Source organism: Candidatus Hydrogenedentota bacterium (assembly GCA_035450225.1).
Taxonomy (GTDB): Bacteria; Hydrogenedentota; Hydrogenedentia; order Hydrogenedentales; family SLHB01; genus DSVR01.
The window spans coordinates 12,470-127,812 of sequence record DAOTMJ010000001.1 but is presented as its reverse complement, the minus strand read 5'-3'; the positions used below and the strand labels follow the sequence as shown (position 1 = coordinate 127,812).

At 58.5% G+C, this 115,343-nt stretch carries 89 protein-coding genes and 2 tRNA genes (1 of these 91 cut by a window edge); 54 read left to right on the top strand and 37 right to left on the bottom strand.

The genetic code is table 11. The features are described 5' to 3' along the window. The 12 genes from P5540_00485 to P5540_00430 all read right to left on the bottom strand — a co-directional run. Nucleotides 1–968, bottom strand: partial view of a DUF2961 domain-containing protein gene (locus tag P5540_00485; GenBank protein ID HRT63274.1) — the 5' portion only. The gene continues 103 nt to the left of window position 1, outside the view; only the first 968 of its 1,071 coding nucleotides appear in the window; it begins with the start codon at nt 966–968; the stop codon falls past the left edge of the window. A 51-nt stretch (nt 969–1,019) separates the two neighbouring features. After that, nucleotides 1,020–1,997, bottom strand: coding sequence for a hypothetical protein (locus P5540_00480; GenBank protein ID HRT63273.1), 978 nt, complete (start codon nt 1,995–1,997; stop codon nt 1,020–1,022). A gap of 103 nt (nt 1,998–2,100) precedes the next feature. After that, a complete protein-coding gene (locus tag P5540_00475; protein ID HRT63272.1) occupies nt 2,101–3,231 on the bottom strand; it encodes a radical SAM protein in 1,131 nt (376 codons plus the stop codon). A 72-nt stretch (nt 3,232–3,303) separates the two neighbouring features. Further along, nucleotides 3,304–4,263: a metallophosphoesterase family protein gene (locus P5540_00470; protein ID HRT63271.1), complete on the bottom strand. Its 960-nt coding sequence runs from the start codon at nt 4,261–4,263 to the stop codon at nt 3,304–3,306. Between the two features lie 46 nt (nt 4,264–4,309). Beyond that, the gene (locus tag P5540_00465) at nt 4,310–5,470 is read right to left on the bottom strand and encodes a Gfo/Idh/MocA family oxidoreductase (GenBank protein ID HRT63270.1); all 1,161 of its coding nucleotides are present in this window, start codon (nt 5,468–5,470) and stop codon (nt 4,310–4,312) included. A 99-nt stretch (nt 5,471–5,569) separates the two neighbouring features. After that, nucleotides 5,570–6,913, bottom strand: a complete 1,344-nt coding sequence (locus P5540_00460; protein ID HRT63269.1) for a PhoPQ-activated protein PqaA family protein — start codon at nt 6,911–6,913, stop codon at nt 5,570–5,572. 64 nt (nt 6,914–6,977) lie between these two features. After that, nucleotides 6,978–8,021, bottom strand: coding sequence for a ribosome small subunit-dependent GTPase A (gene rsgA / locus P5540_00455; GenBank protein HRT63268.1), 1,044 nt, complete (start codon nt 8,019–8,021; stop codon nt 6,978–6,980). Continuing rightward, a complete protein-coding gene (locus tag P5540_00450) occupies nt 8,018–8,752 on the bottom strand; it encodes a methyltransferase domain-containing protein (protein ID HRT63267.1) in 735 nt (244 codons plus the stop codon). Before P5540_00450 ends, rsgA begins: the two co-directional genes overlap by 4 nt. A gap of 50 nt (nt 8,753–8,802) precedes the next feature. Beyond that, on the bottom strand, nt 8,803–10,098 hold the full coding sequence (locus P5540_00445) for a glycine--tRNA ligase (protein HRT63266.1): 1,296 nt from the start codon (nt 10,096–10,098) through the stop codon (nt 8,803–8,805). A 99-nt stretch (nt 10,099–10,197) separates the two neighbouring features. Beyond that, the gene (locus P5540_00440; GenBank protein HRT63265.1) at nt 10,198–10,923 is read right to left on the bottom strand and encodes a nucleoside-diphosphate kinase; all 726 of its coding nucleotides are present in this window, start codon (nt 10,921–10,923) and stop codon (nt 10,198–10,200) included. A gap of 83 nt (nt 10,924–11,006) precedes the next feature. After that, entirely contained in the window at nt 11,007–11,351 is a 345-nt protein-coding gene (locus P5540_00435) for a hypothetical protein (protein HRT63264.1), read from the bottom strand. Continuing rightward, nucleotides 11,348–12,082, bottom strand: a complete 735-nt coding sequence (locus tag P5540_00430) for a hypothetical protein (protein ID HRT63263.1) — start codon at nt 12,080–12,082, stop codon at nt 11,348–11,350. The genes P5540_00435 and P5540_00430 overlap by 4 nt, the downstream gene beginning before the upstream one ends. An 828-nt stretch (nt 12,083–12,910) precedes the next feature. Between P5540_00430 and P5540_00425 the strand changes: the two genes are divergently transcribed. From P5540_00425 to P5540_00330, 20 genes are all read left to right on the top strand, one after another. Beyond that, complete coding sequence (locus P5540_00425) at nt 12,911–14,020, top strand: formylglycine-generating enzyme family protein (protein ID HRT63262.1); 1,110 nt, start codon at nt 12,911–12,913, stop codon at nt 14,018–14,020. Nucleotides 14,021–14,115: 95 nt separating this feature from the next. Continuing rightward, on the top strand, nt 14,116–14,412 hold the full coding sequence (locus tag P5540_00420; protein ID HRT63261.1) for a four helix bundle protein: 297 nt from the start codon (nt 14,116–14,118) through the stop codon (nt 14,410–14,412). Between the two features lie 159 nt (nt 14,413–14,571). Further along, complete coding sequence (locus tag P5540_00415; GenBank protein ID HRT63260.1) at nt 14,572–19,188, top strand: immunoglobulin domain-containing protein; 4,617 nt, start codon at nt 14,572–14,574, stop codon at nt 19,186–19,188. Nucleotides 19,189–19,269: 81 nt separating this feature from the next. Then, nucleotides 19,270–19,345 (top strand) — tRNA-Phe (locus tag P5540_00410). 9 nt (nt 19,346–19,354) lie between these two features. Next, nucleotides 19,355–19,430, top strand: a tRNA-Thr gene (locus P5540_00405). Nucleotides 19,431–19,521: 91 nt separating this feature from the next. Continuing rightward, complete coding sequence (locus tag P5540_00400) at nt 19,522–20,100, top strand: response regulator (protein HRT63259.1); 579 nt, start codon at nt 19,522–19,524, stop codon at nt 20,098–20,100. Between the two features lie 39 nt (nt 20,101–20,139). Next, entirely contained in the window at nt 20,140–20,742 is a 603-nt protein-coding gene (locus tag P5540_00395; protein HRT63258.1) for a GNAT family N-acetyltransferase, read from the top strand. Between the two features lie 105 nt (nt 20,743–20,847). Next, on the top strand, nt 20,848–22,437 hold the full coding sequence (gene thiC, locus P5540_00390) for a phosphomethylpyrimidine synthase ThiC (GenBank protein ID HRT63257.1): 1,590 nt from the start codon (nt 20,848–20,850) through the stop codon (nt 22,435–22,437). 2 nt (nt 22,438–22,439) lie between these two features. Next, nucleotides 22,440–23,411: a tRNA dihydrouridine synthase DusB gene (gene dusB, locus P5540_00385; GenBank protein HRT63256.1), complete on the top strand. Its 972-nt coding sequence runs from the start codon at nt 22,440–22,442 to the stop codon at nt 23,409–23,411. Between the two features lie 112 nt (nt 23,412–23,523). After that, nucleotides 23,524–24,840 (top strand): Gfo/Idh/MocA family oxidoreductase, encoded by a 1,317-nt coding sequence (locus P5540_00380; protein HRT63255.1) that lies wholly within the window; start codon nt 23,524–23,526, stop codon nt 24,838–24,840. Between the two features lie 89 nt (nt 24,841–24,929). Next, nucleotides 24,930–25,445: a 2-amino-4-hydroxy-6-hydroxymethyldihydropteridine diphosphokinase gene (folK, locus tag P5540_00375; GenBank protein ID HRT63254.1), complete on the top strand. Its 516-nt coding sequence runs from the start codon at nt 24,930–24,932 to the stop codon at nt 25,443–25,445. A 103-nt stretch (nt 25,446–25,548) separates the two neighbouring features. Continuing rightward, nucleotides 25,549–26,343 (top strand): 3-methyl-2-oxobutanoate hydroxymethyltransferase, encoded by a 795-nt coding sequence (gene panB / locus P5540_00370; GenBank protein ID HRT63253.1) that lies wholly within the window; start codon nt 25,549–25,551, stop codon nt 26,341–26,343. Nucleotides 26,344–26,355: 12 nt separating this feature from the next. After that, nucleotides 26,356–27,216 carry a pantoate--beta-alanine ligase gene (panC, locus tag P5540_00365; protein ID HRT63252.1) on the top strand — a complete coding sequence of 287 codons (861 nt, stop codon included), beginning with the start codon at nt 26,356–26,358 and terminating at the stop codon, nt 27,214–27,216. Between the two features lie 4 nt (nt 27,217–27,220). Next, complete coding sequence (locus P5540_00360) at nt 27,221–27,589, top strand: aspartate 1-decarboxylase (protein HRT63251.1); 369 nt, start codon at nt 27,221–27,223, stop codon at nt 27,587–27,589. Between the two features lie 30 nt (nt 27,590–27,619). Continuing rightward, a complete protein-coding gene (locus tag P5540_00355; protein ID HRT63250.1) occupies nt 27,620–29,695 on the top strand; it encodes a tetratricopeptide repeat protein in 2,076 nt (691 codons plus the stop codon). Next, nucleotides 29,692–31,485 carry a tetratricopeptide repeat protein gene (locus P5540_00350; GenBank protein ID HRT63249.1) on the top strand — a complete coding sequence of 598 codons (1,794 nt, stop codon included), beginning with the start codon at nt 29,692–29,694 and terminating at the stop codon, nt 31,483–31,485. Before P5540_00355 ends, P5540_00350 begins: the two co-directional genes overlap by 4 nt. A gap of 118 nt (nt 31,486–31,603) precedes the next feature. Beyond that, entirely contained in the window at nt 31,604–31,783 is a 180-nt protein-coding gene (locus tag P5540_00345; protein ID HRT63248.1) for a hypothetical protein, read from the top strand. A 61-nt stretch (nt 31,784–31,844) separates the two neighbouring features. Beyond that, nucleotides 31,845–32,990, top strand: a complete 1,146-nt coding sequence (locus P5540_00340; protein ID HRT63247.1) for a uroporphyrinogen decarboxylase family protein — start codon at nt 31,845–31,847, stop codon at nt 32,988–32,990. A gap of 49 nt (nt 32,991–33,039) precedes the next feature. Next, nucleotides 33,040–33,699, top strand: a complete 660-nt coding sequence (locus P5540_00335) for a methyltransferase domain-containing protein (GenBank protein HRT63246.1) — start codon at nt 33,040–33,042, stop codon at nt 33,697–33,699. A 54-nt stretch (nt 33,700–33,753) separates the two neighbouring features. Continuing rightward, nucleotides 33,754–34,575, top strand: a complete 822-nt coding sequence (locus P5540_00330; GenBank protein HRT63245.1) for a M55 family metallopeptidase — start codon at nt 33,754–33,756, stop codon at nt 34,573–34,575. 78 nt (nt 34,576–34,653) lie between these two features. Here the strand turns inward: P5540_00330 and lpxC are convergent, their stop codons facing one another. The 3 genes from lpxC to P5540_00315 form a co-directional block, all read right to left on the bottom strand. Beyond that, on the bottom strand, nt 34,654–35,967 hold the full coding sequence (lpxC, locus tag P5540_00325) for a UDP-3-O-acyl-N-acetylglucosamine deacetylase (protein HRT63244.1): 1,314 nt from the start codon (nt 35,965–35,967) through the stop codon (nt 34,654–34,656). Next, nucleotides 35,942–36,985: a UDP-3-O-(3-hydroxymyristoyl)glucosamine N-acyltransferase gene (gene lpxD, locus P5540_00320; GenBank protein HRT63243.1), complete on the bottom strand. Its 1,044-nt coding sequence runs from the start codon at nt 36,983–36,985 to the stop codon at nt 35,942–35,944. The genes lpxC and lpxD overlap by 26 nt, the downstream gene beginning before the upstream one ends. A gap of 72 nt (nt 36,986–37,057) precedes the next feature. Beyond that, nucleotides 37,058–37,675: an OmpH family outer membrane protein gene (locus P5540_00315; protein HRT63242.1), complete on the bottom strand. Its 618-nt coding sequence runs from the start codon at nt 37,673–37,675 to the stop codon at nt 37,058–37,060. A gap of 431 nt (nt 37,676–38,106) precedes the next feature. On the opposite strand from P5540_00315, the gene P5540_00310 reads away from it, so the two are divergent. The 6 genes from P5540_00310 (at nt 38,107) to P5540_00285 (ending at nt 50,091) form a co-directional block, all read left to right on the top strand. Then, the gene (locus tag P5540_00310; GenBank protein ID HRT63241.1) at nt 38,107–41,826 is read left to right on the top strand and encodes an AsmA-like C-terminal domain-containing protein; all 3,720 of its coding nucleotides are present in this window, start codon (nt 38,107–38,109) and stop codon (nt 41,824–41,826) included. A 101-nt stretch (nt 41,827–41,927) separates the two neighbouring features. Next, nucleotides 41,928–42,407 (top strand): GH116 family glycosyl-hydrolase, encoded by a 480-nt coding sequence (locus P5540_00305; GenBank protein ID HRT63240.1) that lies wholly within the window; start codon nt 41,928–41,930, stop codon nt 42,405–42,407. Nucleotides 42,408–42,528: 121 nt separating this feature from the next. Further along, nucleotides 42,529–44,094, top strand: a complete 1,566-nt coding sequence (locus P5540_00300) for a hypothetical protein (GenBank protein HRT63239.1) — start codon at nt 42,529–42,531, stop codon at nt 44,092–44,094. A gap of 57 nt (nt 44,095–44,151) precedes the next feature. Further along, on the top strand, nt 44,152–46,386 hold the full coding sequence (locus tag P5540_00295) for a hypothetical protein (GenBank protein HRT63238.1): 2,235 nt from the start codon (nt 44,152–44,154) through the stop codon (nt 46,384–46,386). Between the two features lie 152 nt (nt 46,387–46,538). Beyond that, complete coding sequence (locus P5540_00290) at nt 46,539–48,650, top strand: CsgG/HfaB family protein (GenBank protein HRT63237.1); 2,112 nt, start codon at nt 46,539–46,541, stop codon at nt 48,648–48,650. A 1-nt stretch (nt 48,651) separates the two neighbouring features. Beyond that, nucleotides 48,652–50,091, top strand: a complete 1,440-nt coding sequence (locus P5540_00285; protein HRT63236.1) for an outer membrane protein transport protein — start codon at nt 48,652–48,654, stop codon at nt 50,089–50,091. Between the two features lie 128 nt (nt 50,092–50,219). Here the strand turns inward: P5540_00285 and P5540_00280 are convergent, their stop codons facing one another. The 6 genes from P5540_00280 to P5540_00255 all read right to left on the bottom strand — a co-directional run bounded on the left by P5540_00280 (nt 50,220) and on the right by P5540_00255 (nt 55,062). Beyond that, the gene (locus P5540_00280; GenBank protein ID HRT63235.1) at nt 50,220–51,530 is read right to left on the bottom strand and encodes a Gfo/Idh/MocA family oxidoreductase; all 1,311 of its coding nucleotides are present in this window, start codon (nt 51,528–51,530) and stop codon (nt 50,220–50,222) included. A gap of 25 nt (nt 51,531–51,555) precedes the next feature. Beyond that, nucleotides 51,556–52,089, bottom strand: coding sequence for an ATP-dependent protease subunit HslV (gene hslV, locus P5540_00275; GenBank protein HRT63234.1), 534 nt, complete (start codon nt 52,087–52,089; stop codon nt 51,556–51,558). Further along, complete coding sequence (locus tag P5540_00270) at nt 52,049–52,783, bottom strand: lysophospholipid acyltransferase family protein (GenBank protein ID HRT63233.1); 735 nt, start codon at nt 52,781–52,783, stop codon at nt 52,049–52,051. Before P5540_00270 ends, hslV begins: the two co-directional genes overlap by 41 nt. Further along, the gene (locus P5540_00265; GenBank protein HRT63232.1) at nt 52,780–53,655 is read right to left on the bottom strand and encodes a 2-dehydropantoate 2-reductase; all 876 of its coding nucleotides are present in this window, start codon (nt 53,653–53,655) and stop codon (nt 52,780–52,782) included. Before P5540_00265 ends, P5540_00270 begins: the two co-directional genes overlap by 4 nt. Before the next feature lie 146 nt (nt 53,656–53,801). Beyond that, a complete protein-coding gene (locus P5540_00260) occupies nt 53,802–54,299 on the bottom strand; it encodes an SPOR domain-containing protein (protein ID HRT63231.1) in 498 nt (165 codons plus the stop codon). Nucleotides 54,300–54,645: 346 nt separating this feature from the next. Continuing rightward, nucleotides 54,646–55,062 (bottom strand): hypothetical protein, encoded by a 417-nt coding sequence (locus tag P5540_00255; protein ID HRT63230.1) that lies wholly within the window; start codon nt 55,060–55,062, stop codon nt 54,646–54,648. A gap of 335 nt (nt 55,063–55,397) precedes the next feature. Here P5540_00255 and P5540_00250 point away from each other — a divergent pair, with 335 nt between their 5' ends. Continuing rightward, the gene (locus P5540_00250; GenBank protein ID HRT63229.1) at nt 55,398–56,090 is read left to right on the top strand and encodes a hypothetical protein; all 693 of its coding nucleotides are present in this window, start codon (nt 55,398–55,400) and stop codon (nt 56,088–56,090) included. A gap of 78 nt (nt 56,091–56,168) precedes the next feature. On the opposite strand, the gene P5540_00245 is transcribed toward P5540_00250, so the two are convergent. Then, entirely contained in the window at nt 56,169–57,236 is a 1,068-nt protein-coding gene (locus P5540_00245; protein ID HRT63228.1) for an alpha/beta hydrolase, read from the bottom strand. Between the two features lie 138 nt (nt 57,237–57,374). On the opposite strand from P5540_00245, the gene P5540_00240 reads away from it, so the two are divergent. Both P5540_00240 and P5540_00235 read left to right on the top strand, forming a co-directional pair. Then, the gene (locus P5540_00240; GenBank protein ID HRT63227.1) at nt 57,375–59,360 is read left to right on the top strand and encodes a hypothetical protein; all 1,986 of its coding nucleotides are present in this window, start codon (nt 57,375–57,377) and stop codon (nt 59,358–59,360) included. Continuing rightward, complete coding sequence (locus P5540_00235; GenBank protein ID HRT63226.1) at nt 59,321–60,130, top strand: lysophospholipid acyltransferase family protein; 810 nt, start codon at nt 59,321–59,323, stop codon at nt 60,128–60,130. The genes P5540_00240 and P5540_00235 overlap by 40 nt, the downstream gene beginning before the upstream one ends. A 65-nt stretch (nt 60,131–60,195) precedes the next feature. On the opposite strand, the gene ilvB is transcribed toward P5540_00235, so the two are convergent. After that, on the bottom strand, nt 60,196–62,022 hold the full coding sequence (gene ilvB, locus P5540_00230) for a biosynthetic-type acetolactate synthase large subunit (GenBank protein HRT63225.1): 1,827 nt from the start codon (nt 62,020–62,022) through the stop codon (nt 60,196–60,198). A gap of 261 nt (nt 62,023–62,283) precedes the next feature. On the opposite strand from ilvB, the gene P5540_00225 reads away from it, so the two are divergent. The 6 genes from P5540_00225 (at nt 62,284) to P5540_00200 (ending at nt 68,406) form a co-directional block, all read left to right on the top strand. Further along, the gene (locus tag P5540_00225; GenBank protein ID HRT63224.1) at nt 62,284–62,982 is read left to right on the top strand and encodes a carbon-nitrogen hydrolase family protein; all 699 of its coding nucleotides are present in this window, start codon (nt 62,284–62,286) and stop codon (nt 62,980–62,982) included. A 282-nt stretch (nt 62,983–63,264) separates the two neighbouring features. Beyond that, nucleotides 63,265–64,884, top strand: coding sequence for a nitrite/sulfite reductase (locus P5540_00220; protein ID HRT63223.1), 1,620 nt, complete (start codon nt 63,265–63,267; stop codon nt 64,882–64,884). Then, nucleotides 64,881–65,618: a phosphoadenylyl-sulfate reductase gene (locus P5540_00215; protein ID HRT63222.1), complete on the top strand. Its 738-nt coding sequence runs from the start codon at nt 64,881–64,883 to the stop codon at nt 65,616–65,618. Before P5540_00220 ends, P5540_00215 begins: the two co-directional genes overlap by 4 nt. A 36-nt stretch (nt 65,619–65,654) precedes the next feature. Then, a complete protein-coding gene (gene cysT / locus P5540_00210; GenBank protein HRT63221.1) occupies nt 65,655–66,482 on the top strand; it encodes a sulfate ABC transporter permease subunit CysT in 828 nt (275 codons plus the stop codon). Between the two features lie 5 nt (nt 66,483–66,487). After that, on the top strand, nt 66,488–67,357 hold the full coding sequence (cysW, locus tag P5540_00205; GenBank protein ID HRT63220.1) for a sulfate ABC transporter permease subunit CysW: 870 nt from the start codon (nt 66,488–66,490) through the stop codon (nt 67,355–67,357). Then, nucleotides 67,354–68,406, top strand: coding sequence for a sulfate ABC transporter ATP-binding protein (locus P5540_00200; protein ID HRT63219.1), 1,053 nt, complete (start codon nt 67,354–67,356; stop codon nt 68,404–68,406). Before cysW (P5540_00205) ends, P5540_00200 begins: the two co-directional genes overlap by 4 nt. A 12-nt stretch (nt 68,407–68,418) precedes the next feature. Here the strand turns inward: P5540_00200 and P5540_00195 are convergent, their stop codons facing one another. Beyond that, the gene (locus P5540_00195) at nt 68,419–69,660 is read right to left on the bottom strand and encodes a glycosyltransferase (protein HRT63218.1); all 1,242 of its coding nucleotides are present in this window, start codon (nt 69,658–69,660) and stop codon (nt 68,419–68,421) included. Next, on the bottom strand, nt 69,647–71,005 hold the full coding sequence (locus P5540_00190; GenBank protein ID HRT63217.1) for an amidohydrolase family protein: 1,359 nt from the start codon (nt 71,003–71,005) through the stop codon (nt 69,647–69,649). Before P5540_00190 ends, P5540_00195 begins: the two co-directional genes overlap by 14 nt. A 273-nt stretch (nt 71,006–71,278) precedes the next feature. On the opposite strand from P5540_00190, the gene rplJ reads away from it, so the two are divergent. Next, nucleotides 71,279–71,806, top strand: a complete 528-nt coding sequence (gene rplJ, locus P5540_00185; protein ID HRT63216.1) for a 50S ribosomal protein L10 — start codon at nt 71,279–71,281, stop codon at nt 71,804–71,806. 42 nt (nt 71,807–71,848) lie between these two features. Continuing rightward, a complete protein-coding gene (rplL, locus tag P5540_00180) occupies nt 71,849–72,244 on the top strand; it encodes a 50S ribosomal protein L7/L12 (protein ID HRT63215.1) in 396 nt (131 codons plus the stop codon). 140 nt (nt 72,245–72,384) lie between these two features. On the opposite strand, the gene P5540_00175 is transcribed toward rplL, so the two are convergent. Beyond that, nucleotides 72,385–73,659, bottom strand: a complete 1,275-nt coding sequence (locus P5540_00175; GenBank protein HRT63214.1) for an alpha/beta fold hydrolase — start codon at nt 73,657–73,659, stop codon at nt 72,385–72,387. Beyond that, nucleotides 73,656–75,572: an excinuclease ABC subunit UvrC gene (gene uvrC / locus P5540_00170; GenBank protein ID HRT63213.1), complete on the bottom strand. Its 1,917-nt coding sequence runs from the start codon at nt 75,570–75,572 to the stop codon at nt 73,656–73,658. Before uvrC ends, P5540_00175 begins: the two co-directional genes overlap by 4 nt. A gap of 302 nt (nt 75,573–75,874) precedes the next feature. Between uvrC and P5540_00165 the strand changes: the two genes are divergently transcribed. Both P5540_00165 and P5540_00160 read left to right on the top strand, forming a co-directional pair. Beyond that, nucleotides 75,875–77,983: a ribonucleoside triphosphate reductase gene (locus P5540_00165; GenBank protein ID HRT63212.1), complete on the top strand. Its 2,109-nt coding sequence runs from the start codon at nt 75,875–75,877 to the stop codon at nt 77,981–77,983. Continuing rightward, nucleotides 77,980–78,711 (top strand): anaerobic ribonucleoside-triphosphate reductase activating protein, encoded by a 732-nt coding sequence (locus P5540_00160; GenBank protein HRT63211.1) that lies wholly within the window; start codon nt 77,980–77,982, stop codon nt 78,709–78,711. Before P5540_00165 ends, P5540_00160 begins: the two co-directional genes overlap by 4 nt. Nucleotides 78,712–78,757: 46 nt before the next feature. Here the strand turns inward: P5540_00160 and P5540_00155 are convergent, their stop codons facing one another. Continuing rightward, on the bottom strand, nt 78,758–79,423 hold the full coding sequence (locus tag P5540_00155) for a prolipoprotein diacylglyceryl transferase (GenBank protein HRT63210.1): 666 nt from the start codon (nt 79,421–79,423) through the stop codon (nt 78,758–78,760). Nucleotides 79,424–79,662: 239 nt separating this feature from the next. Between P5540_00155 and ltaE the strand changes: the two genes are divergently transcribed. From ltaE to P5540_00115, 8 genes are all read left to right on the top strand, one after another. Continuing rightward, nucleotides 79,663–80,700: a low-specificity L-threonine aldolase gene (gene ltaE, locus P5540_00150; protein HRT63209.1), complete on the top strand. Its 1,038-nt coding sequence runs from the start codon at nt 79,663–79,665 to the stop codon at nt 80,698–80,700. A gap of 48 nt (nt 80,701–80,748) precedes the next feature. Then, on the top strand, nt 80,749–81,174 hold the full coding sequence (locus P5540_00145; protein HRT63208.1) for a hypothetical protein: 426 nt from the start codon (nt 80,749–80,751) through the stop codon (nt 81,172–81,174). Nucleotides 81,175–81,315: 141 nt separating this feature from the next. Further along, nucleotides 81,316–82,644, top strand: coding sequence for a TolC family protein (locus P5540_00140; GenBank protein HRT63207.1), 1,329 nt, complete (start codon nt 81,316–81,318; stop codon nt 82,642–82,644). After that, complete coding sequence (locus tag P5540_00135) at nt 82,641–83,825, top strand: efflux RND transporter periplasmic adaptor subunit (GenBank protein ID HRT63206.1); 1,185 nt, start codon at nt 82,641–82,643, stop codon at nt 83,823–83,825. Before P5540_00140 ends, P5540_00135 begins: the two co-directional genes overlap by 4 nt. Nucleotides 83,826–83,839: 14 nt before the next feature. Beyond that, the gene (locus P5540_00130) at nt 83,840–86,986 is read left to right on the top strand and encodes an efflux RND transporter permease subunit (protein ID HRT63205.1); all 3,147 of its coding nucleotides are present in this window, start codon (nt 83,840–83,842) and stop codon (nt 86,984–86,986) included. 32 nt (nt 86,987–87,018) lie between these two features. Then, complete coding sequence (rsmA, locus tag P5540_00125) at nt 87,019–87,876, top strand: 16S rRNA (adenine(1518)-N(6)/adenine(1519)-N(6))-dimethyltransferase RsmA (GenBank protein ID HRT63204.1); 858 nt, start codon at nt 87,019–87,021, stop codon at nt 87,874–87,876. Nucleotides 87,877–87,981: 105 nt separating this feature from the next. Then, complete coding sequence (locus P5540_00120) at nt 87,982–89,043, top strand: ATP-binding protein (protein ID HRT63203.1); 1,062 nt, start codon at nt 87,982–87,984, stop codon at nt 89,041–89,043. Further along, nucleotides 89,040–90,536, top strand: coding sequence for a Gfo/Idh/MocA family oxidoreductase (locus P5540_00115; protein HRT63202.1), 1,497 nt, complete (start codon nt 89,040–89,042; stop codon nt 90,534–90,536). Before P5540_00120 ends, P5540_00115 begins: the two co-directional genes overlap by 4 nt. 17 nt (nt 90,537–90,553) lie before the next feature. Here P5540_00115 and P5540_00110 read toward each other — a convergent pair whose 3' ends face one another. The 5 genes from P5540_00110 to P5540_00090 are packed head-to-tail and all read right to left on the bottom strand — an operon-like array spanning nt 90,554 to nt 95,893. Beyond that, on the bottom strand, nt 90,554–92,758 hold the full coding sequence (locus P5540_00110) for a DUF5703 domain-containing protein (protein ID HRT63201.1): 2,205 nt from the start codon (nt 92,756–92,758) through the stop codon (nt 90,554–90,556). A 33-nt stretch (nt 92,759–92,791) separates the two neighbouring features. Continuing rightward, entirely contained in the window at nt 92,792–93,187 is a 396-nt protein-coding gene (locus P5540_00105; GenBank protein ID HRT63200.1) for a hypothetical protein, read from the bottom strand. Nucleotides 93,188–93,219: 32 nt separating this feature from the next. Then, nucleotides 93,220–94,086 carry a sulfate ABC transporter permease subunit CysW gene (cysW, locus tag P5540_00100; protein HRT63199.1) on the bottom strand — a complete coding sequence of 289 codons (867 nt, stop codon included), beginning with the start codon at nt 94,084–94,086 and terminating at the stop codon, nt 93,220–93,222. Next, nucleotides 94,073–94,915, bottom strand: coding sequence for a sulfate ABC transporter permease subunit CysT (gene cysT / locus P5540_00095; protein ID HRT63198.1), 843 nt, complete (start codon nt 94,913–94,915; stop codon nt 94,073–94,075). The genes cysW (P5540_00100) and cysT (P5540_00095) overlap by 14 nt, the downstream gene beginning before the upstream one ends. A gap of 9 nt (nt 94,916–94,924) precedes the next feature. Further along, the gene (locus P5540_00090; protein HRT63197.1) at nt 94,925–95,893 is read right to left on the bottom strand and encodes a sulfate ABC transporter substrate-binding protein; all 969 of its coding nucleotides are present in this window, start codon (nt 95,891–95,893) and stop codon (nt 94,925–94,927) included. Between the two features lie 215 nt (nt 95,894–96,108). Here P5540_00090 and P5540_00085 point away from each other — a divergent pair, with 215 nt between their 5' ends. Next, nucleotides 96,109–97,614 (top strand): cohesin domain-containing protein, encoded by a 1,506-nt coding sequence (locus tag P5540_00085; GenBank protein HRT63196.1) that lies wholly within the window; start codon nt 96,109–96,111, stop codon nt 97,612–97,614. 124 nt (nt 97,615–97,738) lie between these two features. Here the strand turns inward: P5540_00085 and P5540_00080 are convergent, their stop codons facing one another. Then, nucleotides 97,739–97,999 carry a Trm112 family protein gene (locus P5540_00080; GenBank protein HRT63195.1) on the bottom strand — a complete coding sequence of 87 codons (261 nt, stop codon included), beginning with the start codon at nt 97,997–97,999 and terminating at the stop codon, nt 97,739–97,741. 30 nt (nt 98,000–98,029) lie between these two features. Beyond that, the gene (locus P5540_00075; GenBank protein ID HRT63194.1) at nt 98,030–98,692 is read right to left on the bottom strand and encodes a lysoplasmalogenase; all 663 of its coding nucleotides are present in this window, start codon (nt 98,690–98,692) and stop codon (nt 98,030–98,032) included. A 123-nt stretch (nt 98,693–98,815) separates the two neighbouring features. Between P5540_00075 and nikR the strand changes: the two genes are divergently transcribed. The 6 genes from nikR to P5540_00045 all read left to right on the top strand — a co-directional run bounded on the left by nikR (nt 98,816) and on the right by P5540_00045 (nt 109,922). Next, the gene (gene nikR, locus P5540_00070; protein ID HRT63193.1) at nt 98,816–99,232 is read left to right on the top strand and encodes a nickel-responsive transcriptional regulator NikR; all 417 of its coding nucleotides are present in this window, start codon (nt 98,816–98,818) and stop codon (nt 99,230–99,232) included. A gap of 69 nt (nt 99,233–99,301) precedes the next feature. Next, the gene (locus tag P5540_00065; GenBank protein HRT63192.1) at nt 99,302–100,558 is read left to right on the top strand and encodes a tetratricopeptide repeat-containing serine protease family protein; all 1,257 of its coding nucleotides are present in this window, start codon (nt 99,302–99,304) and stop codon (nt 100,556–100,558) included. An 89-nt stretch (nt 100,559–100,647) separates the two neighbouring features. Next, the gene (locus tag P5540_00060; GenBank protein HRT63191.1) at nt 100,648–102,210 is read left to right on the top strand and encodes a protein kinase; all 1,563 of its coding nucleotides are present in this window, start codon (nt 100,648–100,650) and stop codon (nt 102,208–102,210) included. Between the two features lie 175 nt (nt 102,211–102,385). Beyond that, nucleotides 102,386–103,348 (top strand): sugar phosphate nucleotidyltransferase, encoded by a 963-nt coding sequence (locus P5540_00055; GenBank protein ID HRT63190.1) that lies wholly within the window; start codon nt 102,386–102,388, stop codon nt 103,346–103,348. Nucleotides 103,349–103,359: 11 nt separating this feature from the next. Next, nucleotides 103,360–106,689: a UTP--glucose-1-phosphate uridylyltransferase gene (locus tag P5540_00050; protein HRT63189.1), complete on the top strand. Its 3,330-nt coding sequence runs from the start codon at nt 103,360–103,362 to the stop codon at nt 106,687–106,689. Between the two features lie 146 nt (nt 106,690–106,835). Beyond that, nucleotides 106,836–109,922, top strand: a complete 3,087-nt coding sequence (locus tag P5540_00045; GenBank protein HRT63188.1) for a GDSL-type esterase/lipase family protein — start codon at nt 106,836–106,838, stop codon at nt 109,920–109,922. Between the two features lie 200 nt (nt 109,923–110,122). On the opposite strand, the gene P5540_00040 is transcribed toward P5540_00045, so the two are convergent. Together P5540_00040 and P5540_00035 are read right to left on the bottom strand one after the other, a co-directional pair. Beyond that, entirely contained in the window at nt 110,123–114,838 is a 4,716-nt protein-coding gene (locus P5540_00040; protein HRT63187.1) for an immunoglobulin domain-containing protein, read from the bottom strand. An 18-nt stretch (nt 114,839–114,856) separates the two neighbouring features. Further along, nucleotides 114,857–115,343: choice-of-anchor D domain-containing protein (locus tag P5540_00035; GenBank protein ID HRT63186.1), on the bottom strand; the 487-nt coding region annotated here is incomplete at its 5' end.

The window sequence follows — 115,343 nt, the reverse complement described above, 5'->3', positions numbered from 1 at the left end:
AGATAGCGCCCGTAACTTTTCCAGCCCAAGGCCTGGATCGTCACGCGAAGGTCTTTTTCAAAACGGATGGGGTCCATGATATGCCACCGGTACAGGCCGAAACGCTGTTGCGACTGGTATGCGCCGTCGGGACGGATGACTTGGTGCATGCCGGCATAAGGCGTCGTGAATTCACGGTATTGGCCGCCGATGTCAAATCCGTACGATCCGCAGAAATAGTCCTCGGTGCCCGTGCCGCAGATTGTTGGCCATTGTTTGTCGCCGTCCATAAAGAACTTGATCTCGCCCTCGCCCCACCAGCCGGTGTTGTTCACGCCCCAAGCCAGATAGGTGCCGACATAATGGCCCTTGCCTTTGATGCCTTCGACAATCGTGTAGTCTTCCTTGTACGGCAACGGATTTGTGCGGCGGAATTGCGCGTGAAAATAGCCGGCGTCTTCGGGCACTTCCGTCAGCGTGTAATTGATTTGGTAATACAGCACCATGTCCTCGTCGGCCATGTTTTCAAAAGTCATCCGGCAATGTTTGCGGAAGGGCATTTCCCAGTACGAATTGAACGCGCTGCCCGGATTCACGCAGACGGGCAGGCTGACCAGCGGCGCGTATTTACCCCAGCCCATCGCGAAAAAGTCGCCGATGGGACATTCGATGCTCGGCGTCTTCTCGTTATCCCAATAGACGCGCAGAATGCAAAAACGCCAGTTGCCCGACGGCGTGAACCACATCTGCTGGATCGCGCCCGGACCGTCAATGTCGGCGAGATCGAAGGTTGTGCCGGCCTTGACAACGACGCTCGGCGAGATCTTCCAGCCGCGGCCGAGGTCGCGCGCACATTTCGCGCCGGTGCCGTCGGTGGCCATGCCACCCTTGCCCTTCGCGCCCGTGAAGTTCTCCGCCGACAGCGATCGAGTCTTTGCGTTCGACAGCAGACTCAGGTTTCCAAGGTTCAAATTCAGCCCGTTGTACATGGAAGTTTCTCCTATTCCCGCTTTTTCTGTAGGGGTGATGTTCCCCAACTATTACTTCTTCAGCAAGGGTAAAAGTTTCGAGTCAATTTCCGCCTCGTCTTCGCCCAACTCGACTTTGTTCAACGTCCAGATTTCGGTATGTTCGACTTTTCCGCCGCCGGCGGCGAGTTTTGTCATTGGTCCGAGGGTTTCGACTTCGAGCATATCCCAATCGGTGAACGTTTCCGTATTGCATCCATAATCAGGATATTTCGCGTTCGCGTCGATCGCGAACTGCTTGATGAACAGGTCGTCTTTCAATAAATAGGCCGCCCAGCCCTGCTTGTTAAGAAATCCGATTTTCTGTTTGGTTTTCGCGCCGGGATCCTGCCGCAATTGGATGTATTTGTTGCCCCAAGTCCATCGTGGATCGGCCATTTGCGTGTAATGCCAGAGCACAACGGGCCGCGCGGGTAGTAGGTAATCCTCGTGCCGGCGAAACTCTTCCTGCGGGAAGATCGCGCGGCCACCGGGCGCCATGACCGACAGTGCCCACGGCGCCAGTTCGATTTCCCACAGGTTCAAATTTATGATGCGGTGAAGAATGGCGACCTTGTTTTCTTTAGGGTCCATGGTCACTTCAATTTCTTTCTGGACGCCGTTGCCCGTTTCAGGTTTCGGGACCAGTTTTAACGTCTTGCCGTCGAACGTGTACTTGACCGGGTCGTTGTCCGGCCAGTACGTGCGCGGCATTTCCTCCGGCGCGTGCCAGAGGCGATGTCCGCCGTAATTCCGCCACTCGCTGCCGCCGGTCATGCCCAGGGTCTTTTCATACTCCTTGAAAAGATTCTGGCCGCCCGTGAATCCAAACCGGATCAGGCGCGGCCCGATATCCGTTGTCGCAATCAACTCGATCCGTCCATTCGTCAACTTGACGCAATTCGGCCAACCGCCATAAGAAACTTTCTCTTCCATCGTGACTCCCTCCGCATAACCCATCAATGGCGCCATCGCCAGCATATACATCAACGCGAAACGTATTCTCTTCATCGTTCTCTCCCTCCCATACCGTTTTCACCGTGCCATCTTACACTCCCCGCAATGCCGTGATTGTAAAGACCCCGAATCATCGTGTCAAAAGCGCGTGTCCGATTTATTCCTTCTTCACGGTAAAATAGAATCCGACATCACGCCATGTCTTGATTAGATCGCGGATGATGGAAGCGGGCCGAAGCCGCAGGCTGAGTTCGGTGTTCGTCGTGTCCCAACAGGCGCGGTTGCAATGGCGAACCTTGGTGCGCATGCGCTCCATTTCCGGGGATCCCCAGATGGTTTCGAGCGGCTGATCCCGCACCGAAAGGGTTCCATCCATGTCGCAGCAGGGCGCGACGATGCCGGCCGGATTTATCGCGCAGGCGGCATATCCCGCGTAGCAGCGGAACTGCAGCGGCTTCCGGTAGAGATCGGCCATGCCCGCAAAGAACATGGCCGAGGTGGTCAGGATGCGGCTGCGGCGCGAGGCCGCGATAAGTTCCTTGATTTCATAGTCGAGCTCGTCGAGATCCTCCTGCGAAAAGATCAGATCGGAATAGTGCTCGATGCGCTTGCGGCGATGCAGGAGGTTGGTGTGAATGGGCGCGAATTTGATCTGGTGGGCGCCGATTTCCTCTGCGAACGGTATCATGGCGGCGATGTTTTTGTAATTGAGGCGGGTGATGACGCAGTTGATGCCGACCTGCACTTCCGGGGCTAGTTCGCGCGCCAGTTTGACGCCCTGCACGGCCAATTCGAACGATCGCGGGCCGCGGAGACTGTCGTGGGGTTCCGGGCCGGGGCTTTCGATGGAGATGGACAGCGCGTTGACGCCCGCCTCGCGCAACTGGATCACGTTGTCCCGGTCAAGCAGCATGCCGTTGCTGCACAGATGCACCGCCATGCCCAGTTCGCGGGCGAAGCGGATGAGGTCGAAGACGTCTTTTCGGAGCAGCGGCTCGCCGCCCGTCATCGAGACGATCGTGCATCCCAGATTTCGCGCGGATTGCAGGACCGATTTCCATTCGCCGGTATCAAGTTCCGGCTGATCATCACAGGTCGGATCGTACTCGCATACCCCGCACATTTTGCAGCGCAAATTGCAGCGTTTGGTGAGGAACATCAGCAGGATCGGCATATAGCGCGGCGGACGCCCTAGCGCCCGGTTCCACATGACGTTTGCCACGCGAAATCCGTTTCCGAGAAAGAGCGCGAAACGCCGTATTGCGGAAACCGTGTCCTGATCACTCATTTTCTGCGTTACAATCCTCTTTGGCGGATTATGGCAATCGCCTGCTCCGCCTTTCCATTGAAAAACGCGCGGTTAGGGAAACACGGTTTCCCATTTGTATGTTTTTGCCAGACAATCCAGTGTTATAAGTTTGCCGCCCTTCGGAAGCTTGTCCCCGCCGTAACCGCCGGCGCCGGTCGCGCGTCCATAAACGAGTTCGACGCCGTCGAAAACGCCGCCGAAGTCGTTGGTGTGATCGTGCCCGCAAAAGCAGGCGCGCACATTGAGCGATTTCAGGAGGGCCAGCGACGTGCCGTCCTCCTTTTCGCTCATCACGTTTTCCTTCTTGACGCCAACAGCGAGATCCTGCTTCCAGACTTCATCGTATTGCTTGAGTGGGATGTGGAAAAAGGCCAGCCGCGGCACATCGGGCGGAAGCGACGCGGAAATCTTGCGCAGCCAGTCCTGTTCCGTCTTGACGAGACCATCGCGATGTGTGTTGAGGCAAAGGAGTTGCCACGCAATCCGCTTGTGGCGGCCCAAAATGCCGATAACGTGATTGCCGTCGGTTGCCGCGCCGCGATAAAGGGAATTGCGCGCCGACGCAAGGGTCCGATGGCCCACGGCGAAATCGGGAAGTTGATCGTGGTTTCCCCAGGCGTAGGTCCACGGCACGCCGAGCGCCTCGAATTGCGCAACGGCGAACCGCATGAATTCCTCGCCGCGATTGTCCCGGTTCTCAGGCCACGAGTCCCCCGTGACAACCACGAGATCCGGGGAGGTTTTGTTGACCAGCGCCTTCATCATCGCCACGGAAGCGTTGTTGGTGATGGCGTGTCCGGTTTTTCCCGCGAAAAAATGCAGATCAGTGAATTGCAGAATGCGCACATGGCGTGGATTCGACGGGTGCAGGCGCGCTTCCCATTCGCACGCATGGGAAAGCGACGGTTCCAGATGCGATTGGCCGGCGCAACCGGCCGCGAGAATTGCCGCGCCCGCCCCAGTCCGAACCGAACGGGCCAGAAAATCCCTGCGTGTCAGTGTATGTTTCATATCGTCTTCCCTCAACTGGTTTTTCAGATGTGCGAAATGCATCGCACTACAACAGCGGGTGTTTTCGATCCGCGAGCGGCAGCGCGACGCGTCCCGTGCCGAAATGCGCGGCGTACACCGCCTGGATCATTTCCAGCGAGTCGCGGCCATCCTGCAGACTGGCCATCGGTAGACGATGCTCGCCGATGGAGGCGATCAAATCGTTGACGATCGGCGCATAACGTTCGACCTCCGGATTTGTGAGCCGGGTATCCGGCGCGCCCGGCAGCGGCTCCCAGCCGATGGATGGATCCTGCGCGTCCCACGATGGCTGCCGCCAATATCGCACACGCGGCCCGGCATCCTGACGGATAGTGACCACGCCTTTGGACCCGAAGATGTCCACGCCCCAGCGATTGCCGTTTCCATCGCGATTCTTTGTCGTTGCGAAGTGGCCTGTGATTCCATTCTTGAAGCGGAACATGGCGTGAATGCGGTCGCCCGTCACCTTCCCGACCGGTTCAGTCGCGTCATGGATGTCCGATCGTGTCGCGGGCCGTCCGTCTACGGTAATGCCGGCCATGCACTCCACCGCATCACCCGCAAAGAAGCGCATCATGTCGAAGATGTGCGTGCCCAGCACGATGAGATCCTCGCCGCCGGCCCTTTGATCTTCCTTGCCGCGACCGCGCATCTCGAGCACCTCGCCGACAAGGCCTTCTTCGAACACCGCGCGTTTTACAAATTGGACAATGGGCGTCACGCGAAAGTTGAAGCCGATTGTCCAGCGCAGATCTTTTTCCTCGATGGCGCGAATCATCTCGTCCGCCTCGACAAGATCCGCCGCAATGGGTTTTTCCATCATGCCGTGAATGCCGTGCGCGGCAGCGGCCAGCAGGTACTCGTGGTGCCGGCGGGTCCAACGCGGGCCAATCGCCAGCAGATCCGGTTTCTCCTTTTCGAGCATTTCGCGGTAATCAGCGTAGGTCCGCTGCGCCTTGGCTTCGGCCGCATGTTTGGCGCGGCCTTCCGGATCGGGATCGGCCAGCCCTACGACCTCGATGTCGGGACGGCACGCCCAAATCCTGTGAAGGCTGTGGCCGTAGCCGCCTTCCTTCGTGTCGCCCAGCACGCAGGCGCGCCATTTTTTCTCCGGTTCTGCCGCGCGCGCCGTCATGCCGACTGCGGCCATCATGGCGGATGCACCCAGAAACTTTCGACGATCCATCTGCATGTTCGCTCCTCCACGGTAATGCATTGGCATACTTTAGCATTCACCGGGGAAAAGAATAAACTGGATTTCAGTGATTATTTTGGCAGAATGTGATTACTTTTTCCCGTCGTCCGGATGCTCGTCAAAAGATTGATAGGTATCCGGCAGGACGTAGGTGAGCGTGGTCAGCGAAAAGGGAAAAATCGCATTCTCCAATTTCAACGGGAATGTGATGGCGACGAAATAGGCGGCATAACCGGTTTCAGGTTTCGTGAGTCCCACGGAGGCGGTGCATTTACCGATCAGTTCAGAGGAGACCCAGCGGGCTTTACGGAAATCGCGTGTGGGGGCTTGGGCATGCCAAAGCGCGGCGGTGGCTTCGGGATCGTCCCACGAAACTTGCAGGGAATGACCGTTTACGAATTTCCATTCGAGATGCGGCATGCTGCCGCCTGTCAGCATGGCATGGAACTGCGCCGCGACGACCGGCACGATGTTGAGGTTGAGGCCGTGGCCGGCGTTGGGCTCATAGTGTATCCACTTCGGTCCCGGAAAATCGTTGAAATAAAATTTGGCGGAGTCAACGGTCCAGTATTCGTCGTTGGTTCCCAGGATGATTGTCTTGGGCAAAGCCAGTTGATCGCGGTATGAATACGGGTCCACGATATCGCTCAGTTTTTTGCCGGCCGGCGTCTGAAGATAGTCCTGAATCTTGAGTTCGGTATAATCGGCGACTTGTTCGCTGTACCCGCCGTAGCACTTTTTCTGGTGCGCCATTTGAGGTCCCATGTTCAGCATGTCAATGACCATGGGCGCGATGGCGGCGACGCGCGGGTCGGCGGCGGCGGTCAGCCACGTCGTCCAACCGCGCTTGGACGCGCCCGTAACCATGAATTGCTTGATGTCCTGTTCCCATTTTTCCCGCGCGACAGATTGAACCGTGTCCATCGCTCTGACAGCGCTTTTGACCATCGGCAGCAGCAGGGGCCAGTCGTCGCCCTCGCCCCTGCCGAACCGTTCAAAGGTATAGGCGATGATCGCGTCTTCATATTTGCCGTCGAAAAGCGGCTGGTTGGGCACTTGCCAGATGCGGGCCACGACGGCGTGCGTGTGCCCGGCGATCATGGCAAGCACCTGCGATTCCTGATCGCGGAGGTCCGGGGCCTCCTCGGTATTGTCACCGCCGCCAATAAATAACAGGGCCTTGTCGGGATACTTCACGTTCTCCGGCTTGAAGATGGCCACCCAATGATCCCATGTAAGTCCGTGCCAGGTCTGCGAGGTCATCCGGACGATATAAGCCGTGCTTTGTTGGACAGGAAGCGTCGAATGGACGGCGTATTTGTAACTGTCGTCGGATTTTCCGACGTAATCCTTTAGAATGCCGGCGGACGCCGGACCTGCAAGAATCAGTGCAGCCAACAGCACAAGGGCGATCAATCCGCGTGTCTTCATCATTTCAACCTCCGACGTGAACCGTTTTCAACGTGTGCGCGGAATGGTTCCGCGCCGGTATTCCGTTTCATTTATCTTTTCCCAAACTGTCGCGAATTCTCAAATACGAGTCAAAACGGGCGCGGGGTATCGCGCCGGTTTCGACGGCCTCGCGGACGGCGCAGCCCGGTTCGTGCGTGTGAATGCAATTGCGGAATCGGCAGGCCGCCGCGAATTCGGCCATTTCCGGGAAATAATAGGCGACTTCTTCGGGTGAGACATTCCATACGCCGAGGTTCCGCGCACCGGGCGTGTCAATGATTCGGATGCCTCCGGCTAATTGAAAGAGCCGGGAGTTGGTCGTGGTATGTTTGCCTTTTTCGTTGTATTGGCTGACTTCCTGCACGGGCAGTTTCAACGTCGGATCGAGCGCGTTGATCAGGGAGGATTTCCCCACGCCGCTGTGGCCGGCAACCACGCTCAATTGCCCGGCCAACGCGGCGCGCAACGCGTCGAGCCCCTCCCCCGTTTCACAACTTGTGCCGATTACCCTCATACCGATTTCGCGGTACAAACGCACGGCCTCCGGCTCCGTGTGGACAAGATCGATTTTATTGACGACGAGTATCGGCTCGATGTGGCCGACTTGCGCGGCGATCAGGTAGCGGTCCACGAGTCCGGGCTTGAAATTCGGACGCGCCGCCGACGCCACAATGACTAAAAGGTCCACGTTGGCCGCGATGACTTGCTCTTCCAGCGCAGAATGGACATGCGCGAGACGGCTGAGTTTTGTTCGGCGCGGCGCCACGCCCCGCACAATCGGGGTTTCCCCGGCGAATTCAATCCGGACTTCGTCGCCCGGCGCAAGGACTGTCGATCGGTCGCGCCCAAGGCGTTCGTCTATTTCAGCCATGAGTTCCCGATCGTCCGACCAAACAAAGGCCCAACGGCCCGTGTGCGCCACGACAATCGCGTTGGGGCGCACATCCTCCGGCGCAATCGTCAAAGGAGGTGGTTCGGGCACGCCGGCGGCTTTGCGATGCTTGGCTCGATCGTGGGTAAAGGCGAATTCGTGCCGCGTGATCCAGTCGCGCGTGCGGACGGCCGGGCCTTTCTTTTGTCGCTTTTTCACAGGCGCCCCCAGACGACCGACGACTCCCAAACGATCGGGATGTCCAACTGGCCGGTATCGGCGACATCCGCGCGAAGGCGCGCCAGTCCCGCCTCGAATTCGCCTTCCGGCAAGAGATCATAGGTCGAGATGAATTTGCCCGCGACACGATCGACATAGGCTTGATCAATGGGCCGCGGCCGGTCCACGAAATGCTCGGCAGCCGTTTCGACAAAACCGCTCATGCGCAAGGCTTCTTCCACGGACTCAAGGGGCTGAAATCGCGCCGTGTCCACCTTGGCAAAACTTGGAAAGTAACGATTCATCGGATGCCGGCAGATGAACGAGGTCGAGGCGGTTACAAAGGCCGCATACCCCCGGCCAATCACCCGAGCGCATTCACGAAAAACGACGGCGAGATCGGGCAGGTGGTGCAGAATGTACACGCCGAAGACGAAAGGAACCGAAGCGTCCGCAAGCGGGATTGCCTCAGCGGACGCATGCAGCCAAAGGGCGGGAAGCCCTTTCGTGCGTCCCTGCGCCAGCATGCCCGCGGAACGTTCCAAGGCAACCAGCGGGCAGGCGTATTCACGTAGAAATGCTTGCGTGTTGTTTCCCGTTCCGGCGCCCAGTTCGAGAACGCATCCCGCACGGCATGCGGCGGCCAGTTCCCGCAGACGGGGCATGAAGGGACCGCCGCCGCCCCGGTAATCGTCGTAGTACCGGGCTATCCGATCATAATCCACACGCATGACACGGCCCTTCCGGAACGAGATCTTCCCTTTCCGGCAAGATATGGAAATCAATCCCGCTCGGAGGAGCACCGCTTCTCAACAAACGCGCCCACCTCATCCATGGGGATGCGTTTTTGCTGCATCGAGTCGCGCTCGCGAATCGTCACGGTGCCGTTTTCCTTCGTGTCGTAATCAATGGTGATGCAGAACGGCGTGCCGATTTCGTCCATGCGGCGGTAGCGGCGTCCGATGGCGCCGCCTTGATCGTAGAACGTGGCGAATCGTTTCCGGAGCCGCCGTTCAAGGTCAATCGCGATGTCGGCCAGTCCGTCCTTCTTGACCAATGGAAAGACGCCCGCCTTGATCGGCGCAAGTCTTGGATGCAGACGCATCACGACCCGTTTTTCACCGTCCGCTTCGTCCTCGTCGTAGGCGTCGCACAACACGGCCAAGCAGGTGCGATCCGCGCCCGCCGACGGCTCAATGACGGTTGGCACGAAACGCTCCTTGCTTTCGGGATCGAAATAGGAAAGGTCCTTGCCGGAATGGGTGGAGTGCTGCGTCAAATCGTATGTGCCACGGTTGGCTAGACCCTGTAATTCACCCCAGCCAAACGGGAAATCGTACTCGATGTCCACCGTGCGCTTGGAGTAATGCGCAAGCGATTCCTTCGGATGCTCAAACCAGCGTAATTTCGATTCCTTCAGGCCGATGTCGAGGTACCATTGCCAGATGCAGGCCTGCCAATGTTCGAACCAATGGTCCTCCTCCTCCTGCCGGCAAAAAAATTCGATTTCCATTTGCTCGAATTCGCGGCTGCGGAAGATGAAGTTGCGCGGGTTCACCTCGTTTCGGAAACTCTTCCCGATTTGCGCAATGCCGAAGGGAATCTTCACCCGCGAGGACGAGTAGATGTCCTTGAAGTCCACGAAAATGGACTGGCAGGTTTCCGGGCGTAGATAGGTGTGGACGGCGGTATCGTCGCTGACGCCGAGGCTTGTCTTGAGCATGCTATTGAACGCTTTCGGCTCGGTCAGTTCGCCGCCGCAATCCGGGCACCGGTCGCCTTCCAGATGATCCTCCCGAAAGCGGTGCTTGCATTCCTTGCAGTCCACGAGCATGTCGTGGAACTGCTCGACGTGCCCGCTCGCCACCCACACGTTCGGGTGCATGATGATGCTCGCATCCAGCCCGACCATGTCGTCGCGCTGCGACACAAACACGTACCACCAGTCGTTCTTGAGGTTGCGCTTGAGTTCGACGCCCAGCGGCCCGAAATCCCAGCAGCCGTTGATGCCGCCGTAGATGCCGCTCGATTGGAAGATAAACCCTCGACGCTTGCAGAGACTGACGATTTTTTCCACGGGGGAAACTCCATGGTTATCCGGCCCAAGGCCTGTTCGGAAAGCCGGATTTTACGCGGCCCCGTGCGGACAAGTCAAAATGCCATCGTGCCCCGGACGTTATTGTTCGTCCGGAAGTTCGTTGATCATGTACTTCGCGGCGACGGCATTGAGCGAATAGGCGCCGGCCTGTCCACGCTGGATCGCGCAGACCACCTCCAGATCGGATTTCCAGACGATTTCCCCGGGCGCCGTCAACAGGAGACTGCCCGGTTCGTAGGTCGTGTACAGGCGGTTGTTTTTGTAATAATAATGCTCGCCGCAGACTTCCGTCGGAAACAGCCGCATGAGAGGCGGTATGTCCGTGGGCTTGAACCAGAGTTTGATCTCGCGTTCCGCTTCCGGTGGTGTGGCCGAGGCATGGATCAGGTTGTCCATGCGCTCGCCGATGACGGCGCCGTTCGCATCCTTGATCGGCACGATCGTGCCCAGCGCGCGAATGCACCCCGGCCGGGTTTCCCGCGCCACATGAGGGTTGGTGGGGCCGGCGATGTCGCGAATCTTTTGAATGGCGCCCGGTCCTTGGTAGACAAACGCAATCACGCGGCGCCGGTGCGGCGCGTCGTTGTAATGCACGCGGCCGCGTATGTAATCCTCCAGCGCGGGATAGAACGCCTTGTCCCGGTGCTCGGCATAATGCTCCGCCGCCAGCATGGGCGTCACATTGACGATTTTCGCGGCGGCAAACCGCAATCCCGTGTGAAATTCCGACAACTGCGACAGCACATAACCCGTCAGCGAATTCTTGAGCGCATCGGGCTTGATAAGGACAAGCGTCTGTTCCATATTCGGGATCTAACCTCCTGTTTGATGTTCCGCCTTCCACAAAGATGCGAAGTATAATCCCACAAAACGCCCCAAACCAACTTTCATCGTTTTATCTGCGCCGCGAGCGCAGCGGCGCAATACGGGGCATCGGCCAGCAGCACGTAGCCAATCAACAGGAAATGGGGCAACGTCACCGCCAGTTCGATCAGAAAAATCCCAGCGCCGGTAGTCATGAAGGGAATCGCCGCGGCGGGCGGAACGGTCGCCAGCAGAATGCCGTAGGACACGCGGTGCGGACGCAGGCTCAACACGCGCCGGGCAAGGTTGGCCGTCCGAATCAGGTAAAAGATCAAAATCAGGTCGGCCAGCGTCCATGCGCTGCACTGGATGCGCGTCCAGAACACATAATCCGAGGCGGTAAAGGCATGGCCCATCCACTGAATCATGACGCCGCGCCCCGCAAGGACACCGCCCGCGCCAGCATGCGGTAGCCTTTGATCAGAATGACCGCCGCCCACCATTCAACGGCAATCCACAAGATGCCCGCCAATCGAAGATAGAGATACAGCGCGTTCCAGTACACTTGATCCGACGCGTTTACGTCGCGAATCGCCCGCCAAACCGCGTCGGGCGGCGCGGCCGACGACGGCCACGTAAACAACGCCGCCGCGCATGGAATGAGGAGAAACGCGGCAAAGGACATCGTCGGGCGCGCACCGCCATCCGGCAACAAATCCCGCAGACGGCAATATCCCCGCCAGCCGTGGTACACAATCAGCGTTTCCAGCAGCACCCAGACCGTAACGAACGAGGCCCAAACGAGCATGTGGGCATGCATCCGGTCCGACAAGACCTCCGCCGCAGCGTCCGCGTCCACGGTCCACGGCGCGAAATGGCGCGCCAACACGGCGGCCGCCGTCAACGTGAACACGACCGCCGCGATGATTGCGCGCCGTTTTTCATTGATTTGCAGCACGAACCGCTCCGGCAGCGGTTCCGTGGAAATATGCCGACGGCCGGCGACGACCATGAACAAAATCAGCAGTTCCGCCCCGATCCAGAACAGGCCCGCGGACTCGACGACAAACGCCACGCGCTGACGGGCGTGCAGATACGCCAAAACCGGCGCGGGGACATCGCCTGCCGCGAACAATCCGATCTGCAAAAGGAAATACATGACACAACTTGCCTCGGCGGACATTATCGTTGCGCGCGCCGGACCGCGCAAGCCGCCGAGAGGATGTCGGGCTGTGATATAATTCATTGAAAAGACAGTCACCCTTGAGTGTACCGTGTTGTTGCTTATCTTCGCCCGCCCTGAACGCGCATGGGGAACCTTTCGGGCGCGGAAGGTAGGATAGATTGTTCAGTCTGTCTCTGAAGTTTGGCTGTTTTGAAGGTAGGACTCAAGAGTGGCTTTCGGTAGAGGGTTGTTGTTCTACCGGCCAGTTACGGGCGTAGAGCACGGCGTTGGCGACGTTGGGTTTGTATTTCTGGACGTTCGCGGCCTGAGTATGACGGGTCGCGAAGTCGGAGAAATGGTGGATGCCCAGGGTGGGGCCCACCGTTCGACGTGGATGCTTTGGACGATGTGCTGGAACGAGGGGCGGTGTCGAACCGTTCTTTCGAGAACAAACGATACGCGACCGAACAATCCTGGAACGGCTAAACTGAAGTGACCAGCCGGTTGGTAATGGTTTTGCGCCCCATTTCCACCAAGGCGGCTGCGGCAAGAGGCCCGGCTCTCATGAACATGCGCTGCTGCTTGAAGGACCCCCGGCATCCTCGTCCGCGCTACTCGAAGACTTTGCCGACGCAGGGCGTTTTTTTGAACGCCGACGGCGGGAGATCGAGACGGTTGAGCACCAACTGCGATTCCTCCCGTTTTTGCAAAATGTAAGGGATCCTGCTACCATTATTTTGGCATAGTGCCCGCGTCGGCGAGACGGGCGGCTACGGCAGGAGAGACCAGAGTATCGGGGAGTTTACCGAGGAGGGATTGAAGATGCGCTCCCAGGGAAAACGTCGGTTTTGGGTTCTAGCGTATGCGGGATTGTGGGTTTTGGCCTTTTTGCCTTTGGCGGGGTGGGGCGCGCCGGTCGTCGCGAACGCGACGGCGGCCCAGCGCGACGACGGTTCGGGCATGGTGGACATCTATTACGACGTGTCGGGCGGCATCGAACCGATGACCGTGTCGGTCGTGTTGTCCAACGATGCCGGGGCGACGTGGGCGTTCACACCGAGACTCGGCGATTTGTCCGGTGACGTGGGTCCGGCCGTAACGAACGGGACTGGCAAGCACATCGTCTGGAACGCCTTGGCCGGCAAACCGGGCGTCCATTGGCCCAATGCCCGGGCCAAGGTCACCGCGACCGACGCGGAAGAGCCCACGCCGGGCGAGGAGGCCACGTTCGCGGGGATCCAATTCGTCTGGATCCCGGCGGGGACCTTTATGATGGGCCGGTATGCCGGCGAACAGGACAGCAATTCCGACGAAGACCCGCAGCATCAGGTCACGTTGACGCAAGGCTTCTGGATGGGTAAATATGAGGTCACGCAGGCGCAATGGCAGGCGGTCATGGGATCGAACCCGTCCTACTTCACCGGCGACATGAGCCGGCCCGTCGAGTCTATTTCGTGGGACGACATCACGCAACCGAACGGATTTCTCGACAAATTGAACCAGGCCAATCCGGGCCTGACGTTCCGGCTGCCTACGGAAGCCGAATGGGAATACGCCTGCCGGGCGGGAACCACCACTCGGTTTTACTGGGGCGATGATCCAAGTTACAGCCAGATTGGAACCTATGCATGGTATTATGACAACAGTGGCGATACGACGCATCCGGTGGGCCAGAAGACGCCGAACGCCTGGGGACTTTACGACATGAGCGGGAACGTCTGGGAATGGTGCCAGGACTGGTACGGGAGTTACGCGGCGGGCGCAGTATCAGATCCACAGGGTCCTAGTACAGGGATGGGCCGGGTGCTGCGCGGCGGCAATTGGATCAACGGCGTCAGGTACTGCCGGTCCGCGTATCGCATCTGGAACTATCCCGGCCACAGGAACTACGGCAACGGGGTTCGCCTCTGCGTGTCCGGTTCGCCCCGCTAGTCGGTTTTTCCTTTACACTTTATTTTTTTGCCTTTATGGGGTTCTAGGGGCGAAGCCCCTAGCGGATTTTTGGAGGCCGGAATGGGTGCACGGAAATGAAACAGTCTGGCATATGTGAACCTCATGTTTCGGTGACGTTGTTCGATTTCGCGCAGTGGTTCCTGTCGCGTACGAATCGTTTTCCGAAGAACGGGCGGAAATCGCTGGGCGACCGCATTGATGCGAGCCTGCTGGAGTTGCTGGCGCTGGTGCAACGCGCCAGCCTGCGGCGCGACAAGCGGGCATTGCTCGACCGCGTGAACGAGGAATTGCATGTACTGCGGGCGCTGGTGCGGCTGGCGGTGCGTCTCGATTGCTTGCAGGAGCGTCAGTACGAATATGCGGCGAAGTAGATCGATGGACAGGCTGTCCAGCCCGTCCATCTGCGGGCATGGCATGGTTTTGGGATGGACAGACTGGACAGTCTGTCCTACGCTTTGCATTCTTTGCTATTTCGGCGGTTGAAAAGAACCCAAAGATAGCGGATAAGATATTGACACGGAGGAATGAAGATGAGACGGTTTGGAGTACTCATGCTGTCGGCCTGTCTCGCATGCGGGGTGGCCTACGCAGACATCGGGGAGGCGCCGACGAACGTCTTCGCCTTGATCACCAAACCGGCGGGCGTTGCGCTGACAAATGAATTCGATCTAAACACGGCGCCTCCTTCGATCGAAGAGCAGCCCGTGTCCCGTACGGTCAATCCCGGACAAAGCGTCACGTTCACCCTAACGGCCACGGGCATGCCGCCGTTGAGTTACCAATGGCGAAAGGGCGGGGTGGACATCGCCGATGCGACGGACGCGATCTATACCATTGCATCCGCGCAGGAGTCCGATGAAGGCAATTATCGGTGCGTGGTGAACAATGTCGCGGGCAGCGTGTCATCCGATCCGGCGACGCTGACCGTGAACGATCCGCCGGTGATTACGGCGCAACCGCAGTCGGTTACGGTGAACCCGGGGCAGAACGCGGTCTTTTCGATAACCGCCAATGGTACGGCCCCGTTGAGTTACCAGTGGAAAAAGGGCGGGGTCAATATCGCGACGGGGACGGGCAGTTCGTACACGCGCAGTTCGGCCCAGCAGTCGGACGAGGACGTGTATACCTGCACGGTGAGCAATGTCGCGGGGAGCGTCACGTCGGCTCCAGCAACATTGACGGTGACGGACCCGCCGGTGTTTACAGCGCAACCGCAGTCCCTCACGGTCAATGTGGGCGCCACCGCGAGTTTCGGCGTGACGGTGACGGGCACGCCCCCGCTGAGTTACCAGTGGCGGAAGGGGACGGCGGACATTTCGGGCGCGACGAACGCGACGTTTAGCATCGCGTCCACACAGACCTCGGATGAGGGCACGTACCGGTGCGTGGTCAAGAACGTCGCCAATCCGACCGGCGCGATCTCCGACGCTGCGACATTGGCCGTAAATACACCACCTCAAATCACAGCGCAACCTCAATCGCAAAACGTAAGCCCCGGCGCGCCGGCTTCATTCAGCGTGACGGCGGCGGGCACGCCACCCCTGAGTTATCAATGGAGGAAAAGCGGGGTTGCCATTGTCGGCGCTACAACCGCCTCATTTACTATTCCCTCCGTGCAAGGGTACGACGAGGGATTATACGATTGTTCGGTAAGCAATGCATTGGGCAGCGCGATATCGGATCCGGCAGCACTACGAGTCACGGGTATTCCAAATCCTCCGGATAATCTCTCGTTTTCCAATGTGGGCACGACTCAGGTTACGTTGCATTGGATAGATCGAGAGTTCGATGAACTCGGATTCAAAGTCTTCAGAAGGATCGGAACAGAAGGCGATTTTGAATCTGTCGGGACTATAGCCGTTTCGACGGGAATTGGGGAAACTGTTTCTTACGATATCTCCGGCTTATTGCCAGGCACATTCTATTGTTGCATAGTGAAGGCATATAATGTCTCGGGTTATTCGGATGCATCGGAAGAAGCGTGTGTCACGACCTTGGGCGAATCACCTTCCATTACCGCCCATCCGCAGTCGCTGACCGTCAATCCGGGCGAACCGGCGTCGTTCAGTGTTACGGCGACGGGCACGGCCCCCCTGAGTTATCAATGGAAGAAGGGCGGGACGAACATTTCCGGTGCGACGGATGCGACGTTTGCCATTCCGGCCGCGCAGCAATCGGACGAAGGATCGTACTCTTGCGTGGTAAGCAATGCCTTGGGCAGCGTGACATCGAATGCGGCAACACTGACCGTGAACGATCCGCCACAGATTACGTCTCATCCGCAGTCGCTGACCGTCAATCCGGGCGAACCGGCGTCGTTCAGTGTTACGGCGACGGGCACGGCCCCCCTGAGTTATCAATGGAAGAAGGGCGGGACGAACATTTCCGGTGCGACGGATGCGACGTTTGCCATTCCGGCCGCGCAGCAATCGGACGAAGGATCGTATTCTTGCGTGGTGAGCAATACGGCGGGCAACGCAACCTCAAATGAGGCAACACTGACCGTAAACGATCCGCCGGTGATTACGTCTCATCCGCAATCCGTGACAGTCAACCAGGGCGCGGGCGCGAGTTTCAGCGTCGAGGCGTCGGGCAGTTGGCCGTTGAGTTTCCAGTGGCGGAAGGGCGCGGCAAGCATTTCGGGCGCGACGACGCCCACGTACCGCATCGCCTCCGCGCAGCCGTCGGATTCGGGTTCGTATGCCTGTGTGGTGTCGAACATGGCGGGCAGCGCGACGTCGAACGCGGCCTCGCTGACGGTCAACGTGCCCAACATGCCGCCGAACGCCGATTTCGGCGCGACGCCGCGCTTGGGCGACGAACCGTTGGCGGTGCAATTCACGGATTATTCGGACTACAAGGGATTGACGCCACGATCGTGGGCGTGGGTGTTCGGCGACGGCGGCACGGGCTCGCTGCAAAGCCCGAGCCACACCTACCAGAGCGCGGGCACGTATACCGTGTCCCTGACCGTGACGACGGACGGCGGATCGGACACGGAAACAAAATACGACTTCATCGTGGTGCGTCCGGCCAGCGTCAACGTGACGGTCGGCGGGGTCGTGCGCGACGCGGATTCGGGCGCCGTGCTGCCGGGCGTGGAGGTTGCGTTGTCTGTTCTCGCCACGAACGCCCCGCTCGGCCAGACGACGACCGACGGCCAGGGACGGTTCTCGTTCACCATCGCCAGCGGCCAGGGAGCGCTCAAGATCCGCTTCACGAAGGATCAGTACGAAACGCAGGAGCGCAGCGGATTCACTGCGCCGATGACGTTGAACATCCGGATGGCGCGTATCGTGCCGTTGCCGCCGACGGGTCTGACGGCGGCGGTGGGCGGCCAGTTCGTGCAACTGCGCTGGGACGCCAACACGGAGCCGGACCTTGCCGGATACAACGTGTACCGCGACGGCGTGAGGGTCAACACCGATGGCCTGGTGACCGATCCCCGTTATGCGGACGACACGAGCGCGCTCACGCCCGGGCAGGAGTATTCGTACACGGTGACGGCGGTTGACCTGGACGGGAACGAAAGCGATCCGTCCGGCGCCGTGTCCGTGCGAGTGGGATTGCTCGATGTATGGATTCCGAACCAGGCGGCGTATCCAGACGTACCGGACACGATGGAAGTCCGCGTGCCGATCAACGTATCGAACGCATGGGGCATTCAGCCGAGCGGGCTGAACATCCGCCTGAACTTCGATCCGACGCTCGTGGAAAGCGCCCGGGTCGAGCGGTCCTACATCTCGCGCAGCGTGCCGTTCTCCGTCAACACGGACATGGACAAGGGACAAGTCACCATTGGCTACATCGGAACGGCGGAGTCGTTCCGGGGCGAAGGCACGCTGTTCAACGTGATGCTGACGATGCGGACGGACGTGGCCGGGCCCATTTGCGGCGACCTCACGCTGCCGACCGTCCGCCTGTACGACACGACCGGCACGGCGATGACCGTCACGACGCCGGAGGCGAAACTGCTCTGCTTGGCGTCAGGCCACGTCCTCGGCGACCTGAACCAAGACACATACGTTGACGCGGGCGACGCCATCCGCGCGCTGCGGCTGGTCGTCAAGCGCGACGCCTTCGAGGAATGGCAACGGGAAACCGGCGACATGAACGGCGACGGCCTCGTGGACAGCGCCGACGCGGTCATGATGCTGCGGCAGGGCGTCGGCATGCCGTTGTATTATCCGTCCCCCGGCAAGGATTCAGCCTGGGAGACGTTGCCGCTGGAGATGCAGATCAAGGCGGACGAGGGCGTGACGGTGGCGGTCGCTTCGGAGGAAGCGGCGCCGGGCGACACCGTGGACGTGCCGATCGAGGTGAGCGACACGACGGGTATCACTGGCGTGGACTTCACGATCAGTTATCCGGACCAACTCGAACTGGTCTCGGCTGAACTGGGATCGCTGACGAAGGATTTCCAGGGCGCGTCCAATACCGATCAGGCCGGCACCATCCGGTTCAGCCTGGGCAACTCCGAAGCGTTGCGGAAGGCGCAGGGCGATGTGCTCAATCTCAAGTTCCGCGTGTCGGATTCCGCCTCGGAAGGCGCGGTACTGGCGGTCCGCCTGAACGACGCCCAACTCAACGGGCAATACGGCCAGCGCTTCGACTGGTACACGACCGTGTCGCGCCAGGATGGCGCCGTCACCGTAAAAGGTTTGGTAAACGGCAGTTTGTCCGGCCTCGTCACCGATGCCGTCACGAGCCAGCCGATTGCGGGCGCGACGGTCGAAGTCCTCGGCAAGAGCCTGCAAACGACGACGAACAGCAGTGGCATCTACCTGTTTGCGACACTGGCCGCCGGCACATACACGCTAAGAGCCTCGGCATCGGGATATCAGGACGCCCAGGAAAACTCCGTCTTGGTGAACGCCGGTGCGGTGGCGGTACGGAATTTCGCGTTGACGCCCGTCGGCGAAGGCGAAGGCGAAGGCGAAGGTGAAGGCGAAGGCGAAGGCGAAGGCGAAGAACACGGATGCTTCGGCGGCACGCGGTCCGGGTTGAATTCCGGCGAACCGCCTCGAATGACGCCGGGCGATCTGTTTCTCTTGTCGTCGCTCATGGGTATCTTTGGTTGGCATGGAATGTCAAGACGCCGCTCGTCTTTCCGAAGATCGGACCGCCCGTCCGCGTCGTCCGCTTGATGAGCCCGTAGGCGTGGCGCGAATTTTGCGCACGAGCAAACTTGACATCGTCTTTTTTCGTTTCGTATGCTACCGGCGTGTGCCGAGGTAGCTCAGTTGGTAGAGCAGCGGACTGAAAATCCGCGTGTCGCCAGTTCGATTCTGGCCCTTGGCACCATTCTTTTTGGCTGGAGTAGCTCAGTTGGTAGAGCACGTCACTCGTAATGACGGGGTCCGGGGTTCGACTCCCCGCTCCAGCTCCATAAATTGATGACCGGCCTTTCGCGGTTGTTCGGCTGGATGCGGCAGACGCCATAACGCCCCAACGTCAATTGACGCGAGATAGCGCATACGATGGAAACCAAACTTTCGTTCAGTACCTCTGAAGTGGCCACCTATTGCCACGTCACCCCCGACACCATTCGCAAATGGGCCGAATCCGGCCGGATTCGCGTGTTCAAGACGCCCGGCGGCCACCGCCGGATACGCCGCGAGGATCTGATTCGCTTCCTCAAGGAAAACGAAATCCCGCTTCACGAGGATCTGAAGGATTCGGGCGTCAAAATTCTTATCGTGGACGATGAAAAGGCGGTGTTGTCCGTTATTCGCCGATTTTTGGAGATGTCGAAAGCCTCGTTCGAGATTGAGATTGCCATGGATGGCTACGATGCGGGCCACCAGGTCGCCTCGTTCCGTCCGGATGTCGTGTTTCTGGATCTGCGCCTGCCCGGCGTGGACGGATTCGAGGTCTGCCGCCGCATCAAGAACGATCCGCAGCATGCCGGCACGCGCATCGTCGCAATGACGGGCTACTACGAGGGAGAGCAGATGGATCGCATCGTCGAGATGGGCGCGATCATGTGCCTTCAGAAGCCCTTTACCCCCGACGATCTGCGCAAGGCGCTCGCAAAGGCCGGCATCGAAGTCGGGTAGCATTCGATTGCTTCCCGTCCCTTGTCGAGGAGATAGGCCGTGCGCATAGTCCCATTGCGCGCTGATCAATGCCGCGAAGCCGGCGAAATGCTGGCGCGGGCCTTTGCCGACGATCCCCTGACCAACTACACGATTCCCGATCCGTTTCGTCGGCAACGCGTGCTGGCGTGGGCCCATGCGCGGTGGATGGCGTATCTGCAACCAATCGGCGCGCTGTTCACCACCGAAAATCTGGAAGGAATAGCGGGCTGGTTTCCGCCCGATTTCAACCACAACCTAGGGCTCTGGACGCTGATCCGGGCGGGATTCATCACGGCGCCGCTCCGGTTCGGCCTGCGCAACCTGGGGCGTGTCTTGCGCACCAACGCCGACGTGCAGCGCCATTACCGCAACGAGGTTGCCGGCCCCCACTGGATCCTCGACGTGCTCGGCGTCGATCCGAAACACCAAGGCCGGGGCGTTGCGTCCGCCCTGATCGAACACACGCTCGCCCAAGCCGACCGGGATCGGCTCCCGGCCTACGTCATCACGCACAATCTAAAAAATATCGCCTTCTACGAACGTTTCGGATTCCGTCTGCTTGACAGCACGCCGCTGGCCGAAAACGTGTTCACCAGTTCGCTCTTGCGCCCCGCGCGCTGATCACGGCCGGCGCCGCGCCAAGGAATTACTCTCGGATGCGCGCATCCAAACTGCAATCCGGTCCGCAGGAGTGATATACTTTTTTCGATAAAGGAGACTATTTTCTTGAATGATTTGAACGACAGGCGAGCCCCTTGTGCCTTGGCGCTCGGTCCTTTTCCCCAATCCCAAAAGGCGTATGTGGTCGGATCGGACGCATCCATCCGCGTGCCGGTGCGCGTCGTCGAAACCGGGGCCGGTCCGGTCGTCCTGTATGACACCAGCGGCCCGTATACCGATCCGGATGCATCCATTGACATCCGCAAGGGCCTTGCACCGATTCGCAAGGACTGGATTCGCGCGCGGACCGGCCCCCGTCCGACCCAGATGCGCCTGGCCCGCGAAGGCATCGTGACGCCGGAAATGGAATTCGTCGCCATTCGCGAAAATATGCGCGTGGAAGGCGCGGCTGACGGTCCCATCACGCCGGAAATGGTCCGCGGGGAAGTGGCCGCCGGCCGGGCAATCATCCCCGCGAACATCAACCATCCCGAAAGCGAGCCGATGATCATCGGCCGCAAGTTTCTGGTCAAAATCAATGCGAACATCGGCAATTCGGCCCTGGCGAGTTCCATCGGAGAAGAAGTCGAAAAGATGGTCTGGGCAATCCGATGGGGATCGGATACGGTCATGGACCTTTCGACCGGCCCGGACATCCACGAGACACGCGAGCGCATTCTCCGCAATGCGCCCGTGCCCATCGGCACCGTGCCGTTGTATCAGGCGGTCGAAAAGGCCGGCGAACCCGCCGCGCTCACATGGGAACTCTACCGCGACACGCTCATTGAGCAGGCCGAACAGGGCGTGGATTACGTCACGATTCATGCGTGCCTGCTCAAGGACTGCATCCCGCTGACGGCGGCGCGCAAGACAGGCATCGTAAGCCGGGGCGGGGCGATCATGGCGCACTGGTGCCAAGCGCACGGATTGGAGAATTTCCTTTTCACCCATTGGGACGAGATCTGCGAAATCCTGGCCGCGTACGACATGGCGGTATCCATCGGCGACGGTCTCCGTGCGGGGTGCATTGCCGACGCGAACGACGCGGCGCAGTTCGCCGAACTCAGGACACAGGGCGAACTCACCCGGCGCGCATGGACGTTCGACGTACAGGTCATGAACGAGGGCCCCGGCCATGTGCCATTGCACAAAATCGCGGAAAATGTGGAGAAGCAGCGTGCGTGGTGTTGCGATGCGCCGTTCTATACCCTCGGCCCGCTCGTGACGGATGTCGCCGCCGGCTACGACCACATCAACAGCGCGATCGGCGGCGCGTTGATTGCCTGGCACGGCGTTTCGATGCTCTGCTACGTCACGCCGAAGGAACACCTCGGCCTGCCCGACAAGAACGACGTGCGGGAAGGCGTCGTCGCGCACAAAATCGCGGCGCATGCGGCGGATCTTGCAAAGGGGCATCCCGGCGCCATCGCGCATGACGAAGCCATGAGCCGCGCGCGCTTCGATTTCCAATGGAGCGACCAGTTCGCGCTCGCGATCGACCCGGACCGGGCGGCCGCGTACCACGACGAAACCGTGCCCGCCGCCGACGGCAAGGCCGCGCATTACTGCTCCATGTGCGGACCCAAGTTCTGCGCGATGGAGAACACGCGCAAGGTTCGCGACGGCGTCTGTCCAAAGGAAGGTGCGTCCTCCTGAGCATGTTTCACGTCGGGACCATTCAACTCGACCATCCGCTGGCGCTGGCCCCGATGGAAAGCGTCGGCGATCGACCCTTCCGGCAGATCTGCAAATCGTTCGGCGCGGATATCGTCTACACCGAGTTCGCCAATGCGGAAGCGATCATCCGCGATGTCACGCGCACGTTGCACAAGATGCAGGTGAACGACGACGAACGCCCCATCGCCGTGCAGATCTATGGCAGCGCCGAGGGAAGCATGGAACGCGCCGCGGCCGTTGCCGAGGAAATGAGGCCGGATTTCATTGACATCAATTGCGGGTGTTGGGTGAAAAAGATCGCAAACCGCGGTGATGGCGCGGGTCTGCTGCGGGACTTGAAAAAATTCGAATCGGTGGTTCGCGCGGTCGTCGGCGCCACACGGCTGCCCGTAACGGTCAAGACGCGCCTCGGCTGGGATGAGAAGAGCATCTGCATTCTTGAAGTCGCGCGGATGGTCGAGCAATGCGGCGTCCAGGCGTTGACCGTCCATTGCCGCACGCGCGAACAGGGCTACAAGGGCCAGGCGGATTGGTCATGGCTCGAAAAGATTCGCAAGGTCATATCCATCCCGCTCATCGGCAACGGGGACGTGCGCACACCCGAGGACGTCCGCCTGATGTTCGCGACCGGTTGCGACGGCGTGATGATTGGACGCGCCGCGATTTGCAACCCGTGGATTTTCCAGCACGCCAAGGAATACCTGGCGACGGGCAGCCTCCCCCCCGCTCCATCCCTCGCCGAATGCGTCGCCACGTGCCTGCGGCATCTCCATGCCGCCGTCGCGTACAAGGGCGAACGGCGCGCGGTCCTTGAGCATCGAAAGTATTACGCCGGATACCTGAAAAACGTCCATGCGATTGCAAAGCTGCGCGCCGAACTCATGACCTATACCGAAGTCGTGCCCATCGAGGAACGCCTGCGCCGTTTTCTGGATGAACAGTCCGAAGAATAATCGGGGGGGAATGGACAACAAGAATATAATCCGCTCCATGTTTCGCCTGCTTGATCACAGCCCCCCCAAGCCTGTAGCCTGATGCTTCAAGCCCGTAAAGGAGGATGGTGGCATGAAGACGAAGAACAACGATGTGTCGAGGCGCGATTTTCTGAAAACGTCCGCGGTGACCGGCGCGGCGTCGCTCGTGGCGATATCGCATCGGGCGCATGCGCAAGGTTCGGACAAAGTTCGCGTGGGTCTGATCGGATGCGGCGGCCGAGGAACCGGCGCGGGCATCATAGATTGCGCCATGTCGTCGCCGGGAATCGAACTTGTCGCGTTGGGCGATCTGTTTCAAGATCGGATGGACAAGGCGCCGGAATTGATCAAAGGCAATCTCGCAAAACGCCAATTGCCGGTGGACGATATCTACAAGGTTACGCCGGAAAAGATGTTCGTGGGATTCGACGCCTACCAGAAAGTCATTGACGCGGGCGTGGACGCCGTCATTTTGACCACGCCGCCTTTTTTCCGCCCCGAACACTTCCGCGCGGCCGTGGCGGCCGGCAAGCATTGTTTCGTCGAAAAACCGATCGCGGTGGACCCGGTTGGCGTGCGTGGGTTCATCGAAACGGCGGACAAGGCGAAGGAAAAGAACCTTTCCGTGGTCGCCGGCACGCAGATGCGGCGCGCGCGGCACATCATGGACGCGATGAAACGCATGCACGACGGCGAAATCGGCGAATTGGTCGGCGGGCAGTGCGTGCGCATCGGCGACGGCATGCTCGAATGGTACGGCGATTTGAAACAACCCAAACCGGACATGTCCGAAATGGAATACCAGATCCGCCGGTGGCTGTTTATGACATGGCTGTCGGGCGATTTCATCGTCGAAATGCACGTACACAACCTCGACCTCATGAACTGGGCCTTCAACGCGCATCCCGTGCAATGCATCGCCAACGGCGGACGGCAAGTTCGCACCGCGCCCGAATACGGCGATGTGTACGATCATTTTGCCGCCGAATTCGAGTATCCAAACGGTGTCCGCGTCGAGTACATGGGCGGGCAGACCGACGGCGTCAGCACGCGCAACGACATGCGCTATGTCGGCACAAAAGCCCGCGCGTACGTTGACTTCGGCGGCGCCTACTTCGAGGGCGGCGTCAATTACAAGTACGACGGACCTTCCATGGATCCGGCCGTGCAGGAATATGCCGATTTCATCGGAAGCATTCGCAACAACCAGCCGATCAACGAAGGGCGCCAGGTCGCCGAAAGCACGATGACCGCTATCATGGCCCGCATGAGCGCCTATACCGGCCGCGCCATGAAATGGGACTGGGTCATGAACGCATCGAAACTCGACCTCAGCCCCGAAAAACTCGAACTGGGGCCGCATCCGCTGGGACCGATTCCGATGCCGGGCGTTACGAAACTGATATAGGGATAGGACAGAATCACAATTCCTTTGAATCTTTCCTCCTTCTGTGCTATTATTTTTATGGCAAATGTTGACCGAGTGGAATGGCCCCGATGCGGGTTCTGTTGAGTCTGGGCGGCAATGTCGGCGACCGGCTGACGCGGTTGCGCGAAGCGGTTTCGATGTTGGCGCGGCATGAAGGCATTCGGTTGATCACCGTGTCATCGTGCTACGAAACGGAACCGATGGGCATCGTGGACCAGCCCGCGTTCCTGAACTTGGCTGTGGAAATCGAGACGGCGATGGAGCCGCTTGAACTCCTGAACACGGTAAAGGACATCGAACGCGAAATCGGGCGCGAGCCGGCAACGCGCTGGGGCCCGCGGGTGATTGATATAGACATCATCCTGTGGGGCAGATGCGTGATGGAAAGTTGTGTGCTCACAATTCCGCACCCGGCGTTTCGGCATCGAGCGTTTGTTTTGGCGCCGCTGGCGGAAATCGCCCCGAATGCCGTGGACCCGGAGACCGGAAAGACGGTATCGGCTTTGGCGGCGTGCCCGGAGGCGGCAGGCGCGGTGGCGCTTTATGCCCCCGCGGCTGCATTCCGCGATGCGTTGAACATTTGACCGAAGCGAGATCACTGATAGCCTGGATCCCCTCAAGGGACTGGGACGAATTCCCGGCAGACGCGGCCCAGAACCGCCACGCCGGGTTCAGGAGGATCAAACAGTGCCACGCATTACGGCTGTTTCGCTCCGGGAGCGAAAACAGCAGGGCGACAAAATCGCCATGCTCACCGCCTATGATTATCCCACCGCGCAAATTGTTGACGCCTCCGGTGTTGATATCGTGTTGGTTGGTGATTCCTGCGGCAACGTCGTCATGGGCCGACCCAACACGTTGACGGTAACGATGGACGAAATGGTCCATCACACGCGCATGGTGTCCAGCGCGGTCCAGCACGCCATGGTCATCGGCGACATGCCGTTTCTTTCCTATCAAATCAATCCCGACGAGGCTTTGCGCAACGCGGGTCGGCTGATTGTCGAAGGCGGGGCGCAGGGCGTCAAACTCGAAGGCCCCGTGGACAAGTTCGGCGGGGCGATAGCGGCCATCCTCCGGGCGGGCATTCCGGTCATGGGCCATATCGGCCTGACTCCGCAATCCGTCAATCAGATCGGCGGGTACAAGGTTCAGGGGCGCTCGCCGGAATGCCGGATCCGCCTGAAGGATGAAGCGCGCGGACTCGAGGAAGCCGGCTGTTTCGCCATCGTGCTTGAATGCATACCCGCGGATCTAGCTGCGGAAATCACGGAACTCGTCGCCATTCCCACGATTGGCATTGGCGCGGGGCCGGCATGCGATGGACAGGTCCTCGTGCTTCACGACATTCTCGGCTGGGGCACGACGCGGTTCACGCGAACCTTCGCCGACGTGCGCGGACTCATGCGACAAGCGTGCGAGGAGTATGTCAAGAGCGTGCGGAACGGATCGTTTCCACAGGAAGAGAACCAATTCAAGTAGGACGAGCGATGAATGAAGAATGAAGCACGCGTCACGCCGACGATCCTGGACACGCCCGGGGCCATGCGGGCATGGTCGCTTGCGCAACGGGCGGAGGGCAAGACGATCGGCTTCGTGCCGACGATGGGCGCGTTGCACGAGGGGCACGCCAGCTTGATGCGCGCGGCGGCCCGGGAAAACGATCGTGCCGTGTTGAGCATCTTTGTCAATCCGACGCAATTCGCGCCGCACGAGGATTTCAACCAGTATCCGCGGACTTTTGATGCCGATTTGAAACTTGCGGAAGAGACTGGCATGGATATCATCTATGCCCCGCGGGCGTCCACAATGTATCCGGAACACTATTCGACATACGTAATCGTCGAAGAAATAAGCGAGGGACTCTGCGGCGGGTCGCGCCCGCATTTCTTCCGGGGCGTGGCCACGGTCGTCACGAAACTGTTCAACGCGGTGCTGCCGCACCGGGCCTATTTTGGACAAAAAGATGCGCAGCAATGTGCCGTAATAAAACGGATGACACGCAATCTCGACATGGGCATCGAAATCGTCGAAATGCCGATCGTGCGCGATCCGGACGGTCTCGCGATGAGTTCGCGAAACGCGTATCTGAGTCCGGAAGAACGTCAGCGCGGTCTGTGCCTTTCCCGGTCGCTCTTCGCAGCGCGCGAACTAATCCAGGCAGGCGAACGCAATGCAAAAAAGATCATCAATCACGTCCGCGCCGGCATGGCGGAGGTTCAGATTGACTACGTGGAACTGGTGGATGCAAACACGATGAAACCGTTGGAACATATCGAAGGCACGATGCTGCTGGCGGTTGCGGCGTGGGTCGGCAAGACGCGGCTTATAGACAATATCAAGTGCGAGGTGTAAGACGATGTTCGTAATGATGATGAAAAGCAAGATTCACCGGGCCACCGTGACGGAGGCGAATCTGAATTACGCGGGCAGCCTGACGCTGGACCCTTTGTTGATCGAAGCGGCGGGCCTGTTCGTGAACGAACGGATACAGGTTGTGAACATCAACACGGGCGACCGTTTCGAAACCTATGTCATCGCGGGCGAACGCGGCAAGGGCACCGTATGCCTGAACGGGGCGGCGGCGCGCCTGGGGCATCCGGGCGACCTGATCATCGCCATCGCCTATGCCTCGATGACGCCGGAGGAGGCGAAGGCGCATGTCCCGCGCATTGTCCATGTTGACGCACAAAATCATGTGCTGCGCGTTGACGCCTCGCAAGATTAGCAAGATCGGCGAACCATCGTGATCCGTCGAATGCGAAAGGGACTTGAGCCCGTCCTGCTTTTCCTGGTGGCGGTGCTGGTCTATCTTCCCGCGCTCCGCAACGATTTCGTCAATTACGACGATCATCTTTACGTCACGAACAATCTCCAAACACAGGCCGGCCTCACTTGGCAGGGAACGGCGTGGGCGTTCCGCACACTGCACGGCAGCAACTGGATGCCCCTCACGTGGCTGTCGCACATGCTCGACGCGCAATTGTTCGGAATGAATCCCGCCGGCCATCACGCCACCAACATCGTGTTCCACGCAGCAAACACACTGCTTCTCTATCTTGCGCTGCGACGGATGACGGGCGCGCCTGACCGCGCATTCGTGGTCGCGGCCTTGTTCGCGATCCATCCGCTGCATGTCGAATCGGTCGCATGGGTGGCCGAGCGCAAGGATGTGCTGTGCGGTTTCTTCTTCATGACCGCCTTGTGGACGTATGCCGCTTATGCGGCGAGGCCATCGTTGATACGTTATGCGGCCGTAACCGTCCTCTTCGCGCTCGGCCTGATGTCCAAATCCATGATCGTAACATTGCCCTGCGTGCTGCTCCTTCTCGATTACTGGCCGTTGGACCGGTTGCGTGGCCAATGGATCGAATGCGTAATAGAGAAATTGCCCTGGTTTCTCCTATCGGCCATGGCTTCTTTCATGGCCTTTTTTGCACAGGCCCGCGGTGGTTCGGTCAGCGATTTCACCGATTACTCCCTTCCCGTGCGGATTGCCAACGCGGCGACTGCCTACGCCGGTTACTTGTGGAAAACGATCCGGCCCTTCGATCTTGCCGTCTTTTATCCGCATCCGGGAAACACGATTCCCTTCCCCGTCGTATTCGGCGCCGCGCTGTTCCTTTTCACCGTGACGATGGCCGTGTTGCTTGTTGCACGCCGTATCCCCTACGCGATCACCGGCTGGTTTTGGTATCTCGGCATGCTGGTTCCCGTGATCGGCCTTGTCCAGATTGGACGCCAGGCCATGGCGGATCGCTACACCTACCTGCCGCTCATCGGCCTGTTCATCATGGCAACATGGGGCGTGGGCGAAGTATGGCGTGCGCGGCGCCTGCCGCCGGCCATCCTGCGCATAGCCGTCTTCGTGTTGCTTGCGGCCTTGTCCGTGCGCACCGTGGAGCAGATTGGCGTATGGGAGGACAGCGAAACGCTGTTCAGGCACGCGCTGGCCGTTACACGCAACAACGAAGAGGCGTTGTACAGTCTTGGGTGCGCCTATCTCGACGCGGAACGTTACGAGGATGCCGCCCGGCAATTCGAGGCGGCATTGCGGATCGAGCCGAATCATGTCGAATGCATCACCAATCTCGGCATCGTCATGGACAAACTGGGGCATTCTTCCACGGCCATAGACCTGTTTCATCGCTCGTTACGGATACGCCCGGATCATCACAATACCCTCATGAACCTCGGCGTATGCCTGCTGAATGCCGGGAAAAAAGCCGAAGCGGCGCCGTATCTTGAAAAAGCCGTAACCCTGCGGCCCGACGATCCCGATGCTCGAAACAATTACGGCATGCTCCTGCTTCAACTCGGCCACGTCGAGGAAGGCATTTCACACGTGCGCTATTTTTTGGCGCTGAATCCGGACCGTTTGGATATTCGCCGGCTGCTGGGAAAAGCCTGCATGCGTTCCGGACATTTCCAAGAAGCCGTAGAACAATTCGCTGCGATTGCCGCGGCCCTGCCGAACAATGCCGACGCCGCCGCCAATCTAGGCCTTGCGCTGGCTTCGGCCAACCGATTTCAAGAAGCCGCCGAAGCCTTGCGGAGCGCCTGCGCGTTGAGCCCGGACGATATGGACCTGCGTTTCAATTACGCCAACGCACTTCTGCGCGCCGGACAACGCAACGAGGCGATTCAGGCGCTTGTGGAACTCGTGAACCGGCGACCCAACGACGCCGACGCACATTACCTGTTGGGTATGGCGTTGGAGGAATCCGGCAAACATGAAGAAGCCGCAAACCATTTCATCGAAACCCTCCGCCATGAACCCGGACATGACGGAGCATTGGCGTATCTAAAAAAGATCAAAGAGGCCATGCCATGAACGGGCGCATGGTCCTTGCGATCTTGTTTCTGATCCTGATCGTGTCGGCCGCGTTTTATCCCGCGTTGTGGAATGATTTCACCACATTCGACGACAACCTGTATGTAACCGCGAATGCGCATGTTCGCGGCGGATTGACCCCCGCAACCATAAGGTGGGCCTTTACGACGGGGCATGCCGCGAACTGGCATCCGTTGACGTGGCTTTCCCATCTCGCGGATTATGCCCTCTTCGGCATGAATCCCGCCGGACATCACCTGTCCAGCCTTGTGATTCATGCGGCCAGCGCCGTGGTACTATTCCTGTTTCTTTCATCCGCCACGGGTGCGTATACCCGAAGTCTTATCGTCGCCGCCCTGTTCGCGGCCCATCCCCTGCGCGTCGAATCCGTGGCGTGGATCGCGGAACGCAAGGACGTGCTGAGCGGATTGTTCGGCATGGCGTCGCTCTGGGCGTATGTGGCGTATGCGCACAACCGGAAACGTTCACGATACGTCCTTTCGCTCGCCCTGTTTGTCATGGGTCTGCTGGCCAAGCCCATGCTCGTCACTTTTCCGCTGATCATGCTCCTGCTTGATCGTTGGCCGCTTCATCGCAAAGGCGGATGGGCGCTAGTTCGGGAAAAAACACCGTTTTTCGCGGCGGCGGCGATTTCGTCCGCAATAACCGTCTTCGTGCAGGCACGCGGTGGCGCCGTGGGATCGTTCGAGGAATTTCCTCTCACGATCCGCTTGGCCAATGCGGCAATGGCGTATGCGGCGTATATCGGCAAGATTTTTGTCCCAATCCATCTTGCTGTTTTTTATCCGCATCCGGGTCCATCCATTTCATTCCCTATCGCGTGTTGTCTTGCCGTCCTGCTGCTTGGCGCCACCCTGTTCATCTTGTTTCCAGCCCGCAACCGCCCTTATCTTGCCATGGGTTGGCTTTGGTTCGGGATCATGCTGCTGCCGGTCATTGGAATCATTCAGATTGGCGATCAAGCCCATGCGGATCGCTATACTTATCTGCCGTCCATCGGCCTGTGTATCGCCGCAGTGTGGCTGGCCGCGGAGGTCCTGAAGACGATATCCTTCAAGGCCGTGGCCGCCGTGGCGGTCATGGCGCCCTGCATCGTTCTGGCCAATCAGCAAACCCGCGTCTGGCGCAACACGGAATCGCTTTTCCAGCACACCCTTGCCGTCACGGGACCAAACAAAGTCGCCCACATGAAGCTTGGTTGTGTGTTCCTGCAACACGGGCAACTCGAAGCCGCCGCGGAACAATTTGAAGCCGCCCTTGCCATCGATCCCCGCTACGCGCAGGCCATGGGCAATCGCGGCATGGTCCTGTTGTCGCGGGGCAAACCCGATGAGGCGCGGCTCGCTTTCGAAACGGCGTTGCAATGGCAGCCCGGCCTCCTGTTTGCTCGAACGAATCTCGGTATCGCCCTCTTTCAACTGGGACGCATCGGCCCGGCGTTCGACTGTTGGAACGCCGTACTGCAAACCGCGCCCAATAATCCCGATGCACGGTTCAACCGCGCCGTGGCTTTTCTTCAATTGAAACAATACGCGGAAGCGGAAGCGGATCTGGTCGTGGCATACAAGGAACGCCCTTGGGATTCATCCGTTACCCATGCCCTTGGAGTTGCCTTGTTGGGGCAGGGCAAAACGGATCGGGCGCGTCATCTGTTCGAGCAGACGTTACGCCTCGACCCAAACCATGTCGAGGCCGCGCAAACCCTGGAAGCCCTGAGAAAGAGTGCGGCGACTCCACATGAAAACCAACCGGCCGGCAAAGGAATATGAAAGACATTGACAACATCCGAACGGCTCCACCGCCCATCGCTTACTTTCATCTGTTGCGTCCTTTTGGGCCTTCCTATATCCTTGTTTGCGCGGAGATTGTCATTGGGAGACGAGTAACGTGCATATTCACAAGATATCGCAATGCCGGCCCTTGCGGGCGGCGGATCCGTCGGATGCGTGGGTGGATTGGCTCGGCGTCCTGCTGGGCGTCATTCTCGGCGCCGGCGCTATCGGCGTAATCGTTCAATATTTCCAAGACACAATGAACACGTCCAAGGCGCTGTCCAAGTCGCGCTGACGGCTTGACGGGGAGACTCGACCATCATGCCCGACACCCCCTTTTGGAAGATCGCGCGAAAATGACCGCAAAGGAATGTGTCCAGCGAACCCTTGCACGCGAATCGGCGCCCTATATCCCGCTGGGATTGTACGTCGTGGATTACGACACCATCGAGGCCGTCATCGGGCGCAAGACCTATGTGCGCAACAAGATTGCATGCCAGATCGCCTTCTGGGAAGGACGTCGCGACGAGGTCGTCGAAAGTTGGAAACGCGACACGGTCGAATTTTTCACAAAACTGGATTGTTGCGACATCATCACGTTCAAGGAAGCGGCCATTGCGCCCCCGAAAGATTACGATCCGCCCAGGGTAAAACGTCTAGACGACGCGACATGGCAGGAAGCAAACGGCACGATCTGGCGGGCTTCCGAACTCACCAACGATATCTCCGTCGTCGAACGTCCGCCAACGGAACAGGCACGGGAACCAAAAATCGAGGATTACCTCGAGCCGGTCGAGGAAACACCGCCCGATCCGTCAATATTCGAGGCGTGCGATTACCTGATCGAACATCTCGGCAAAGAACGCTACATCGCGGGAACGGTCGGTAATTTCACCGCGATGATCGATCTTCCCGGTGAATCCGGTGGCCTGCTTGGCTATTATCTGCTGCCGGATGTTGTCCGCGCGGCGGCAAGTCAGCAAGTCGCACGCCAGAACCAGCGCGATGCATGGTATATCCGGCCCGGACAGGATGCGGTGTTTTTCGAACAGGACATGGCCGCCAGCAAAGGGCCGTTGATTTCGCCGGATCTGTTCCGTGAATTCTGCTTCGCCCCCATGCGCGATCGCGTTCAGCACGTCCGCGCCTTGGGAAAACAAGTCATCCTGCACAACTGCGGCAACAACCGCCCGTTGATGGGCCAGTTCATCGAGGCCGGCATCCAGTGCTACCAGTCGCTTCAGACTATCCCCGACATGGAACTCGGCGCATTGAAACGCGATTTCGGACGGCACATGTCGTTCTGGGGCGGTATAGCGCTCGAAACGTTGATTACCGGATCCCCCGACGACTGCCGGCAAGGCGTTCGGCATGCCATGGAGATCGGCGCGCCCGGCGGCGGTTTCATTCTCGGCCCGAGCCACTCCATCGCCAAGGGAACGCCCTACGACAATTTCATGGCCGCCATGGACGAATACGTTCGCCTGCGCGACAAGATATGACTCGTCCCCGCGTGATGCGGTATGCTGGCGCGGCAAGGAAGGATGGCGGATGCAGCGGATACCCGAACCGGAAATAATGGACTTGGCCGACGAGGTGGCAGCCTATGCCGGGGCGGATTTTTCCACGGTCAACGCGGCATTTGTCAATCGTCTACTCGATCTTGCCGGCGCACTGGAATCGCCGATTGCGCTCGATTTGGGATCTGGTCCGGGGGATATCCCTTTGCGGCTTGCCCAGACAAGGGCGCGCTGGCGAATTATCGGCAGCGACTATTCGTGGCCGATGCTGGCCATGGCGCGTGCGGCCGGCGGCGCGAACCAAATCTCATGGCTGGGCGCGGATGCGAAGGCGATGCCTTTCCCGGAGGCTGCCATTGACGTCGTATTTTCCAACAGCATTTTGCACCATATTCCCGATCCGATGCCTTTCTGGCGCGAAGTCCGTCGTATTCTTGCACCGGAAGGACGGGTATTTTTACGCGACCTTGCGCGGCCGGATTCGCCCGAACACGCCGCGGAAATCGTCCAGCATTATGCCGGTCATGAATCGGCGCTCCTCCAGGAAGAATATTACCGTTCCCTGCTCGCGGCCTTCACCGTGGACGAAGTTCAAGAACAGATCGTCGCGGCGGGACTCGCTGGCTTGCGTGTGGCTATGGCATCAGACAGGCATCTCGATGTATGGGGAACGCTTGTTGCCCCTAAATAATTTTTGATCGCAAATGAAGCGTGTGGCGGTCCACATAAATAAGGCGAAAAAACAATGCGAATTCTATTGATGACGGACTTGGAAGGCGTTTCGGGCGTGAAGAATGCCACAGACTGGCTCAAGCCGGGTGATCGATATTACGAGGCCGGCTGCCGCCTGCTGACGCAAGAGGTCAACGCGGCGGTCGAGGGATTTTTCGCGGGCGGCGCGAAATACATACAGGTCGCCGACGGCCATGGCGCGGGCGCGATCGACATCGAATGGCTCGACGAACGCGTCGAATATGCGCGCGGCTGGCCAGGTGCGTGGCCGTTCGGACTTGATTCAAGTTTCGACGGCTTGGCTTTTGTCGGCCAACACGCAAAGGCATCCTCGGAACTCGCCCATCTGGCCCATACGCAAAGTTTTCATTACATTGATCTTTCGGTGAACGGCGTGTCCATCGGCGAATTCGGCCAGTTGTCCATGTGCGCGTCGGAAGTGGGCGTGCCCGCCTTTTTCGCAAGCGGCGATCTGGCATTGACCGCCGAGGCGCAGGCGTTGGTTCCCGGCATCACGGTCTGCGAAGTCAAGCGGGGCGTGATGCGTGGAACGGGCGAAGAATGCACCACGCAAGAGTACGAGGCCCGCAACGCCGGCGCGGTGCATATTTCCCCGCCGCGCGCACGTCAGATTATTCGCCAATCCGCGGAAGCCGCCATCCGCAAACTACGGAAGAGTCCCCCGCCGCTCGTGCCCATGCAAGCGCCGTTTGAAGCCATTGCCCTTCTTCGTCCCGACAAACACGGCGAACCGAAACGGATCTCCCGCACGCATCACGCCACGAGTTTTATCGAACTGATGCGGCAACCCCTCGATCTCAAACCTCTCGGATAAGTCTTTGAACGTATCCGGCACCCCTTCTGCCCCCCCAAAAAAATAGGCAACCGGTTGCAAGGTCTGCCGGAATGTCGATCAGAGGCCGCCCATCAGGCCAAAAAGCAGATCCGCCTCTGCGGCGGTGTTGCCGTCTATTTTGGCGATTGCTCGTACCTTGATGACATTGCGCCGCGAATGCAGGACCTCGGCCTCCACCACGATTTGATCGCCGGGCACCACCGAGCGACGCATGCGGGCGCGATCAATGCCCAATAAAAACGCGTATTGCCGGGGCGCGCCATGTTTGAGCACCGCCTCCGTGTCGAACACGAGCAGCGAGCCGACCTGGGCCATTACTTCGATGACCAGCACGCCCGGCATCACGGGAACGGTCGGCCAATGGCCTTGGAAGAACGGCTCGTTGACGGTGACATTCTTGATGCCGGACACCCGCTTGTGCGGCTCATGCGTCAGAATGCGATCCACCAACAAAAACGGAAAGCGCTGCGGCAGCAACTCCATAATCTTGTTGACATCCAACGCGGAATCCGGCGGCAAGGGCGGGGTGATATCGCGACTGTTGAGATAGGCAGATTTGATCTGTTTCGAAAACATGACGTTTTTGGCGTGGCCTGATTTCACGCCGATGACGTGTCCCTTGATCCGGCATCCCAGCAGGTACATGTCGCCCAGCAAGTCGAGCATCTTGTGGCGCACGAATTCGTCGGGAAAACGCAGTTGTTCGTTCAGAATGGACTCGTCTCCGATGACCACGGCGCTTTCGAGGCTGCCGCCCTTGATCAATCCTTGGTCCTGCAGCATCCGCACTTCGCGCAAAAAACAGAATGTCCGAGCAGGCGCCAATTCTTTTTCAAAGGTTTCCGGAGTAATCGTAAGGGAGGCATATTGCGTGCCGATGGCCACATGGTCGTAGGCAATGGTCATCGTCATGCGGAATTCGTCCGACGGCAACACGCTGAGTGTCACGTCGTCCTGACGGTAATAGACCGGTTCGACGATTTGGATGTACCGGCGTTCGGCGTCCTGCTCGACCAGGCCCGCCTTGCGCAGGATTTGCGTGAAGGCCTGCGAACTGCCGTCGCCGTTGGGAATTTCAGGTCCGTCGAGTTCGATGGCGATATTGTCAATGTCAAGTCCGAAAACCGCCGCCAGAACATGTTCCACGGTATGGACCTTGGCCCCGTTGATGCCGATGGTCGTGCCCCTCGAAACGTCCACCACATGGTCAATGTCCGCCTGAATGGCAGGGGAGCCGGGCAGATCGATCCGGTAGAAGGTCACGCCCGTGTCAGGCGGAGCCGGCTTGAACGTCATGGTCGTGAGGCTGCCGGTGTGCAGTCCCATGCCCGAAAAGGACACTTCGTTACTTATCGTTTTCTGCCGTTCCATGCAGTTTTTCTTCCAGTTCCTGGATTCGGCGCTCCAGATCGCGCATGCGCCGCGGCATATCCGGTAGGCGCCGCAGGGCGGTCAACACACGCAAGTCGTCCCGATGTTCCATCAGCGGGTGGCCCGACATGATTGCGCCCGGCTTCACCGACTGCCCTACCGCCGCGCGGGCGCCCAACGTCGCCCCTTCTCCGACTTCCACATGATCGGCTATCCCAACCTGCGCGGCGATGGTCACATGATTGCCGATAATCGCACTGCCGGCGATTCCTGTCATCCCTGAAACAACGCAATGTTCGCCGATTTGGACATTATGGCCTACTTGGACCAGATTGTCAATCTTCGTGCCGCGTCCAATGACCGTGCGCCCAAAGGTCGCGCGATCGATGGCCGTGTTCGATCCAATTTCCACATCATCACCAATGATCACCGTGCCGACCTGCGGGATCTTGAACCACGTTCCGCCCAATGGCGCAAACCCGAAACCGTCGCTTCCGATAACCGCACCCGCATGAATGATGCATCGGGCGCCAATGCTAACCCGCTCACGGACAACGACATTCGGATACAGGACACTTCCCTCGCCAATAGTGCAGCCGGCGCCGATGGATACGCCCTGATACAGCATCACGCCCGAACCGATCACGCAATCGTCCCCCACGACAACATAAGGTCCGATGGCTGCATGATCGCCCAGCGTGACGCCTTTTCCGATGATGGCGGTTGGGTGTACTCCCTCCGGGAGACAGGGCTTGAGCGGTTCCGACCACGCATTCAACACCATCACGAAGGCGATATAGGGATTTTTGACATGAATAAACGTCTTTCCGGGGAGAACGACCTCCGGCGGGGCGAGAATGGCCGTGGCGCCGGTCGCCTCCAGAAAGCGGGCATACCGGGTGTTGTTCAGGAAGGTTAGTTCGCCCGGCTGAGCCTGCTCGATGCCGTTGAGGCCGACGATTTCGGCCTCGCGATCGCCCCAGACCTCGCCGCCCACCAACTCAGCTATCTCACCCACGGACTTTTTCATTCGTCCAATCCGATTCCTCAATATGATTTCGGCTGGGTTGAGACCGGATGTCTGTGCCGCTTAGCGCTTCGGCTTTTCGGTCTTGGCGGCCGGTTTCTCTTCCGCCTTGGGACTGGCCGAAACGCCACTATTCAGCGCATCCACGACCTTTTGCGAAATATCCACCGTCGGACTGAAATAGACCGCGCCTGTGCGACCGCCGCCTTCGAGAATGATGTGATAGCCCTCGCTCGCGCCGATCGCATCCACCGCCGCGTCAATTTCCTCAAAAACGGCCTTCATCAGAGTCTTTTCCTTGGTGTCTATGTCCGCCTGATTACTGGCAAGTTTGGCCTGATAATCGCGGTAATCATTCTGGATGGCCGTTTCCCTTTCAGCGCGTTCAGAGGGGCTGAGTTTTTCCTTTTCGGCCTCATAGGCCTTTTTGGCCGCATCAATTTTACTGGACAATTCATCTATTTTGGCTTGGCGGCTCTCGACTTCGGCCTGAAGTTTTTCATATTCGGCCTTCACTTTCTTATATCCGTCAAGAATTTGCTTGCGGTTGATCACGCCAATTTTGTACTGGCCCGACGCATTGGCCGCGGGCTTGGCCTCTTGGGCCATGGCGGCGACCGATCCCAGAACCAACAAAACAGTCAGAAACACATTTGCAAACGCGGCGCTTAACGATCTCACGTTCCAAGTTCCTCTTTGTTTTGCCATGCCTGCAGGCACGGCGATCTCTTTATGCGGCCGCCCATCCAATGACAGACGGATCCCCGCTTTTCGCTGCGAAACGCGGAAAGCGGTTTATCCTACCGCATGCCCAGACGTTTCGCCCTGTACGAATCGAGTATAGCACCACCCTGCAAATTGCTTCAAGAGAAACCACCGAAAAAGTTCCGGGCCTATTTATTGTCCGCAGTTCGGTTCGTACCGGCTTCCATTTCTTGCCGAATCGCTTGTTGTGCTAAAACGCGATGAAAAAGGGGAATTTTTTTGCGTGGAACATGACGATTCCCGGCCATTTTCGTCAAGAGTCCTGCATTCGGGCGGCAATACAAGAACAGCACCCTATTTATTTTTAAGGGAAACGGTTCAGACCTCACCTGTGATAAACTTTCACCATGGTCGCCAATTTAGACATAGCCGCCGCGATACGCCGCCGCCGTTATGCGATTGTCGTCTTGGTTTTGGCGGCTCTCGTGGCGCTGGGCGTGATGGCAGCCACTCGCTTTGCCGATATCGAGAGATACCGGCCGGAGATTGTCGCGTCGCTCGAACGCGCCACGGGCATGCCCGTATCCGTAGGACGGATGAGGCTTCGTCTTTTTCCCGTTCCCGGCATTGGCATTGACGACATCGCCGTGGGGGACGCGGAATGCCGGCTCCTGATCCGCCGCGCCACGGCATCGCTGCGCTTGGCCGGCCTTACACAAGGCCGCATCGCAATCGAAGGAATAACCCTTTCGGATGTTTCGCTTGTCTTGCCGAAGGATCTGTCGGTTTTACGGAACATCGCCGAACGCTTCAAGAAGCCGGACCGGAAGAGCGCTTCCCTCCCGTCGCTCCTTGACATTGAGCGATTCCATATTCGGCAAGGTGAAATCCGACACGGCATCGGAGGAACCGTATGGGCCACGTTCGACGGAACGGCCCATTCATTGACGGCCGAAACCGTGCCGTTGCGTCTCACGGCGAACCTGCCGGCATGGGGCAGGGACGCCAAACTCCTTATCGAAGGTAAACTGACGCCCCACAATGGCTTGGGCGGCCAAGGCAAGATTTCTCTCAAGGGGATTGATCTAACCCGGCTGGCGGAACGGCCCGAATGGACAGGCGGCCAGGCCGAAGCCACAATTTCCATCAACGCGCCCAACATCCGCCGCGTGTCGGCGGAAATCCACGGGGCTGTTCATAATACGCCGCTCGATGTGTTGAACGGGACCCTTTCCGCCTTGGCTTGGTGGCAGGAAAACGCATTGACTATCAACGACATCGAGTGGGCATCCTCGGGAACGTCGCTGGCGGCCGATCTCACATGGGAACCATCCGCCCAAGTGGCCTGTCGGATTGTTGAAGCGCGCGCCGATTCCGAGGCAATGGCCGCGCTGGCCGCCGTATCGTCCGAAACCACCATTTGCCTGAAACCTCGCAAGGATGCCGAATGCGCGTTGAAGGATGTCATTTTTGGATTGAACACGGAACGTGAAATTCGCGTGGCAAAAGGGTTCGCGTCACTCAATGGATTGGATGTCTATTCCCGGGATGGGCGCCGGCTGTTGACAGATGTGCATGCCGATCTAACCGCGGAAGACGATGTCTTTCGCATAAACGAACTGGCGGCGGACGCCCTTCAACTGACGGGCACGCTCCGCGTGAATTGGGCTGAGAAGTCGGTGGTTTGTGAGGCAAGCGGAACGGCGACCCTCCTGCCGTCGTGGCTGGCGTTGGCGCCCCCTTCTTTTCCGATCGCGGATATCAAGGGCGTCTGTAAACTTGAAACGATTTCGGCGACCATCCGCGCCGGGCAAGGATTTCCCGGCGATTTCAATGCCGAAGGCGCCCTTGACAACATAGGCTTCACGATTGCGGGACCTCCCTTGGTTCAACCGTTGCCTGTTGAGGGACTGAAAGGCCGCTTCGCCTTCAAAGAGGGACAAATCACGGTGGAGAATATCTCGGCCAATGGAATTGTCGTTTCGGGTTCGATGGTTCCCCGGAAAGGCGCGATTGCGCTCGATTTGCACGGAAAAGCCGCGATTGATCAGGCGCCGATTGGCGCATTTCTTCCGAAAGATTTGATAAGCGGCCTAGGTGGGACGCTGACGCTTGAACGCTTCAAGGCGACCCTTGGCAGCAAGGGCCTTCCTGCCGACCTGGACATGGCCGCAGGAATCGAGGACGGACGCCTGACCCTTGAAACGGCAGGCTTCAAGGAAAAACTGTCCAATATTACCGCGCAAGCCAATGTGGACGCCAAAGGTTTCCGATTCGATCTCGAAACGCGATCGGAGCGGGCCGGCACCCTAACGTTGCGGGGAGGCTATGACACCGGTAAGAAACGTCTCGTTGGAACCCTGGTCATGGATCTCGCCCAATGCGTAGGTTCCTTCTTGGGAACACTCCCGTCACGGGAATCCTGGCTCGCCTTGGCTCAACATTTCGGCTTGTCCACTTTTCAGATAGAATCCACATGGCCTCCAGAAAAAAATGAAATGGTTCCGGTACAAATCACCCGTGAAGGCGCCCCCCCTTGCCAAGTAAAAATCAACTTGTCCAAGCATGAAGGCAAATGGCAGGTCGGTGAACTCGATGCGTCGCTGGAAATTCCACTCGCGCCACTGAAGCCGGTTTTCCCCAAGGCCATGGAAGCCGACGGATCGGTCATTCTGCGCGCTCAAAAATCGAAGGCGGATCCCCAATGGACGCTTGAAGCGGACTTGGACGATGTGGACGCCGTGTTCGGGGATTATCTGTACAAAAAGCGGGGCGATCCGCTCCACGTCAAGGCAATGCCGAACCTACAGGGCGGCATGAAACTGGACGCCTTCCATGTTCAGTACGGCGGCCTCGACATTCCTGTCCGAATCCGTGACGGCGGCGCCTATGTGGACAACATCACCCTGGATCTCGCCGGTCTGGCGGGACTGCTGCCCCAACACGGAACCATCCATGGACGGGTGCGTGGTTCTTTTGGCTCGAAGCCGCTGGCGGCCACCCTCGAACTCGAAGACGCCGGCGCATTCATCGCGCCGGATTTAGGCATAGACAAAGTTTCCGGCACAGTGACGGTTCATGGCAAACGGGTTGTCCTGAAAGACGTCCGGGCGCGGGGACTCGATTCGGACTGCACCTTCAATGCCGAATTGATTGACGGCGTTTTCCACGGAAGCGCGAACGGCAGCCGCCTCAATCTGAACGACGTCATCTACTTTGTCGATCACTTGCCCGACTACAAGCGAAGCCCCAAGCCAACGGATGAAAAGAAACCGCGCTCCCCCACGCCGTTCGCCTGCGAATTGCAGGTCTCGCTCGACACCTTGATCTATCGCAAGGCGGGCGCCCAAAATGTCACCGGCGTGTTTTCGATGCGCGACGAAATCATTCACGCCGCCAACATCGCGGGAATCCCGAACACGGGACGCCTCACAGGGTCCATTGAAGTTTACCCCTCGCGTGGCGGGCAACGCGGACACGTAAACCTCGATTTAGAAGCGAAGGAGGCCGATTTGCGGTTTGTGGATGCGATCGTTTTTGACAAACCCCGCGGCCTCGCCGGCATTGTTACCGGAAAAGTCACGATGATCATTCCCACCGGATCGGGCACGGAAGCCATGGACGGCGCCAACGGCGGGTTCAGCCTTGAGGCCCATAACGGATCGCTCGGCGATGTCGCCTTTGCGACCCCCTTGCGCAACCTGCTGAAAACGACGACCCTGATCCGCTTACGTCTTCCCGAATACGGCACAGACGCCCTTGATTTCGACCGATGCCGGGCGGCGGTGATTATCGAAGACGGTGTGTGGACCCTTCAGCAGGCCGACATGGAAAATCCCTACCTTTCCATGATCGCCGAGGGATGGGTTGATTTTCCGCGCCGTTCGACAGATGTGCGCCTCCGCATCAATTTCCTGGAATCTGTGACGGGTTTGCTGAGCAAAGTGCCACTCGTCGGGACTGTCGTATCGCGTGTCGGCGGCATGACGGGGATGGATTTACAAGTATACGATTCACCCTACGACATGAAGGTGCGACTGCGGCCGACCCAGCGCCTTGAAAATGCCGGCAAGGCGGCCGGCGAAGTGATGGATACCCTGACCCGCCCTTTCCGCCGCAAAGAATAAACCTTCTTCCCCGTTTTTCGGCATCCGCATCGTTGAATAGAAAAGCGATTACGGAATGGGGTATGTTGGAAATTGCCGCCTAAGCGGAAAGGGAATCACACATGCGCAATGGATTCATGACCGGCGGCGCGCTGGTCCTGCTGATTACGGCCTCAATCGCACCGGGAGAAAGCGCCATGCCGAAACATGCCTACAATGGTCCTTACACGGGCGCGCAACTAAACCGTGTGGCGTTTCCGCTGGGCGGTATTGGCGCGGGAATGATTTGCATCGAAGGCACGGGCGCTTTTTCGCACGTGTCCGTTCGCAACAAGATGGATTTCTTCAACGCGCCTTGTATGTTTTCCGCGATATGCGTCAAAGGCAAGGACGGCAACGCCGCGCGGATTCTCGAAGGCCCGATACCGGACTGGAAATATTTCGGCGCACCGGGTACGGGCAACGGCGCCGTTGGCACGAATTACGGTTTGCCGCGATTCGACGAAGCGTCGTTTCCGCCGCGCTTCCCGTTCGCGGACAAGATCGGCGTCAAGTGCGTCGTTGTTGCGGGCAAAAAGGCTGCAAAGTCCGTGCTGAAATAGGAGGTCGAACCATGCGTATGCATGGTGCTACTCTTATTGCCGTCAAGACAACGATCGGAAAACCGCGTCGATGACAAATCCGTACCGCAAGGGAAGGCTCGGTTCTGGAGGAAAGAATGAAATGTCTTCCGAATCGAACGGACTCTCGAAATCACGATGTCGCGGCGTGGGAATGTCCGTTCTCGCTTGTTTGCCCGCGATGTCCGTGCTTGCGGTCGTCATTTGCGCATGGATCGGCCTGAGTCCATGGACGGATATCAATGATGACGCCCTTATCACTCTCACATACGTGAAGTCGCTTGTCGCGGGCCATGGCTTTGCCTTCAACACATCTCGTGGAGTTTTGGGAACTACCACACCTCTGCTCGCGCTCGTTGCCGCTGCCTGCGGGCGCATCTTTCATTCCATTCCGATTGAACGCACGGCGATTCTTCTTACCGTGTTCTGTTGGTTCCTAGTATTGTGGATTGTCCAATTGGCGCACAGTACGTTGCGGTTGGAACGTTGGGAAGCATGTGTCCTTGGGACGACTCTTGCGACCCATTTCCGGTTCTATCCCGGTGGCGAAGTGACGTTGTTCCAGCTCATCATGCTTGCTGCCATTGTGCTTTACCTCCGTGAACGGATGCTTGCCGCCGGGCTTGCCACGGGATTTCTTTATCTCACGCGAGGCGAAGGCGGGCTATTGATTCCGGCATTTCTGTGTGTGGCCGTTTGCGCCAAACCGCCATCGGACTTTCGCAAAGGCCGGGCTCTTGCCGGACGTTTTCTGCCCGTGGTGTTGGGTTTCATGGTCGTGTTTGGTGCATGGAGCTTGTTTGCGGAGTTCTCATTTGGCAGTATCTTCCCGCACACGCTCAAGGTGAAGATGATGCAGGGCCGGGGCAGTTCCGCGGGCAATCTGTTTTCATCGGCCCTACTGGCCGAATTGCCCAGTTGGGATCTCGACCTCTCGCATCTGTATCCTCGGCTCTTTGTACCGCTTTGGGGGTTTGCCGCATATGGCGTGTTCTACGCGTGGCGGCGGCGACTGTGGTTCCTCTGGGTGATTGTGGTGTGGGTGTCACTTTACATCGCCGCCTACACGATTCTTCAAGTACCGGCATACGCCGGTTGGTATCGACATCCCGTGTATTGGGCATGGACCTACGGCGTGGGTATCGGACTGATCGGCGCCGGCAGATCGCTCCTGGAAATGCGCCGAGTTACGCGTCCATGTCGCGTCGGTTTCGCGTGCTTGCTGTTGTTCACCATACTGGGACTACGTTTCTTTGCGGCTCTCGACTTGGCAATCGGTTCCCGCGGCGATCCCAGGGCGCCAGCCTACCATGAAATGTGCGCCGTCATCACAGCGCGAGGCGATTCGCATGCGACGGTAGCAACCGGCGAGGTGGGATACTTTGGCTATTACTTGGACAACCCCATTCTCGATCTCGTCGGTATCGTTACTCCGGACATTCTTCCTTTTCTCGCGCGTCGCGACTACGAAGGCATCGATGCTCGGTATGCTCCGAAGTTCTGGGTAGATATCCGGAGGCCGTATGAAGACGCCTCCAGTGAAAAGACCGTGGGTGAATCATGCTTCGTTGCCGGACTGAGCCGATACGTGCCGCAGTTTGGAAACGTGTATATTCTATATGAGCGCAAGGAATTCTCCGAACAGTCCGAACGGCTGTTGCCGAAATAGAGTCCCCGGCGTGTCCAGTGAAGCCACGATCTTCCGTCCGAAATAGGAGGTGAAACGATGTTGTTCGCACTTATAACGGCTTCGCAGATCATTCTGGCTGCGGAACCCGAACGAACCTTTTGGAAACCCGTCCGCGACGAGGTGTACCTGCAGGAAGTGGGGCGCCAGGTTCCCACCACCGATCCCATCGTGACGCTGGCCATGCACGAAGGCGCCCTGTATGCCGGATCGAAAGGCGGACTGCTGCGTCTGAATGGCCTTGCGCTTGAAAAAGTCGCCGGATGGGTAACCGCCGTGAAGCGTCTCAGGAGCATCGGATCCGATCTGTGGGTAATAACCGAGACCGGTTTGACGCATTATCGAAACGGCGAATGGACACCGGTGGCCGAGGGGAAGTTCGTGGATGTATGCGAACATCTTGGAGAGGTTTTTGCCGCCACGGACCGCGACGTATACCGGCTGGTTGATGGACGCTTGCAGGAAATTTCTTTCGCCGGTCCGCCACCGCCCGCCACTTCCGTGCACCTCAGTCCCATTATCCGAATCGCATCGCATGCCGAAACGCTGTATTTCCTGTGCGAAAACGACTTGCTGTTGCTCGACGGAGCCGCGCTGAACGCGGAAGACGTGGCCGATTGGGGCGAACTGGTCCATGGCAAGCCGCGGGATCTCTTGTCGCGCGGGGACCGCTTGTATATCGCCACGGGCCGCGGTTTGGACGTCCTGCGCGGGATGGCTTTTTCGCATCTGTCCGGCAAGGAAGGCCTGTGCCACGAGGACACAACCTGCCTCGCGGAAGGATTCGACGGCGATATCTGGGTGGGAACAACGCACGGCGCGATACGCATGACCGCCGGCGAATTTCACTATTTCGCGGGCAGACGCTGGCTTCCGGACGATGCTGTGCATGCCATCGCGTGCGAGGGCCATACCGTCTACATGGCCACGAACGGCGGTCTCGGCATCATCGAATACCAGCCGTTCACGCTGCAAAAGAAAGCGGCCCTGTATGAGCAGCACCTCGAAAACTGGGGACAGAAGCGCCTGGGATTCGTCCACATCCTCCTGTGGAACAACAAGGAGGAGGCATGGATACGCGAAGTCAGCGACAATGATGCGGGCTGGACCTGCGACTATCTGGCCGCGATGTGTTTCAAGTATGCGGTCACGCGCGATGAGACCGCGCGCAAAAACGCGGTCGAGGCATTCCGCGCAATCAAGTGGTGCGAGGAGATCACGCCGATATCCGGTTTTCCCGCGCGATCGATATGGGCCAAGGGCGAACTCGGACACAAGGCGCAACACGGTTCGGGCGGCCTGCCCGCCGAGTGGCACGAGGCCGAGGATGCCCGGTTCGAGTGGAAGGGCGACACCTCCAGCGACGAAACCGACGCGCACTTTTTCGGCACGGCCATCTTTTACGACCTTGTCGCTGAAGGCCATGAAAAAGATCAGGCAAAGGAACATATCGCGCGCATCGCGGGCCACATTGTGGACAATGGATGGGTATTGCGCGATCTGGACGGTCAACCCACCCGCTGGGCGCGCTGGGATCCGGCCTATTTCGACAGCGCCGGGGGCGCCTACGCACGCGGATTGAACGGTCTCGGCATTCTTTCCTATATGCGCACCGCCGCCGCCATCACGGGCGATCCAAAATTCGAGGAAGCCTATCGCCGACTGATTGACATGGGATATGCCGAGCATGTGCTTCGGCAAAAACACACTTTTCCACCGAACATGATCACGCGGTTCGACGACCGCCTCGCCTTTTTTCTGTACTACAACCTCCTGCGATACGAAACCGATCCGCGGCTGCGCTCGATTTACCGAAGGAGCCTCGACCGCAGTTGGGAAATCAAGCGCATCGAACAGACCCCGTGGTTCAACTTTATCTACGGCGCGCTCACGGGTAACGACTGCGAAATCCTGCCCGCCGTCAAACATCTGCGCGAGTGGCCGCTCGATCTGGTTTCGTATTCATTCACGAACAAACACCGGGCCGATCTCGCCACGCCGCCGGGCTACACGGCCTATGCGGGCGGCACGAGAGCCATTTCGCCGCGAGAGCGCGGGCCGATGCGCTGGTCGGACTGCACGCTGGAATTGAACGGCGGCGCCGGCGGGCGTGTTGTCGAGGATCCTTCATCCTTCCTCGATGCCTACTGGATGGGACGGTATTACGGTTTCATACTCCCGCCCGACACCACCGACGAGAAACTGCTGACCGTCGAGCCGGATTCGACGCTCCGTGGCACAGCGCCCTATGCCGGACCGAATCCGTGGTCGTAGCGATTTATTCCCGACAAGGAAAGGCGTCGGCAGGTTAGCGCCTTCATTCCGAATCGGTTCCTGTCATCGCTGTCCAACTTTTTTCGACAAATAACTTTACTTTTACGATATTGTATGCTAACCTTTAGGAGGAGGTTAGGATGGGGTACATCATGAAGAAACGATATCTTGCAGTGATGCTTTTAGGGGTTTTGGCATGCGGAGGCTGTGCCGCGCCGGGCCGGATTGAAAAGGACGGACAAGAATACGGCGTAACCAAGGGCGTTTTCCGCGGCCGCTGGTGGAGTTATTACGAACGGGCCGGATCGTACATCGCCGGCGAATTCTACAAGGAAGCGGAAGCCGACTTGAAGAAAGCGCTGGCCGGCCGGGCGGAGGATGCCTGGCAGACGCGAACCTATGGCCTCCATTTCGTCGAATATTTCCCCAATCGTGAAATGGGCGTGGCCTGTTATCATCTGGGCCGCCTGGACGAAGCCGAAAAGTATCTCAAGACATCCCTCTCTCACGTGGACACGGCGCGGGCGCATCATTACCTCGATTTGATAACCCGGCAAAAAATTGCGCAGGGCGCCGTAAAGGCCGAAACGCCGCCCGCTGTCGAAACTTCCGTGCCGGACGGCGCCGTGATTGCCACGCCGGAAATTCCTGTTGAAATCAAAGTGGCCGATCCGGTCGGCGTCGCCAACGTCAAGCTGAACGACAATCCCCTGCCGCAGCGCAACAGCGCCGAAGCCATCACCTTCAAACAGAATGTTCCCCTCAAGGAAGGCACACAGGAAATAAAGGTCGCCGCGGGCAACTTGGGCGACAAGGAAACCACGAAAACCATCAAGGTCGAAGTGGATCTCACCGGCCCGACAATCGGAATCTATACCCCGACGGACGCGATGATCACCGAAGCGGCCTTGACCCGCCTGGAAGGCACATCGGTGGACAAAAACGGCGTGACGGCCATCACCGTAGGCGAAAAAACGCTTGCCCAATCATCCACGGGCGAAAAGCGGTTGTCGTTCGCAACGGATCTGCCGCTTCACGACGGCGAAAACACCTTTATTGTCATCGCCAAGGATATCGCCGGAAACGAGACGCGATCCGCGGGCAAAGTTTTCAAGGGCAAACCCAATTCGGCCGCGGCGCGCCTTTGGATGCTGAAACAGCGCGCCCCAAAGTGGATGCAACTGGCTACAGCGGGAAATCTGGCCGTTCTTTCCGAATTGTTGTTCGGACAGGATGCCTCGGCAACCGCCCCGCCTCTCGTGAACATTGCGTTGAAGTCGCCCGATCCCGCCCGGCCCTATCGCCATAGTAAGACGCTGACCGTTTCCGGCGACGCCGTATCGGCTAGCAAAGTAGCTTCGCTGAGTATCAACGGACAACCCGTTGCCGAATTGACGGGCGCCCCGAAGGAAAGTTTTAACAAGCGCATTCCAATCGAGACGAAGGACGGCGGCGCCCCGGCGAAAATGGCCGTGTCCGTGAAAGCCATGGACGATCAGGGTCACGAGGCCGTCAAGGAATTCGAGGTGGCCCTCCAGCCCGTCAGCTTGGACAAGCCGGAATCGAAAATGCCCGTGGCCGTGTTGGGATTCGCGGGCCAGAACGTCGATCCGGCCACTTCGGAACTCTTGCGAATCAGCACTGAAGGTAAACTCCTGGAAGGCAAGCGATTCCGCGTGATCGATCGCCAACATCTGCAGGAAGTGCTGACCGAACAGCAATTGGCGGCCGCCTTGGCCAACCCGAAGGACGCGATAAGCCTCGGGAAATTGACAAACGCCCAGGTTTTCGTCGTGGCCGACGTGTTCGACCGTGACCAGAAAGGGCTCGAAATCAAGGCGCGGGCGGTCAGCGCTGAAACGTCCGAATTCGTGGGAGGTCCCCTCGATGTCTACATAGACGACAAGGCGGACCGCGCCAAGGTCGAGGCCGGCTGCAACACCTTGGCCGACATGTTCAGCAAGAATTTCCCGCGTCTTTCGGGAGAACTGATGGCCGTGAAGGAAAATCCATCCGGCGACGAGATGCTGGTCAACTGGACGAAGGAAGACGGCATCCAACCGGGCGCCTACCTGTTGATTGTTCAACAGGGCGAACCATGGATTGACGACAGTACGGGAGAGGTCTTGGAGCAGGGCGAAATAACGGAAATCGGCCGGGCGCGAATCGAAAGCATCCTGACGAACGCATCCAAGGCCAAGGCAATCAAACGGGAAAACGAGAATGTCAAGTTTGAAAAGGGGATGGCGGCTCTTACCATGTAGTGTGCTGGCAATCGGTCTTTTGGTGTCCGCCGGTGCGGGGGCCCAGAAGGTCAATTCTTCGCCCAATTTCGTGGGCAGCGGCGCGCGCGCCCTCGGCATGGGCGGTGCCTTTATCGCCGTGGCGGACGATGCCACCGCGGCTTCGTGGAATCCGGGCGGCCTTACGCAACTCGAACGTCCGGAACTATCCATCGTCTACAGTTGGAAATGGTTCAACGAGAAATTCGCCGATACCCGATTCGTCACCCCGGACGGAACATACCGCGTGGATCTGGACGAACTCAATTACCTGAGTTTCGTTTATCCGATTCCATGGACCCTGAGCGGGCGCAACCTCGTGCTCAGTCTCAATTTTCAGCGTAAATACGATTTCGACCGTTCACTCGCATTCCGCGGCCAAACCTCCAATGTCCGAAATCCGGCCGCCCCATGGACCCATTGGTCCGGGTATATTGATTTTCAGCAAAAGGGAAGCCTTGCGACGTTGTCGCCCGCGGCAGGCATCGAACTGACCGACCGGCTGTCCATCGGCATGGCCGTGAACATCTGGGACAGTTCGATCATCGGCGACAACGAATGGGAATCGGTCACGCGGCGGCGAACCATCGTCAGCGGGGTGATTCGCGCCCCCGGCGGCGGCCTCATCCCCTTTACAGGCGCGGGCACGCACAACACCCACGAAAAATATGAAAACATCGAGGGACTCAATTACACCTTTGGCGCATTGTACAAAGCCACCGACCGCCTGAGTTTCGGCGCGGTGTATCACACGGCCTATTCGACCGATGTGGACTATACGCAGGTGGACGAATTTCGCGGCACGGTGTTCGGACGCAACGAATTCCGCACCAAATTGCGCATTGATTGGCCCGCCTCCATGGGTGTCGGCGTGGCCTATCGCTTCCCGAAGGACAAACTGACCCTGACTTTCGACATCACGCGCCGGAACTGGAATTCGTTCGTTCAGATCTATCCGGACGGTCCGATTCAGGTTCGCGGGACCGGACCGGGTATCCCGGCCGCCTTGGCGGGCGCGCGCGTCTCGCCGTTGACCAATCTGGACAAGCGCATCAGCCCCGCCGATCCCACCTATACCCTCCGGCTGGGCGGCGAGTATGTTTTCTTCAATCCCGACAAGCCCCGCCAGAAATTCCTGCCCAGCGTGCGCGCGGGTATTTTCTGGGATCCCGAACCGGCCAGCGGACGACATGACACCCCCACGGGCATCGCACCCGCCAACGGAGACACGGACGATTACTATGGATTTGCATTGGGACTCGGTTTGCTAATGTATAACCGCGTGAACATAGACCTCGCCTATGAATACCGTCGCGGCGACAACGTCCGGCGCGACACCCTCGTCGGAACCGCGCTCGAACCGGGCTTCCACGAGGACGTCAACCAACACCTGCTGTATTTGTCCACCGTCATCTATTTCTGATCGCGGGCTTTGATCCCATTCGGCAGCGATCGAATAACGTCCTTTTCAGACAGAAACGCCATGGACGAGAGGGTTTCTGGGTTCTTTCACCCCACTTTATCCACCGTGTACAGCCGATCCGTCTGCGCCTACTCCAGCCGCCATGGACTGCGCATGGGGCGCGTCAGCATCCGGTCGGCGGCCATATCGTTGACGAATCGCTCGTCATTGGGGTTCCACCGCAATTTGCGCCCAAGGATCATGGCGATATTACCGATGTGGCTGATTGTCGCCGTCCGGTGGCCGACTTCGGCAGGCGCATAGGTGGGACGACGCGATTTGACGCAATCGAGAAAGTCGCGTTGCTCGCGCTGCGGACACGTCCGAAGGCGGCATTCTTCCGGACCGATGACTGTCTTTGACAAATCGGGCAAACTGGCCTCGAAGGTGTCCCACCCGCACTGAATCCATCCCATCGTCCCTTCGAAACGGATGCACGGCGGACCGTTCCGGCATTCGAGCGTCACGCCGTTGGCGTATTCATAACGGATATCCCATTCCACGGCGGTATTGTACAGTCCTTCGCGCGGAAAGACGCCCCTGCCCTCGACCGATACGGGACCGGTCGTCTCCGAATCGTTGGCCCATTGCGCGATATCGTTCAGGTGCGCGCCCCAATCCGTCAACGAACCGCCGCTGTAGTCCGAGATCCAGCGGAAATGGTAATGGCAACGCCCCGGCGTATAGGCCGCTTCCGGCGCCGGGCCCAGCCACATGTCGTAGTCGAAACCGGCGGGTACAGGCTCCGGCGCATGCAGGCGGTTCAAATGCGCGAGCTGATGCGGATCGACGGGCAGCCATGTTTGCATCCGACACAACCGTCCGATTCGGCCGTTGCGCACGAGTTCCGCGGCGCGCAGAAAATTCTGTTTCGACCGGTTTTCGCTCGCCGTTTGAAAAATCCGCCCGTACCGCATCATCGCGTCGCTCAACACGCGCCCTTCCCGGACGGTAAGCGCAAGCGGTTTCTCGCAGAAAACATCCTTGCCGGCCTTGGCCGCTGCAATCGAAGGGATGACATGCCAATGATCCGGCGTGGACACGACCAAGGCGTCAATATCGTCGCGGACAACGACCTCGCGCCAGTCGCGCGTCGCAAACACCCCGGCATACTTCCCCGATCGGGTGTCTTCCGCATACGCACGCACGACGAGATCGCGGGCCGAATCCAGTCGGGCCTGATCAACATCGCACAGCGCGACAACCTGCGCGTCCGGCTGCGGCAGAAAGGACCGAAGATTCATCTGAACGCCGTGATCGCCCGTCCCGATAAAACCCAGCGCAATGCGTTCAGATGGCGCGACGTCCGCCCGGACGCCGATGCCGAAGGACCATAAAGCGGTTGTTCCCACCGTCAATTCTAGAAATTGGCGGCGGGAATATCCATTCCGGATCCTCATACCGTAATTCCCATGTGCGCAAACCTCACAAAACCTCAACAGAAATAGATGTATTTGTATACACACATATTCCGGCTGCTATACATAATCCTTCGCGTACTATCCCTTCGGCATCAAGATGGGAATGGGCTATCAAGGCGCGGGCGGCCGCCAAGGCATACGGCCCCCCGGATCCGATGGCCAAAATGCCGTCATCGGGTTCGATAATCTCGCCACTGCCAGCAATCAACAGGGATTTTTCGGTATCGCAGACGGCGAGCAGGGCTTCGAGTTGGCGAAGATACTTATCGGTTCGCCATTCCTTGCCGAGTTCGACGGCGGCCCGGGCCAAGTTGTTGTTGAATTGGCCCAGTTTGCCCTCGAAGCGCTCAAAGAGTGCGAAGGCATCCGACACCGCGCCCGCAAATCCGGCAAGGACGCGCCCATCGGCAAGCCGCCGGATTTTGGTGGCGTGTTCCTTCATAATGGTGGCGCCGAGGCTGACTTGGCCGTCGCCGCCCAAGGCAACCCGTCCGTCCTTACGGACACTCAGCACCGTGGTGCCTCGAAAAGTCTCCATCGTTCAGTTCTCCTTCGATCTCCGCATGAAGGCGGTTCAGGGCCTCTTCGACCTGTGCGCGCATGGTTTCGACCGCTTCGGGCGATTCGTCCTTCGGGGACGGAATGGCCGGTCCATAAGCCGCAATGACATGGGCAAACGGTTTGGGTATTGGAAAACGGTCCCACGAATGCAGACGCCACGACGGAGCCACGGCAAAGGCTTGTGGCAACACAGGCGATCTCAGCCTTGCGGCCAGAATCGCAATGCCGGGCTTCGCCACGCGCCGCGGCCCCCGTGGGCCGTCGAGGGTGAAACCGATGCGCGACAGATGCGGAAAGGCGGCCTCGAAACTCCGAAGCGCATCCGATCCGCCCCGGGAAGACGAACCGCGAATGGCCATCATGCCGTATCGTCTCACGACCCGCGCCGCCATCTCGCCATCGTAACTGTAACTAGTCAGCGTGTGGCCGCCGGAACCGCGATGATGCCATGCCGCCAGCCCCAATGTTTCATGCCAAAAGGCCACGATGGCCCGGCCCTGCGTTTGTTGGACTGCATCCCAATGTTCCATGCCGCGGATCTCCCACCGGGCGCTTCGCGACAACAGTTTCATCGCGCCGGCGATCAGGGGCGGCAACAGAGCCAACGCGCACCGCTGCCGCACACTGAAGGCGTACGGACTGGTGTAGCACACACCGGGAATTTCGGTCACGGTCGTCGTTGCTCCAGGCTTTTAATCAGTTGCCAGATCATGCGCGTGCGGGGCGTGGGCAGCGAGGCCGCCTGCGCGCGTTGCAGGATTTCCCCGCTGATTGCGTCTATCTCCGTTCGGCGGCCGGTACGCACATCCTGCAGCATGGACGAGATATTTTCGGCGGTCTGACGGCATACTTCTTCGGCCAGTTCGACGAGACTTATTTTGAACCGGTATCCTTCGATTCCGGCTACTTTGGCGGCTTCGACCACGAGGTCGCGCATCAGTTGCCGGGCTTCCCGGATGGCCAGCAACTGTCCGTTGGGCACGTCGAGAAGGGCCGTCAATGGATTGATGCCTGCGCTGACGACCGCCTTTTGCCAAAGACATTGACCGGGCGATTCCGTGATTTCGACATCGAACCCGGCCTGGCTGATCATCGTATAGGCCGGCTCGACGGGGCAGGATGTCCATGCGCCAAAGACGGTGCGGCCGCGGCCGGCATGGCGCACGCGGCCCTCGTCGAGAAGCGTGGCGCCTTCGGATGTCGTGCCGGCCAGCAAACGGGCGCTGCCAATGCGCCCGGCGAGAGTCTCCGCGTTGCCAAGGCCATTCTGCAACGTCAACACCGCGCCGGTCTTCGGCAGTTCAAGCAACGGGGTCGAATATGCTTTCACGAGCACAATCAGCACATCCATTCCTTCGGGAATACAGGAAACAATCGCAGGCTGCGCATGAATCGTTTCCGTGGAAGATTCCACCACAATGCCGCTTTTTTTTAAACGTTCCGCGCGATCAGGCCGGTAATCGGCCAGCGTGACCGACAGGCCGGATTGCGCCAGCCGGGCTGCGAACAGGCATCCCAAAGCGCCGGGACCAATCACGCACACTTTCAGTTTCTTGGTTCGTGAAATTTCCCCCTGCCGGGGTGCATCGGGCAATGAACGCTTGATGCCGTCGCCGGTCCTTGATCCGAGCTGCGGCAAACGTTTTGAACGTTTTTTTTCTGACAATGTCATTGAATGTGTTTATTACCTCAGCGCTTGCGAGGAAAACAGTCGGCGAATCCGGCCCTCTTCTTCAGTTCCGCGCAGGCTTGGGCGGCGGAATCCTTGTCGGGATAATGCCCTACGATTACGCGGATAATCTTGCCATCCTCGGACGGAAGCAAGTCCGCCTTCATATCGGTGTTTGCCTCAAGCCGTTTTTTCGAGGCCTCGGCCATTTGCTGGCGGTTCGCTCCCGAAAACGAGGCTACTTGGATACCGTAAACGCCTGGCGCTGCGGTTGCCGGCAGCAAGGTTGTACCGGCCGGTGTTTCAACGACAGGTGGTACACTTTCCGTATCCGGTTTCGGCGATTCCGGAGGCGTTGTTGTTGTTGCCGACGGCGCGGACGGCGCTGCGGGTTTCACTTCTGTTGTGGCGGCCGTCGGCGCGGGCGTTTCGGGCTTGGACGGCGGAGATGAAACCGGTGCGGCGGAAGGCGCCGCGGGCGTTTCCGGTTTGGCCGGCGGTGCGGGATGTTCGCTCACGCGAGGGCCGGACGGCGCCGCTCCATCCGCAGAAGGGAATCCCGGTGTTTGCGACTGGGTCGGCGGCATAACCACAGGCCGGGGCGATTTCTGCACGCCAACCGGTTGCGGTTCTGTGTTCCCGCCACGTGGCGCGGGAGGGAATGGCCTCGATGGCCCGGCGGCGGTCTCGGCGGACGGAACGTTTTGTTTCGGACGGGAAGCGGCGGCGTCATAACGGCCGACCAATACGCCAAGAGCAAAGCATACCAGCGCCATGATTAGAAAAACGCAGGTTGCAATGACGAGTTGGCTCGATGAAAACTCAGAACTCAGCCGCGACACGCTCGGCGTCGGTTTGTTTACGTTAGGATTGAGCATTGGCCGCTCCTTCCTCCGCTCCGTTCGGCGGGTTTTCCAGGCTGGCCAGACGCTCTATCAAAATTTGGCGGCCAGCCTCCAATTCCGCATATCCAAGACAGGGATCGCGCACTTCTATCAAACGGTTGCCAATACGATCCGCAAACAGGATCATCTTGACATCCTGATCTCCCTCATCGGACTCCTTGATCAACCGGAACACCTTTTGCCGCCGCAGCAATTGGGCCGCCAGATACGCCACGGCTAATTCCCCGCGATCCTCCCGCTCGACCGAATCATAAAAAATCTGACGCAGCGGCGAGAAGGTCTCCGGCGGTTCCTGCTCCGCCACCTTGGCATCGTAAAAAGTGGGCGACCATATCGAAAAGGCGTTTGCGCCCCGCTCAACATTCCAACAGGACATGCAATAGTCCTCCCGCAACAACGAACCTTGCTCAACTCTTGCCACGGAAGTCAATGTCTCCTCATGAACAAATGAACGCCCGCAGGCCGTGCATGTCTGCGAACACTTGCCGATTTTAATTTCCATTCCAGCGTCAGCGCCTTTCACAACAACCGGTTTTGTTTTCGCCACGCATCCCTTGATCGAACCGTCCGGCGATTGATCTTCATTCTAATCGGATCACAGGGATCATTTCTATGCGCGAAGACAAAGAATAAGAACACTCCTGTTTGTGTTATTTTGGACAAGCAAAAGTGGAATTGGGTCTGTTTGACCCCCAACAAGGAGGGCGATGGATGATCAAACAAACAGGATGGGCATTGGGACTGGCTTGCCTTCTGGCGGCGGTGCCGATCGCGGCATGGGCACATAATCCCATTGTAATCAATGGCGGGCCAACGGATGCCGAAACGGCGCATGCGGTGAAAGACATTTCCGTCAGCAGGGTCGCCTATCATCACGCCAAGGAGGGACAACCTTTGCTCTGGCTGACGTTTGACGGCCAGGCCGGCCAATTGCTTGAATTTCAAATGGGTTTGCCCAAGATAGACCGATATGCCGGACTCCGCCCGGCCACGGCCCTTTTGGGTCCCGGCCTGCCGCCCGCGCCTGAATTGCCCTTCACGGTTCCCGAGGGAATGGGCGCCGCGATATTCTCCACCGAAGGCCGGGAGCCGACCGTGTTTCACGAGGAATTCACCGGAACGGTGGATTGGCAATTCGAAATGGACCGCATTTCATTGCCCCAAGACGGGAAATACTATCTGGTCTCTTATCTGCCTTCCGCGAATGAGGGAAAATTCTGGATCGCATTGGGCAAGGCGGAAGTGTTCGGAGTATGGGATTTGATTCGAATGCCCGTCATTATCATACAGGCGCGGAGTTTTCATGAAATATTTCCTTGGGGCGGAATCCTTGGATGGGCCTATCTCGGCATTGTGATGGCCGCTCTCGGCGGTTTTACGGCCCTCTCCGTATTGATTTTATAAACGCCCGTGGCAATGCCGCCTCGTTCATGAAATCGTTTCCCGCACTGACGGAAAACGGCAGCATCAAGATGTATGCGTTCACCGCCTTCCGGCTTCTGCCACCTCGACGGGATTGCCCTTGAGATATGTCTCGAAAAACGCATTCATGATGTACTGGCAACGCTCATTGGTGCGCAGGAGAATATCCATTGTGTGCGGCATACCATAAAGGCAGTCGTACCAATAGGGCAGCCCCATGGATCGGAGTTTTTCGGCGAGCATGTTTGACTGCGCGACAGGCACGAGGTCGTCTATGTTTCCCTGAAAAATCAGGATCGGCGGTGCATTCGGCGTGACAAACTTGATGGGTGATCCCAGCGCGTAGAGATCCGGGGCTTCCTCATAGGTTTTGCCCATGGCCCGCCGGAGAATCGGATGATTGCGATCACCCGGCACGGTCAAATCCGTCGGGCCGTAGAGATCGACCACGGCGGCCACATGGCTGCTGACGCCCGGCCAGCCGCCGTCGCCCTCCAGTTCCGGAACATGAGGCGAAAGTCCGATCATGAGCGAAAGATGGCCACCCGCAGATCCCCCGATGGCGCACATCTTGTCCGCGTCAATATGATGTTCAGCGGCATGCGATCGCAGATAGCGCACGGCACATTTTACGTCTTGAATACACGCCGGAAAAAGGGCTTCCTGAACGAACCGGTAACCGACGCTGGCCACAACATACCCGCGTTGCGCGAATCGAACGCAGTAGTAGGCATAATCCTTCTTGTCGCCGCCGGCCCAGCCTCCCCCGTGAATGAATATCAGGCACGGAGCGGGGCGGTCCAGGTTTTCAGGCGTATAAAGATCCAGCCGAAGCGGGCGATCCCCCACACGCCCGTATTCAATGTCCTTCTTCAACACGACGCCCGGTGGAATGGGCACGTTCTCGAATTCAATCACATCCACAAGGCCCAATGCCCATAGGACACCGGCCGCATAAAACGTTGGAAATCCGGGCTGCGCTTCCGGAGCGCCCTTTGGAACACGCAACAAATCGTAGCGGATCGGTTGTGGCCCGTTTTTGAAAAAAAAGAAGTACAACCCCGCCAACAACAAGGCCATCAACGACCACCAGGCGACATGGCCAGCAATCCGCAACGTCTTCCGCATGTTTCAATCCCTCCATTCCGAAAACCATTATAGATACCTGTTTCAATCTTCTCAATTCATCCCGATATCTTGTGAAACATAATTCAATTAGGACGGTATAGTGGGCGAAGTCCACATTTTGTTGGGAAGGAGCAATACGTGGCCAAATTGGTACAATCTATTGTGTATATGCGCGATTGGTGCAATGCACACCCGGCGCGTGTGCCGTGGTGCGCGGCCTTGATTGGCGCTTTTGCCTTGACGCCGTCCATCTGGGGAGGCTTCTCCATGGACGATCACTACTTTCACGTCGTAATGGATGGATTTCCAGAAGAACCCTCCCTAAAGTGTTCTCCTGTGGATATTTTTGCGTTTTCGGACGGCGACCCCGTTCGGAACCGAATCCGCATGGAACACGGCATGCCCTGGTGGGCGCCGGAACGTTGGCAGGTCGCGTTCTTCCGTCCTTTATCCGCATTGACCCATTGGGTTGACTGGAAACTCTTCGGCAATACAGCATGGCCCATGCACGTTCACAGCATTTTTATCTATGCCCTGCTGGTCTATGTCGTGACGCTGCTTTATCAGCGCATTTTCAGCCCGAATGCCACGGGGCGCAAGGATATTTCCATCAAACCGGGGGGGCGTTTTTCGGAATTCGATTACCGGCCGTGGGTGGCGGGTTTGGCCGGATTGTTTTTTGCCATTGACATACCCCATGGGCTCACGGCTGGTTGGCTGGCCAATCGCAACGCCTTGTTGTCGGCATTGTTTGTGGTGCTGACGATTTACTTTCATGACCGTTGGCGGCGCGACACGTGGCGACCGGGCATGTATCTGGCATGGTGTGCACTCGCGCTGGGCCTGTTGAGCGGCGAGGCAGCGGTGACGGCGGGGGGCTATCTGTTTGCCTATGCGCTTTTCATCGATCGAGGGGCTTTTTTCAAACGGTTTGCCACGCTGCTGCCTTACCTGGTGGTGGTGGGGCTTTGGCGCATTCTGTACAAGGCGCTTGGATACGGTGTGTTCAGTTCCCGCCTGTACACGGACCCGCTGTCCGATCCCGCGGCTTTTGCCGTCAAGATTATCCAGTACTGGCCGATGCTGCTCTTCTCGGAATTGGCGGCCGGGGAGCCGATGATTTGGAACTATCTCCCGGGACCGTTGTCGGCGGCCTATCTTGCAGGCGCGTTGGCGTTTCTGGGGCTGGTCGGATGGTTGATTTGGCCCTTGCTTCGAGAACGCGCCGAGGCGCGCTTCTGGGCGCTGGGAACGCTGCTGGCCCCGTTGCCGACCTGTGCCGTGTTTCCCCAGGCGCGCTTGTTGATGTGCACGAGCATCGGCGCCATGGCGCTAGTGGCCCTTTTCATTGCATGGCGTCTTGGCCGGAGCAATTCTTCTTCCTCGGAAATCCGGGATTCTTCCGTCATACGTATTGACGAATCCCCGCGCCGGAGACGCTATGCCTACGGCCTGCTGGTCTGCTGGATCGCCTTGCACGGGGTCGTGGCGGCGGTGGGGATGCCGTTGATGAGCCTGACGCCGGTGGCCGTCGAGAAGACCGTCCGGCGTGATTTGGATCGCATGCCCTCGGATCCCGCCGTCCGCGAGGATACCGTGGTGCTGGTCAATGCCTTGGCCGACGTTTGGGGCATATTCGTGCCCGTGGTGCGCATGTCGGTTGATATGCCCGCGCCGCGCCGCTGTTACGAACTGGCGGCGGGTTCGCGCACGTTGACGGTGCGCCGCGAGGACGAACGCACCCTCGTGCTCCGGTATGGCGACGAATTCCTGACGGACCAATACACGCTGGCGTTCCGCAATCCCGCGCGGGAGCCCTTCAAGCCGGGCGACACCGTTCACTTCGATCGCATGATCGTCGAGGTGCGGGAAGTAACCCCGGACGGACGGCCCCGAGAAGCGGCGTTTCGATTCGACGCGCCGCTCGAAGATCCCTCGTTTCGTTGGATGGCTTATCAAAACGGCCAATGTGAACCTTTTTCGCCGCCGGCCGTGGGCCGCATGGCGCGAATCAACAACCCGGACATGTACGAGGTCGTATGCAAACTCCTTGGAGTGCCGGCCTTCACAGGAGTTTCGCCTTCGTGGATCGATACGCCCCTTTTCGCGTGGCTTCGCGGCTAATCCGTGGCGTCTGCTGGATTTTTGTTTGTTGGGCGGCGATTCGGGTTGTTGAATGGTCCGGCTCGTCCACTCTTCGCAAGCGAATCGCACGGCTGTGGCTCAAACGCATGTTGCCGATTTTCGGCATGCGCGTCAAGACCGTCGGCACGCCGCCGCCCGATCCGTATTTTCTTGTGACCAACCATATCACATGGGGCGATTTATTTGTGATGGAAGCCCTCTGCGACATGCGGTGCGTCGTTCAATCCGAGGACGCCACGTTTCCTTTTTTAGGCCGCCTGTTTCTTGGGTTGGATCCGATTTTCTCCGAACGGAGCGCCGATCAGATTCCAAGGCTGGTGAACGAAATGACCGCCACGATACGCGCCGGCGGCAATATTTTGCTTGCCCCGGAGGGCGTGGTTGGACCGGGACGCGCCGTACGGCGGTTCCGTCCGGCGTTACTCGAATCGGCCGTACAGACCGGTTGCCCGGTCCATTACGCGAGCATTACATGCCGCACACCCGACGGATATCCCCCGGCGTCCAAGGTCGTCCTGTTCGGTCCCGATCCGTATTACCGAACGCCGGACGGCAAAATTCCCGATTCAGAGTTGGAAGCATGGGGACCGGAGCGTTCGTTTTTCATTCACCTTGTCAAACTGCTGGCGCTTCCGTGGCACGAGTTCACGGTGCGCTTCGCGCCCGAACCCATCCGTGGAACCGACAAGGTCCAACTCGCCAAGGATCTTCAGGCCGCCGTTCAATCCATCTTTATTCCGGTACCATAGAATCAGACTTTCGACGGCAATGTCCGAATCGGAACCGAACGCCCCGGATACGCGAGTCTTTCCCGTTATAATTCGTTCAGATCGGCGGTTTCGATATGTTCCGGATGCGGGACTTCACGTGATCGGATATACGGTCCCGTAATCATTTCCTTGTATCCCTGGCCTGGCCCTACCATGGGAAACACATCCGCATTCTGGTCTACCGTGACATCGAGAAACGCCGGTCCGTCGTGGCCGAGCCAGGCATCGAGAGCCTTTTTGACGTGTTCTTTCTCGGTAACCCGCCGTGCAAACGTGAATCCATCCGCTTCGGCCACTTTCACGAAATCCTTCTTGCGCAGCGATTTGTCGGTGCCCGAGTAGCGGTGGCCGTAGAACAGCCGCTGCCATTGCAGCACCATGCCGTCGCCGGTATTGTTCAGGAGGAGGACCTTGACGGGCACGTTATAGCTGGTCGCCGTTTCGAGTTCTCCGATGTTCATGCGGAGACTGCCATCGCCGTCCACGTCAATGACGGTCTTGCCCGGCGAACCGAGTTGCGCGCCGATGGAGGCCGGCAAACCAAACCCCATCGTGCCCATGCTGGCCGATGCGATAAACGTGCGGGGCCGCTGAAAATCGAAATACTGGGCGGCCCACATTTGATGCTGTCCGACGCCCGTGCAGACGATCGCATTGCCGCGGGTCATTTCATTGAGGGTTTCGATTACGAATTCGGGCTGAATCAGGGGATTGGCCCGGTTGTAATTGAGCGGATGGTCTTTCTTCATTTTCAACGCATGCCGCAACCATGGTCCGAAGTCACGGCGGAACCCCTTGCCGGCTTCGATGAGGTCTTGCAGCGCCATCTTCGCGTCGCCGACATGCGCCCAATCGGGTTGTTTGACTTTCCCGATTTCAGCGGCGTCAATGTCCACATGCGCGATCTTGGCGTGCGGGGCGAATTCGGAGACTTTTCCGGCCACACGGTCATCGAAGCGCGCGCCGATGGCGATCAGGAAATCGCAATCCTCGACGGCATAATTGGCATAGGCCGTGCCGTGCATGCCCAGCATCCGCAGGCACAACTCATGGGTTGTATCAATGGCGCCGATGCCCATCAGCGTCGTCACCACAGGGATGCGGAATCGTTCCACAAACGCACGTAGTTCCTTGGTGGCATTGCTGCTAATAACGCCGCCCCCGGCATAGATCAACGGGCGATGCGACTTGCCCAAGAGGCGGAAAAAGGCATCGGTTTCCTGGGAAGACAAGCGCGCCTCGTGCAAGGAGGCAATTCGATTATCATAGCCACGGCGTTCAAGGCGTCCCTCGCCGAGAAACGGTCCCGTGTAGTTCTGCATATCCTTGGGCACGTCAACCACAACCGGCCCCGGACGACCGCTACGGGCAATGTCAAACGCGGTCCGAACGGTCGCTTCCAACTCAAGCGGATTCGACACCATGAAGACATGCTTGGCGCAGGCGCCCATGAAACTGAACACCGGCGCTTCCTGAAAAGCGTCCGTGCCGACCGCGTGGGTCGGCACCTGACCGGTAATGAGAACGAGCGGAATCGAATCGGCCATCGCATCGCGAATGGGCGTCGTACAATTCGTGGCCCCCGGTCCCGACGTCGCGACGAATACGCCCACCTTGCCCGTGGCCCGCGCATAGCCCGACGCCATGAATCCGGCGCCCTGCTCATTCGCGGGCACAACGAGATTCAACTGATCCTTGGGACCCTGCGCCGCATTGTAGCGGAACAGCGCATCGAAGGTCGGAAGAATTTGCCCGCCGTTGTAGCCGAAGAACACGTCCACGCCTTCGTCCGCCAGTATCTGAATAATCATGTCCGCGCCGGTCATCTGCTTTCCGGCCAGCGGATGTTTTTTTCTGCGTTCTCTTGCCATGTATTCGTTGCCTCGCTCGAACCGTGTGGATATCCAAAATAACAAAAGCGGCCATTCGTCTCCTGCGCGACCGCCCAAGCGGAAGCGCGCGCTTTCGGAAACGATCGGCCGTCAGCCGCGCCATCCCTCTGTGCCATAAGAGTACCGGCTGGGACATGGTTTTGTCAACTTGTTGGACCGTCCATACCTTGTGATATGATCCGACGGAAGAACACAAACGGAGGATAAACGATGTCCACGATCAGGGTATCCGGGGTCCAAATGTTCGTTACGCCGAATTTGTCTGACAACTTGGAAAAGATTGTGCATTACATTGCGATGAGTGATTGCGACTTCATCCTGTTCCCGGAAATGAGCCTGACCGGGTATCACGGGGAGTTCAGCGATCAAGCGGTGCGAAAGGCATGGCGGCAGATTGCGGCGGCTTGCCGTCAGGCCTACGTCACGGCCATCATTGGCACCGGCGCGCGTGAAGAAGGCAAGACCTATATCCAAAGCCGCATTTATGGCGACAACGGACGCTTGCTGGGGACACACGAAAAACTGGTCCCGACAAGCGGTGACCGCAAGTTTTGCAGTCCCGGCGGCGAATTGCGTGTGTTCAAACGTCATGGGATCGTGTTTGGCTGCCTGATTTGTAACGATCTGTGGGTCACGCCAGGTTGCGGGCCTTATCCCGACCCGCGCCTCACCTATAAGCTTGGGCAAATGGGGGCACAGGTCATATTCCACTCCATCAATTCAGGCGGAAGCGAAATCCACACCCCCTACCATGAATCCAACCTTGTATTAAGGGCCATGGAAAGCAATCTCCATATCGTCACCGCCAACGCCGCCGTGCCGAATGGAGCTGTCAACGCCGCCACAGGCGTTGTTTCACCCAAGGGCGAGTGGTTGGTCAAATGCCCGCGAACCGGAGAACATCACTTCGCCATTGACATTGAAGTCGAAAGCGAATGATCGCTTTTCCCGTGGCTAAAGGCCGCTAACGTAGCTCAGACGCAATGCCTTGATCAAGGATATGATTTCTTTGTCCGCAACTTCTGTGTACCATGCACAGAAGTTGAGGACAAAGAAAATAAAGTCCCACCGGTTGAATTTATTGCCGGTTTCATACGTTCCGTTTGATAGCCGGTTCGTCGTAACTCATTCATTTATTTGACAAATGGAATATTTGGATGTATAATCATTGTTATTATGACCAAGATACTAATTTTATATAAGGAGCCTTTTTTGAATGCCATGAATGACGATTCGTCGGTCCTACACCTTCCGGAGCGTATCCGAAACGATGCGTTGGCGTTTCGGAACGTGGTGGATGCTTATTTGCGCGGTGAAATGCCCGAGAAGGAATTCCATTCTCATCATGTGGGCATGGGCATTTACGAACATCGGGAGAAAGGGCGGTTCATGGTGCGCGTTCGCATAGGCGCGGGCATCGCGCTTTCCAGGCAACTGATTCGTATTGCGGAATTGAGCCGCCAATACGGCAGTGGAATCTTGCATGTAACAACCCGGCAGGATATCCAGATTCACGGTGTGACGGTTCCGCATTTGCCGGATGTCGTCGAGAGCCTTCTTGAAGCCGGCCTGTCTTCGCGCGGAGGCGGCGGCAATACCGTCCGCAACATCACGGCCTGCTTTGGCGCCGGACTTTGCACGGATGAACTTTTCGATGTGGCTCCGTATGCGGTGGCGGTGGCGGAATATCTTCTTCAAAACGAGCGATCGTACATGCTCCCCCGAAAATTCAAGATAGCGTTTTCAGGCTGCGAGAAGGATTGCGCGCTGGCCTCGGTGGCCGATCTTGGTTTTTTTGCGCGCATACGCGACGGGGAACCGGGTTTTGCGGTCCATGCGGGCGGCGGTCTGGGCGTCAATCCTCGTGCCGGCATCCGCATTGAGGACTTTGTCCCGGTCGGCGACGTTTTTTGGGTGGCCGAGGCAATCCGCCGTCTTTTCGACAAATATGGAAATCGCGCGAACCGTAACCGGGCCCGGCTGCGTTATGTCCTCGCGGATTCCGGGGAAGAAGCCTTCCTCGATTTGTATCGCCAGGAACGGGAGATTTTGCACGCGCAGGGATTGCCTGGTGAGATTCCCGTCATTCGAAAAAAGGAAGCCCACCCCGGCAACCAACGGACCATTCCCGTTCCCCTTGCCCTTGGGCACATTACCGCCGACGCCTTGTCGGTGGTGGCTGAAATCGCCCTTCGTTTCGGAACAGGAGAAATCCGGACAACCCAACTCCAGGATCTGCTGATTCCCGGCATTCCGGAAGAGGTTGTTCCGAGGGTGCTGGGATTGCTGGCGGAAGCGGGGCTGGACAAGGGCGCGAACGGTCACCCCAAAATCGTCGCTTGCACCGGCGCCTCGACGTGCAGACTGGGCATTTGCCGGTCGCGCGACCTCGCGCAGGCCATTGGGGATCATTTTCAAACGTGCGGGATTGGAATTGACAACGCATCGTCCCCGGTGATCCGCATCAGCGGTTGCCCGAACAGTTGCGCGGCCCATCAAATTGCGGAGGTCGGACTTCAGGGTTCGTCCCGGCGGATAAAGGGCGTTCTCGTGCCGCATTACACCGTTTATGTCGGCGGCAGCCTCTCCGGCCAAGGCGCCCGGCTCGGCGAGAAAATTGCCACCGTTCCCGCTCGAAGGATTCCTGAACTGTTGGCGGACTGCCTGACCAATGGCAAGATCGATCCGATAAAAGTGCGTGCGCGCGCGCCTCAATATGAAGAACCGCCGGAAGATCTCCCGAAATCGTATTTTTTTGACTTTGGATCGGAAAAGGCCTTTGCCCTGCCCGGTCGGGCGCACAGCACGGCCAACGCGGTAGATGAGGAAGCATCGAAATGAATGCCTCGCTTCAAATATCCGAGACATTGGCGGCTTTGAATGGCCTTGGGTCCGAGGCAATGCTTCAATGGGCCCTGATGCAACATGGGCGTCGAGCCGCGATATTCACCAGTTTCCAAAATACGGGGTGCGTCATGATTGACATGGCGCACCGCGTCGCACCCGGCCTCCGCGTGATAACCGTGGACACCTTGCGTCTTCCACGGGAAACCTATGATCTGATGGAAATACTCGAACAGCGCTACGGTATTTCGATTGAACGCTTCAAGCCCGACCCGCAACGCCTTGAAAAGATGATTCGCGATCATGGCGAGTACCTGTTTTTCGACAGCCGCGCCAAACAGGAGTTTTGTTGCAAGGTGAGGAAAGTCGAGCCGAATGATCGCGCCCTCGATACCGTGGACGTCTGGATAACCGGATTGCGGCGCGATCAGTCCAAGGCCCGGATGATTACGCCCAAGGCGGCCCTGATCGATCACAAAGGGCGCGAAATACTCAAACTCTGTCCCCTCATAGACTGGACCGAGGAACAGGTTCGTGAATACCTCGCCAATCATCGTGTGCCCTACAATACGCTTTACGACAAAGGCTACACGAGCATCGGCTGCCAAATTTGCTCGACCCCAACGCGCCCCGGCGAGGATAAGCGCGCGGGACGCTGGCGCTGGATGAATCAACTCAGCGAGGATCACCATAAAGAGTGCGGACTGCACACGCGCGGAAGCGGCATCTGATCCGCCAAGCGGAAACCGGAGGGAGACTCGGCCATACTGGCAAGGAAACAAACTGTTTTGCCCGGATTCGGACTGGCGGGCGGGTACACGCTTTTCTACCTGTGCCTGATTGTCCTGATACCGCTCGGCGCAATGTTCCTCAAGGCGTCCACGCTTTCGTGGGACGCATTGTGGGAAACCATCGCCTCGCCGCGCGCCGTGGCTTCCTATCGCCTGAGCGTGCAGGCGGCGTTTGCCGCCGCCGCGGTCAATGCCGTGTTCGGACTTCTGGTGGCCTGGGTGCTGGTCCGGTACCCGTTTCCCGGTAAACGCTTTGTGGATGCCCTGGTGGATTTGCCTTTTGCGCTGCCGACCGCCGTGGCGGGCATCGCGTTGACAACGCTCTATTCGCCCAAGGGCTGGATTGGGCGTCTTCTCGATCCCCTTGGCGTCAAGGTGGCTTTTACCCCGCTGGGAATCGTCGTCGCCCTTACCTTTATCGGGCTTCCGTTCGTGGTGCGCACGGTCCAGCCCGTTCTCGAGGATCTCGATAAAGACATCGAGGAAGCCGCGCGCAGCCTTGGCGCAACGCCCGCCCAGACCTTCCTGCACGTCCTCGCGCCTTATCTCGTGCCTTCGCTGCTGACCGGGTTTGCGATGGCATTTGCGCGCGGCCTCGGCGAGTACGGATCGGTCGTTTTCATTTCGGGGAACATGCCGATGAAGACGGAAATCACGCCGCTCCTGATTATGACCAAGCTCGAGCAGTTCGATTATGCGGGCGCCACGGCGCTCGGCGTGGTCATGCTCCTGATCTCGTTCACCATGCTTTTTGCCATCAACCTGCTCCAATGGTGGAGCGGCTCCCGCGCCCTCCGAGGATAAGATTCATGGCTCTTCCCGTTCCCTATCGAGCTGAGCCGGAAAAACGGATGGTCCGTTGGATCTTCACAGTGCTTGCGCTTGCTTTTCTCGGATTTTTCCTGGCCTTGCCTCTGGCGGCGGTCTTCGTGCAGGCGCTGCAAAAAGGCTTGGGCGCCTACTGGGCCGCGCTGCTGGAGCCGGATGCGCGCGCGGCTGTCTACCTGACGGTTCTTGCGGCGGCTATTGCCGTTCCGCTGAACCTTGTATTCGGCATTGCGGCGTCGTGGCTGGTCGCTCGATTCGATTTCCGCGGGAAAAGCATTCTCGTCAGTCTGATCGACCTGCCTTTTTCCGTGTCGCCCGTCATCGCGGGGCTTATTTTCGTACTGCTGTTCGGTTTGCACGGGATATTCGGATCGTGGCTCGATTCCATCGGTGTCCAGATTATCTTTGCCGTGCCGGGAATCGTCCTGGCCACGGTCTTCGTGACATTTCCCTTTGTCGCGCGCGAATTGATCCCGCTCATGCAGCAACTCGGCTCCGAAGAGGAGGAAGCGGCGCTGCTGATGGGCGCCGGCGGACTCAAGACGTTCTGGCACATCACGCTGCCCAACATCAAATGGGGCCTTCTTTATGGCGTCATCCTGTGCAACGCCCGCGCGATGGGCGAATTCGGCGCCGTTTCGGTCGTATCCGGCCATATCCGCGGCCTGACCAATACGATTCCGCTCCATGTAGAAATTCTTTACAACGAGTACAACTTCACGGCCGCCTTCGCCGTGGCGTCCGTCTTGTGCCTGCTGGCGGTGGCCACGCTGGCCGCGAAATCGCTCGTTGAATGGAAGGCCACGCACGATCACAAAGCCGGCGAAAGCGCCGGGGAGTCCCCGAAATGAGCATCGAAATTCGGGACGTCACCAAGACATTCGGTAATTTTACCGCCTTGCGCAATGTCAGCCTGACCGTACCGACGGGTGAACTGGTCGCCCTGCTGGGACCTTCCGGTTCCGGAAAGACGACGCTGTTGCGGGTCGTCGCGGGACTTGAAACCGCCGATTCGGGTTCGGTCCTGTTCAACGGCGAAGACACATCCCGGAAATCGCTGCGCGATCGGCGCGTGGGATTTGTGTTCCAACACTACGCCCTGTTCCGCCACATGACGGTTTTTGACAATGTCGCGTTCGGACTCCGCATGCGTCCTCGTGCGCAGCGTCCCGGCAAAAAGGAAATTCGCGACCGCGTGATGTCGCTGCTCGAAATGGTGCAGCTCGGCAATCTCGCGAACCGGTATCCGTCCCAACTGTCCGGCGGGCAGCGGCAGCGCGTCGCCTTGTCCCGCGCGTTAGCGGTGGAACCGTCCGTTTTGCTGCTCGACGAGCCTTTCGGCGCGCTCGACGCCCGCGTCCGCAAGGATCTCCGCCGATGGCTCCGCCGTCTTCACGACGAAATCCGCGTGACCAGCGTGTTTGTGACCCACGACCAGGAAGAGGCGCTCGAAGTGGCCGATCGGGTGGTCGTCATGAACCACGGCGCCATCGAACAGGTCGGCACGCCCGAAGACGTCTACCACCGCCCCGCCACGCCGTTCGTTTTCCACTTTCTCGGCGATGTCAACCTGTTCCATGCGCGTATGCGCGACGGGGAGCCCGTCCTGGGCGATGGGGCCGGGGAGGCGTCCGAGGAACAGCGCGCCAAGGTTTTCGTCCGTCCGCACCTTCTCGACGTCCACACCCATTCGAGCGGCCAGGAACATTTTCGCGCGCGCGTCGAGCACATCAACCCCGCCGGCCCCATCGTAAAACTTGAACTCGTCACCTCCGACGGCGATCACATTGACGCCGTGGTCAGCCAGGAACGGTATCGCGAACTCGCCCTCAAGCGAGGCAGCGATGTTTTCCTGACCGCCAGGGAAATGTCCGTATTCGTCGAAGACTACAGCATTTGATTCGGACGGCCTTCATTCCGGCGTTTCGGCGGCCTGCATGTGCTCTTTCAGAAAAGACTCCAGTTTCCTCAGGCGATGGGCATGCGTGTGATGCGCGGCAATTCGCCGCTGTGCGCGCTCGATCATTGCTCCACGTTCGGCGGCATGGCGGAGGTAATATTCGGCCTTGTCCTTAAGTTCGTCGAATGAGGCGTACACCGCCATTTCGGTTTCGGGGTCGAAAAATTCGGCGATATCGGATTGGGCGTCGGTAAGCAGAAAACCGCCGGCGGCTGGGCAGTCGAACACGCGTTGATTGACGGCGGTTTTCATTTGAAGGCTGGTGATATTGAGATTGACGGCCGTCGTCCGGTAATACTCGGCAAGGTCGGAATGATACGCCACCGATCCGCCAGCGGCGGGATAAATGCGTTGCCAGGCCGCATCACCACGAACTTCAATTCCCATGGGCGACAACCGCTGGACCATTTCGGCGCGCTGACGCCGCGTGGCCTCGTAAATGAGGCATAGTTCGATATGGCGTCGCTCGCTGGTCGTGCAAGGGGTCAACAACGTGGGATCCAAAACGGCCTCTATTCCCTCGGCAAACCGTTCGCGCGTGACCCGGCCTTGCATGAACGCGTCCTGTATCGCGGCGGTTATTTCGGGCAGATGTCCAAGTTTTTCCCAGGCTTCACCGGCTTCCGCGATCATGGAAGTGCCGACGAACGCCAGGTTGCGCCCGTAGTGTGCGGACGGTTTGCCCTGAAATACGGCGGGATCGGTGGCAAGCGGCATAAAGTGAATGTGCCGGAACCCAAGTTGTTTGAAATGGGGAATGTAGGCCCGTTCCCATGTCGCGGCCACCATGTACGGTGAGCAATGTAATTTTCGGTCATAAAGGATCATGCGCGGGGTATCTGTAAACCAGCTGACATAGGGAATGCGCGCGTCCTCGAAAAAGCGCGAAAACATTGCTTCCGCGTCCATGCCGGCAAAATTGGAGGCAAGGATGAAATCCGGCTTGAACTCCCCTATCGCCGTAAACAACAGCCGTACATCCTCGCGCGTCAAGCCGCCGGTCATCGCCGAGGGAACGGACGCCGTCTCCCATCCCAGCGATTCCGCCGCGCGACGCCAACTCGACTCGAAGAAGTAATTTGCATCCAGGATTAGCATGCGAGTAGGCCCGCGGAACCGGGGGTAATCGAGGATCTTCCGCATGCCCGCCGTAATCTGCAAGCGCGGGCCTTTGGTGGAATCAGCCGATGCCATAAAACCGCGCCGGATTGTCATGCAGCCAAAGCCGCAGAATGTGTTTTGCGTCGTCGAGATCCAGTTGGCCCCGGCCGATGCGATCCGCAAACGCATCGGCGAGGGTTTCGCGGGCCATGACGAGATGGCCATAGACGTTCTCAACGCCCCAGATGTAGTCGCCGCCGAACCCGTGGATCTTGTTGACGGGAACGGTGTCCAGAATTTCGTTGATGGTCTGCCGCGTCATTTCCTGCGACACGACATAGCACCAGCAAAGGTCCAGATAGGCATTGGGGAAGTTTTTCGCGACAAAGAGGCATTCGCGAACAAACGGCATGCCGAGGTGATAGATGTCGAAGCGGGTTCCGGGGTACTTTATGACCAGATTGATCAACAGTTTCGGTTCCATCATACGAAAATCGCCCCAGACGCCGGAATGGACCGCCACGGGCCAGTCCCACTCAGCCGCCTTGGTCAGAAGCACATCGAGCAGAGTGGCCTGTAGAATTGGATCCGCCGCTTTGCCGTCGAGATAGTCCCGGTAGGATTTTGCCGCCGCGCCGCGGTCTGGGTCGGGATAAAGGCCCGCGGCGATCTTGCAACCGGCCGCGCCCTGCGCCCGCGCGTCCTCAAGTTCATGCTCGAAGCAGGCGATGTACGCATCGAGATCGGGCAGGGCCGTCCCCCGTTGGGCTTCGAGCGAACGCACGAAGTTCGGATCCGGGAGTTGGTACCACGGCATGCTTACAAAAACAGGTGTGAGCAGATCGCGCGGGACTTGTCCCTTTATTTTCCCGTTCTGCACAAGGCAGGTCTTGATGCGGCATCGCTCGCGAAGAATGCGCGTGTACAGGCCGGGGGTGTTGTTGGCCCGAATCCGTTCCGTGGCTTCCCGGTACGTCGCGCCATCGAGTTTTTCAATGCCGTAGATATCGCGCAAGGCTATTTGGGGCGCACGGAAATAACTGCCGTAACGGATATTTTTCAGATGCGGCCATGCCTTTTCCCATCGTTCGTCGAGCGGAACGTCCGTGTCCAGAAAAAGGTTGTTCGCGAACAGGTTTTCACCGGGTCGCGGCGAATAGCCCGCCGACGTGGCGTCCACGTATTCATACAGGCTGAAGAGCGTGAGAACATCCACGGCTCGCGCGAGACGATCCGGTTCGATGGGCACGTGTTCGTGACAATCAATAATATCAAGCCCGGCCAGGAACTCGCCGAGCGATTCACGCGCTTTTTTCATCGAAAGCATCCTTCCCCGCGTTTTTGGACTTTGCGGCGTTGCGGCGGCGCCGAGACCGGCCCCCGACACGATGGCCGCGCTGCGCATGAAGCCGCGCCGGCTGTACTCCGTGGAGTTCATGTGGCATACATCCTCCTTCCCGGAAGTATCCCGAATCGGCGGCGGCATATTCAACGACTTTGATTTCTTTTCCATTTTCCTGCTATAGTTCCACTCGGCAGCGAGAAAGAAGCTGCGTCCGTCGAAGACAGCCGGCGGCCTTCGGGCCTTAAAGTTGCCTGCCGAGACGAAGGAACGAGGCTGAACAGTATTCATGCCCCGTGCCGTCTCGAGGACGGTGCGGGGCTTTTTTCTTCCGGCTGCACAAGCAGACTGGAAGGGAGGTGAATACCATTGCCGAAGCAATACAAGATTGACGCCGTGGCCGAGTTCAAGGAACGGCTCCAAAGCCATATGCTGACGATTGCCACCCAATATCAGGGAATCACCGTCGAGCAGGTAACGGAGCTACGCCGTAAACTTCGCGAGGCCAATATCGAATTCAAGGTGTACAAAAACACGCTGGTGAAGCGCGTGCTGGACGAACTGAACCTGTCCGACGCGGCGGCCTTCATCGAGGGACCGACGGCGTGGGCGTTCTCGAACGACCCGGTGGCCCCGCCGAAGATCATGAAGGAAATCGCCAAGGAAGTGAAGGTGCTTTCCATGAACGGCGGCATCCTCGAAGGCCGCGTCGTTTCGAAGGCGCAAGTTGAATCGCTGGCGAACCTGCCGCCGCGCGAAGTGTTGATCGCGCAAGTCGTCGGGACCATCGCCATGCCGTTGCGCAACGCGGTGGGCGTGCTGAATGCCCTCCCGCGCAACTTGGTCAATGTGTTGGATCAAATTCGGAAACAAAAAGAAGAAGCCGCGGCCGCCTGAAAACGAACCTTGCCGCGCAAAGAATGAAAGGAAACACAAGTCATGTCGGATAAGTTGAATGCGATTATCGATCAGATTGCCGGATTGTCGGTGCTTGAACTGAGCGAACTGGTCAAGGCGTTGGAAGAGAAGTTCGGCGTCACGGCCGCGGCCCCGGTGATGATGGGCGCGATGCCGGCGGGCGGAGGCGCGGAAGCGGCTCCGGCGGAAGAAGCCCCGACCTCCTTTAACGTCATCCTGAAGGAAGCCGGCGGCCAGAAGATCCAGGTCATCAAGGAAGTGCGCGCGCTGACCGGCCTTGGCCTGAAGGAAGCCAAGGATCTCGTGGACGGGGCCCCGAAGCCCATCAAGGAAAACGTGCCCGAAGACGAGGCCAAGAAGATCCGCGAAACCCTCGAAGCGGTCGGCGCCGTCATTGAAGTAAAGGGTGTTGCCTGATCCCCACAGGCGTTTTCTCAATCTGCGCCGCGCGGCCTGCGGCGCCCGGACGAATGGTGGAATGGCGTGGACGGAACGAACTGGCGTTCCGTCCACGTTGTCTTTCTGGATGAAAAAACTGCTTTTTCACCAACCACGGCTTATTTGGTTTTGGTGTCCTTCTTCGGGGTGGGTTTACGTGGCGCCGTCTTCTTTTTTGCGGGGTTGGCCTTGGGAACGGACGCCTCTTTCGGAGCGGTATCCGCCTTTTTGGGCGCTCTTTTTACGGTGGGCCGTCGCTTGGGCTTGGAGGGGGCGGAAGAGGGGGAAACATATTCAACGACTTCCGCCGCCGGTCTGACGCCGTCGGCCGATCGTTGCACAATGGCATGTGCGCGTAACCATTCGATTACCGGATCGAAAACATCTTTTTGGGCCTCGCGTCCAAACACAAGATCCACATGGCTGTAGTCGGCGGCATGACCATTGGCTTTCGACAGCATCAGGAAGCGCTTGTCCGGAATTTTGATTTCCCGGAAAAACGTTTCCGCATGGACAACCGGAACAAAGGGATCGGCCGCGCCGAAAATGGCAAACAACGGGACCTGCAGGTCCTTCAGGTGATCGAAAACGTCCACGCTTTCGTCCTTCACACGCCACACATGGGATTCAGCGGCCTTTGCCAGCGATTCGGACACGCCAAGGGGAGGCGCATCCATCGTGCTGAACATGGCCTTGGCGTCCAGAATGGGATTCATGTTCTCATAATTGATGGGCAGGAAAGCCAGTTGGGGCTTGAAAAAATGGCAGATGGAAATCAGCAGCCGTTGTCCGCAACGGAATGCAAGTCGTGAACTCCTTCGCAATCCAAAGGCCCAGCCGGGCCGTTTGAACGGAACGTCATGAAAACCGATGGGGGATCCCAGGGTAACGCCGCTCGCCAGATCCGGTGATCCGGAAACGGCATCGTAGGCATATAGCAACATGCCGCCCATGGAATGGCCTACCCAATGAACTTTTTCGTAACCGGTCATTTTTCGGATGTATTGAATGGCCGTCGGAATATCCTTGAAGAGATAATCGTCCATGCTTGCATCGTTCAGGGAGTGGCCGAAAGGCGGTATCGCGCACGAATTGCCGCGCAGATCGATCAGCCAGCAATCGTATCCAGCGGCCGACAGCGCGTCGGCCATCGAGGCGCCTGCGGGCAACGAGAAGTTGAACTGGGTGGACATGAATCCGTGAACCATCAACACGGGTTCGCCGGGACCGGATTTCGCCTTGTGGCGGCAGAGACGCAAATGCCAGCGATCCGGCGTGGTAATCGTATGCACTTCATCGGCGCTGATGGGCGGACTGAACGCATGGACCGAAAAGACCCACCAGCAGATTGCCCCGGCCACAAAAATCAATATCAAGAACATCAACAGACTCATACCCTTTTCCCTTCTTTCGTTTCTTCACCGGCGCGCAGATGTTTGAGAACCTCGCGTGCGATCGTCTCATTGAATCCCGGCAAGGCCGCAATGGCCTCCATGGAACTGTCCGCTATTGTCGCAAGAGATCCGAGCCGGGTCAAGAGTATCCTTGCCCGTTTGGGGCCTATGCCGGGGATTTCGGTAAGCGATGTCTTTAACGTTGCTTTCTTCCGCCGTTTTCGATGATAGGAAATTGCGAAACGATGAGCCTCATCGCGCAGATGCGCCAGAAGGCGCACGACCGGTGAATGCTGGGGCAGAATGACTGGATTTACGCGATTGGGCAGAAAGAATCGCTCCGGCGACCGTGACTCCCCCTCCGAACGCGACTTGGCGATCCCGACAACGGGAAGATCGCCGATGCCGAGATCGTCGAATACCGCCCGCGCCACGTTCAATTGGCCACGGCCCCCATCTATCACCGCCAAATCGGGCAAGTCGTCCTCTTCAATGGCCCGCGTGTACCGGCGCATAAGCACCTCGCGCAGCATCGCAAAATCGTCTTGGCCTTCGACGGTGCGAATCGCATAGCGGCGGTACCGGGCCTTGGCGGGGACGGCGTTTTCAAAAACCGCCATGCCGCCCACGGATCTCCCGCCTTGAAGGTTCGATATGTCGAAACATTCCATGCGATACGGCACAGCCACCATGCCAAACGTCTTGCGCACCTGTTCCATCAAATCCCTACCGGCTTCCTGGGCCAATTGACGTTCCGCGAACGACTGCCGGGCGTTACGGGCGGCCAATTCGAGCAACGCCGCCTTATCGCCCCGTTTCGGATGCATAATCGTCACGCTTCGCCCCCGCCGTTCGGCCAGGATCTCCGCGATGGTTTCCGCGTCATCGAGGTCCATGGGCGCAAGGATCTCCGCCGGCAATGTCGGCGTCTGCGCCCCGTACTGCATCAGAAACGAACGAAGAAACTCGTCGGGCGGCATTTCACAGCCTTCAAACGCGTAGTCGCGCCCTCCCACCATTTTGCCGCCCCGGAAGAAAATCACCTGAACAACGACGTACCTACCCTCTTGGCAGAGTCCGACGACATCGCGATCTTCGGCGCCCGGCACTGCGACGGTGCGTTGGCGTTCAACCGTTTTTCGCAATGCCAGGAGCCGATCGCGCAGCACGGCCGCCTGCTCGAATTCAAGACGGCCGGCTAGTTCGCGGATCTGTTCCGAAAGACGGTTTTCCAATTCCCCCGTGCGACCTTGTAGGACAAGCATCACCTGGTCCACCACTTCTCGGTATTGCGCCTCGTCCGTTCCCATGCACGGCCCCATGCACTGGCCCATTTGAAAATAGAGGCAAGGCCGCGTGCGGTTTCGCAGCACGCTGTCGCTGCACAGGCGCAGGGGAAAGAAACGCCGTATCAGTTTCAACGTTTCACGCACCGCCGATGCGCTCGCGTACGGCCCGAAATAACGCGCGCCGTCCTTGCGGTATCGGCGGACAATGGTCACGCGCGGATACTTTTCCGCGGGATCGATCCGCAGGCTCACATACGTCTTGTCGTCGCGTAGACGAATGTTGTAACGCGGTTTGTACTGCTTGATCAGGCTGTCTTCAAGCAGCAGCGCCTCTTTCTCCGTGTTTGTGACAAGAAATTCGATATGCGCCACGCGGCGCAACAAAAATGTGACGTTATACCGACTGTCCTGTTCATTGATGTAAGTACGTAACCGGGCGCGAAGATCCTTCGCTTTACCCACATAAATAGGCCGTTTTTTCGCATCCTGCATGATGTAACAGCCCGGCAAGGATGGAATCAGCGCCGGATCGAAATGTTTCAAAAAGGCTTTTCCGGCAATTATAGCGCCTCCGGTAACGGCGGAAATCGGTTTCAACTCCCCAATTTTTGGATCATCGTTCATGGAATCACTATACCCGAAAGGGATTGCCGCAGGCAAAAAATCGGCGTAGAGCCTTGTCGGACCTAAAGTTAGCGAATCGGCAGGGTACGCAATATTTTGTATTGACAGAAAGAGGAAACCACTATATAATGTGGACGTTCGTGGATAGCGCGGCGAAATTGGTCAGACGCGCCGCAACGGACAGTAGTAGGGAGTTTGGGTGAATTGAACAAAGAAAATTGGCAGTTGGGGTTATTTTGACAATAAATAACCGTTTCGGTGCGGAACGACGAGGCGGCGGTTTTTAGGAAGGAGATTCGGGGATGGTAGAACGTATTCGGAAGCGGGACGGCAGTATAAAAGAGTTTTGTCCGGAAAAGATTACCAACGCAATTTTCAAGGCCGCGATGGCTTGCGGGGGAGACGATTACGAATTGGCGCGCCATTTGTGCGAACAGGTGGTGGCCCTTATCGAAGAGCAATTCAGCGGTCGGATTCCCGATGTCGAGAGCATACAGGACCTCGTGGAGCGGACCCTTATAAAGAATGGCCATGCCAAAACCGCCAAGGCCTACATTCTTTATCGCGAGAAGCGGACAGGCGCCCGCAATGCCAATGCCCTGATTGGCGCCACAATAAAAATGTTTTCGGATTATTTGGGTGATCGGGATTGGCGGATTCGCGAAAATGCCAATACTCAGAAAAGCATCAATGGTCTGAATAACTATGTACGGGAATTCTTTACAAAAAACTATTGGCTCCACGAAATCTACTCCGCCGAAATACGGGAGGCGCATGAAAATGGCGATGCCCATATCCACGATTTAGGATTTCTCGGTCCCTACTGCGCGGGCTGGGATTTGCGTCAATTACTCATGGAAGGGTTCGGGGGCGTCCCGGGCAAGGTTGAAAGTTCGCCGGCGAAACATTTGCGTTCATTCTTGGGCCAGATCACCAATTCGACGTTTACGACCCAGGGCGAGACGGCCGGCGCCCAGGCCTGGTCGAGTTTTGACACCTATTGCGCTCCCTTTGTTCGGTATGACAAGTTGACTTTCGAACAGGTCAAGCAGTGCCTCCAGGAATTTATTTTCAACATTAATGTGCCCACGCGCGTTGGGTTCCAATGCCCATTCAGCAACTTGACCTTCGACCTCAAGGTGCCCGAAATGCTAAAGCACCAGGCGGTAATCCGCGGTGGCCGGCTCACGAACGACACCTACGGCGATTTTCAGGCCGAAATGGATCTGTTCAACGAGGCGTTCTGCGAAGTGATGATGAAGGGCGACGCGAAGGGGCGCGTGTTCACATTTCCGATTCCGACGATCAACATCACCCGCGATTTCGACTGGAACACGCCGTCGGTAAACGCGTTCATGCGCATTACCTGCAAGTACGGAATCCCCTATTTCGCCAACTACGTCAATTCGGATCTATCTCCCGAGGACGCGATTTCGATGTGCTGCCGTCTGCGTCTCGACACGAAAGAGCTCCGCAAACGGGGCGGCGGCCTCTTCGGCAGCAATCCGCTTACGGGCTCCATTGGGGTGTTTACCATCAACTTGCCGCGCATTGCGTATCAGTCGCGCACGAAGCAAGAGTTCAAGGCACGGCTCTGGCGGCTTGTCCAAATTGGACGGACCTCGCTGGAACTCAAGCGAAAGGTCATTGAGCAGCAAAGCGAACGCGGCTTGTATCCGTACTCGACCAATTACCTTCGGCATGTGAAGGAACGCACGGGCGAGTACTGGCACAACCATTTCAGCACAATCGGGATAGTGGGCATGAACGAGGCCCTGCTCAATTTCATGGGCAAGGACATTGGCACGCCCGAAGGCCAGGCGTTCGCCATCGAAATCATGAATTATCTGCGGGAACTGTTGCAGGAGATCCAAGTCGAAACCGGCCATGTCTACAACCTAGAAGCGACGCCCGCCGAAGGCACGTCCTACCGCCTTGCGAAACTCGACAAGGCGCGTTATCCCGAAATTATCGCTGCGGGCAATGGAACGCCGTATTACACGAATTCGACTCAACTGCCCGTGGGCTACACGGACGACGTGCTCGAGGCGGTTCGCCTGCAAGACGATCTTCAGTCGCTCTACACGGGCGGGACGGTGCTGCATGCCTATCTCGGGGAAAGCATCGAAGACATCGAAGTCTGCAAACGATTCATCCAAAAAGTATTCAGCCATTACAAATTGCCCTATCTCTCCATAACGCCCACCTTCAGCGTCTGCAACGCGCACGGATACCTGCGCGGAGAACAATTCACCTGCCCGCAATGCGGTTCCGAAACGGAGGTCTGGTCGCGGGTGACGGGGTATTTACGCCCCGTGGCCAACTACAACGACGGCAAACGCCAAGAATACAAGGATCGCAAGAAATTCGTGGTGCCGGAATCGGTCTTATGCGCGGGAAGCACGCCATGAGGATAGCCGGCATCGAGAAATGCTCGTTTGTGGATTATCCGGGCCATCTCGCGGCGGTGTTTTTCACACCCGGATGCAATTGGAACTGTTACTACTGCCATAATCGAGGATTGGTGGACATCCACGCCTCTAAACCGTGGCTCGATCTCGAAGTGGCGCTGGCGTGGCTCGACGATCGAACAGAGCTGATTGACGGCGTTGTCATCACCGGTGGAGAACCGACAATTCAAGACGGGCTGGCCGAATTTATCGAGTGCGTTCGCCGAAAAGGGTTCCGCATCAAGATTGACACCAACGGATCTCGACCCGATGTTCTTGGGAGTTTACTGGAGCAAGGCCTGCTCGATTATGTCGCCATGGATATCAAGGCGCCGATGGAACAGTACAACGATTTCGCGGGTGTGCAAGTCGAACAGGATGCCGTCAACGCGAGCATGGACCTTCTGTTGTCCTGCGTCATTGATTACGAATTCCGCACGACCGTCACCCCGCAACTGACGCATAAGGACGTCTTGGCGATAGCCCGCCGGATCCGGGGCGCGAAACGATACGTCCTGCAACAATATCGGCGCCCTGCCGGCGCTTGCGATCCCCGGCTTGAAGCCCTACCCCACTCCGTGGCGTGGCCTACTGACATTTGGTCCGAAATTCGGGATCTTGTGGGAGAATGCCTCCTGCGAGGCTTTGAGACTCAAGCCAGGCCCGACGCCAAAGCCCTTGTGGCGTGATTCCGCACGAATCGCGTGTAATGTGGCGGGGTATTCGGGAGTCCAATTATCTCCGAATCATGCAGGTTGCGGCGATTCCGGTTTGCACCAATGCAAGGATGGCATTGATGGATAGCGGACCCCAGAACGAAACCGACGGCCGTGCAAATTCCAGCAGGAAACGCAGCAAGCCATAGGCGATGAAAAAAAGGGCTGCGCCTTTGCCTGGATGCCTGCCGAGGCGTGAGATCCCGAACGCCGCCGCCAATGCCGCGATGTCGTAAAGGGGCCAGATGTGCATGAAGCCGGCAAATCCCCGGCAACAACCGGTAAACAGACAGCCGATTCGGGCGACGATTCCTCCTGCCGCAATGCCGGGAATGAACGCATCCGCGATTGCGCCATCGTGGAAATCGTTTGTCGGCAGAGTTTTCGGCCGCGACAGCCGTGCCGCAATCATGGCGCCCAGTATCGCGCCCGCATAGCCGCCCAGACTGCCCAAGTGAAGTCCGAAGGCATCCTGCGCGCCTGCGACGCCCGCGATTCGGGCATGGGCGATACCCAGCGTGGCGCCAAAAACCGACGCGGCCAAAAGCCATGCTGCCGCGACTTTCTTCGATGGGGCAACGCCGGGATAGAGACGCCGGAACGTCAACGCCCAGAAAAACCCCGCCGCCAGCAACACCATTACGGAGTTCGGTGTGAACAGGATTCCACCCAGTCGCATGCTCATGCAATCAGTGGTCCCATGCAAGACGGCTCTGTATGCAAAAGCCACACCCTCCACCTCGCCATGTTTTCGATGCGTACTCTGGACAAACCGCCGCTGCTTTTTCAAAGTCCGATTACAGGATGGTACAGTCGTCCGGTCCGGTTTGTCGAGTTTCTTGGAAATTGGATCCATGGGCCCACTCCCGTTGCGTAGAATGCCTCACTTGCGCATAATGATGATAAAAACGACAGGAGTGAACAATGTCGGGCGGATATGTGGATTTACGGAGCGACACGGTAACGCGCCCCACGCCGGCAATGCGGGAAGCGATGGCGCGGGCCGAAGTGGGTGATGATGTATTCGGGGAAGACCCGACGGTCAACGCGTTGCAGCGGCGCGCGGCGGAAATGTTCGGGAAGGAGTCGGCGCTGTTCGTGCCGACGGGTACGATGGCGAACTTGACGGCGATTCTCGCGCAAACACGACCGGGTGACGCCATCATTCTGAGCGAGGACGCGCATCCGTACAACTTCGAGTCGGCGAACATCGCGATGGTCGGCGGACTGCTGGCGAAACCGGTGCGCGGGGAATGCGGCATCCTGTCATGCGAGGACGTGGCGGCGGAGATTGTTCAGACCCGGGACCACCATTTCGCGCCGACGTCGCTGATAACCATCGAAAACACGTCGAACCGGGGCGGCGGGACGATCTATCCCATCGAAACGATTGCGGCGATCGGCGCGCTGGCCCGGGAACGCGGCCTGCGGTTTCACATTGACGGGGCGCGCATCTTCAACGCGGTGGTCGAGACCGGCGTTTCGCCAAAGGAGTACGCGTCGCATGCGGACACGTTGTCGTTCTGCCTGTCAAAGGGGCTTGGATGTCCCGCCGGTTCGCTGGTCGTGGGCGATGCGGAGACCATCGATCGCATGCACCGGTTCCGCAAGATGTTGGGCGGCGGAATGCGGCAAGCCGGGATATTGGCTGCGGCGGGCCTGTATGCGATTGACCATCATATCGATCGGCTGCGCGACGATCATGCGCGCGCGCGGCGGTTCCGCGCGGGAATCGATGGCATCGAAGGACTGCGGTTGCCCCTCCCCTCTCCCACCAACATGGTATACGTTCAAGTGCCCGCGGCGCCGGATTTTGCCTGTCGTCTTGCCGAAAGAGGCGTGCGGGTGATTGCAACGGCTCCGGACCGGATTCGCACCGTATTCCATCTCGACGTAACGGATGAAGGCGTTGAACGCGCCATCGAGGCATTTCGAACCGCCGCGGAATACGCGCCATGTTGAAAAATGTTGGTGCAAATGGATACTTTATTCGTGCGATAGGAATTACTAATGATCGGACGACGATTCAAAGCCATCAACGGCATCGTTTGCCTTGCGGTGAACGTGGCCGGCATTGCTTATGCCGGCCATGGGGCGGTGTTGTGCATCGCCCATGATCATGTGGCCATCGAGTCGTCGTTCCAAGGCGGTTGCTGCGGCGGCACGAAAACCGCGGAACATCCGGAACGAGCAATCTTCGCAAGCCTAAAGAATACGCCGATTGGAAATCCGGCCGCGTGCGGACCGTGCATGGATATCCCGTTTGCGAGCGAGTATCTCGCTTCGGCCTCGCATGCGCCGCGAATTCCGGAGGGATTCACGCTGGAAATTCCCCTGCTTTTCAGCGTTCTCTCTACGGGCCCATACACGGTTTCAACCGATTCCGTCGTATTTTCTTCCTTGCGATCCCAACGCATCGCCATTTTGCGCATCTGAGATAACCGAAGTCTGATTTCACAAGCCCCCCCCTCTCGTGAACGGTTGCGCGTCTCTTTCCGGTCGGTTCGATCGTAAATCGCAAAAGACGCAAACAATATTCACTGATACGGTGTACCGGACAAAGGAAAAACCGCCTGCATGAAAGCACTCAAAATACTTCGGACATGTTTCGCGACCAACCTGTCGTGCGTCCTAATGGCGATGGCCTTCGATGCGCCGGCGTTGACGCTCACGGATGCGCTAGCGATGGCCTTGGAGAAAAATCCGGGGCTTGCGTCCTTTTCTTGGGAGATTCGGGCCGCTGAAGCGCGCGAAATCCAGGCGCGGCTGCATCCAAATCCGGAAATCTCTTTCGAGGTGGAAGACATCGCGGTTGGCGGCGGAGTGGACCGCAAATCGCAATCGCCCATTGGCATCGTCCCAATGCTGCATCTTCTGCCGTACAGTCCGCCCTCCAGCGAGACCCAGTTCACACTCTCGCTCGCGCAACGGGTTGAATTCGGAGGGAAACGGGTGAAACGGATGGCGTTGGCGGCATGTGACCGTGATGTGGCTCGTTGGGATTACGAAATGGCCAAGGCAGACGTAATCCGTGACGTCACAAAGGCTTTTGTGGATGTTTTATCTACGCAGGAACGCGCGGCGCTCGACTGTGAATTGGTCCAATTGGCCGAGAAAACGCTCCAGTCGGTGTCGGCGCGTGTAGAAGCGGGACGCGTCTCGCCGTTGGACGAAACCAAAGCCGAAACGGCGCTGTTGAATGCCCGCGTGCAGGCGGATCGGTCGAAACGTGCATTGGCTGTCGCGCGGATTCGCCTGGCGGCGCTGTGGGGCGAGACGGAGGCAACATTCGAAAGGGCTGACGGCGATATTGAATGTGTCCGCCCAATCCCGCCATGGGAAATACTGGAAAGCCGCATACGGGAAACACCGGATCTTTTACGCTGGCAGGCCGAAATCGCCAAGCGTGAAGCCGCCATCAAGGTGGAAAAGACAAAAGCGATTTCCGATGTCACCCTGAGTCTCGGATATCGCAAACTGGACGGGAACAGCGAGAACCTCCTGGTGGCGGGCGTATCAGTGCCCATTCCCCTGTTCCATCGCAACCAGGGGGCGATCATGGAGGCGGAACATCTTGCGGCCAAGGCGCGCGATGATCGGAGGGGCGCTGAAATTGCGGTCCGCGGCTTCCTGAAGGCGGCGCACGAGGAATTGTCCGCCACGCAGACCGCCATTGCGTCACTCAAAGAGACGATCCTCCCCGCGTCTACGCTTACTTTCGCTCAGGTCAACGAAGCCTACCGGCAGGGCAAGTTCGGCTATCTGGACGTCTTGGATGCCCAACGCACGCTGTTCGAAGCACGACGTGAATACTTGGATGCCTTAACGGACTACCACCGCGGCATCGCGGAGATGGAACGTCTCTTCGGCGCATCGTTGTGGGCCGAAGGAGAATCGCTAAAATGAATAAATGGTTTGTAATCGCGATAGTCATCGTAATGCCGGCCGCGTTGTTTGCGGGGCGCCTTTTCTTTGTGAAATGCACCGTCGCGGCGGAAGAACCCCAAACGCATACGGAACATGCCGAAGAAAAGGTGGTTTCGCTTACACCGGAACAAATCGAAGCCAATGGCATCGAGATTGCGGAAGCAGGTCCCGGTGAAATAGCGGTACAACTCACGTTGCCGGGCGAAATCAAACTCAACGCCGATCGCGTCGCACATGTCATTCCCCGGGTAGGGGGCGTCGCTCGAGAAGTATTCAAAAACGCCGGCGACACGGTCACGGCCGGTGAAGTCATGGCGATTCTCGACAGCCGCGAACTGGCCATGATGAAGGCCGCTTATCTTGCCGCCCGGGAACGTGAATCGCTTGCGCGATCCATCTTTGAACGCGAAAAGGGGTTGTGGGAAAAGAAGATTTCCGCGGAGCAGGACTACCTCGCCGCAAAACAGGCCCTTGCAGAAGCCGCCATCAACACGCGCAGCGCGGAGCAGCAACTCCACGCCATCGGTTGTTCCGAAGAGTATATCGAGTCCCTCCCGTCCCAGGCCCATGTCGCGTACACACACCACGAAATCACCGCACCTTTCGACGGCGTGGTTATTGAAAAACACATTACCTTGGGCGAATCGCTCAAGGACGATGTTTCATGCTTTACCATTGCGGATTTGAGCACCGTGTGGATCGATTTGAGTGTATATCAAAAAGACATCCCCTCGATTGTCAAAGGGCAGGAAGTAAAGGTGGCCGGCGGCGCCGCCGAGCCGGAGGGTCTTCACGGGCATATCGAATACATCGGGCCGGTCATGGGCGAAGATACGCGGACCGTGATTGCGCGCGCCGTCATGCCGAACGAAGACGGACGCTGGCGTCCGGGGCAGTTCGTCACGGGAACCATTACGACCGAAACGCAGTCCGTGCCTGTTTGCGTGCCGAAAGCCGCCATTCAGACCATTGAAAAGGTTCCGTGCATCTTCGTGCGGACGGAGGAAGATTTCGAGCCCGTGCCGGTAACACCGGGACGCAGCAACGAAAAGTATGTTGAAATTCTGTCCGGATTGGCCGCTGGCCAGTCCTACGTCGCCGCAGGTTCCTTTATTTTGAAGGCGATGCTCGAAAAAGGCGAATTGCACGACGATCATTAGATCTGGAGCATATCATGGAGCCCCATGCAAGTTTCACTGAACGAATCCTTCGCGCGGCTTTCCGGCAAAAGGCCGTGGTATTGATGCTCGCTGCGTTGGGTGCGGTATTCGGGGGCATGGCGTACCGGCAAATGCCGAGGAACGTCTATCCGGACATCACGATCCCCGTGTTCACCATCGTCACCGAAAACGAGGCCATGGCGCCCGAAGAAATCGAAACGATGATCACGCGCCCGATGGAATCGGCCATGAACGGGTTGCCGGGCGTCCGTCGGGTGCGATCGCAGACGACGCAGGGATTGTCGTCAATCATCGTGGATTTTGATATTGAAACGGAATTTTGGCGCGCCCGCCAGTTCGTCACCGAGCGCATGGCGCAAGTGGCCGCGCAACTACCGCCGGGCACCGAGCCGCCGACCTTGGCAAGCGCCACGACGCGCTTGTCGGAAGTGTTCGAGTACGCGGTTGAGGGCGACCTCTCCCTCAGCGAATTACGCGAAATTGCCGAGTGGCAGATTCGCTACAACCTGCTCACCGTTCCTGGTGTCGCCGAAGTGCTCAACATGGGCGGCTTCATGCGCCAGTACCGTGTATCGCTCGACGCCAACCGTCTCCATGCGCACAAGATCACCCTGGCTGAAATCGAAGAGGCAATCCGCGGCGCGAACGAAAATGCCGGCGGAGGCTTTATCAGCACGGGGGATGCCGAATACACCGTGCGCGGCATCGGGCGCTACGATTCCATCGAAGACATCGGCGACACGATTATCGCCGCGCGCGGCGGGACTCCGTTGTTTTTGCGCGATGTGGCCGCCATCGCGGAAACCTCGGCTATCCGAAGGGGTATCGCCAGCCGGAACGGTAAAGAAACCGTCGTGGCGCTTGTCGTCAAACAGCCCTTGGCAGACACGATGCAGGTCGTCGAGGGGATCAAGGAAGCCTTGGAAGATATGCGGGGCACACTTCCCAAAGGCGTGCGGATCGTGCCATATTATGATCAAAGCATACTCATCGGGCATTCCCTTTCTAGCGTAACCCGCGCCATTCTGGCCGGGTCGGCGCTTGTCGTCGTCGTGCTGCTGTTGTTTCTTGGACGCCTGCGCAGCACGCTGATCGTGGCCGCATCCATACCGCTTTCCGCCGTTATCGCCGGCGTGCTCATGCGGCAATTCGGAATCGGACTCAATACCATGTCGCTTGGCGGCATAGCGATCGCGGTGGGCATCATGGTAGATGCCTCGATCATCATGGTCGAAAACATTCATCACCGTTTTCAACAGCAGCGCGCGGACATTCTCGATGCCATGGACAGAGAGCGGGTCGCCCTGCGCGCGGCCATTGAAGTGGGCCGCCCCATTGCGTTCGCGACCCTTGTCATCATGGCCGTGTTCCTGCCGCTTTTCATCATGGGCGGCATGGAAGGCCTCCTTTTTCGTCCGCTTGCGGTAACCGTCGCCGCCGCAATGCTTGGTTCGCTTGTTCTGTCTCTCACGGTCACACCCGTGCTCGGCGCATGGTTCCTTCGTCCGAACGCCGGAGTGGGCAACGGGGACGAGGTGCGATTCGTCCGATGGATCAAGCATGCGTATGTGCCTCTGCTCGAATTCGCGCTGCGCCGCCGCTGGCTCGCAATCGCGCTGGCGCTTGCGTTTCTCGCGCCGACCGTTGCCGGCCTTGCCGTCATCGGCAAGAATTTCATGCCGCGGCTCGACGAGGGCGCATGGGTCATTTCCACCGCCACGCCGCCCGAAACCTCCCTCGAACAAAACGACCGAATCACCGGCCAGATAGAAAAACTCCTGATCAAGAATCCCAACGTGACGGAGGTCGTCCGCCGAAATGGGCGATCCGAACGCGCCATCGGCTGCGTATTGCCGGTCAATCTGGGGGAGATCATCGTCAACCTGAAACCGAAGAACCTTCGGGACAAGCCCGCGGAGCAGATTCTGGCCGAAGTGCGTGAGCAGGTCGAACATATCCCCGGCGTTGCGGCGGCGTTCACGCAACCGCTCCAACTGAAGATTGACGAAAGCCTGGAAGGCACTCCCGCTCCCTTGCAAGTGAAAATATTCGGCCCCGACTTGAACGTTCTTGAAACGATTGCGAAAGATGTCGCGCGCCTCATGGAAAACATACCGGGACTTGCCGACGTCAAAATGGAGCAAGCCGCCGGGATCCCGCAGTTGCAGGTCGAGATTGACCGGCAGGCCGCCGCACGCTACGGCATACCGGTCAAAACCGTTTCGAAGATCGTGCAACTGGCCATTGGCGGTGAAGAATTGACCCAAGTCTGGAAAAACCAGCGCAGTTACGGCGTCTTTGTCCGTTTCGACGAATCCATGCGCGGAACCCCCGAAGCGATTCGAAACATCATGGTTGACGCCCCTTCGGGACAACGCATTCCCCTTGGCCAAATCGCACAGATCCGTCTCGCCGAAGGCCCGAACGTCATTTGGCGCGAAGCCATGAACCGGCGTATCGGCATTGATGCAAGTATCCAAGGCCGGGATCTGGGCAGTGTCGTGGCCGAGATCAAGGAAGCGATCCAGACCATTGCCATTCCGCCCGATTACTATATCGCGTTCGGCGGCCAGTACCAGAGCCAGCAACGCGCCATGCGTTCGCTGGTTGTCGCCTCGGGAGTCGCCTTGGCGATCGTTTTCACGCTGCTGTACGTGGCGTTGCGCTCGGCCGTGCATGCCGCGATCATTCTTGCAACCGTCCCGAGCGCATTCGTCGGCGGCGTGGCGGCGCTTTTGTTGGCCGGTGAAACCATCAATGTGTCGTCCGCCGTGGGTTTCATCGCCCTGTTCGGAATCGCCGTTCAAAACAGCTTGGTGCTTCTGACCCAAACCCGCGATTTCATCGCCGAAGGACATGGCGCGGAAAAAGCCATCCGCCTCGCCAGCGTGCAGCGCCTCCGCCCCAAATTGATGACGGCGTCTTGCACGGGACTCGGCCTATTGCCCATCCTCCTCAGCCGGGGCGCCGGCGCCGAAATCGAAAAACCGCTCGCCATTGTCATGACGGGGGGCCTTGCGACGTCCACCTTGTTCACGCTGCTGATATTGCCAGCCCTGTACTTGGCCGTTCAGCACGCAAGGGAACGAATGGCGCGTTGCGGGAACGGTTCCAGGCAACCGCCGGCAACAAACACTTGAACTTGGAAGGCTTGAAGCGGTGTAATAGCCGCATGGAATCCCCAAATCTGCAAACGCTCTGCAAACGTTACAATATCACCTTCAACAAGCGGTTGGGACAGAATCTGCTCCTGGACGACAATATCAACCGAATCATGACCGACGCGGCGGCGCTCGACGGGAACGACAGCGTCATCGAGGTGGGCGCGGGCCTTGGCGCGTTGACGGCGCATCTTTGCCGGCGCGCCGGACGGGTCTTGGCCGTCGAAATTGACCGGACCTTCATGCCGTGTCTGGAGGATCGTTTCCGCGAACAGGCGAATGTGCGGTTGTTTCGCGGCGACATCCTGAATCACAGCCTGCCCAAACTGGCGGAGGAATTTCTTCCCGGCGGAACGTCGTACAAAATGGTCTCGAACCTGCCCTACTACATCACGACGCCGATCTTGTTTCATTTTCTCGAATCGCCGTTGAAGTTCAGCCGGATCGTCGTAATGGTCCAGGAGGAAGTCGGCATTCGCATGACCGTGCCACCCGGCCATTCCGAATATGGCGCGCTCGCAGCGGTACTCGCGTGCCATGCGGACGTGGACATCGTGCATCGCGTCCCGCGGACCTGTTTCGTGCCGCGCCCGGAAGTGGACAGTTGCATCGTGCGGTTGCGCCCGCACGACGCGCCGCCCTACCCTGATGTCGAATTGCGATTCCTGGCGGCCGTCATTCGCGCCGCCTTCATGCAGCGGCGCAAGACCGTGCGCAATGCGCTGACGCGGACAGGCGAGTTCGGCGCGCCGCGGGAAGCGGTCGTTGCCGCCTTGGAGGCGGCGGGCATTGACGGCGATCGCCGCGCACAAACCCTTTCACCCGATGATTTTGCGCGGTTGGCCATGGAAATCCGCGCGCGGATTTGAGGAGGTTTCGGCTGAAATGCGTCACGCATGCGTAAACACGGTAAACATGGTGACGCTTCCCTTTTCAACCGTACCCATCGTTTTTTTCAGGGAGTTTCGCAACCGATGACTGAATGGGTGCTGGCCAATCACTTCGTGCAAATCATGGAAAGCCTGTCAAGTGGCGTGTTGGCCGTGGACGCATCCGGGCGCATTTTGCTGGCCAACCGTGCGGCGTGCCTTCATCTGGGCTTGAAGGAAAACGATCTGCCCGCCGGAACGCATTGCAGCGACACGCCTATTCCGGAGCCGTTCCGCACGGCCCTCTTCGACGTCATGGAAAAACGGCAGGCCTTGACACGGCGGGAGGTTCTGCTCACCTTGGATGACGGCACGCGCCGGGAAATCGGTTTTTCCGCCTCGTTGCTTGGAACGCCTGAATCTTTTGGGGGAACCGTATTCCTGTTTGTGGACATGACCGAGCGTCGGGCGCTGGAGCGTGCCGCCGAGGTCAATCGGCAATTGGCGCAAGTCGGTGAATTGACCGCCGGTGTCGTGCATGAACTCCGAAATCCGTTGACGGTCATTGGTGGAAATGCGGAACTGCTACAACGCGTGATTCCCCCTGAAAATCCGGGACGCCGCAATCTTGACGCCATCCTCAAGGAGACCAAGGTTCTGGAGCGGCTTGTCGCCCAGTTCCTTGGATTTGCGCGCCCCTTTGAGATTGAATGGACCCCTTGCCGGGCGCAATCAATTGTGGACCGGACCATCGCTGTCTGCCAATCCGCCGCCAACGCGAAATCGGTCGTATTGCATACCAGCGTCCTTCCGCCCGATCTAATGTTCATGGGTGACGAGAACAAGTTTCCGCAGGTTCTAATCAATATCGCAGGCAATGCGATAGATGCTGTGCCGCCCGGCGGCGAGGTAATGTTGTCGGCGCGTCGCGAAGATTCGGACGCGGTCTTCGAGGTTGTGGACAACGGCCCCGGTATTCACTTGAAACCGGAGGAAGACCTCTTCCGGCCGTTCTTTTCCCGCAAGGAAGGCGGCACAGGTCTTGGGTTGGCGATATGCCAGCGCATTGTCACGGCGCACAAGGGAACGATCGTCTTTGCCAACCGCCCTGAAGGCGGCGCCCGTTTTGTGGTACGATTACCCTTGGGCATGGAAGTTGGGTTATGATCAACGTCGGCATCATCGGTTGCGGCCGTATCGCGGATCTTCACGCGTTGGGATATCGTGGCAATCCGGACGCGCGCATTCTCGCCGTATGCGATGAGAATGCGGAACGCGCCGAACAGCGGCGTATCGAATGGGGCGCCGATCGGTCCTATTCCGATTACCGTCAATTGTTGCACAATCCCGATATTGACGCCGTCGAAGTGCTCACGCCCTACGAAACACATGAAAAAATCGTCATGGAAGCCTTCGCCGCCGAAAAGCACGTGGCGGTGCAGAAACCCATGACGACGAGCCTCAAGAGCGCCGATCGCATGGTGCTTGCGGCGGAAATGTCTCGAAAAGTCTTTAAGGTCACGGAATGCTACTTAACGTATCCCCCCATCGTTTTTGCCAAACGCCTCGTCGAATCGGGCGCCATCGGGGAACCCTTGGGCATGCGGATAAAGTACGTGTGCAGTCCTCTTGGAGGCTGGAACGTTCCCGCGCACACCATTCAGCAACAGATCGCCAAGTCGGCCCGGGGATTCGGGCTCGAAACGTTCGACCACGGCCATCACGAATGGGCCACGGCATGGTATCTGCTCGGCGCCGCCGAACGAGTCTCTGCATGGATTGACTCGACCGACGGCGTGATTGATTGCCCAGCGACAATTATGTGGAAATGTATCGGCGGCAAGCGATATGGCGTGTGCGACTTTATTTATGCGCCGGAACTGCAAATCCCTTCTGAATACTATTCGAACGACGAATGGTACGAGATCACGGGATCACGCGGCATCATCCAAATCCATCGCGGCACCGGCCATATCGTCGAATCGCCCATCGTCAGCCTCTTCAACGAAAAGGGTTGGACACATTACACCGACATCCCCGCCGACTGGTCAGAAGGCTTCACCGGCGCGACCCGGAATTTCATCGCGGCGATTCTGGGAAGGGAAGCGCCCCTCCTAACCGGCGTTCAAGCGCGCGCCATCCTCCAGTTCGCCTTTGCGATCGCGCGTTCCGCCGCCAAACACCGCGAGGTGTACCTGGCGGAGTTCGACCATCCCTTCCCGTGGCTTCACACATGGCGCCAACGCCGCCGCAACCGGCGTGATGTCATCGTCGGACGCCGCCCCCGCCTCCGAATCGGCGACTTGTTCGTCCGCACGGCCCCCTATGCGCGACAAGCCCACGACTTGATGCGGCGTTTGCAGGAACGGTTCGATCCGGCCTCCGCAAAGGGTTGGAATGCCGTCATCGGACTCGAACTGTTACCGGAAGCCGGCGTCGAGGGAGGGAAATACGGACTTTATTTTCACGATGGCGCCTGCGATGTGCGCGAAGGGGAATTGCCGCCCAACGCCGATTTGACGCTTCACGCCACCGCGGGTCTGTGGGCCGCCATTCTCCTCGGGAAAATTCGCATCGAGGCCGCCGCCCTTCGCAACCGCATCCAATACGAGGGACATGCCGAACAGGCCCTCCGCCTCCGCACCGTTTTTCGACTGTGACGACACCCCCGCCCTTTTTACTGCGTTTCGAAAATCACGACATCTTGCCGCCGTTCAGGGGGCATGACATTGAGCGATTCAAGAAGGCCGTTTCGATAGATACCTTGGACCTGGGTGTTGTACGGCGCGCACAGTTGGAAGTCCACATCCCATTCTTTCGGCCATGCCGGGAAAAGGCGGATTGCGCGGCCTTCGCATTGCATGATCATGGATTGTAGTGCCATCAGCCCGTTGCAGCCGTGATCCTGATCGGGTATCCAGTCGAAATTGGGCCCCCAGAACGCCGGAAAACGGCTGCCGGGATCTTTTGTCGCAAACCGTTCCGCGACACGTTGCCTCGCCTCGGATGCCAATCCGAGAAAGGCCGCCTGCGTATCGTCCTGCTGCCAGCCGCGATTGCCTTTGATGCGCCGCGCCTCGAAAGTCCGCCGCGCCAGATCGAGGTCCGGCTGGCCTACACCGAAGATTCGGAACGGAAAGATAGCGTATAGTTCCGGGTTCTCGGAATTGTGCGCTTTCTCGCGGATTTCGCGCGCGGCCGCCAAGATGTTGTTTCCATCCACTTGGCGCATCGGCAATGAAGGCAATTCGGACCGCAAACGCCGCCAGGTCGAGCGTTGTTCACCGGATAACAGATTGTCCGGCAGGGCAAGCAGTCCGTCGAGCACGACCTGTAAGCCCGCAATCTCAGGCAACGGATCCACCACATCCTGCCACGTCTCCAATGCCTGGCCCGGCTCCAAACGCAGCTTGCCGGTCACATCACGTTTGAAGTGATGGTCGAAGAACGACAGAATCGGTCCAGCCAGCGGCAGCATTTTTTCACGAACGAACACTTCGTCCTGTGTATAGACAAAGTAATCGAGCATCATAGCGAGTAATTCGAGTTGGCCTTCCCAATGCCATCGAATGTACCGGTTGTCAACTAGCCCAACGGGTTTCCCCTCGCGGTTCCAGCCGTAGTTGTCGTTCGCATAGGCGCCCCAGAAGTACATCGTTTCAGGGAAGAAGGCGCCCTCGTGGCCGAAGTAGACCGGTGTGCGCGCTTTCGCAAAAGGCAACGCGTCCAAGAACATTTGGAACAAGGGCGGCATCATGTCGAAATCGCCGGAGGCCAGCATGGGCCAGTAGGCCAAGCGCGTGTTCTGAAACCAGTAAGGCCCCCCCCACGCTCTGAAATCCGCATCGAATGATTTACCGCCACTCCGATCCACCGTGAACAATGAACCGTTGAATTTGATGGGATACGCACCACGTCCTGCACATGCACTGATGAAACGCTGCAAGGCATATCCCTGCGAAACCATCTCCGCATCCGGCGCACCGTCCACCTGGATCCAACTCCGCTCCCAGAATGTCCGCCACCACGCCTGATGATCAAACCACGCCTTATGCCAGTCCGTTTTGCGTGCATCGGCAACCCGCTTTTCAAGAGGTTCAAGCCAATCCGCATCGGTATCAATAATCTTCGTATCGGCAACAATCGTCCATGCATGATGCGTGGCGGGCTGGACCGACTTGAGGCTCTTGGGAGAAGACGCGATACAGCCGTCACCACACACGGCGGCGCTGAAGGTTCGATGAAGCAACGGATCTTGGCCTTGCGCGATCCAATCGCCCATCCCTTGAAGGCGCAGCGTGTCCGGCCAAATGGATCGCTCGTTTCGATGACCCCACATCAGCCGATCAGGCAGGCCAACGGCCAGCCTATCGGCGGATACGGTCACCTCATAGGGCGCTTCGGCGAGGCCATATGCGCTTGACAGTTCCTCGCCTTTCAAGGTACGCGGACTCTCACGCCACGTTTCGAATTCCAGCTTCGCGTCGAAGGGTTCCGCGCTTTCGGCCTCAACGCGAATCGTTGGCCGGTTGGCGTCCACCCAAATACGCATTGTGTGCATGGCTTCGACCAGCATGCTGCCCGTGGTCAAGTCGAGCGTCTGTTTGAACGGCTTCCCTCTTGCGACAAGCGGCGGCGTACATTGGACCCGGATACGCCCCAATTTGAGCAGTCGCGCGTTTTCAGACCACGCGTCCGATTTCGCGATATAAAAGACCAGATCGCCGTTCGCCTCAACCCAGACGTTTAGGCCGATATCGCCGTTGCCCAGCGGCATCGAACCGGATGCGTCTTGGCTGGGCGAGTCCCAGACAACGTTATAGCGGCTAGGAAATGTGGTCGCACTCAAGAGGGAGATCACAAACAGGAGCATCGCGTTCATCTGGGTTCTCCGAGGCAGTCCGTTGCCTTTGATTCACTTGACATAATCGAAAGCCTCACGTGACGGAATGGGTTGTTTTAGTTTCTTTGTACGCAACTTCTGTGCATGGTACACAGAAGTTGCGGACAAAGAAATCATATCCTTGATTGAGGTATTGCGGCTGAGCCGCGTTAGGCGTGTGTCCATTTCCGTCTTCGGCAAGGCGAAATGGCTATGACATCCATTGGCCGCCAAAACACAGGCATGCGGCCCAACCGCCAAATCGTCCATGGAAAGAGTCATCATCATACCCTCGAAGTTTACCGACACAGATTTCCCGTCGTTCAACTTAGTGTAATTGTCCGGTGATTTACCGACAACGTGACTTTGGCGGACTGCGCCGCACCGCTTGCGATGGCCACCGCTAAAACAAATACGTGTCCCCGCCATGCCATCGTGTGCGTCCTTTCTTTGAATCGTTTCTATTCGCCCCAGCCCGCGTCGCTATTCGGCTGTTGGGCCGACGCCCACTCCACCGCCTTCTTCCCGGCAAGCGTCACCAGGCTCAACAGCGCCAGCAGCGACGCCACCGCGAACGCGGCGACGAAGTTGTACTCATTGTATAGAATCTCGATGTGCAGCGGCATGGTTGTCGTAACGCCGCGGATGTGGCCGGACACCACGGAAACGGCGCCGAATTCCCCCATGGCCCGTGCCGTACATAGGACGATTCCATAAAGAAGCCCCCAGCGGATGTTCGGCAAGGTGATTCGAAAGAAAGTCCGCCAGCCGCTCGCGCCCAGCGACAAGGCCGCCTCCTCGTCGTCGTTGCCGAGGGATTGCATGAGCGGAATCAGCTCCCGCGCCACCAAGGGAAACGTAACGAAGAGCGTGGCAATCACGATGCCGGGCACGGCAAATATCACTTTCAATTGACTAGATTCGAGCCAGGCTCCCAGAAATCCGTTCGCGCCCAGAAGAAAAACAAAAACCGCGCCCGCGATTACGGGCGATACCGTAAAGGGCAAATCAATCAGGGTGATGAGAATGTTTTTTCCCCAGAAATCGAACTTGGCAATGCACCACGCGGCGGCAATCCCAAACAGGGCGTTCACCGGGACCACAAGGGCCGCCGTCAGCAGCGTCAGACGGATGGCGGCCCATGCGTCGGGATCGGCAATGGCGCTCCAATAGGCTTGCACGCCTTTTTGAAACGCATAAGCAAACACCGCCACCAGCGGCGCGACCAGAAAGATCAGGATGAACACCAACGCAATGCCTGTCAGCAGCCACCGGATAAACACGCCGCCGGTTTTTTCCCCATTGCGTCTGCCTTTAGACCGATTCATTACGCCGGCTCCACCATTGCAAGAAGTTGATGCCCAGCAGCAGCACGAAGGACATGGCCAGCATGGCGGCCGCGATGGCGGCCGCGCCGGCGTAGTCGTACGCCTCGAGTTTGGTCATGATCAGCAGCGGCGCGATTTCGGTGCGCATCGGCATGTTGCCGGAAATGAAAACCACCGAACCGTATTCGCCGAGGGCGCGCGCAAACGCCATGGCGAATCCCGCGAGGAGGGCGGGAAAAATCGCCGGCATGATCACGCGCAGAAAGACCTGCCAGCGCCGGGCGCCCAAACTGGCCGCAACCTCTTCCACTTCGGGATCAATCTCGCGAATGACCGGTTGAAGCGTCCGCACGACAAAGGGCAACCCGACAAAGGTCAGGGCCACAATCACGCCCGCCGGCGCATAGGCCACTTTGATGCCCAGCGGATCCAGCCAACGTCCCAATGGGCCATTGGACGCATACAACGTGGTCAGCGAAATGCCCGCCACGGCCGTCGGCAGTGCAAAGGGAAGATCAACAAGGGCATCCAGCAGGGCGCGTCCCGGAAAACGATAACGGACCAGCACCCACGCCACCACGAGACCAAAACCCGCGTTCAGCAACGCGGCGCATCCCGATGCCCCAAAGCTGAGTTTGAACGCCGCCACAGCGCGCGGCGATGCGATGGCCGACACAAAATCCCCCCAGCCCATCGCGCCCGCACGGAAAAAAAGGAACGACAGCGGAAGCAGCACTAAAAGCCCCAAATAGGCCAATACATACCCCATTGTCAGCCCAAAACCAGGCAGGATGCTTTTCCGTACCAAGCGTCTTCGTGCCGGCGCCATGCGTGCCTACTATTTCATCTGGAAGATTTGATCAAAAATACCGCCATCGGCGAAGTGTTTTTGTTGGGCTTGCTTCCAGCCGCCGAACACTTCTTCAATGGTAAAAAGACGCACGCCGGGAAAGCGATCCGGCAGGGGCTTTGCCGCGGGACGGTAATAATGTTTCGCACAAAGAGCCTGCCCCTCATCCGAATACAGAAATTCGAGATAGGCTTTTGCGACGTCTTCCGTTCCGTGTTTTTTTGCCACGGCATCCACCACGGCCACGGGCGGCTCGGCTAGAATGCTCAGCGACGGGATGACCATCTCAATCTCACCGTTCCCGAATTGATTGACGGCCAGTATCGCCTCGTTTTCCCACGAAATCAGCACATCGCCGATTCCACGCTCGACAAATGTAGTCGTCGAACCGCGCGCGCCCGTGTCCAATACAGGACAGTTTTTATAGAGTTTGGTCACAAAGTCCCTGGCCGATTCCTCGGAACCGCCGGGTTGTTTGAACGCATACCCCCATGCCGCAAGGTAATTCCACCGGGCGCCGCCGCTCGTTTTCGGATTAGGCGTCACCACCGAAATTCCCCCGCGCACGAGATCGCCCCAATCCTTAATGCCTTTCGGGTTGCCCTTGCGTACAAGGAAGACGATGGTGGATGTGTACGGCGAACTGTTGTGCGGCAGACGCTTCTGCCAATCCGCCGGCAGCAATTTGCCCTTTTCGGCGAGCATGTCAATGTCGTAGGCCAGAGCAAGGGTCACCACATCGGCTTCCAGGCCGTCTATCACGGCCCGCGCCTGCTTGCCGGAACCGCCGTGCGATTGGCGTACAATCAGCTTTTTACCGGTCTGCTTTTCCCATAGCGCACAAAACGACTTGTTGACATCTTGATACAATTCACGTGTCGGATCGTAGGACACGTTCAACAAGGCCATTTGCTGCGCTCCGCACAGCGATGAAAAAAACATGCAGACCGCGCCTATCCCTTTGCTCAATTTTCGGACCTCGATCACGTAGCAATCTCCTGTTGTACCTTTCTATTCCAATCCGCCGGCGCTCAGACGACTTACAGGCCTTCGCAGCGTGAAACCGAATCAGTCTACCTAATCTATCAATTATATAGTATATTCAAAACAAAATCCCACGTCAAGCATCGTGTATATCGTGTATAATGAAACAAAAACCGGAGGATCGGCAAATGTTTCGCATTACAGGGTTGATCTTGACGGCATTCATTGTCACAACGGGTTCGGCACACGCGGGCGGCGTGTTGTTTATCCATCAGGAAACGGGATCAAACTGGCTTGACGGCTGTTTGCGCGAGATACTGAACGGCAAGCCGTATCTTGACGGTGTTTATTCCATCACCCAGGGCAGGGCGGTCCTCGAGGATGTGGGCCGCCCGGCCTCATTGGGTTTCGTCGCGGGCGACAACACGGACATGCGGCACTGGCTTTATTGGTTCAATGACTACCTTGTCGGCATGGCCAATTCCGGACGTGTTTCTGGTGTGAATCGCGTTATCCTGTTCAAGAGCTCGCCGTCGAACAGCGATATCACGGACGACGGCTCTGAACCGGGCGATCCGTTTTCTTTTGAACGCACGTTGTCGAATTACAAGTCCATTTACCGGCACCCCGCTGGCGCTGGAAACGTTTATCTGAATGGCGGCCATGCCTATTCGCCGCTGGAGGATGTATTTGCCCGGAATGGCGATATTCTGTTCATTGCGATAACGGCGCCGCCGCTCAATCGCGAGGGCACTTCGGATGCCAACGCCCATCGTGCGCGATTATTCAGCGAATGGCTGAAAGGCGAGTGGATGCCGGCATACCATGCGGCGCATCCCCATCTACACAATGTGGCGGTTTTCGATCTTTTCGACGCATTGGCCAACAGCGACGATGCCCCGGCTTATCCAAACCGTCTACGGGACGACTTTGGCGGCGCTACGGGCGATACCATTCCTGTCGCCACGGCATATCCTTATCTTTGTGACCATTTTTCCGGCGATTTGGATGCGATTTGGGAAATGTTTCCAACACCCGGAGTGGCCCAAATCCGTATCGCGGATGCAGAAGGCAATCCGGGTGAAACCGTGAATGTGAGTGTAACGCTGTCCACGAACGGCACGTTGCCCGCAACCATTCTGTTTAGTGTGAATTACGACAAAGAGCAATTGTCCTATCAGGAAACAACAACGGGGCCCGTCCCCATCGCGTCAGGAAAAACCGTCACGGCCAACGAGTCTCTCGCCGGACAGGTGCGCCTTACTGTGTTCGGCCTCAATGCCTTTTCAATGGGAGACGGTGTTCTCATGACACTGGCGTTTCAAGTGCGGCCTGATGCCACCGCTTCGGCCGTAACCCTTTTCGGCGGCGATGTGTCGGTCACCCGGCCCGATGGCATGGGTCTGGATGTCAAAATAGAAAGTGGAAATATCACCATTCCCGCCAACATCGGCGAAGGCGAGGGCGAAGGTGAAGGAGAAGGCGAAGGTGAAGGAGAAGGCGAAGGGGAAGGCGAAGGGGAAGGCGAAGGAGAAGGTGAGGGCGAAGGAGAAGGTGAAGGCGAGGGTGAAGGCGAAGGGGAAGGAGAAGGTGAGGGGGAAGGTGAAGGCGAGGGCGAGGGTGAAGGCGAGGGCGAGGGCGAGGGTGAAGGGGAAGTGCCTGCACCGCCCGGTTGTTTTGGAAGGCTGTTATGACACTATGGAATCAAGACCTGATCAACAACCCGTAACGCCGAATTCCAATTCGGCATAGTCCGTGCCACCTCAGCGGGACAGGAATTCGGTGATGCGCGTACGGTGGCGCGAATAAATTTACAAGTTATCCGGCGAGTTGATCGAGCGGAATGGCCTCGTCAATGAGCATGATGGGAATGTCGTCCCGAATCGGATACATGTAAGCCTTGTCCTCGCGCACCAACCCGCCGTCAATCCGGGTTTCGATGATGGCGCCCGCGCGATTCTTGAGCGTCCGCGCCTCGATGGCGCCGTTGGCCTTCGCGATCAAGGCATCGTCCGCCAACACAACCGGCGTTTTGTTTTCTGGACAAACAAGAATTTTCAACAATTCCTCGTGAACCATTTGCGCCACCTCCGTTTGCCTAGCGTTATTCTAGCCCTCCTTCCCGTCGCGCTGCAAGTGAGCATGGTATCCAAATCCGGACGCCCACGCCAGAATCACGCAGGCGAGATAGTACAGCGGATAGCAAAAGAGGGCATTGACGGTGCTCGTGTCCACATAACGCCAGCGCGCGACAAAAATGTCGGAAATATAAAAAATCGTCGCGCCAACGAGCATCAGGCGTCCCGGCCCGTCGAAAGCCGTACCGCCGGCGCAGATCCACATCGTCGAGATGACGAGGATGTAGGCTGCAACCAGTGGAAGTTGGCCGGACGGCACATGCGGCAAGAGCCAGCACGCGATGACGCCCGATATCGCAAACGCCAGCACGGCATCCCGCCGGACAAGTGGCAGCCGAAGTCCGCGGACGACAAAGGCGGCGATGAATGCCAAATGGGCCGCTAGGAATGCCCCCACGCCCGACATAAAATCAAGCGGTCCGATCAGGTCTCCCAGCCAACAGAAGGCCAGTCCAAGCAGCATCAATCGTCCCGGCCAATGACCACCCGCACCGCGCGCAATCGCAGTCAAAAGAAACGACGTCGAGGCCGCACACGTGGGAATCCAAATTGGAATTCCCAAATGACGCTGCCGCAGCCAGAGCATGCCGGCCGCTGCAGCCAAGGTCATCAAGGCGAACACGGCCGCCGCCATGTTCGATTTCCGCCCCATTCGCATAAGGGTTCCTATACCCGAATGGCATCGGTTGGATCAATTCGACACGTTGCAACGTCTTCAATATGTTCGTAGAATGCCGTGGGAACGGAGGATAGAGACATGCCGGGCGTCATGCGACTGAGTTTTTCCATCGAACAGCCCCTTTGGGAACGGCTGGAACGGCTGGTTGCGGAAGGTCAATACGCAAATCGTTCCGAATTCATCCGCGACATGATCCGGGACCGGCTCGTCGAGAAGGAATGGAAAGAGAACGAGGAGGCCGTCGGAACGATTACGTTGGTGTACAACCACCATACGCGTGGTCTCAGCGACCGGCTGACGCACACGCAGCACCATCATCACGACGTCATCCTAGCCAGCACGCACATTCATTTGGACGCGGATTTATGCGCGGAAATCGTGGTGGTACGCGGTCCGGCGCGGCGGTTGCAGACACTGGCCAGCCATCTGCGCCGCGAAAAGGGCGTGTTGCATGCCAGCCTTAGTATGAGTTCCACAGGCGAAGGTCTGGCATGAGTTCCTTGATGGCGGGCACGACGTGGTATATTCTTTGCATGGAATAGCAGGGGAAAAGGAATGACAGGCATGAGATGGACGATGCTTATCCTGGCGATGGGGTATTGTTTCGACTTGTGCGCCATTGAAACGGAAACGATCGTCCGCCGGAACGAACAGGCCGTGGTCGTCATACTGGGTGAAAAGGAGGGCAGCGGGGCGCCCGTCCAGAGCAGCGGCTGTTTTATTCACGAATCGGGCCTGATTCTCACCACTGCGCATCAAGTAAAGGGCGTGGGCGCCCTGCGCGCCAAGACACTCGACGGCAAGGAATTCAGATTGCGCGTGGCCGTTCTTGACGAAAACAATGAACTGGCGCTGCTCCAATCCGACACGCCTCCCTCCCATGTCGCCCGCATCGGCGATGCGTCCGTCCTGCGCAGCGGATCGCCCCTCGTGGCGATTGCCACGCCCGAAAATCTCGATTTCAGCACCGTGACGGGTATTGTGTCGAACACGAACCGGACGTACCGGGATTGCCCCGTGATTCAGACCAACATCCCCGCGAGCCCGGGATCGAGCGGAGGACCGGTCTTTGATCGCGACGGCCTGCTCGTCGGGGTGCTCATCGGAAAGTTGCGCGATCAGGAATGGATTACGATTGTCAATCCAGTCAACAATGCCTATGCGCTGCTGCGAAAACACGGCGTCATTGCGCCGCTCGTAGAAAACGGCGAATCCTTGGGCGAAATTGTTCCTGCGCTCGACGCGGATGGCTTGCACCGGCAAGCCATCGAGACGTACAACCGGGGTGTTCGCGCCGAAAGCATCCACGAAAAAATTTCGGCTTACGATACAGCAGTAAAACTCTTTCCGGAATTCTACGAGGCATGGTTCAATTTGGCGACCGCCTGCACCGCAGCCGGCGAACACCAACGCGCCCTGGACAGTTTTGGGCGCGCGGAAGCCCTCAAATCAAACGCGGTCGAGGTTTTTCGCGGAAAGGGCCGCGTCCTTTTGCTTCAACGCAACTATCCCGAAGCGATTGCCTGCTTCGAACGCGCCGCCATGTTGACGCCGAATGACCCGTCCGCGCACAACGACCTTGGGGAAGCGCGCCGCCAAGCCGAGGATTTTACAAAGGCGATCTCGTCCTTTGAAACAGCCTTGAAACTCAATCCGGCCTATACCGCGGCAAGGTATAATCTCGGATTGGCCTATGCGGCGCTTGGACGAAACGCCAATGCCATTGAGCAGTTTCAAGCCTATTTGCGCGATGCCCCCGATGCACCGGACTCGGGGACCGTCAAGGAATGGATTGCGAAATTGGAATTGGAAAAGAAGTAGACAGGAGTTTGGAGTCGGAATAAGCGGGATTGGCGTTTGGATGTTTGCGCCTCCTTAATTCCGAATTCAATGGTAAAAGAGAGGAACATATGTCGGCACAGCAACCTCCCGAAAAACTGGGCAAGTACAAGATCGTCCGCGAATTGGGCAAGGGCGCGATGGGCGTCGTGTACGAGGGCATAGATCCGATCATCGGGCGGCGCGTCGCCATCAAAACCGCCCGGCGCGATGTCATGGAGGCGAGCGGGCGCGCAGACGAGATGATGCAGCGCTTTCTGCGTGAGGCCCGCGCCGCAGGCATGCTGAACGATCCGGGCATCATCACAATTTACGATGCGGACGAAGAAAACGGCATCGCCTACATTGCGATGGAATTTATTGATTCCGGCAATTTGCAGGACTACCTCGCGCACAGGGGCCGGCCGTCCCCCGAAGAGGCGGTCGAAATCGGCGCGCAAATCTGCAAGGCGCTGGCGCTGGCGCATGCGCAGGGCATCGTCCATCGCGACATCAAACCAGCCAATATCATGATGTTGTCCGACGGAACCGTCAAGATTGCCGACTTCGGCATCGCGCACGTCAGCGACTCGAACCTGACGCAGGAAGGCGCGATGATCGGCACGCCGCATTACATGAGTCCCGAGCAGTTCATGGGACACAAGATTGACGGGCGTTCCGACCTCTTCTCCGTGGCGCTGATCGTTTATGAAATGTTGACCGGCGAAAAGCCGTTCACCGGCGAAGTGCTCAGCACCGTCATGCACAAGGTCATCAAGGTGGATCCCGTCGAACCGAAGGAACTCAACTTCGCCGTCAACGAATGCCTCAGCAAGGTCATCATGAAGGCGTTGAGCAAGAATCCCGCGCAACGTTATCCGACGGGTGTGGCCATGGCCGCCGCATTAATGGAATCTCTCAAGGCTCAGCCCGATCCGGCAATTACGGGCGTCGGCCCGTGCGGACGTTCCGCCGCTTCCACCGACGCCACCGTCATGGCGGGTGAAGCCGACGCAACGGTCGTGTCGAGTCATCTGCCGGATCATGCGGCCACCGTGGCGACCGGCCCGCAACGTTCCGCCGCCGCGACGCCGACCATCGCGCTCGGCGGCCAGCCGTCCGGGCAACCGGCTCAGCCCGCCGCACCGTCCAAACGAAGTCTCACGATACCTGCCGTGGCCGGCGCAGCCGTTCTGGCGATCATTATCGCTGCCGCCGGATTATTCATGTCCGGGCGCGGCGGCAATACGCATGAAACATCGCCGGCGTCAACTCCAACATCTGTCCAACCCGGCATGCAAACGACACCGTCCTCCCTGCCGTCGGCTTCAACAGAGCCGGCGATTGAGAAAATTGACTTTCAGGTCTGGCTGGCCGACACCAAGGAGGCGTTTGACGCCGCCACCGATGGCGATTTCACCCAGTGCAACCCCAACGGCGTGGCGGACATCACGGTGACGGACCGCAAGACAGGCGAGACGCTGGCGGATGAGTCCAAAGTGGACTCCGTGCGGACCCAGTTGGCAAAACCAAGCCCGGCCATTCAGGTCCTTTTCAAGCAGCCCGGGTACATTGAAACCAAACGCGAATATTCAGCCACCAAAGCCAAAGACGTCTGCAAGGATGTTATCGTTTTACGGAAAGAGGGACTCTGATTCAAATTGCAACATGACCCCGCGAATACAGGTCTTGCAATCGGGGCATATTAAGAGACGAAAAAAACGACTAAACAGGATCCGCCCTTTCGATTCATGAGTTTTTTTTCATCTCTGTGAGATATTGCGTTGTGGTTGTTTTATTTGGATCGGCAACGCGGGAGGGAATGGCACGATGCACGTCAGAAAGGCAGTCATCACGGCGGCGGGTCGCGGCGTACGGTTGTATCCCGTGGCTGAAACGGTTCAGAAGGGAATGCTGCCCATTGTGGACCGCGACGGATTGGCAAAACCGGTCATTCAGATCATCGCCGAGGAAGCGCTCGACAGCGGTGTCGAGGAAGTCTGCGTGATCTGCGCTCCGGGCGATGAGTCGCGATATCGCGCCCAACTCCATCTGCTGCGCGATAATCTTCTTCACGCCTACGAAGGCGTGGATTGGGCACGGGAACAGGCGCAACGAATTGATCGCGTGTTGCGCCACCTGCATTTTGCCGTGCAGGAAGAACCGCGCGGTTACGGCCATGCCGTGTATCTTGCGCGCGAATTCGTTGAGGACGAGCCTTTCCTGCTGCTGCTAAGCGATCATCTCTACGTGTCACACATGCCCAGCCGCCGGTGCGCGCAGCAATTGATTGACGTTGCGGTACGCGAGGAATGCGCCGTCGCGGTGGTGCAGGTCACGCGGGAACATCTGGTCGGCCATTACGGAACCTTGAGCGGTAAGCGTGTGCCGGACGCACCGGGTCTGTACCAAATCGAGAAAATCATCGAGAAACCCTCGCTGAGCATGGCTGAATTGCACCTGCAAACGCCGGGATTGCGGGCGGGATTTTATCTCTGCCTGTTCGGCATGCATGTGCTGCCGCCGTCGGTGTTTGACGCGCTCGAGCCGGAAGTGGCGGCCCACAAGAACGGCGATCCGGAGATCCAATTGACGCCGGCTTTACAGGAACTTGCAAAACGCGAACGGTATCTGGCGGTCGAAGTGTCCGGATCCCGCTACGATATAGGATCCCGTTTCGGAATGCTCCAGACGCAACTCGCGATCAGCATGGCCGGTAAGGATCGCGACGAGGTCCTGCGAGTGTTGGTGGACGTGTTGGCCGAAGCCGGCATGCGTCGGCCGGCCGGATGAGGATGTTTTTCGTGAACACACTGATTGAAACCATCACCGCGAAGGGTTCCAAGATACGGAACCGGCCGTTCCGATCGCTGTGCGAGGAACTTTCTCCACAAGAGCTGATGGCGGCCTGCGAGGAACTGGACGCCTTTCGCCGTTCGGCGGACAATCTCTATGAACGGGTTCGGGCGACCATGTTCCTGTATGCGGCCTACCGGTTTTCGTTTCAGGAATCTCCGGCCTTTCCCGATACGGGGACAATTCCCTACGATGGATTTCACGATCTGCTGGGCCGCCGGTTCGAGGAGGCCATAGACTGTTTCCGCGCGGCCATGAAACAACACGGTCCGAACGCGGCGCTTTTCAGCGCTCTCGCCGAGGCCTATCATCACTTGTCGTTTCAAACGCTTTGCGATCAGGTGCGGCGCAGCGTCCGGGCCAGCAGGGGTAACCAGTGGATGTTCCGCGTCGGCCATGCGGACGATCAGCCTATCCGGTTGCGCCGTGAACTGCTCTACCGGCCGAACGGTACGCTTCTTTACCCCATCCTGCGTGAAACGACGCCGGTCCGGCTCGATCTGAGCCATAGCGGGTGGTCGGACATTTTTTTTCTGGGCATGGATTACCCGGAAGGCGCACGGGTGCTCAACATTTCCGTGGATCTGGGGGTCTACGGCCGCGACGACATCATCCAGCCCCCCATCGAAACGTATGTTCGCGCCATTCCGGAACCGGTCCTGCGTCTGACGAGTACCGATCTCGACACCACCAAGGACGTTACGGATCTGCGGGATCTGTTCAATTTCGGCAATGACTACCTCAGCCTCCTCAAAGCCGGGGTCATCGCGTCCGGTTTGATCCCGCCGTCCTTCGAGGGAACGAACCAGTCCATCGAGGCAATTTTGGGCCGCATTGTAGGGCGCGGCATGGGCCTTGAACTCGTCACGAAAGTCAATGACATCCCAAAAGGTTCGCGCCTTGCGGTTTCGACCAATCTTCTTGCCTCCATCATCAGTGTATTGATGCGCGCCACGGGGCAAACCTCCACGCTGGAAGGTCCGCTTACGGAGGAAGAGCGCCGCTTGGCGGCCTCGCGCGCAATCCTCGGCGAATGGCTGGGCGGTTCCGGCGGCGGCTGGCAGGACTCCGGCGGCATTTGGCCGGGGATCAAGGTCATCGAGGGCGCCATCGCCTGCAAGGGCGATCCGGAATACGGGATCAGCAAAGGCTGCCTGTTGCCGCGTCACCGGATATTGGGGGAGGACGATCTCCACCCGGAGATCAAGGAGCGTTTGGCCGCGTCTTTGGTGCTTATTCACGGCGGGATGGCGCAAAACGTCGGCCCCATCCTCGAAATGGTGACCGAAAAATACCTTCTTCGGGCCCAACGTGAATGGGAAGCGCGCCTTTCGATGCGCACCATATTTGACAACATTCTCGGCGCGCTCCAATCGGGCGATATCCGCGAACTCGCCGCCAATACGACCCGAAACTGGGACGTTCCCCTCAAGACTATCATCCCATGGGTTACAAACCGTTTCACTGAAACCGTCATCGCAGAAGCGCGCAACACCCTTGGAGACGATTTTTGGGGATTCCTCATGTTGGGCGGCATGTCGGGCGGCGGCATGGCCATGTTTGTGGAACCGTCCCGGCGCGACGCTTTTCGGGATGAAATTCTCGCCATCATGACCTCCGCCAAACGCACGCTCGAAGATGCGCTGCCCTTTGCCATGGATCCCGTTGTATACAATTTCCGCATCAATGCACAGGGATCGACCTCGTGCCTTCTTCTGGGCGAGGAGGCGGTCATGCCCACGCGCTACTATGCGCTGCAAATCCCGGAACTGGTCCGCCGCAGCGCGGACGATATCGCTTACTTGCGTCGTGTCGAATTGGACCATTTCACGGCGCGTCGCAGTGATGCCGTCGAGACTTACGGGTTGCTTCGAACGTTGACGGCGAATCTTTTCCGGGTCGCCGATCCCGCCACGCAGTCCACGCGACAGGCATGGGACGAAGACGCCGCGCGCATCAAGTCCGAAAACGGCTTCGATTCGATTCAGCACGAAGAGATCCGGGCAGACTTGCGCAGTGGGCGCATCGGACTGGCGCACAACCGGCTTCCCGTGGATACCTCCATTGAGGACGTGCACGACTCCGATGTGATCACCCTGTTCGGCGATCCGGAGCGCCGGCGTATCGGCGAGGAATCCCTCCGCGACGGTCGCGTCGCCGTTTTCTCCCTGGCCGCGGGCGTTGGAAGCCGTTGGACCACCGGCGCGGGCGCCGTGAAAGCCATCAATCCATTCCTCTTTTTGGGAGGAAAACACCGGAGTTTTCTTGAAATTCATGTGGCCAAGACCCGTGTGAGCGCCGAACGGTACGGAACGGCCCCACCACATATCATCTCGACCAGTTACCTGACCCATGGCCCCATCGAGAAACATCTGGAGTTGAACGGCCGTTACGGCTACGAGGGACCGATCGTGCTGAGTCCGGGGCGATCCATCGGGCAGCGCCTGATCCCGATGGTGCGCGATCTCGTTTTTCTGTGGGAAGAAATGCCCCAGGAAATGCTGGATGAACAGAAGCAGAAGGTCCGCGAGGATGCCCGCGCCGCACTCATGGACTGGGCGCGATCCAAGGGCGAAGGAAGCGATTATGTGGACAACGTCGCCATCCAGCGATTCAATCCGCCCGGACATTGGTACGAAATTCCCAACCTCCTGCGCAACGGCGTCCTGGCGAAATTGCTCAGGGAGCATCCGCATCTCGAAACGATCATGCTCCACAACATTGACACCCTGGGGGCCGATCTCGATGCCGAGGCGCTGGGCGCGCATTTGCAGGCAGGCAATGTGCTGACTTTTGAGGTAGTCCCCCGCCGCATAGACGATCGCGGCGGCGGCCTTGCGCGGGTCAATGGCCGTGTGCGCCTGCTCGAAGGGCTTGCCCAGCCGCGCGAGGAGGACGAACTCAAACTGCGGTACTACAATTCGATGACCACATGGATACAAATTGATCCGCTGCTGGCCTTGTTCGGCCTCACGCGGGCCGATCTCGACGGTCCAGCCGATAAAATCACCCACGCCGTCCGCGCCATGGCGCACCGGATGCCGACCTATGTAACCATCAAGGATGTCAAGCGACGATGGGGCCATGGGCAGGAAGACGTGTATCCCGTCGCCCAATTCGAAAAACTCTGGAGCGACATGACGGGCCTTTCCGACATCCGGATAGGCTACCTTGCCGTGCCTCGTCAGCGCGGCCAGCAACTCAAAGACCCGAATCAGCTGGATGCATGGGCCAACGACGGCAGCAAGGAATATGTGGCGAACCTGGCAAATCTCTGACGATCGCCATCCCGTTGTGCAAAAGAAAAGACAAGGAGACTGTTTGGGGATATTGAAAATTGTAAAAATTTTTTCCGCTACCCCCCTTCATTTCCTCATTTCCCTATCATCCACATACACGCGGCAATAAGGAGTGGGCGCCCGGCATGATGACGACATTGCTGATCGGATTTCTGGCAAACGGCGCGACGACACTGCCGGCATATTATGGACATCCGGCCATTGAGGACGCGCATGGCGTCATCGCGCCATGGTATCAAGGGCTGAACGGACAGATTGACTATCGTGTGCGCGTATCCATGGAAACACTCAAACGCTACCCGTGGGTCGGCACGGACAAGGCCGTCATGGCTGCGCCGCATTTCGTATACACCTCGATGTGGAGCATAGACGCGGAAGGGAACATCGGCGCGCCACCGTTGGAAAATTGGATGTGCGGCGACCTTGGCCAGCGGACCGTCAGTTTGATCAACGGCTTTGCGGACTATTATCGCTACGCGGGCGACCCGGCCGCCCTCGGCTTCATCAAGTTGCAGGCCGATTACATTCTCGATTATGCCCAGACGCCATCGGATCATCCGTGGCCGAACTTCCCGATCAGCGTGCCCACAAAGGGCAAGCCCTACGGCCCATGCGATCCAAAGGGATTCATCCAACTCGATCTTTCGGCGGACATCGGCGCGGCCATCCTGCGCGCCTATCGGATACTTGGCGATGCGCGGTACTTCGAGGCTGCAAGGCACTGGGGCGATTTGTTGGCTCAGCACTGCAACCGGACGCCTGGCGAACCGCCGTGGCCGCGTTACGCAAATCCCGAAGAGGTCAATTGGAGCAATGAACTGACCGGCAGCGTAACGTTTATCCTGCGATTCCTGGATTCACTCATTCGGCTCGGCTATCGCGGCACAGACGACGCCATCATGCGGGCGCGCGACGCGGGACACGCTTATCTCAACGACGTCCTATTTCCAAAATGGGCCGCGGTGGACACGTGGGGGCGCTGCTACTGGGACTGGGAATGCCCGGTGATTTCGCTGGTCAACGTGTGGGCGATGCAATATGTGATGGACTATCGCGAAGCGTTTCCCTTGTGGAAGTCCGACGTGCGCAATGTGCTGACGCTGCTCCTGAACCGAACCGGCGTGGATCCCAATTCGGCGGCGGAAGTGTACAGCGGCGCGTGGGCGATGCCCGAATCGCCGAGTTGCTGCGGCACATCCTTGTCCTATGGCCAGCAACTCACGGCAGGCGCGTTGGCGCAATACGCGGCGTTGGCCGACGACGCGTGGGCGCGGGAACTCGCACGGCGCATGGCCATACTCGGATCCTACGATGCGCTCGACAACGGGACGGTCGTTGACGGACTCCTGGGCAATCCGATCGTGGCCGCATCGTGGCTCAATATCATCCACCCGCTCGCGATGCGGACCATGCTGCAAATCATGGCATGGATGCCCGATCTCTTCGGCCCAAACCGCGAAAATCATGTCATGCGGAGTTCGGCGGAGATTGTGGATGCGGCCTATGAGAAGGGCCGTATCGCTTTTACGACATTCGATTCTCCTGAACATACCCTAACCGTTCTCCGGCTGGCTTTTGAACCGTCGCACATCACCGGCGACGGTATTTCCTTGCAAAGGCGTGAAGTTGCCGACGGAAATGGTTTCAGCATGAAGCCGCTTCCCAATGGCGACTACATTGTGACGATTCGCCACGATGGCCTGACGGCGATCGCTGTCGAAGGCGACGATCCAAAGAACGCATCATCCGGTGAAGCGTTCACGCGGACGGGAACATGGGATTCGCATGATGCGAGCGAAACAACAGGGGCTGCGATAACCTGCGCTTTCGACGGCAACCAAGTGCGAGTTATCGGCGACGTCGAACCGGCGGGGGGATTGGCGGACGTTTTTATTGACGGCGAGAAACAGCGGGCCGGCATCGATTGCTGGTGCCCGGTTGGGCGGGACGCGCAAACGCTCTTCGCGCGAAGCGGGCTGAGCGAAGGCAAACACGAACTACGCGTGGTCGTGCGCGGGGAAAAGAATCCGTTGTCGCAAGGGGCAAGAGTGCGTGTTCATCGCGTGGTCTCCTCCGCCGCCACGGGCTCAAGCGGGTTCGGGTCCGGCGAAGGGCCCGTGGATCCGCAACGCATGGTGTTCGGCTATTCGGGACGTGAAGACTTGTGCGACAAGGCCGGGAATGCGTGGCGTCCGGCCACGGAGTGGATTGTCCGCATGAACCAGGGCGCGGATGTCGTCGGTGCGGCGTGGTGGACGGAACCCGTCGCGGAAACCATCGAGGGTACGGACTCGCCCAATCTCTATCGCTACGGGATTCATGCGCCGGAGTTTATCGTGAATGCAACTGTCGCGCCGGGCATGTACCGCGCAACGCTGAAGTTCGCCGCGACGCGCGGATTCGACACGGCGAAGAACCGCGTGTCGGTGTTCGTGAACGGCCAGCCGATGATTGAGAAGATGGATGTGGCGGAGAAGGCCGACGGTCCGAACCGCGTGCTCGACATCGAACTGCGATCGCTCAGACCGCGCAACGGCGCCATCGAATTCAAGTTCGCGGGAGGCGACAAAGAGGCAGGGGTTGCCGGCGAGGCATTCATCCAGGCGCTCGAACTCGTTCGCGCGATGCCTTATGAGAAAGACATACAAGCGTTCGAGGAACAGGACCGGGCCAACCCGCCAGCGCCCGACACCGTGTTCTTCGTCGGCAGTTCAACGATTCGCCTGTGGGACTTGAAACGCTGCTTCCCGGAATTCAAGACGATCAATCGCGGTTTCGGCGGATGCGAATACAGCGACATCGCGTACTATCTCGACCGCATCGTAACACCGCACAAGCCCACGACCGTCGTTCTGTACGCGGGCGACAACGACATCGCGCACGGCAGGCCTGCCACGGTGGTCTTCGACGATTTCAAGGAGGTCGTCGAACATATCCGCCAGTCCTCGCCGGCTTCACGCATCATCGTGCTCGCCGCCAAACCGAGTATCGCCCGTTGGAATCTTTACTCCATGATGAAAGACTTCAACGCCCGCGTGGCCGAATACGCCCAAGGCGATGCCGGCATAGTCCACGTCGAGACCAGCGGGACAATTCTGGGCGCCGACGGCCAGCCCCGGAAAGACATGTTTCAATCCGACGGCCTCCACCTCAACCAAGCCGGTTACGACGCATGGACCGCTCTCGTCAAACCACATTTGACCACTGATTGAAATCGCTCTTGATTCGTCTCGTGCATTACACTTTATTGTTTGTTGAAATGAAGTCAGCCGGCGGGGACATGTTTCTCCGATCAACTGCAATTACGATGACGATTACGAGCACGAGCACGAGAAACGCCGCTGGGACGGTGGAATTTGATGGATTCTCGCCCGCAGAGTTGGTGGATTAGCGTTGATTTATCGAATGCCTGTCAACACGAAAATTTGCGCAGACACGTGAAGCCTGCCAAAAGGCAGCATAACGCAAGAAGCAGGATCCCAGCGAATCCAAACAACGGCAGGCTTTCCAGCGGGTCGCTCACCGTCACGATAAATTCGACGGGACCAGCCGTTTCGGTTTCATCGGCTGCTTCGCATCGGTATGCCCCGGCACTGGAAACGGTTACGGGGGCGATCCAGTATTGCGAACCCGTAACGTCTTTGGCCGGACCGGAAAGGATTTGCCATTGGCCTTCGTTGTTTCGTTTGCTCCATGTATAGAGGGGCGTTCCGAAAATTCCTTCGGCACGGACTTCCAGGAGACATGAGGAGCCGTACTCCGCTTCCACGGCGGTATCGCTTCCGGGCGACAGGGCAAGGGGTTCCGTGTCGAGGGCTATCGTGTCGGCGATCGTTTCGTCCGACACGTTGCCGGCGGCATCGCGCAACTGGGCATAAACCGTCTTCCATGACTGGCCGTCGGGAAGTTCCCACGCCGATGAGACGGAATAGGTGCGCCAATCGGACCATTCCGCCACGCCATTGCCGAATCGCATGGCGTCAAGGGCGCTACCCGTGCCGTCGGCGCCGAGGAAAGTGGCGGTTACCTGCCGGTCGCGCGTGAATACCGCTGCATCGTTCAGGACCAGCATCCCTGTGGGGGGAACACCCATGCCGCCGTCGGCATGGGTGGCGCTGTTGGACGCTCCGATGAGATTGCCGGCCAAATCCCGGACATTGGCGGCCGTAAGCGAGATGGAGCCGCCTTGTCGCATTTCGCCCTCATTCCATCCCGCGACGACAGCCGATGAACCCTCGGTGGTTATGGTATCCGGATGGATGGAGAGGGTGCCCATCCCGTCGCCGGAAACCATGTAGCGGCTTGCATCGCCGAGATCGCCTCCCATCATGGGTTCATTGAACGATAGACGCACGGTAGAGCCCGTCAGGACCTGCACGCTCGTCACGCGGGGCGCCCCGCCAATGCCCGCGCCGGGATCGGTGGCCGTATGGGCCGTGCCGATGGGATTGCCGACAAGGTCCGCAACACCCGAAGCCGTAATGGTGATATCGCCGCCGTCGAGCATTTCACCGGAGGCCCATTGCAGCCGGTACATCCCCATGCCGGTGTCTTCCACGCTATTCGGATGCTCGGCCAGCGTTCCACGGCCTGATCCCGAAAGCGTGTAGTTTTCAGCATTGACCGCATCGCTTCCCATCCACTCGCTGAAAACGACAAGAACCATGCGCAGGTCCATGACCGTCGCATCAGCCAACCCAGGGGGAATGCCAATGCCGCCACCGATGTCCACGGCAAAATTCAACGGACCGATTGGATTACCGGCACGATCATGGACATTCGCCGCAGTCACCGTCACGTCGCCGCCGTCGCGCATTTCACCCGAAGACCATGCCAGCCGGTAATAGGATGCGCCCAAAGCCTCGACGGAAGAAGGGTGCATCGTCAGACTGCCCGCGCCCGGACCGGAAACGGTAAAGTGGTCCACATCGGCTACGCCCGCGCCCATGTCCTCGTTAAAAATTAAGTCAATATGGCTCTCATCCTGCACGTCCACTTCGGCCAGTTCGGGCGCATATCCGATTCCGCCGCCTGGATGTGTTCCCGAATCGGGATCGCCCATGCCGTTTCCCACCAGATCCACAGCGTTTGAGACCGAAATCACAATATCGCCGCCGTCGCGCATTTCTCCGGTGGTCCATTCCAAGCGATATTCGTTGTCGGCAATCCATTGGACGTCGTTCGGGTTGGCGGCCAGCGTGCCTTTTCCCGAACCAGCCAGCGTGTAATTGGATGCAAGGATGGCGCCGCTTCCCATGGTCTCGCTGAATTCAACCAAGATGAATCGTCCGCTTTGGACCATGATGCCGGTCACGGTAGGGGCAACACCCATGCCGCCTTCCGTGTGCGTGGCGCTGTTCGAGGGACCGATCGGGTTGCCGATGAGATCGAATACATCTGTCACAGTGACGGTTACATCATGTCCGGTCCGCATTTCGCCGCCTGCCCATGAAAGCTTGTACACGTTGCCGCCGAGGTCCTCCACCTGATCGGGATGATTTGCAAGCGATCCTTGGCCCAAGCCGGAAAGCGTGTAACGGGCCGGGTCAAGTACGCCCGTTCCCATCGCCTGGTTATATGAGAGATTCATGACAAGGGGCGCTTGCACTTCGAGCGTCCCGACGGAAGGGGCCACAGTGTCTATGGCGATGTTCTTGTTGAATCCAAGCGAATTCGCTTCGCCGGGAATGGGGAGCGCAAGGTCGGCGTCCAGCGTACCCGTGGCGGCGTCGCGAATGCTGCCTCCGTTGAGTTGCAGGGCGTCGCTGCCGGCATAATCAAGGTCTGGCGAACTGTCGCCCGCTTGCACCGTATAACGGAAAACGAGCGTGTTCGTCCCATCGCCGCCGATCATTGCCGCGAGACGATTCACGGCGCCGGTTTCGAGTTCGAGAGTTGGCGATCCCATTACCGCCACAGGAGTCGAGAAAACGACCTGAACGTCAACGACCTCGCCCAGTGGAAAAGTGCCGTTGGGGTGCTGACTCGTTACATTCACGACGGCCGGCGTTGTCACGACTTCGCGCACACGGATGTCGTCGAATACAAACCCGCTGCTCGAGGCGGGCCAATTGTCGTAGTGGTTGAAACGGATCTGGAAATGGTTGTTGTAGGCAAGGCCGTGGGCGGCGGCCGCCGCATCGAGGTCAATGGTGAATTGGGTATACGATCCGGAAATCCCGTCCGCCGTGCGCAATCCCTGTATTTCGTACCACATCAAGCCGTCGGCGCTGATCGCCACCCCGTCGTAGTCCGCACCGTTCAAATACGGAATGGACGGCGGACCGTGATCGTCGTCGAGGAGTTCTTTCATCCAGAAGGAAAGTTCGACATTGGCGCGGCCGGCAAGATCCAATGTCAATGTGACTTCGTTGCGCGACAGGTAACCGGTCAACGCTTCATCAAGCAGCAGGTGATAGGATCCGGCATGGGGATCGTACAGGGAGGTTACGGTGTTGCCGAAATAGGCTGTTCCGCGCGAATCCCAATAGGAAGCCAGGCTGCCGCTCTCAAAATCCTCAAAAAAAGGCAACGTGGCCGGCGTGGCCGTTACGGTATACGTCGAGGTTGTCGGACTGGGATTGAGCGTCGAGCCGGCCTCGTCAACGATGGCGCCCACCGTTGGAGACAGACTGACGTTCAGTGTTCCGCTCGAAAGATTGAGGACGGGGAAGCGCCACATGGTGCGCGGCGTGGAGCCGGTAAATCCGTGCTGGAAGGTGGGCGTCCCCACGACCGCACCGGTGGCCGCAGGGCCGGTAAGAATGAGATCGCCTGCGTCAACTCCATAGACGGGTTCATTGAACGTCACGTCAATGGCGGCATGACTACTGCCGATCGCACCGCCCGAAGCAGGCATTTGCCACATAACGTATGGAGGATTGTCCCAATCGGTATTAAATCCGGCGATACGGCGGCGTGTTTCGTGGCCCATGTAGGTAAAGCTGCCGCCCACGATGATGCCCGCGCTTCGCGACGGCGCCAAAGTAAAGATGTAGTTGCTGCTGCTGGAACTCGGATTCCACGCATCGAGCACAGCGGGATTCGAGCCGTTGGCCGTGTTGAACGCCGCCAAGGCATAGCGTGTCGTGGAGCCACCGACGGCGCTGAAAGTTCCGCCAACAAAAACGCGCGGGCCGCTTACCGCCACCGCCCAGACGGTCGAGTTGATGTTGGGATTCCACGGATCCACCATGGCTGAGGCGCCGCCACCCGCGACATTGAACGCGGCCACGCGGTTGCGGGTAGCTGCTCCGCCGTTGACGGTTGTGAAATCGCCCCCCGCGTACAGGCGTCCGTCCGATATCGCAAGCGTATTGACGGCATCGTCCAAGTTCGGATTCCATGCGGCGTCCACGGTTCCGGGATTCGAGCCGTTGGCCAATTCGAAGGCCGCCAAGTAGTTGCGCACGATGGACGTGTTGGCCTTGGTGAACTCACCCCCGAGGTGCACGCGATCGCCCGCGAAAGCAAAGGCGTTTACGACCGGCCAGTCGCCCATCCATGGATATAGATCCGGATAGGAAAGTCTTGGGTTCCAAGGATCTAGCACGGCGGCGCTGGATCCATCCGCCTTGTTGAAGGCCGCCGCTCCTCTGCGCTGCACGCTCGATGCCGTCACATACTCGAAGGCGCCGCCGACATACACCCGGTTTCCAAAAACGGCTATGGCGTAGACGTTTTTGTCCATGTTGGGATCCCATGCGAAATCCACGCCGGCGGGACTGTTGCCGTCGGCTTCGCTGAACGCCGCAAGGTTGTTGCGAGTGCGCAGTCCTCCCCGGACGGACTTGAAACGTCCGCCCACATATACTTTGCCGTCTGCCACCGCCAGCGCTTCGACGCTGAGGTCTACGGGATCCGCCAAACCGGGATCCCAATTCACGTCCAGTGCGCCCGTGGTCTTGTCAAATGCCGCCAAGGCCGCGCGCACCGTGCCATTGCTGACCGTGGTGAAACTTCCACCCACATACACATGCGTCGTTCCAACCGCGATGGCCTTGACATAATTATTATCAATCCGGGGTATGTTCGCCGGGATATCCGCGTATTCGGTCAGGGCACAAGCCGATTCGCAAACTACGAACAATCCCATCCATAGAATTGCGATTTTTTTGGCAATTGCCATCGCTACATCCTCCGACTTTCAAATCGTGGCTTGCTGCCTCGAATACGGACGGCGTCCCAATGCCAAAAACACCGCCACAGCCGCCAAGATGCCGTAATTGCCCTTGGGTGGAGCAACCGGAGAAACGGTTCCGCCAAAACATCCCGGCGGTGCAATACCAGCGCCCGCAAGGGCGGCCTCCACCGGCGATGCTCCGCCGGTAAAGATCGCCGTGCCCGAATAGGCCTTTGCCTTGGCTGGCCGAAATCGCACCACGATTTCCTTTGTGGCGCCGGCTTGCAGCGAATAGGAAGCGTCCGATGCCAATTCGAAACCTTCGCCCGAAATCGTGGCCGTGCCCGTCAGAGTGCCGGTTCCCGTGTTCTTGACGGTGAACGTGGCTTCGGCCGTTTCGCCCGTTGTGACTTCACCAAAGTCCTTTGAAAGGGGCGTGACCAGAATTTCGGGTATTTCGCCTTCGCCTTCGCCTTCGCCTTCGCCTTCGCCTTCGCCTTCGCCTTCGCCT

What these genes read in the sequence shown, in the direction of transcription:
- uvrC (HRT63213.1), bottom strand. Translation starts at nt 75,572, where the DNA reads ATGAACGATGATCCAAAAATTGGGGAGTTGAAACCGATTTCCGCCGTT.
- P5540_00255 (HRT63230.1), bottom strand. Translation starts at nt 55,062, where the DNA reads ATGTCCTGTTGGAATGTTGAGCGGGGCGCAAACGCCTTTTCGATATGG.
- P5540_00290 (HRT63237.1), top strand. Translation starts at nt 46,539, where the DNA reads ATGAAGAAACGATATCTTGCAGTGATGCTTTTAGGGGTTTTGGCATGC.
- P5540_00165 (HRT63212.1), top strand. Translation starts at nt 75,875, where the DNA reads ATGGTAGAACGTATTCGGAAGCGGGACGGCAGTATAAAAGAGTTTTGT.
- P5540_00140 (HRT63207.1), top strand. Translation starts at nt 81,316, where the DNA reads ATGAAAGCACTCAAAATACTTCGGACATGTTTCGCGACCAACCTGTCG.
- P5540_00450 (HRT63267.1), bottom strand. Translation starts at nt 8,752, where the DNA reads ATGCGTGTGGATTATGATCGGATAGCCCGGTACTACGACGATTACCGG.
- P5540_00075 (HRT63194.1), bottom strand. Translation starts at nt 98,692, where the DNA reads ATGGCGGCGGCCGTGTTCGCCTTGATGACCTTGGCTGCAGCGGCCGGC.
- P5540_00330 (HRT63245.1), top strand. Translation starts at nt 33,754, where the DNA reads ATGCGAATTCTATTGATGACGGACTTGGAAGGCGTTTCGGGCGTGAAG.
- P5540_00085 (HRT63196.1), top strand. Translation starts at nt 96,109, where the DNA reads ATGTTTCGCATTACAGGGTTGATCTTGACGGCATTCATTGTCACAACG.
- P5540_00430 (HRT63263.1), bottom strand. Translation starts at nt 12,082, where the DNA reads ATGTATTTCCTTTTGCAGATCGGATTGTTCGCGGCAGGCGATGTCCCC.
- P5540_00300 (HRT63239.1), top strand. Translation starts at nt 42,529, where the DNA reads ATGTCTTCCGAATCGAACGGACTCTCGAAATCACGATGTCGCGGCGTG.
- P5540_00245 (HRT63228.1), bottom strand. Translation starts at nt 57,236, where the DNA reads ATGCGGAAGACGTTGCGGATTGCTGGCCATGTCGCCTGGTGGTCGTTG.
- P5540_00415 (HRT63260.1), top strand. Translation starts at nt 14,572, where the DNA reads ATGAGACGGTTTGGAGTACTCATGCTGTCGGCCTGTCTCGCATGCGGG.
- folK (HRT63254.1), top strand. Translation starts at nt 24,930, where the DNA reads ATGCGGGTTCTGTTGAGTCTGGGCGGCAATGTCGGCGACCGGCTGACG.
- cysT (HRT63198.1), bottom strand. Translation starts at nt 94,915, where the DNA reads ATGGCGCCGGCACGAAGACGCTTGGTACGGAAAAGCATCCTGCCTGGT.
- P5540_00190 (HRT63217.1), bottom strand. Translation starts at nt 71,005, where the DNA reads ATGAACTCCACGGAGTACAGCCGGCGCGGCTTCATGCGCAGCGCGGCC.
- ltaE (HRT63209.1), top strand. Translation starts at nt 79,663, where the DNA reads ATGTCGGGCGGATATGTGGATTTACGGAGCGACACGGTAACGCGCCCC.
- P5540_00340 (HRT63247.1), top strand. Translation starts at nt 31,845, where the DNA reads ATGACCGCAAAGGAATGTGTCCAGCGAACCCTTGCACGCGAATCGGCG.
- hslV (HRT63234.1), bottom strand. Translation starts at nt 52,089, where the DNA reads ATGGAGACTTTTCGAGGCACCACGGTGCTGAGTGTCCGTAAGGACGGA.
- P5540_00440 (HRT63265.1), bottom strand. Translation starts at nt 10,923, where the DNA reads ATGGAACAGACGCTTGTCCTTATCAAGCCCGATGCGCTCAAGAATTCG.
- P5540_00045 (HRT63188.1), top strand. Translation starts at nt 106,836, where the DNA reads ATGATGACGACATTGCTGATCGGATTTCTGGCAAACGGCGCGACGACA.
- P5540_00355 (HRT63250.1), top strand. Translation starts at nt 27,620, where the DNA reads ATGCGAAAGGGACTTGAGCCCGTCCTGCTTTTCCTGGTGGCGGTGCTG.
- P5540_00215 (HRT63222.1), top strand. Translation starts at nt 64,881, where the DNA reads ATGAATGCCTCGCTTCAAATATCCGAGACATTGGCGGCTTTGAATGGC.
- P5540_00060 (HRT63191.1), top strand. Translation starts at nt 100,648, where the DNA reads ATGTCGGCACAGCAACCTCCCGAAAAACTGGGCAAGTACAAGATCGTC.
- panC (HRT63252.1), top strand. Translation starts at nt 26,356, where the DNA reads ATGAAGAATGAAGCACGCGTCACGCCGACGATCCTGGACACGCCCGGG.
- P5540_00145 (HRT63208.1), top strand. Translation starts at nt 80,749, where the DNA reads ATGATCGGACGACGATTCAAAGCCATCAACGGCATCGTTTGCCTTGCG.
- P5540_00040 (HRT63187.1), bottom strand. Translation starts at nt 114,838, where the DNA reads ATGGCAATTGCCAAAAAAATCGCAATTCTATGGATGGGATTGTTCGTA.
- P5540_00360 (HRT63251.1), top strand. Translation starts at nt 27,221, where the DNA reads ATGTTCGTAATGATGATGAAAAGCAAGATTCACCGGGCCACCGTGACG.
- P5540_00380 (HRT63255.1), top strand. Translation starts at nt 23,524, where the DNA reads ATGAAGACGAAGAACAACGATGTGTCGAGGCGCGATTTTCTGAAAACG.
- P5540_00130 (HRT63205.1), top strand. Translation starts at nt 83,840, where the DNA reads ATGGAGCCCCATGCAAGTTTCACTGAACGAATCCTTCGCGCGGCTTTC.
- P5540_00470 (HRT63271.1), bottom strand. Translation starts at nt 4,263, where the DNA reads ATGAAACATACACTGACACGCAGGGATTTTCTGGCCCGTTCGGTTCGG.
- P5540_00475 (HRT63272.1), bottom strand. Translation starts at nt 3,231, where the DNA reads ATGAGTGATCAGGACACGGTTTCCGCAATACGGCGTTTCGCGCTCTTT.
- P5540_00460 (HRT63269.1), bottom strand. Translation starts at nt 6,913, where the DNA reads ATGATGAAGACACGCGGATTGATCGCCCTTGTGCTGTTGGCTGCACTG.
- nikR (HRT63193.1), top strand. Translation starts at nt 98,816, where the DNA reads ATGCCGGGCGTCATGCGACTGAGTTTTTCCATCGAACAGCCCCTTTGG.
- P5540_00250 (HRT63229.1), top strand. Translation starts at nt 55,398, where the DNA reads ATGATCAAACAAACAGGATGGGCATTGGGACTGGCTTGCCTTCTGGCG.
- P5540_00120 (HRT63203.1), top strand. Translation starts at nt 87,982, where the DNA reads ATGACTGAATGGGTGCTGGCCAATCACTTCGTGCAAATCATGGAAAGC.
- P5540_00195 (HRT63218.1), bottom strand. Translation starts at nt 69,660, where the DNA reads ATGGCATCGGCTGATTCCACCAAAGGCCCGCGCTTGCAGATTACGGCG.
- P5540_00425 (HRT63262.1), top strand. Translation starts at nt 12,911, where the DNA reads ATGCGCTCCCAGGGAAAACGTCGGTTTTGGGTTCTAGCGTATGCGGGA.
- P5540_00435 (HRT63264.1), bottom strand. Translation starts at nt 11,351, where the DNA reads ATGATTCAGTGGATGGGCCATGCCTTTACCGCCTCGGATTATGTGTTC.
- cysW (HRT63199.1), bottom strand. Translation starts at nt 94,086, where the DNA reads ATGAATCGGTCTAAAGGCAGACGCAATGGGGAAAAAACCGGCGGCGTG.
- ilvB (HRT63225.1), bottom strand. Translation starts at nt 62,022, where the DNA reads ATGGCAAGAGAACGCAGAAAAAAACATCCGCTGGCCGGAAAGCAGATG.
- P5540_00055 (HRT63190.1), top strand. Translation starts at nt 102,386, where the DNA reads ATGCACGTCAGAAAGGCAGTCATCACGGCGGCGGGTCGCGGCGTACGG.
- P5540_00160 (HRT63211.1), top strand. Translation starts at nt 77,980, where the DNA reads ATGAGGATAGCCGGCATCGAGAAATGCTCGTTTGTGGATTATCCGGGC.
- rplL (HRT63215.1), top strand. Translation starts at nt 71,849, where the DNA reads ATGTCGGATAAGTTGAATGCGATTATCGATCAGATTGCCGGATTGTCG.
- P5540_00480 (HRT63273.1), bottom strand. Translation starts at nt 1,997, where the DNA reads ATGAAGAGAATACGTTTCGCGTTGATGTATATGCTGGCGATGGCGCCA.
- P5540_00065 (HRT63192.1), top strand. Translation starts at nt 99,302, where the DNA reads ATGAGATGGACGATGCTTATCCTGGCGATGGGGTATTGTTTCGACTTG.
- P5540_00225 (HRT63224.1), top strand. Translation starts at nt 62,284, where the DNA reads ATGTTCGTTACGCCGAATTTGTCTGACAACTTGGAAAAGATTGTGCAT.
- P5540_00305 (HRT63240.1), top strand. Translation starts at nt 41,928, where the DNA reads ATGCGCAATGGATTCATGACCGGCGGCGCGCTGGTCCTGCTGATTACG.
- P5540_00115 (HRT63202.1), top strand. Translation starts at nt 89,040, where the DNA reads ATGATCAACGTCGGCATCATCGGTTGCGGCCGTATCGCGGATCTTCAC.
- P5540_00400 (HRT63259.1), top strand. Translation starts at nt 19,522, where the DNA reads ATGGAAACCAAACTTTCGTTCAGTACCTCTGAAGTGGCCACCTATTGC.
- lpxC (HRT63244.1), bottom strand. Translation starts at nt 35,967, where the DNA reads ATGGAACGGCAGAAAACGATAAGTAACGAAGTGTCCTTTTCGGGCATG.
- P5540_00155 (HRT63210.1), bottom strand. Translation starts at nt 79,423, where the DNA reads ATGAGCATGCGACTGGGTGGAATCCTGTTCACACCGAACTCCGTAATG.
- P5540_00310 (HRT63241.1), top strand. Translation starts at nt 38,107, where the DNA reads ATGGTCGCCAATTTAGACATAGCCGCCGCGATACGCCGCCGCCGTTAT.
- P5540_00295 (HRT63238.1), top strand. Translation starts at nt 44,152, where the DNA reads ATGTTGTTCGCACTTATAACGGCTTCGCAGATCATTCTGGCTGCGGAA.
- P5540_00105 (HRT63200.1), bottom strand. Translation starts at nt 93,187, where the DNA reads ATGGCGGGGACACGTATTTGTTTTAGCGGTGGCCATCGCAAGCGGTGC.
- dusB (HRT63256.1), top strand. Translation starts at nt 22,440, where the DNA reads ATGTTTCACGTCGGGACCATTCAACTCGACCATCCGCTGGCGCTGGCC.
- P5540_00280 (HRT63235.1), bottom strand. Translation starts at nt 51,530, where the DNA reads ATGAGGATCCGGAATGGATATTCCCGCCGCCAATTTCTAGAATTGACG.
- P5540_00335 (HRT63246.1), top strand. Translation starts at nt 33,040, where the DNA reads ATGCAGCGGATACCCGAACCGGAAATAATGGACTTGGCCGACGAGGTG.
- P5540_00080 (HRT63195.1), bottom strand. Translation starts at nt 97,999, where the DNA reads ATGGTTCACGAGGAATTGTTGAAAATTCTTGTTTGTCCAGAAAACAAA.
- P5540_00220 (HRT63223.1), top strand. Translation starts at nt 63,265, where the DNA reads ATGAATGACGATTCGTCGGTCCTACACCTTCCGGAGCGTATCCGAAAC.
- P5540_00350 (HRT63249.1), top strand. Translation starts at nt 29,692, where the DNA reads ATGAACGGGCGCATGGTCCTTGCGATCTTGTTTCTGATCCTGATCGTG.
- cysW (HRT63220.1), top strand. Translation starts at nt 66,488, where the DNA reads ATGGCTCTTCCCGTTCCCTATCGAGCTGAGCCGGAAAAACGGATGGTC.
- P5540_00465 (HRT63270.1), bottom strand. Translation starts at nt 5,470, where the DNA reads ATGGATCGTCGAAAGTTTCTGGGTGCATCCGCCATGATGGCCGCAGTC.
- P5540_00110 (HRT63201.1), bottom strand. Translation starts at nt 92,758, where the DNA reads ATGAACGCGATGCTCCTGTTTGTGATCTCCCTCTTGAGTGCGACCACA.
- P5540_00175 (HRT63214.1), bottom strand. Translation starts at nt 73,659, where the DNA reads ATGAGTCTGTTGATGTTCTTGATATTGATTTTTGTGGCCGGGGCAATC.
- P5540_00200 (HRT63219.1), top strand. Translation starts at nt 67,354, where the DNA reads ATGAGCATCGAAATTCGGGACGTCACCAAGACATTCGGTAATTTTACC.
- rsmA (HRT63204.1), top strand. Translation starts at nt 87,019, where the DNA reads ATGGAATCCCCAAATCTGCAAACGCTCTGCAAACGTTACAATATCACC.
- P5540_00135 (HRT63206.1), top strand. Translation starts at nt 82,641, where the DNA reads ATGAATAAATGGTTTGTAATCGCGATAGTCATCGTAATGCCGGCCGCG.
- P5540_00420 (HRT63261.1), top strand. Translation starts at nt 14,116, where the DNA reads ATGAAACAGTCTGGCATATGTGAACCTCATGTTTCGGTGACGTTGTTC.